Below are 114,414 nucleotides of genomic sequence, written 5' to 3'. Positions count from 1 at the left end.
TGCTCAACTCGGATCGCAAGACCCACACGTTCTGAGCATCTGAGCACTGCAACCGTCAGGCCGCGATCCCGAGCGCTTTCTGCACCTGATCCAAGGCCCGCTCGATCTGCTGATCCGTCAGGTAGTAGTGCGGCGAAAAGCGGATGCCCCCACCACGTACCGCGCACAACACCCCACCGGCCTGGAGCCGCGCATAGACGGCGTCGAGATCCGCCGCAGGTGGGCGAAAGGTCAGGATGCCTGCACGGCGGCCACGCGGCGTCAACACGTCGCATCCCATCGCCTCCAGCTCCTCGGCCAGGTGGTGCCAGTGGAAACAAATATCATGATCGATATTCTCGATCCCCACCTCCAGTAGCAAGGAAAGGCTGGCATGCAACGCATGGATACCCAGCATGTTGTGGCTACCGGGTTCGAAGCGACGTGCCGAGGGGGCGGGGGTCAACTCCGGATTCGAGAAATCACCGGCATGCGCCAGCATGTTCCACCCGTACTCCAGTAGCCGGAGCTGATCGCGAATCTCGGGATTGACGTAGAAGATCCCGATTCCCTCCGGTGCCAGCATCCACTTGTGGCCATCCGCCATCACAAAATCCGCATGACAACCCGGGGCGTCGAAGGGCAACGCCCCCAGGTGCTGGATCGCGTCGACGCAAAACAGGATGCCCCGGGCACGCAGCTCTGCCCCGAGCGCCTGGATATCCACGCGAATGCCCGAGTCATAACGCACCGCGCTGGTCGCGACCATCCGCGTCTGGCGGTCGCAGGCGGCCAGCAGGTCGCGTTCGGGCTCATCGCTCACCTCGACCTCGCGCACCTCAATACCGAACCGCTCACCCGCCGCGTGCCAGACGACGCGATTGGAGGGGAATTCTCCGGCCGGGAATACCACGTTGTCACCCGCCGACCAGGGGAGTCCGAACGCCACCATGGAAAGCGCTTCCGAGGTGTTCTTGACGAAGGCGATATCCGCGGCGTCGCGGGCCCCGATCACGGCGCGTGCCAGCTCGCGCGTCGCATCCACACGCTCGAGCCACCGTCCATAGTCCTTCGAGCCCTGGCGCACGTTCTCGCGAGCGAACTGGCAAACCGCCTCCTCGGTACGCCTCGGCCAGGCGCCAACCGCCGCGTGGTTGAGATGGATGATGTCCTGATGCGGGAATTCGGGGTGCATGCGATCCTCCTGGCCGGTAGCAAAGAGTACCTCAGAAGGGCGGGCAGGCTGAATCCCGAGGCGCTCGCGGGATGCCTTGTCCGGTCAGGGGCCCCCTGCTACTTTCCGCGCATTGCAAACTTCGCCCCTCTGGCGCCTTTCAAGCGCAAAGGGGCCACAGCGCCCGAGAGTCCACCACATGGATAACGAACAACTCAAACGCCGGGACCTGCGTGCCCTCTGGCACCCCTGTACCCAGATGAAGGATTACGGAGAGGAGGGGACCCTGCCGTTGCTCCCGATCCAGCGCGGGGAAGGCGTCTGGTTGTACGACTTCGACGGCAATCGATACCTCGATGCCATCAGCTCCTGGTGGGTCAACCTGTTCGGCCATGCCAACCCGCGAATCAACGCCGCCGTTCGCGACCAGCTGGACCAGCTCGAGCACGTGATCCTGGCGGGCTGTACGCATGAACCTGTCGTGGAGCTGTGCGAACGGCTGATCGACCTTACCCCCGAAGGGCTCGACCGGGTCTTCCTGGCGGACAATGGCAGTGCCGGGGTGGAGGTGGCGCTCAAGATGAGCTTCCACTACTGGCTCAACACCGGCCGGGGCGAGAAGACTCGATTCATCCGCCTGTCCAACAGCTACCACGGCGAGACCCTGGGGGCACTCTCGGTCAGCGATGTGCCACTCTACAGCGCCACCTACAAGCCCCTGATGCTGGATGTGATCACTGTCCCCGCACCGGACTGCTACGAGCGCGAAGCAGGGGAGAGCTGTGCCGACGTGGCACGGCGACAGTTCGCCCACATGGAGGCCGCACTCGCCGAACACGCGGATGAGGTCTGTGCCGTAATCGTGGAGCCCCTGGTCCAGTGTGCGGGCCACATGCGCATGTATGACCCTGAATACCTGCGCTTGCTTCGGGACGCCTGTGACCGCCATGGCGTGCACCTGATCGCCGACGAGATCGCGGTGGGATTCGGACGCACCGGGACCATGTTCGCCTGTGAGCAGGGACCGATCGTCCCGGATTTTATGTGCCTTTCAAAGGGCCTGACCGGCGGCTATCTGCCGATGGCCGCCGTTGTGACATCAGAAGAGATCTACAACGCCTTTTACGACGATTATGAGAAACTCAATATGTTTCTACACTCACATTCCTACACAGGTAATCCTTTGGCCTGTCGTGCGGCACTGGCCACGCTTGATATTTTTTCATCCGACCCCGTACTGGAACGGAACAAGGCGCTGTCCGAACATATGGCCAGGCGACTCGCCCCACTGGCCGACCACCCCCACGTCGCCGACGTCCGCCAGCACGGCATGATCGCCGCCATCGAGCTGATTCAGGACAAACAAACCCGAAAACCCTACCCATGGCAGGAACGCCGGGGTCTGACAATTTACCGACATGGCCTTAGCCGAGGTGCGCTTTTACGGCCACTGGGCAATGTCTCCTATCTGATGCCCCCTTATGTGATTACGCCGGAGCAGATCGATTTTCTCGTTGACGTCATGGGCGAGGGGATCGATCGAGCAACGGACGGCATCTAACTCAAATATGTGCGCCCGCGCACGCATTTCGGATTCTTCGTACCTGTCGCATTACTTTCATCCATCCGTGCTTGACTGGCCGCTAGTCAGGGCCTATATACTTTCCATTAATCATGCACACCAGATCAGTATTACGCCCATCGTAAGGGCATCTGGGGTAAGTCTGGAAAATCTAGTCCGTTGACTCAGGCGTGCCTCGTCTTTCCAATAGTAACTGCGAAAACACGGAGAGCAGGTGACGTTATGAGTGATCTAAACGATGATTTGGGAGAAGTACTGATCGTGACGCCAGCGTCACCGCAGTCGGCGTTGTTCATCGAATATGTGTCCGAAAAAACCGGGTGCGCCGTAACAGGGCTAGAGCCCGGATCTCCAAGGGTCTCGCAAACACTCAGGGACTACAGCCTCGCTCTTTTTGATGCCAGTTCACTGGACGAACGTGATATTGGTCACGTCCAGCAAGCCGTTGCCGATGGTGCCAAAACCGTCTTCGCAGGGTTCAACATTCCCAGTGAAGACGAAGCACTGCGCCTGCTCGACGTGTTGTATCTGCAGGGGATTTTCTACAAGACCGATCAGCTTGACCTCTTGTGCAAGGGCGTTGTCTGCCTCCTGAACGGAGACTTCTGGATGTCCCGCCACCTGATGACCCGACTGGTGAGGTTGTACCGCCAACAGCGCACGAACACCTACCGCCCGGCCTGTGGGCTGACTCAACGCGAACTGGAAATCCTGGCGATGCTGGGCTCGGGCGAGACCAACATGAATATCGCGAAGCAGCTGTTCATCAGTGAGCATACGGTCAAGTCTCACCTGTACAACATCTTCAGGAAGATCGAGGTCAAGAATCGCACCCAGGCGATCAATTGGGCCAAGGACCACCTGGGAGCACCCCCTCCGCAGGTTATGTGGCGACGACGCCGGGCGGAGGCTCGCGCCGTCTAGACCCTGGGCGTCGGCCGTTCCCTGCAGCTACCTTGTGGTATGCGCGCCCCGTGTTTGGCATGGGTGCGCGCTTCGGCCGTGTGTAACGCCGTAACGAAGCAGGATCAGTGCTATACCACCAAGCGCCTGCGACGGAGACACGTACAACGTATTGCCGAGTGCCGTCATACACCATCGCTACACAATCAGTCGGCTAATACTTGTCACGTGATAACGACCGACAAACCTCTCCCGAAAAACCACCCGTTATTCTGATGTCCACCCAGGGTTCCGCCGCCATACTGCACTCTGGATCCAGCCGCTACGCATCATCGCGCGTCGGACTCTCAGGACTATCGAGCCTGGCAGGCGAGGCCGGTCGGTACTCTTTCGCGGATGCACCGGTTCAAGGATCCCCGTGACTCCCTGTGGCTCCCCATAGCGAGACACGTTCATGGCGATCCTGGTCGGATTGCCCTTGGCCTGAGGTACTCATGCGATGTCGACATCATCGCCCAAGGAATCGCGTATTACTCTGCAAGCCTCCGGGCCCGAGGGCACCGCATACTCGATTACGTGCACAGTCACCAGGACGCACGAGGTCGAGGAAGTGGAGTTCGAGGGAGTCGTGCCACTGGAAGTGGAGTTCGAAGGTATCGGGGTGGACTGCCGGGTCGTACAGCTTAGCGGTCCCGGGTATCTGGACCTGGTCCTGACCAAGAACGGGCATGCCACGCGTTCACGTAGCCACGGCCTGAACAGCGCGATGAATCTCAGGATCCGATAGCGATCGGACTTCTAGGCCCACCCATACATGACGCATAATACATATTATGTTAAGTCATGGAACAAGGGGTTGCGTGCTCGGCCAGGCGCCCGGCCTCTCCCCCGTAATAATGGTCAAGAGAGCGTCTCGATCACGTGTATGAGCACGTCCTTCACCCGTGCCATGCCCTCATCCAGATTGCGCCCGATCTCGTCCATGGTGATCTCGCCTTCGGTACGTCCCGCCGCCCAATTCGCGATGACGGCACAGCAGGCGTAGTTGAGGTCCAGCTCGCGGGCAAGCGCCGTCTCGGGCATCCCCGTCATGCCGACCAGATCGCAGCCATCCCTTGCCATACGATCGATTTCGGCCGCCGTCTCCAGGCGCGGGCCCTGGGTCGCGCCATACGTTCCCCGGTCCGCGGCCTCGATGCGGAGATCGTCAATCGCATTCAGCAGTGTCTCCCGGACACCCTGGTTGTAAGGCCAGGTCATGTCGATATGGGTGACGGCATCGAGATCGCCCCCCTCGAAAAAGGTATTGGCGCGCGACCAGGTGTAGTCAATGATCTGATCGGGGATGGCAATCATGCCCGGCTTCATGCCTTCCGTGATCCCGCCTACCGCGGCCACGGCGATTACGTTGTCGACCCCGGCATTCTTCAGCGCCCAGATGTTAGCCCGGTAATTCACCTGATGCGGCGGAATCGTGTGGCGGGCCCCGTGACGTGGCAAAAAGACAATTTCCGTATCATTCAGACGGCCGAACACCAATGGCCCAGAAGGCTCTCCATAGGGAGTGTGCATCACCTGCCTGCGGGTGATTTCCAGGGATTTCAGCTGGGTCAGGCCGGTGCCGCCGATCACGGCAAGACGGGGTGTCGACATAAATCTTTGTGTCCCTAGTGGTTTGCGACGGCAAATATGCCGGGTGCGTTTCGAAGGTAGTCCTGGTAATCCATCCCGTAGCCGAACACATAGCGATTCGGCACCTCCAGGGCGGCAAAATCGACCGTGATCGCGGGATCGCGTTCGGGGTTGGCCTTGTCCACAAGGACCACCGAATACACCTTCTCGGCGCCCTGCTCTTCGCAGAACGCCTGGATCCCCTCAAGGGTGATACCGCCGTCCAGGATGTCATCCACGATTACGACGGTACGCCCACGAATCGGTGTCTGCGGCCGCGCCAGCCAGTGCAACTGCTCCCCTCCCCGGGTGCCACCGCGATAACGCGTGGCATGCAGATAGTCCACCTGCATGGGAAACGACCAGCGAGTTAGAAGCCCCCCCATCAGCACCACACCACCGTTCATCACGCCCAGGACCAGGGGGTTGCGGTCCTTCAGCACCTGCGCGGTTCGTTCGGCCAAGCGATCGATCGCGGTTTCAACCGCGTCACGGCTATAGAGGCAATCGGCATCTCGGAGCGTCGCGCGGGCCTGTTCCGGGCTCATCAAAGGTCCTGATGTGGTTTTGAGAGGAAGGATGTTGGCCGAGTGGCTGGCCGACGGCAAGGCCTGACTCCGGGGTGTATGGAGGACTCAGGCCGTGCAAACGCAACCGGCCGGCGCAAGGGCCGGCCGGTTGGCAAAGCAACGGATGTGTGAACCCTTAGTAGGTAAAGGTCACGGTGTCGTCATCCATGGCTTCGGAAATCACGTAGGCGCCGCCCACGGTTTCCTCGATTTCCGGAATCAGGTCATTGCCCCACAGATCCAGGGTCGGCGTGCAGACCTTCATCACGACGCCGGCTTCGTGGGCATCCTTGATGAAGTCGTACACGCTCTTGCTGGAGCCTTCCTGGACATACAGGTTTTCGGCAACGCCCTTCTTGGCCAGTTCGCCGGCACGGCCGGTCATGACGACCTCGACGTCATATTCCATCGCGGCGGCCACAGTGGCCTGGAAAAACGGGGCGCCCAGCTCGGAGGGGCTGCTCGGATCGGTGTTAACCATGACGATCAGGAGCTTGTCGGCCATTTTTGATCTCCAACTTCAGTGGTGAGTGTGAATATTAACAGCTGCTCAAGCGCAAACCGGTGGCGCATTATAGGCGTGCCAGCGCCTGGGCGCCAATGCACCGCCCACCATCATTCTCGTCCCGGAGGAACACGGTCCTCAGGCAGTCGCTGCCTGTTGCGCTTCGAGCCATTGATGCAGTTGAGCCCGAAGCGCCTGTATCCGCCTCGGTGGCTGTTCCACCGTCCGGGCGCGCAAGGCCTCGATACGCCGCAACGCCTGGGCATCGAGGGGTTTCTCTTGCTGGGCTTCAAGGATCGAATCGGCCTGAGCCGGCTCATTGCAGATCAACACCATGTCGCAACCCGCCGCGCGGGCGGCCTTCGCACGCTCGGCGGGACTGCCGATGGCTTCTGCGCCCGCCATAGCCAGGTCATCGCTCAGAATGGCCCCACGAAAACGGAGCTCCCGGCGCAGGATGTCCTGTAGCCAGATGCGCGAAAAACCGGCGGGCTGGTCGTCCACCTGGGGGTACAGCACGTGCGCGGGCATCACGGCATCCAGATCACCCAGGACGGGGCGAAAAGCGGCGATGTCGTCCGCTTCGATCTCGGCCAGAGGACGATCATCGACCGGCAGAGCAACATGGGAGTCCGCCTTTACGGCCCCGTGCCCCGGAAAATGCTTCCCTACGCTGGCCATTCCGCCTGCCGCAAGGCCGCGAATGAGCTCGCCGGCCAGGCGTGCGATGACGTCCGGGTCATGATGAAAAGCCCGATCCCCAATGACCTCGCTCACGCCAATGTCGCGGTCCAGGACGGGGGCAAAACTGAAATCGATCCCAGCTTCGCGCAACTCCAGTGCCAGCAGTTCCCCAGTGGCATGGGCCAGCTCGCAGGCCTTGTTGCGGTCGTAGTCATCGACCTGCCCCAGATCCCGCATGGGCGGAAGCCTGGTGAAGCCATCCCGCAGACGCTGGACACGCCCGCCCTCCTGATCCACGGCAATGAGAATGCCGGGTCGCTCGGCGCGTATCGCATCGGTGAGCGCCCTCACCTGCTCCGGCGTGCCGGCATTGCGGGCGAACAGGATGACGCCGCCCGTGGCCGGATGCCGCAGGCGTTCACGATCTTCCGGGGTCAGTTCCAGACCGGTCACATCGAGCATGACAGGCCCCAGGGGCAGGGATACGGGAGAAGCCATTGAATCGGTACTCAACTGGCGCTCGTGACCCGAGCAATCCTTTTAGGATAGCGAGGCTTCGGGACGGAATGCGAGTGTTTTGAGCTTCTCGATGCGATCGCGGATCCGTGCGGCCTCTTCGAACTCCAGGTCGCGGGCCTTCTGGAACATCTCCTGCTCGAGCTTCTCGATCTCCCTGGCGGCGTTCTCCGGGGCGTCGATGTAGTCCGGTGCGTCCTCTGCGACCTTCTTCTGGCCGCGACGGCGCCCGGAACCCGGCGTGGCGTTGCGCGCCTCGAGGATGTCCGCAACGTTCTTCCGAATCCCCTGCGGAGTGATGCCATGCGCCTCGTTGTGGGCGATCTGCCGGTCCCGGCGGCGCTCGGTCTCGTCCATGGCCCGCTGCATCGATCCGGTGACCTTGTCCGCGTACAGGATCGCCTTGCCGTTCACGTTGCGCGCCGCGCGCCCGATGGTCTGGATCAGGGAGCGGTCGGAGCGCAGGAAGCCCTCCTTGTCGGCGTCGAAGATCGCCACCAACGAGACCTCGGGCATATCCAGCCCCTCGCGCAGGAGGTTGATTCCCACGAGGACATCGAACTCGCCCAGTCGCAGGTCGCGGATGATCTCCATGCGCTCGACGGTATCGATATCCGAATGCAGATAGCGCACCCGCACACCGTGCTCCGAGAGATAGTCGGTCAGGTCCTCGGCCATGCGCTTGGTCAGAGTGGTGATCAGTACGCGCTCGTCACGCTCCACCCGCTCGCGCACCTCGGACAGGCAGTCATCGACCTGGCTGCCGGCCGGGCGTACCTCGAGAATCGGATCCAGAAGCCCGGTGGGCCGGACGACCTGATCGATAATCGCCCCGGCATGTTCGCGCTCGTACGGCCCCGGCGTGGCGGAGACGTAGATGGTCTGCGGCTGCAGGGCCTCGAATTCCTCGAAGCGCAGCGGGCGGTTGTCCAGCGCCGATGGCAGGCGAAAGCCGTATTCCACCAGCGTCTCCTTGCGCGAGCGGTCGCCCTTGTACATCCCCCCCACCTGCGGCACCGACACATGCGACTCGTCGATCACCAGCAGCGCGTCCTTGGGCAAGTAGTCGAAAAACGTGGGGGGAGGCTCGCCGGGTGCCCGGCCGGAGAGATAGCGCGAGTAGTTCTCGATACCGTTGCAGTAGCCGATCTCGAGGATCATCTCCAGGTCGAACAGCGTGCGCTGCTCCAGTCGCTGTGCCTCGACCAGCCGATCCTCCTTGCGCAGGAAGTCGAGGCGTTCCTTGAGCTCGTCGCGGATCTGGTCCACCGCACCCAGAAGCGTCTCGCGCGGGGTCACGTAGTGTGTCTTCGGGTAGATGGTCAGGCGCGGAACCGTGCGCAGCTGCTCGCCAGTCAGCGGATCAAAGTACGACAGGCGCTCGATCTCGTCGTCGAACAACTCGATGCGTACGGCCTCGATCTCGGATTCGGCGGGGTGGATGTCGATGACCTCCCCGCGTACCCGGTAGGTGGCGCGACGCAGTTCGGTATCGTTGCGGGTGTACTGCAGCTCGGCCAGACGGCGCAGCAGGTCACGCTGGTCGATACGGTCCCCGCGCTGCAGATGTAGCACCATCGACAGATACTTTCGCGGGTCGCCCAGGCCGTATATGGCGGACACCGAGGCCACGATGATCGCGTCGCGGCGCTCCAGCAGGGCACGCGTCGCGGACAGGCGCATCTGCTCGATGTGGTCATTGATCGAGGCGTCCTTTTCGATATAGGTATCCGAAGACGGGACGTAAGCCTCCGGCTGGTAGTAATCGTAGTACGAGACGAAGTACTCCACCGCGTTGTTCGGGAAGAACTCCTTGAACTCGCCATACAGCTGTGCGGCCAGGGTCTTGTTCGGCGCCAGTACGATGGTCGGGCGCTGCAGGTTCTGGATCACATTGGCGATGGTGAACGTCTTGCCGGACCCGGTTACGCCCAGCAGCACCTGGTGGGCCAGCCCTGCCGCGATGCCATCGGTCAGCTCGCGGATTGCCGTCGGCTGATCACCGGCGGGCTGATACTGCGATACCACCTTGAATTGTTCGGCCTCTTCTGGCTGCACGCCTTATCCTCCGCGCCTGATTTCAGTATTATTTCGCCACTCTGCGGCCGGTTATGCATTCGCGTCTGGCCGTCCACCCAGCCCAACCCGCATGAGGCCCGCCTTGGATATCGAGCTCTCCGATCGCGTTCAGCGCATCCAGCCCTCCCCTACCCTGGCCGTCAGCGCGCTGGCCGCACAACTGCGGGCCGAGGGTCGCGATATCGTCGGGCTGGGGGCCGGCGAGCCGGATTTCGATACCCCGGAGCATATCAAGCAGGCGGCGATCGACGCCCTTGCCCGCGGGGAGACCAAGTACACTCCGGTGGACGGTACCGCGGGGCTGAAAGACGCCATTATCCGCAAGTTTGATCGCGACAACGGGCTTTCGTTCGAGCGCGACCAGATCCTGGTCTCCTCCGGCGGCAAACAGAGTATCTTCAACCTCTGTCAGGCCCTGCTGAACCCGGGCGACGAGGTGGTGATCCCGGCGCCCTACTGGGTCTCCTACCCCGACATCGCACTTCTGGCCGGCGCGCGGCCCGTCGTGGTCAGCGCCACCCAGGAGGCGGGATTCCGGATCACGGGCGAGCAACTCGCGGCGGCGATCACGCCAAATACCCGTCTGGTGTTTATCAACAGCCCGTCCAATCCCACCGGTGCTGCTTACACGGCCGATGAACTGAAGGCACTGGCCGAGGTATTGCGCGAGCACCCCCGGGTGGTCATTGCGACCGACGACATGTACGAACACATCCTCTTCGGCTCCACGCCATTTGTGAACATCGTGAATGTTGCTCCCGACCTGCTCGAGCGCACTGTCGTGCTCAATGGCGTGTCCAAGGCCTACGCAATGACCGGCTGGCGGATCGGCTACGCGGGGGGCCCAAAGAATCTGATTGCGGCGATGAAAAAGATTCAGTCGCAGAGCACCTCCAATCCCACCTCGATTGCCCAGGCTGGCGCACAGGCCGCGCTGGACGGCGACCAGGGCTGCGTGATCGCGATGTGCTCCGCATTCGCCGAACGTGCCCGGCACGTGGTGGACGGGCTGAACGCGATCGACGGCATCGACTGCCTGATGCCCGACGGTACGTTCTACTGCTTCCCGCAGGTAACGGGGCTGATGCAGGCTGCCGATATCGATACCGACGTGGCACTGAGCAAGCAATTGCTGGACGAGGTTGGCGTCGCGCTGGTGCCCGGAAGCGCATTCGGGGCACCCGGTCATGTGCGCGTCTCGTTCGCCACCAGTGTCGAAACGCTGAACAAGGCGCTGGAGCGGCTGCGGAAGTTTGCCGCAACCCACCGCTGAGCGGCATTGAAGCTTGACGGGGTCGACGCCCCCCATTACGATCTGCGGCCTATTCCCCGGTAGCTCAGTCGGTAGAGCGGGTGACTGTTAATCACTAGGTCGGCGGTTCGAGCCCGTCCCGGGGAGCCAGACAAAGATCAAGGGCCAGGTCTGCAATGCAGCCTGGCCCTTTTTCATGCGTGTCATTCGCGCTCAGTCCGGTTCGTGTTCGATGGGCTCCAGAGACTGCAGATAGGCCGCGATTGCTCGCCGATCGTCACTGGTCAGATAGGACGTTCCGTGTTCGATTACGTCGGCCATGCTGCTACCGGCGAAGTCCCCGTCACGGGTAATCCCCATTTCCAGGTAGCGAGCAATATGGCGTGCCCCCCAGCGGCCGATACCGGTCTCACGATCCGGCGTGATATTGGGTGCCACGTCTCCATCCGGCATTCGTGCCCCGGCACCCAGGCGCTCAAGATCAAGCCCGCCCGTCCGCGTCCTCGGGGTGTGACACTCCATGCAATGGCCCAAGGCCTGAATCAGATAGGCGCCGCGGTTCCATTCCTCGGATTCGTCGGGATTGGCCTCGAACTCTCCTGGCTCGAAATGCAACCATTTCCACACGCTGAGCGACGGCCGAAAGCGTACAAACCAGTCCAGATCGTGAGGGGTGTTTTCCCTGGCCACAGGCTCGACTTCGGACTGCAGATAGGCCCATAGCGCCTCCACATCCTTGTCCTTCATCCTGGTGTATGCAGTGTACGGAAACGCAGGGTAGTAGTGAGTCCCATTCGGGCTTCGCCCTTCTCTCAGCGCCTTTTTGAAGTCGTCCTCCGACCAGCCACCGATGCCGTACTCCTCGTCCGGAGTGATATTGGGGCCGTAAAACACCCCGAACGGACTTTCGATGGGGCGCCCACCGGCGAGGAAATCGCCCTCCTCTGCGGTGTGACAGGTCACGCAGCCGCCGGCACGCAAGACATACTCACCGTAGGCGATGCGATCCTCCTCGCCCGCCTGCGGATCGGCTTCGCCGATTTCCACATCTGCCTGTACGGCAGGTCCCAATGCGACGACAGCAATGGCCAGGGCCGGCAGCCAGACCGCCGGCCCTGTACGCCTTGTAGTCACCACCACCGCTCAGTCGCGGCGGAAATCGTCGTGGCAGGCCTGACAGGACTGGCCAAGGTTGCGAAAACGAATGGGAAGCTCGTCGTCGTCACCGGCCTCCACGGCTGCGTGCAATTCCTCGGCCGCTTCCTTGGTGTCCTGGGCGAGTTCCTGGAAACGATCCCAGTCGTCCCAGATTTCCTCCCTGGCATCAGTATCCGGGAAGTCACTGCCCTCGGGGAACAACGCGGGAATATCGCCCGTGAGGTCCACCAGATGCTTGGTATGCATCTCCAGGTTTTCACCAAAGTCAGCGCCGTCGACAATCACCGCGGCGATGGAACCCACATTGCCACCGATCGCCCGCATCACGCCCTGACGGTAATCAATGGTTGCCTCGTGTTCGTCAAACGCGTGCACGGAATGTACGGCCCCCAGCCCCAGCGCCAGCGTACCGACAACTGAAGCCACGGTCAGGAATCGAAGCGGTTTTTTCATTGGGTATCCTCCCTGTTCCAGGAACATCGAAAGAGCCGCACACCCGCCGCGGCCCGCCAGGTACAGCCTTCAATATAGATGTCCAGGCGGCGTTCACGCCATCGGCGCCTTCACGCCCCGATCACGCCGACCTCTCGACATTGACCCCATAAAATTGCGGGTGTTCCCCGAGCGATCCTTCGAGCCTGTCGCGATACAATCCGGCTTTCACCCATCCGCCAGGATCCCAATGCCTGCCACCGATGAACTGGCCCTGCGCCAGGCGATTGTCGACACCGCGCTCGAGACCAACCGGCGGGGACTGAATCAGGGCACTTCGGGCAACGTCAGCGCGCGCCTGGGCGATGGCATGCTGATTACCCCGTCCGGCATGCCCTACGAATCCCTGGGCCCCGAGGACCTAGTCGCCGTCGATGCCAGCGGCCACTGGCCCGACCACCAGAAGCCTTCCAGCGAGTGGCATTTTCATCGGGCCATCCTGCAGGCGCGCCCGGAATTGAACGCCGTGGTGCATGTTCACTCGACCTATGCCAGTGTTGTCGCAATTCAGGGGCGTGATATCCCCGCCCTGCACTACATGGTAGCGGCCGCCGGGGGCAACTCGATCCGCTGTGCCCCCTATGCCACGTTCGGAACGGAGCAGTTGTCACGTTACGCAGTGGACGCGTTGCAGGATCGCCTCGCGTGCCTGCTGGCCAATCACGGCATGATCGCGACCGGCCCGGATCTTGCTCGCGCCCTTTGGCTCACCGAGGAAGTCGAGCTGCTTGCGCAGCAGTATGTGCTGAGTTTGCAGATTGGCGGCCCGCAGCTCCTCGGCGACGAGGAGATGGCGCGCGTACTGGAGAAATTCCGGGACTACGGACCGCCCCGGGCCGCGCAAAACAGCTGATCTACAATCCGCCCAGCGGGCTCGCAGACTCCGGGGCGCTCATCGGCGCAAATTCATTCAGGTGGCGCGTTTGCTGGTAGTGCCGCAGGGCCCAGGATACCGACGGAAATGCCAGCTCTTCGGGCAGGTCATTGAAGTCGAACAACGCGACCTCCTCGGACTCGGGTCCCGGCGAGACATCCTCACTGAGCAGTTCGGCGCGATAGATCATCTGCACCTGTCCAATATGCGGCAGGCTGTAGACGGCTAGAAGGCGATCGATACGCAATTTGGCGCGCGCTTCTTCCCAGGCCTCGCGCTCGGCGCCCTGCTCTGTCGACTCGCCAAGCTCCATGTATCCTGCAGGTAGCGTCCAGTGCCCCTTGCGGGGATCAATCGCCCGGCGGCAAAGCAGGACCCGCTCCGCCCATGTGGCGACGACGCCCACCACGATCCGCGGGTTTTCGTAATCCACGAAGCCACAGTGAGAACAGATTTTGCGTTCGCGATCATCATTCTCGGGCACGGCCCGGTGGAATTCGGGGTGAGGGATGCTGGCGTCACGGGACATGGTATACGGTCGCTTTGCGGGTTCATGACCACGCGCCGGAACGTGAGACCCGGGCGATGGTCTTTTCTGACAGACAGTGATTCACGTAACAACCGCCGCCAGGGGGCAGCGATGACACAGGGAACACAGTTCACCGTGGGCGAGCTCGTCCACCATAGCAAGTTCGGCTACCGCGGTGTGATCGTCGAGGTTGATCCGGTCTTTTCCGGCTCGGACGAATGGTATGAAACAGTGGCCAGAAGCCGGCCACCCAAGGATCAGCCCTGGTACCACGTGCTGGTGGACGGCTATTCCCACAGTACGTATGTCGCCGAACGGCACCTGGAGGCGGACACCTCCGGTCAGCAGATCGACCATCCGGCCCTCGGCCGGTATTTCGATCATTTCCTCAACGGGCGCTATTGCCGGGGGAGCAATTCGCGCACCCACTGAGTCCACCCTTCTCCGGCCGAACCACAGGACCAGGACAAACGATGACCCAGGACAACCGCCGCAGCCGCGTCGTCACGGAAGGCCCACGCCGCACCCCCAACCGCGCCATGCTGCGTGCGGTAGGCTTCCGCGACGAAGACTTTCGCCGCCCGATCATCGGCATCGCAAACGCCCACAGCACCATCACGCCCTGCAATATCGGGATCGGGGCCCTCGCCGAGCGTGCGGAAAACGCCGTTCGCAAGGCTGGTGGCATGCCGCAGACCTTCGGCACCATCACCATCTCCGACGGCATTTCGATGGGCACGCCCGGCATGAAGTACTCACTGGTGTCGCGCGAGGTGATTGCCGATGCCATCGAGACGGTCGTCAACGGGCAGAGCCTGGACGGGCTATTGGCCACCGGCGGCTGCGACAAGAACATGCCCGGTGCCATGATGGCCATCGCCCGGCTCAATGTGCCCGCGATCTTCGTCTACGGGGGCACGATCAAGCCAGGCCACTACAAGGGGCAGGACCTTACGATCGTCAGTGCATTCGAGGCGGTGGGCCAACATGGCGCCGGGAAGCTGTCCGATGAGGATCTGGCCGGCGTGGAACGCAATGCCTGTCCGGGCGCAGGCTCCTGTGGCGGCATGTTCACCGCCAACACCATGTCCAGCGCCTTCGAAGCGATGGGCATGAGCCTGCCCGGCTCATCGACGCAGGCCGCGGAGGATCCGGAAAAAGCCGAGTCCGCCGCCCGTTCGGCCGAAGTCCTGCTGGAGGCGATCCACGCCGACCGCAAGCCCCGGGACATCCTGACCCGCGAGGCTTTCGAAAATGCCCTGGCCGTGGTCATGGCCGTGGGCGGTTCGACCAATGCCGTGCTTCATCTGCTGGCCATTGCGCACTGTGCCAACGTGTCGTTGAGCCTGGACGATGTGGAGCGCATTCGCCGCCAAACGCCCGTCCTGTGCGACCTGAAACCGTCCGGCCGCCATGTGACAACCGAATTTCATGCCGTCGGCGGGACCCCCCAGGTCATGAAAATCCTCCTGAACGGCGGTTTGCTGCACGGCGACTGTCTGACCATTACCGGCCAGACCCTGCGCGAGGTTCTGGCGGATACACCCGATGCGCCCCCTCCGGACCAGAGCATTATCCGCACGCTGGATGCGCCCCTTTACCCGCAAGGACACTTGGCGATCCTGAAGGGCAACCTGGCCCCGGAAGGCAGCGTGGCCAAGATCACCGGGCTCAAGTCCACCTCGATCCGGGGACCGGCACGGGTATTCGAATCCGAAGAGGAATGCCTCGACGCAATCCTGTCAGGCAGGATTCAGTCGGGCGACGTGATCGTAGTGCGCCATGAAGGCCCACGCGGGGGCCCCGGAATGCGCGAGATGCTCGCGCCAACGGCGGCAATCATCGGTGCGGGCCTTGGCGACTCGGTTGCGCTGATCACCGACGGTCGCTTCTCCGGAGGAACGTACGGCCTCGTCGTCGGGCATGTAGCGCCCGAGGCGGCGCAAGGTGGGCCCATTGCCCTGGTGCGCGAGGGCGACACCATCGAGGTCGATGCCGGCTGCAATCGCCTGGCGCTCGAAATACCGGAAGACGAACTGGCCCGGCGACGCAGCGCCTGGCAGGCACCCCCACCGCGATTCGATCGAGGTGTCCTCGGGAAATACAGCCGGCAAGTCGGGTCCGCCAGTCGCGGCGCGGTCACCGACGACTTCCGCTAACCCCGGCCCCGATGACGCACCCGGACCCTCGCCACCCCGACTTCAGCATGATGCCGCCGGTGATTGGCTTTTTGCTGATCACCAACGTCGCGCTTTTCCTCGCCTTGCCCTGGCTGGGTGAATGGCTGATGACCCATTTCGCCCTGTGGCCCATCGGCACGCCGTCGATGATCCACCAGGACGGCCAGTGGCTGCGTGTCCCGGATTTCCAGCTCTGGCAGCTCTTGACCTACGGCTTTCTGCACGGTGGCCTGGTCCACCTGTCGGTGAACATGTTCGCCGTCTGGATGCTGGGGGTGCAGATCGAGAACGCCTGGGGATCTCGCACCTTCGCGTTGTACTTCCTGATCTGCGTAATCGGTGCGGGGCTCGTACAGCTCGTGGTCACCGCCTACGGCGATAATGGCATGGTCTACCCCACCGTTGGGGCCTCCGGGGGGGTGTTCGGGGTCTTGCTGGCGTTCGGAATGATGTTTCCCAACCAGCGGCTCTATCTGTTCTTCCTGCCCATCCCGATCAAGGCGAAGTACTTCGTCATTGCCTATGGCGCGCTGGAGCTCTACCTGGGGATATCCGGCACCCTCGCGGGGATCGCACACTTCGCACATCTGGGCGGGATGGCGTTCGGATTTCTCGCCATTCAGTACTGGCGCGGCAGACTCCCGATCCGTCCGCGCCAGCGAAGGTTCTGGTGGTGAGCCTTCAGGAGGCGCTGGCGCGGGATTTCAGATAGGCGGCAAAGTCATCCTTGAGCTCCGGATGCATCAGCGCGAACTCCACTGTGGCCTCCAGATAGCCCAGCTTGCTCCCACAGTCGAATCGACGACCGGCGAAATTCAAGGCTGTTACGCGTTCTTCCTGAAGCAATTTCGCGATTGCGTCGGTCAACTGGATCTCGCCACCCGCCCCGGGCTCCTGCTCGGCCAGCAGTTCGAAGATACGCGGCGTCAAGATATAGCGGCCCACGACCGCGACACTGGAAGGCGCGTCGGCCGGCTCGGGCTTCTCCACGATCCCCCGCACATCCCAGGTACGAGGACCCGTTTCCACCGGATCGATGATGCCGTATTGATGGGTACGGTCCGCGGGAACCTCTTCCACGCCCAGCACACTGCAGCCATGCTCGGCAAAGGCATCAACCATCTGTTTGGTGGCGCCACCCTGCTCTTCCTCGATCAGGTCGTCCGCCAGGATCACCGCGAAGGGCTCGTTGCGCACCACCGGGCGTGCACACGCCACCGCATGGCCCAGCCCAAGCGCTTCCGCCTGACGCACGTACACGCAGGTGACATTGGGCGGCACGATGTCGCGCACTTGCTGCAGCATCTCGGTCTTGCCGCGTTCCTCGAGCTCCGTTTCAAGCTCGTAGGCCTTGTCGAAATGGTCGGGAATGGAACGCTTGTTACGCCCGGTCACGAACACCAGCGTCTCGATACCAGCCCGCACGGCCTCCTCCGCTGCATACTGGATCAGCGGCTTGTCCACGATCGGGAGCATCTCTTTGGGGTTGGCCTTGGTGGCCGGCAGAAAGCGGGTGCCCATGCCCGCTACAGGAAAGACGGCGGTACGGATCGGCGGAATATTCGGGTTCATCCTGGCTCCAGGCGGAAAAGGCGACGGGCGTGCTGCCCGCCGCCCGCGATCGGGCTACTCGATCTCGATGCGTTCGAGATTCATCTCCACCGTGCGCTCGCCGATGCCGGACACCTCCGTCAGCGCCTGAACCGAGGCAAACGGACCATGAGCTTCACGATGTTCGACAATCGCCTCGGCCTTGACCTGGCCAATGTTGTCCAGCGTCGCGAGTTCCTCCGCCGTCGCCGAGTTCACGTCCACCGGCGCCTGCCCCCCCGAAGCGGTGACCAGCGCCAGCGGCAGCACGCACAGGGCGGCAAAGAACCAGCATTTCACACAGTAGATCGCATTCTTCATAGTAACTGCTCCATGTTGAGTAATGACCGGCGCAACCCTTGCGCCAAGGCCATCCTAACGGGATCAGTGGCTCTCGAAAACCCTCTCCAGGCGATGTGCGAATTCGGTCGCAGCCACGGCCGGATCTGCTGCGCGGGTGATGGGTCGCCCCACTACAATGGCACTGGCCCCGGCCTTGAGGGCACTTTCGGGCGTCATCACCCTGCGCTGGTCGTCCCCTGTGGCATCCGGGAGTCGAATGCCGGGGGTCACCAGCATCGGCCCCGAGCCCAGTTCCTCGCGCAACATACTCGCCTCCTGGGCCGAGCATACGAGCCCCTCGAGCCCGGCCTGGGCGATGGCCAGATTGCCCAGCAGGCGGACGTGCGCCTCCGGGCTTCGCTGTAACCCGGTCTCGCGCAGTGTCTGCGCATCGCTGGAGGTCAGGACGGTAACGGCCAGAACGGCGGTGTGATCATTGACCTCGCGGACTGCCTCGTGGGCGGCCTGCATCATTTGCAAGCCACCGCTGGCGTGCACATTCACCAGCCACACGCCGGTACGGGCCGCCGCGCGGCAAGCCGCGGCAACCGTATTGGGGATGTCGTGAAACTTGAGGTCCAGGAAAACGCGGAAGCCGAGGTCGTGAAGCCTGCCCAGCAGATCGGGGCCGGCCACGACGAACAGCTCGAATCCGACTTTCAGTGCGCACAGCGACGGATCGAGGCGCTGCGCGAGTGCGACGGCGCTGTCGGCATCGGCAAAGTCGAGTGCAACAATCAGGCGAGGCGCTGGCGAGTGATCGACTGTTGGCATGAATGTTCCTGCTTGTGTGGGTATCAGCGTGTCCCTTCCCGGACCAGCGCATCTTCGGCTTCCTCGGTGCTGGCGTCGAGTTCAAAATCCAGCCCCCGCAGGGTATCCCAGCGGCGACAGCTGGGACATTGCCAGACGTGGGCGCGACCCTGATAGCCGCAGTTCGTGCACTGATACAGGTGCTGACTGCCCAGCTGATCGGATAGCGCCTTTTCGAACGCGGCGAACTCTACGTTGTAGTCCTGCACCGCAGGGAGAATCTTCATCCACCGTACGGCCTCGAGCAAGCCCGAAGTCGGCACCGGGCGCTGGGACAGGATCATTCCGAGCTCTGAGAGCGCGGCGTCCAGTCGCCCCGTACGTCGGTACAGGCGCATCAGCGCGATGCGGGCGACCGTGATGCCACGGCTGTTCGCCAGATCCTCCAGTGTCTGCTCCAACTGACCCAGACGGTTTTCGCCCGGCAGAGCCTGGTGCAGCCGTTCGAGCCGCGGCACCACTAGTGGAGCAAGCTGTGGGGTACGTGCGACAGCCTCACGCCCGTAGGCGATCGCATCAGGAATGCGCTCTTCCCGCTCAGCGATCTCGGACTGAATCAGCAGGGCCCGCGACAGACCGCGAACGAGCTCCTCCGCCTGTGCGGCACGCTCGGCCGCAACCGTTCGATCGCCACGTTCCAGCGCAATGGTGGCCAACTCGCAATGATAGTGCGCGATCAGCAGGTGTTCGTTTGGCACATCAAGCGATTTCAGCCGCGTCCCCACCTCGATCGCACGCTCCCATTCCCGCTGGGTCTCATACACGTGTTGCAGGCCCTTCAAAGCCCTTACCGCCTGATGCGGTGAGTCCGCGAGTTCGCGGAAAACGGCTTCGGCCCGATCCAGCACACCGGCAAGCAGGAAATCCTGCCCCAGTTCACACAGCGCCTGCGCACGTTGCTCGTCCTTCAACGAGGGGCGTGCCACCAGATTCTGATGAATCCGTATGGCTCGATCCACTTCACCCCGGCGTCGAAACAATCGGCCGAGAATCACATGCGTTTCAAAGGTTTCGTGATCGACCTCCACCATTTCGATGAACGCCTGCAGCGCATCATCCGTCCGGTCGTCGAGTAGATACCGGACACCTTCCAGGTAGCGATGAAGGGAGGGTTCCTGGTCCTCCTGGTCTTCAGGGTGGATACGGCGCGCCACCCACCAGCCGCTCGCAGCGGCCACGGGCAACAGCAACCAGAACCAATCATTGATCACGGGGTACTCCCAGAGATGCCGACCAACGCAGATGCAGCCTTCCGGCTAGTGCACCAGAAGGCAATGGGGTCGACGAAGCAGGCACGCGCTGAGGGCTATACGATTCGGCCCGACCACCGCAAGGTACCGGGCTCATGTAGCAGGTCCGAAAGACACCCTCCGTGCCTTTTCCGCGCACAGGATGCTCTCCATCGCGGGCCTGCACCTTGCTCAGGGCCCCTTAGTAGAAGTCCCGCATCGGGGCCGTACGCATCTGCTCGACCTCGGTCTTCAGTGCGCGATTCTCTGCACGCAGATCCGCGATCTTCTGGTTCAGTCGACGAATGCGGAGTAGCAAGATCGACGCGGCAACCACCACGCCTACGAGCGCGGATATACCCAGCAGGACTACCAAAGGTGCCTGTACGTCCATCCACGGCAGGCTGAGGGTCACCTGCCCCTCATTGAACACTACAAGAATACCGATCGCCGACGAGATCATGATCAGCAAGGCAAACGCGACTGCGTTCCGGACCTGCTGGCGCCTTCGATCGGACATCCCGACTACTCGTCGACGAGCGCGGGAGTGTTGACCCGTTCTCGCAATTCCTTGCCGGGCTTGAAGTGCGGGACGTGCTTGCCCGGCAATGCGACCCCTTCTCCGGTCTTGGGGTTTCTTCCCAACCGCGGGGGACGGAAATGCAGGGAAAAACTGCCGAAACCACGAATCTCGACTCGCTGGCCGTGCGCCAGGGCCTGACTCATGCGCTCCAGCAACGCCTTCACGCACATCTCTACATCCCGTGCGGGCAGGTGAGGCGATTTCTGGGCGAGGCTTTCGATCAATTCCGATTTGGTCATCTCACGCTCGTCACAGACAGGTAAGGAGGAGCCCGCTACAGGCGGAAAAAAAACAGTCCACGGCATCCACAGGGATACCGTGGACTTTATTGTGACCGAATTAGTCGTTTTTGCCCATCTGTTCCTTAAGCAGATCACCCAGGGAGGTCGTCGCGCCGCCGCTGTTGGAGTAGTCGGAGACCATCTCCGCCTCTTCGGCGCGGTCCTTCGCCTTGATCGACAGGCTGATCGCACGGGTCTTCTTGTCCACACCCATGAACTTGGCCTCGACCTCTTCGCCAACGTTCAGCACGGTACGCGCATCTTCCACACGGTCCTGGGAGATGTCGGCCGCACGCAGGATGCCGTCGATTCCGTCGGCCAGCTCGATCACGGCGGCCTTGGCGTCCACTTCCTTGACCGTGCCCTTCACGATGCTGCCCTTGGTGTGCTCGGCCACGAAGTTGGAGAACGGATCGCGGTCCAGCTGCTTCAGACCCAGGGAGATACGCTCGCGCTCCGGATCCACCGACAGCACCACGGCCTCGACCTCGTCGCCCTTCTTGAAGTTGCGGATCGCTTCTTCACCGGCCTCGTGCCAGGACAGGTCGGACAGATGGATCAGGCCGTCGATGCCACCGTCCAGGCCGACAAACACACCGAAATCGGTGATCGACTTGATCTGGCCGCGAACCTTCTCGCCACGGTTGTGGTTGGCGGCGAAGTCGTCCCACGGGTTCGACTGGCACTGCTTCATGCCCAGCGAGATGCGGCGGCGCTCTTCGTCCAGGTCCAGGATCATCACCTCGACCTCGTCGCCGATGGCCACGACCTTGCCCGGATTGACGTTCTTGTTGGTCCAGTCCATCTCGGACACGTGCACCAGGCCTTCCACACCGTCTTCGATTTCGACGAAGCAGCCGTAGTCGGTGATGTTGGTGACCTTGCCAAAGATGCGGGTGCCGGTCGGATAACGGCGGGTGATGTTCTCCCACGGGTCCTCGCCCAGCTGCTTGAGGCCCAGCGACACACGCATGCGCTCGCGGTCGAACTTCAGCACCTTGACTTCGACTTCCTGGCCGATCTCGACCACGTCGGACGGATGCTTCACGCGCTTCCAGGCCATGTCGGTGATGTGCAGCAGGCCGTCGATGCCACCCAGATCCAGGAACGCACCGTAGTCGGTCAGGTTCTTCACGATACCCTTCACGACCGCGCCTTCCTGCAGATTCTTCAGCAGCTCTTCGCGCTCGGCGCTGTACTCCTGCTCGACCACGGCGCGACGCGACACAACCACGTTATTGCGACGGCGATCCAGCTTGATGAGCTTGAATTCCAGCTCCTTGCCTTCCAGGTACGCGGTATCGCGCACCGGACGTACATCCACGAGTGAACCGGGCAGGAACGCACGGATGTCTCCCAGCTCGACGGTGTACCCGCCCTTGACCTTGCCGGAGATCTTGCCGGTGACGTACTGCTCTTCTTCCATCGCACCTTCAAGACGATCCCAGGCCTTGGCCCGCTTGGCCTTCTCGCGCGACATGCGCGTCTCGCCGAAACCGTCTTCGGGGGTCTCGAGGGCCACTTCGACGACATCGCCGACCTTGACCTCGAGCTCGCCCTCGTCGTTCATGAACTGCTCGGTGGGGATGACCCCCTCGGACTTCAGGCCGGCATTGACCACGACCACATCCGGGGTGACCTCAATGACGGTGGCACTGAGGATGGCACCCGGCTGCATCTGGGTGTAGGCCATGCTCTCTTCGAGCAGTTGCGCGAAACTTTCACTCATGGATTTAAAAACCTGTGATTAAACAAACTCTTGAAGAAACTTCCTACAAGAGGGTTTGAACGTTAATGTACCCGCTTCGAGGCTATCCCTCGATTCGGGGGCTTTGTTCCGGGAGTACGTCCCGGAGGCGCTCCAGGATCATTTCCACCACGCTGACGATGTCGAGTTCCGTAGTATCCAGCACCCAGGCATCTTCGGCGGGCTTGAGGGGGGCGACGCTACGCTCGCGGTCGCGGCGGTCACGCGCCTCCATCTCATCCTGAAGGGCGGAAAGATTAGCACTAAGTCCTTGTTCCTTCAACTGCATGTAACGCCTGCGCGCCCGCTCCTCCGACGAGGCCGTGAGGAAGATCTTGAGGTCCGCATCCGGGAACACCACGGTGCCCATGTCGCGCCCGTCCGCGACCAGCCCCGGGGCCTGCGCAAAACCCCGTTGGCGGTCCAGCAGGGCTTCACGTACCGCGGGCAGCGCGGCGACCTGCGAGGCGTCGGAGCCGGCCTGTTCGGTGCGCAGCAGCACGTCCACCGGCTGGCCTTCCAGCAGGGTTGTCACCCGAGTGGCATCGCGGTCGATATCGAAGCTGACATCCAGGGACGCGGCCAGGCGTTCCAGGCCGGCAATATCGGTCAGCTCGACCCCGTGCTGACGCGCCGCGAGACCGAGTAGCCGATACAGCGCGCCGCTATCGAGCAGATGCCATCCCATTGCCGCCGCGACACGCATGCACACGGTCCCCTTGCCGGCGCCTCCGGGACCGTCAATGGCGAGTACCGGAACTGCCGCCGTCATGCGGCCTCCAGCGACAAGCCGGCGGCACGGGCGAGATCCACGAACCCGGGGAACGACGTGGCGACGTTTGCACAGTCGCGGATGCGTATTGGTGCGCGGGCCCGCAGGCCGGCCATTGCGAAGGACATTGCAATGCGATGGTCGCCATGGCTGTCCACCTCCCCGCCCGAGAAGCCGTCGCCGCCATGGATACGAATCCCGTCCGGCTGCACCGTGCATTGCACGCCCAGCGCCTGAAGACCATCGGCCATTACCTGGATCCGGTCGCTCTCCTTGACCCGCAGCTCTTCCGCGCCGGTCAGGACCGTCTCGCCCTCGGCACAGGCGGCCGCCACAAAGATGGCCGGAAACTCGTCGATCGCCAGCGGCACCAGCTCGGTCGGGATGTCGATCCCCTTGAGGCGCGTGGCGTACACCTCGATATCAGCCACCGGCTCGCCGCCGGCTTCACGCTCGTTCTCCACGCGGATATCCGCACCCATCAAGCGCAGGATGTCGATCACGCCCGTTCGGGTCGGATTGATACCCACATGTTCCAGGCGCATCTGCGAGCCCTCCGCGATGCTGGCCCCGACCAGAAAGAACGCGGCCGAGGAGATGTCCGCCGGGACATCGACCAAACCGGCTTGCAAACGCCCACCCCCGGTAACGCACGCCTTTGGGCCATCCCGGGTCACGACGCACCCGAAACCATTCAGCATGCGCTCGGTGTGGTCCCGGGTGGGAGCGGGCTCGGTCACACAGGTTTTCCCTTCTGCCCATAGCCCCGCGAGCAGGATCGCGGACTTGACCTGTGCACTGGCCACCTGCAGCACGTGATCGGTGCCCCGCAGCTGCGCCCCGCCATGAATGCGAAGAGGCGGGGTACCCGCCTCGCTGGTCTCGATCTGCGCACCCATGCGGGCCAGGGGCTCGGTGACCCGGCGCATCGGGCGACGCGTCAGGGATGCATCGCCCGTCAGTTCGCTATCAAACGACTGTCCCGCAAGCACCCCGCAGAGCAGCCGCATAGCGGTCCCGGAGTTGCCCATGTCCAGCGGGCGATCCGGCGCCTTAAGACCCTGCAGTCCCTGCCCCTGGATCACGACCTCGCCGGGACCCTTGCGCTCGATCGACACACCCATCGCGCGAAAGGCCTCCAGTGTCGCCAGGCAGTCGGCCCCTTCGAGAAAACCGCTGACGCGGGTTTCGCCCTCGGCCAGCGCGCCCAGCATGATCGAGCGGTGCGAAATCGACTTGTCGCCCGGCACACGGACAACACCGGAGAGCGAGCCCCCCGGCTGTACGGTAAAGGTCTTCATGTTTCAGGTATCCAGTTGTGCATCCGCCGGGTCGCAAAAGCGATCCCGGGTTTCCTTTGCATGCCGAAAGCGCGCCTCGATCGCGGACCCGTCGGCGGACTCGATCATCCCCCGCAGTTGTTCCAGGTCACCCTGATAGCGCTCGATGACCTCGAGGATCGCCGCGCGGTTGGCCAGACAGATATCGCGCCAGACGACCGGGTCCGACGAGGCAATCCGCGTGAAATCGCGAAACCCGCCGGCCGCATAATGGAAGATCTCGTCACGTTCGCTCATATCCGAGAGCGACGCCACCAGCGTGTAGGCCAGCACATGTGGCAGGTGGCTCGTAGCCGCGAGGACCCGGTCGTGGTGGGCGGGTGTCATGAATTCCACCCGCGCACCGGCCGCCTGCCACATCTGTGCAACGCGATCGCTGGCCATCGGATTGGTCGCATCCGCCGGAGTCAGGATCACCAGCCGCTCCCGAAAGAGACTGGGGAACGCCGCCGCCACCCCGCTCTTCTCGGTCCCGGCGATCGGGTGGCCGGGCACGAACTGGCGTGGCGTGGTGCCAAAGCCCTCGGTCACGGCGTCGATCACGGCCTGCTTGCTCGAACCGACGTCCGTCAATGGGCTGTCGTCCGGCCAGCAGTCGGCCAGGTCGCGTGCCAGCGGGCCCATTGCCCCCAGTGGCACAGCCAGTACCCCGATATCTGCCCCTTCCGCGGCCTCCGCCACCGAGGTAGTCCAGCGATCAATTACGCCCAGGCGCTTGGCCTCGCGCAGGTTGTCCGCATTGCGCGAACAGCCCACGATCTCGCGTACCGCACCCGCCTCGCGCAAGGCGAGTGCGAGCGATCCACCGATCAGGCCAACTCCGAAGATGACCAGGCGCTCGATCATGCCAGGGCCCGATCCAGTGCCTGCAGGAAGCGTTCGTTGTCGTCGGCCGTGGAGACCGTCACCCGCAAATGCCCGGGCAGCCCATAGTTCTCCACGGGACGAGTGATCACACCTTCGCGTTGCAGCGCCTCGTACACCGGCCCCGCATCACGTCCGGTGTCGAAGGTGATGAAGTTGCCCACCGACGGGATCGCGCGCAGCCCCCGCTCACGCAGGCCCTCGTCCAGCTGCGCCAGGCCCTCGCGATTCACCCGCACCGAACGCTCGATATGGGCCGAGTCCCCCAGCGCGGCGAGGCCCGCGGCCTGGGCGACGGCATTCACATTGAACGGCTGGCGCACGCGATTGAGCAGCTCCGCGACCGCGGCCGAACTGATGGAATACCCCAGGCGCAGGCCGGCAAGGCCCTGAATCTTGGAGAACGTGCGGGTCACGATGAGATTCGGGTAGCGCGCGACCCACTGGGTGGTGTCGGGATAGTCTTCCTGCTCGACATACTCCGCATACGCCTCGTCGATTACCACGAGTGTGGTGGCCGGCATCGCTGCCACAAAGGCCTCGAGCGCCGCACGCCCGACCCAGGTCCCGGTCGGGTTGTTCGGATTGGCCACGAACACCACCCGCACGGTGTCATCCACGGCTTTCTGCATCGCCGCTAGATCGTGCCCATAGGGCTGTTCGAGGTCGGTCGCAGGCAGTGCCTCAACCACCCGTGCCTCGGCCCCCACTGCCTGGGTAACCAGCGGGTAGACCGCAAAGGCATGAGCCGAAAAAACCGAGGTCCGACCGGGCGCCAGCCACGCCCGCGCAATCAGTTCCAGAATCTCGTTGGACCCATTGCCAAGGGTTATGGCGTCCGGTTCGACACCATGCCGGGCTGCCAGCGCGGCCTTCAGTTCAAAACCTGCCCCGTCGGGATAGATATGCGCCTCGCACATCGCCGCGCGTCCCGCCTCCACCGCCTGGGGCGAGGGCCCCAGCGGATTTTCGTTGGAGGCCATCTTGATCGCCTGCTGGATGCCCAGCTCCCGCTCGAGCGTCGCGATTGGCTTGCCCGGCTGGTAGGGCGTCAGGCCCCGAACGCCATCCACGGCAAGCGCGGCGGCATCAAAGCCACCCGGGTTCTGGTCGGACACGGGGTTGCGTGAAGCCATGGAATGTCTCGGTTAGGTAGCGGCCTGAGGATAGCTCCCCAGCACCTTGACGGTATCGGCGGTCTGTCGCAGCTGTTCCAGACAATCGCGGATTGCCGGATCCTTCTGATGCCCCACCAGATCCAGGAAAAACACATAGGTCCACTGAGTGCAGCGTGAGGGCCGCGACTCGATCCGGCTCAGACTGATGCCCGCTTCGGCAATCGGCTTGAGCAGTGAATACAACGAACCGGGCCGGTTCGCCGTACTGAGCATGATCGAGGTCCGGTCCGCGCCGCTCGGCTCGGTCGCCGCAGTCCCGATGATCAGAAAGCGGGTGGTGTTGTCGGCACGATCTTCGACATGCTGAACCCGCAGGGGCACGCCATAGTGCTCGGCGGCCACGCGGCTGGCGATCGCTGCACTGTCAGGATCGTTCGCCGCGACCTCGGCGGCCCGCGCGTTGGACGAAACCGCCTCGCGCTCCGCATGCGGCAGGTGGGTATCCAGCCATTGTCGGCACTGCGCCAGTGCCTGGGCATGCGCGCGGACGCGGCGAATCTGGCCAAGGTCCTCGGCCTGTGCCAGCAGATGATGATGGATCGGCGTCACGACCTCACCACAAATCTGCAGCGGGGAATCCAGGAAACAGTCGACGGTGTGCGTGACCACGCCCTCGGAGCTGTTCTCGATCGGCACCACGCCGAACTGCGCCCGCCCTGCCTCGACCGCCCCAAATACCTGATCGATCGAGGTCAGCGGGCTCGTCTCTACCGCGTGCCCGAAATGCTTGCGCGTCGCCAGGTGGGTAAATGTCCCTTCCGGACCCAGATAGGCAACCGTCAGTGGATGCTCAAGCGCCAGGCACTCCGACATGATCTCGCGAAACAGCCGCGCGACCGCCTCGCCGGACAATGGCCCGGGGTTTTCATCGCGCACGCGACGCAGGATCTCGGCCTCGCGCTCCGGGCGGTAGAACACCGGGTGCCGTTCGACCTCGCGCTTGACCTGCGCCACGGCCTCAGCGCAGCGGGCTCGTTCGCTGAGCAGTTGAAGCAGCTGGCTGTCCAGTGCATCGATACGGCCGCGCAGAGAACCGAGGTCTTCCGCCCCGGGTACGGCTTTCGGCGATGACCCCTTGTCCGTCACGATCTACAACACCCGCGCGCGAAGCACGCCATCAATCTGCAACAACGCATCCAGCGTAGAAGGATCCGGCGTCCCGTCCACATCCAGCAGGGTATACGCCAGATCCCCACGAGAATCGTTCATCAGGTGCAGGATGTTCAGATTGGATTCACCCAGTACATGGGAAATCCGGGCCACCCGATCTGGAAGATTCCGATTCACGACCGCGATCCGGGTGTCGCCCTTGCGGTCGAGTACCAGGGTCGGCAGGTTCACCGAATTCACCACGTTGCCGTTCTCGAGATAGTCCCGCAGCTCGTCGGCAATCATCATCGCGCAGTTTTCCTCCGACTCGGTCGTCGAGGCACCGAGGTGAGGCAGCGTAATCACCCGCGGGTGATTCAGCATGTTCGGCACCGGAAAGTCCGTGATGTAGGCATGCAAGCGCTCGGAATCCAGCCCCTCGCGCACGGCCTCGTCATCGACGATGCCTTCGCGCGCCAGGTTGAGGACCATTGCACCCGGGTTCATACCGGCCAGCCCCTTGGCATTGACGATATGGCGGGTGTTCTCGGTCAGCGGAACATGCACCGTCACCGCGTCCGCGCCTTCCAGTGCCGCCTCCACGGAGCGCGCGCGTTCGATATCCGAATCGAGGCGCCAGGCGTTCTCGACGGTCACCTTGGGGTCGAAGCCCACCACTTCCATCCCCAGGGCCTTGGCGGCATTGGCTACCCCCACACCGATGGCGCCCAGCCCAAGCACGGCGAGCTTGCGCCCGGGAAGCTCGAACCCGGTGAAGCGCTTCTTGCCGTGCTCGACTGCGGCCATGAAGTCGTCCTTGCTTGGATCCAGCTCCTGCACATACCCCGCCGCCGGCAACAGGTTGCGAGCGCCCAGCAGCAACCCGGCGATTACCAGCTCCTTCACGGCATTGGCATTGGCCCCGGGGGCATTGAACACGGCGACGCCACGATCGGACAGAGCCGCCACCGGGATGTTGTTCACCCCGCTGCCCGCGCGCCCGACGGCCAGTACGGAATCCGGGATTTCCACGTCGTGCAGGTTGAACGAGCGCAGCATCAACGCGTCGGGCTGGTTAATGTCCGAGGCGACCTCGTAACGGTCCCGTGGGAAGCGGTCCAGCCCGCGTACGGCGATATTGTTGTAGGTCTGTATGCGATACATCCGGGCCCTCCGTGATCGATTATCCAGCGCGAGGTTCAGGCGTGGCGGTTCTCGAAGTCCGCCATGAACTCGATCAGCGTGTCCACGGCGCTTTCCGGTACCGCGTTGTAGATGCTTGCACGCATACCGCCCACCGAACGATGCCCCTTGAGCGACGACAGGCCGGCGGCATCGGCCTCGTTCAGGAATGTCCCGTCCAGGGAGTCATCCGCGAGGATGAAGGGCACGTTCATCCACGAACGCGCATCCGGCTCGACCGGGTTGCGATAAAAAGCCGAGTTATCCACGAAATGATAGAGCTTCTCGGCCTTGCGCTGGTTGATCTCGGCCATCTTTTCCAGTCCGCCCTGCTCCAGCAGCCACTCGAACACCAGCCCCGCCAGGTACCAGCCGAACGTGGGCGGGGTGTTGTACATGGAGTCGTTCTTTGCCTGAAGGGCCCAGTCGACCACTGCCGGAAGGTTCGCATTCGATTCCTGCTCCAGCAGGTCGTTGCGAACGATCACCACAGTCAGCCCGGCGGGCCCGATGTTCTTTTGCGCGCCGGCATAAATCACGCCGAACTTCGACACATCGATCGGACGCGAGAGGATGGTGGAGGACATATCTGCCACCAGCGGTACGCCGCCGACATCCGGGACCTCGTGGAACTCGACGCCACCGATGGTTTCGTTCGGCGTGTAATGCACATAGGCCGCATTCGGGTCGAGATTCCAGCTCTCGCGCGATGGGATCGAGGCATATCCAGTGGCCTGCGAGCTGGCGACGATATTCACAGGACCAAACTTCTGGGCCTCCTTGATCGCCTTGCCCGACCAGGCTCCGGTGTCGATGTAGTCCATCGGCTTGCCGCCCGGCTGCAGGTTCATCGGGATCGCCGCGAACTGGCCGGTCGCTCCGCCCTGCAGAAACAGCACGCTGTAATTATCCGGAATGTTCATCAGCTTGCGCAGGTCCTGCTCGGCCTTCTCGGCGACCTCCATGAACGGCTTGCCGCGATGGCTCATCTCCATCACGGACATGCCCGCGCCATGGAAATCGATCAGTTCGTCGCGCGCCCGTTCCAGGACGGCCTGCGGCAGGGCTGCCGGCCCCGCACTGAAGTTATGCACTCGGCTCATTCCGGATCTCCGTTGTCCGTCGTGTTCTGAGTAGGTTCCGGGGCATTCTCCGCCCCCGCGTCATCCAGATCTTCGTCCTCGCCCTGTAGCTGCTCCACCCGGGCCAGTTCCACCAGGCGCTCGCCCTCGTCCAGACGGATCAGCCGCACGCCCTGAGTGTTGCGCCCGATCAACGGGATCTGGTCCACCGGCGTACGCACCAGGGTCCCGCCCGTGGTGATCAGCATCGCCTCGTCGTCTTCCAGTACCCGCGCGGCCCCGACCAGCGGTCCGTTGCGTCCCTCGGTCTGGATCCCGATTACGCCCTGGCCACCCCGACGGTGGACCGGGAATTCGTCGAAGCGGGTCCGTTTACCGTAGCCGTTCTCGGTCGCCAGCAGGGCCGCACCCTCGGCGACATTCAGCAGCGCAATGACGCGATGCTCCGGTTCCATGCGCACGCCGCGCACGCCACAGGCGGTACGCCCCATCGGCCGCACGTCGTTCTCCGAGAAGCGCACCGCCTTGCCCGCCGTAGTGACCAGCATCACGTCCATCTGGCCATCGGTGAGCGAGACGTCCACCAGGTAGTCGTCGTCGCGCAGATCCACCGCGATAATCCCGGTGGAGCGCCGGCGCGAGAAGTCCGTCAGCGGTGTCTTCTTGACCGTGCCGCGCGCCGTGACCATGAACACGTAATGATCCGGGTCGTACTCGCGCACCGGCAGGATCGCATTGATTCGTTCGTCGGATTCCAGCGGCAACAGATTGACGATCGGCTTGCCTCGCGAGGCCCGCGAGCCCTGCGGCAACTCGTAGACCTTCAGCCAATAGACGCGCCCGCGGCTGGAGAAGCACAGCACCGTGTCATGTGTGTTCGCCACCAGCAACCGGTCGACAAAGTCCTCTTCCTTGAAGCTGGCGGCCGCCTTGCCGCGACCGCCTCGGCGCTGCGCGCGGTAGTCGGCCACTGGCTGGTACTTCACATAGCCGGCGTGGGAAAGCGTCACCACGACGTCTTCCTCGCCGATCAGGTCTTCCAGGGTCAGGTTGGCCTGGCGCTCGCGGATCTCGCTGCGGCGTTCGTCACCGAACTGTTCGGCCACGCCCAACAGTTCGTTGCGGATCTCCTGCTGCAGCCGGTTGCCCGAGCCCAGGATGTCGAGCAGGTCGTCGATCAGGTCCAACAGCTCGCGGTATTCGTCGAGGATCTTGTCCTGCTCCAGCCCGGTCAGGCGGTGCAGGCGCAGGTCCAGGATCGCCTGGGCCTGGGCTTCGGACAGGCGGTAGCCGTCGTCGCCCACGCCGTATTCCGGCGCCAGGTCTTCCGGCCGCGAGGCGCTGGCACCGGCCCGGTCCAGCATGTCGCTGACCACTCCCAGCGGCCAGCTGCGTGCCAACAGGCCGGCCTTGGCCTCGGCCGGATTGGGGGCCGCACGGATCAGTTCGATGACCGAGTCGATGTTCGCCAGCGCGATCGCGAGGCCTTCCAGGATATGGGCGCGCTCGCGCGCCTTGCGCAAATCGAAGATGGTGCGGCGGGTGACCACCTCACGGCGATGCCGCAGGAAGGCCTCCAGCACCTGACGCAGATCCAGCACCTTGGGCTGGCCGTCGACCAGCGCGACGATGTTGATGCCGAAGACATTCTGCATCTGCGTATGCATGTACAGGTGGTTCAGTACCACCTCGGCCATCTCGCCGCGCTTGAGCTCGATGACCAGGCGCATGCCGTCCTTGTCCGACTCGTCGCGCAGCTCCGAGATGCCATCGATGCGCTTTTCCTTGACCAGCTCGGCGATCTTCTCGGTCAGCCGGGCCTTGTTCACCTGGTACGGGAGTTCGGTGACAACAATCGCCTCGCGCTGGCCGCCTTCCAGCGGCTCGACATGCGACCGCGCCCGGATCAACACTCGACCGCGGCCGGTGCGATAGGCCTCGCGCACGCCTTCCACGCCGTTGATGATCCCCGCCGTCGGGAAGTCCGGGCCTGGTACGTGCTCCATCAGGCCATCGATGGAGATGTCCGGGTCATCGATCAGCGCCACGCAGGCGTTAATCACCTCGCCCAGGTTGTGCGGCGGGATGTTGGTCGCCATCCCGACCGCGATCCCGGCCGAGCCGTTGACCAGCAGGTTGGGAAACTTGCTCGGGAGGACCGCCGGCTCCTGTTCGGAGCCGTCGTAGTTATCGATGAAGTCGACCGTTTCCTTGTCGATGTCGGCCAGCAGCTCGGCCGCGATGCGCGCCATGCGCACCTCGGTGTAACGCATGGCCGCCGGGGAATCACCGTCAATGGAGCCGAAGTTGCCCTGCCCGTCGGCCAGCATGTAGCGCATCGAGAACGGCTGTGCCATGCGCACGATGGCGTCGTAGACGGCGGAGTCACCATGCGGGTGATACTTACCGATCACGTCACCGACCACGCGCGCCGACTTCTTGTACGGCTTGTTGTAGTCGTTGCCCAGCTCGCGCATCGCGTAGAGCACGCGGCGATGGACCGGCTTGAGACCGTCACGGACATCGGGGAGGGCCCGGCCCACGATTACGCTCATGGCGTAATCGAGGTAGGACTGCTGCATCTCGTCTTCGAGATTGACCGGGAAGATTTCCTTGGCAAATTCAGCCATCGAGAGTTACGCCGTCCGTCTGAACAAGCTCGCGATCATACCACAGGGGTAACCACTGGGACCTAGCAAATGGGCCTGAAATCGCCCCTCTGTGGCTCTCAGCAGAGGTGCGCCCGTGTGAAACGGGGTGATTCTGGCTCGTCAGCCCGTCAGAACGGCGTCCTGCATCGCCACACCCTGGCGCAGGGCCTCCAGCTTGTCCCGGTCCGGGCACTCGACCACGCCATGCTCGGTCACGATCGCGTCGACCAGATGCGCCGGCGTAACGTCGAACGCCGGGTTGTAAGCACGTGCGCCAGCGGCGGCGACGCGCACCCCCGCAAGTGCCAGGACCTCATCCTCGGCACGCTGTTCGATCGGAATGCCCTCCCCGTCGGGCATGTCGAAATCGATCGTCGACAACGGAGCGGCCACCATAAAACGAACGCCATGCGCACGTGCCAGCAGGGCCAGCCCATAGGTACCGATCTTGTTGGCCACGTCGCCATTGGCGGCGATACGGTCGGAACCGACAACCACCCAGCCCACGCGCCCGGAGCGCAGCAGACTGGCCGCCGCCCCTTCGCACAACAGCTGCACAGGGACGCCGTCGCGCACGAGCTCCCAGGCCGTCAGGCGGCTGCCCTGCAGCCACGGGCGCGTCTCGTCGGCAAATACCTCGGTGATCCGTCCGTCGTCCCAGGCCGCGCGGATCACCCCCAGGGCCGTGCCATAACCCCCGGTGGCCAGCGAGCCCGTATTGCAGTGCGTGAGCACCGCCCGCCCCGGCTCGATCAAGGCGGCGCCATGACGCCCCATGCGGCGATTCCCCGCGATGTCTTCGTCCAGCATCTGTCGGGCCGCGGCGGTGGTCGCGTCGATGGCCATCTCGACATCCGTCGCGGCATCGACCTCCCGGGCCATGCGGTCCAGCGCCCAGAACAGATTCACCGCCGTGGGCCGCGAGGCACGCAGGCGCTCCATGTCGGCAGCCACGCGTTCGCGCCAGTCATCCCGCCCGCGAGCCTTCTGGCAGGCGAGCACCACCCCGAAAGCCGCCGTGATACCGATGGCGGGCGCACCGCGCACGACCATTTCGCGTATCGCGGTGGCCACTTCGCCCGCATCCGTATAGCACTGGCGCACGGTCTCGCGCGGCAGCAGACGCTGGTCCAGCAGATAGAGGTTGCCGTCTTCGAACCGAATCGGGCGGATCGTGTCCGAGTTGTAGTCTGTCATTCCTCCATTCTATCAGTGCCGCCGTGATTCACCGATGTCCTGCTCGGGCTTGGAGGATATTGGATGCCAGAATCGCGTACGTGCCTGCCCCATGGCGGGTACCTGATCGAGTTTCGTGCTTGTCGCCGACAGCGCCCCGCTCCGCCCCGTCTCGAACAACTGGATGCCCCGCTGCTCCAAGCGCCCCCGTACCTCGGCCGGCAATCCGGCCCCGCTCTCGGTGGTCGCGGCCCAGACCTGACCGGGCGGGAACTGCTCCAGCCAGTCTCCCTGTAGCGCGCGCGGGTTCGATGTCCTCGGGGCCACCAGCAGATCGACCGCAAACCCCGGGTTCTCCCGACGCATCACGGCCTCGCCCAGGCCATCCAGCCCACCCATGACCAATAAGGTGGCACCCTCGCCCTCCACCCGGAGCACGCAGGACGCGGAAGAGTCGTCATTCCACCCCGATGGTGGATGGAGCACCTCGAAGCGCACGCCGTCCCAGGTCCACTGTTCCCCCTTTACGCATGGATCATCGGCGCTGTTTTTCGCAGGACTGCGCCGCAGCGTGCGCTCCACGGGCATTTGCTCGCGCACGGCTACTACGCCCCCCGCATGCCCCGCGTTCTCGTGCGTCACCAACAGGGCGTCCAGCGAACGGATGCCATTCGCGCGCAGGGCGGGCACCACAACACGGTCGCCAGCACTGAAACCGCCCTCTCGCCCCGGTCCCGCGTCGATCAGCAACGCGCGCCCTCGGGTCTGCACGATGGTGGCCTGCCCGGCCCCCACGTCCAGCACCTGAACACGCCACTGCCCGGCTGCGAGATCCGGGCGCAAGGGTGCCACCAGCGCGACTGCTGCCACAGCGACCCACGGCATCAATCGCCGCGCTAGCGGTTGCAGGGCCAGCAGCACCGCCACAGCACCCAGCAGGGCCGCGGCCACCGGCACATGACGCTGATCGACCAGCAAGGGGATCCCGGCCAGCGCCTCGAGCGTCACTACAAGCAGCGCCAGCAGGCCGTCTCCCACACCCAGGAACAGCCCCCCGCCGGCCGGCCACCACCCGGCGAGCAAGGCCCCGATCAACAGCAAGGGGAGAATCAGCAGCGTCACCATGGGCACCGCCACCAGGTTCGCCACGGGTGCGATCCAGGATCCCAGCTGAAACCAGGCCAGACTAAGCGGCAGCATCGCCACCGCCAGAACGACCTGGATACGCAATCCTTCACGCCATCCGGTCGCCCCGATCCGCCCCTGCAACAACAGCAGAATCACGGCGACCGCGCCGAACGAGAACCAGAAGCCCGGGGCCAGCACGCTTGGCGGATGCACGATCAGAACCATGGCGGCAGCCAGTGCCAGCGCTCGCCATGCGACACCCTCGCGGCGGGAAAGCAGCGCCAGGGTGAGCGCGACCAGCATCAACAGGGCCCTCTGGGTCGGGATGCTGAACCCCGCCAGCATGGCATAGCCGGCGGCGGCCAGGAGACCGGCGACGCTCATGAACAGCCACCGCCGCACCCGTCGCAGCGGTGCCAACCCGGACCACAACCACCCGGCCACACCCCCTGCGAACCCTGCGACCAGGGCCACGTGCAGACCCGAGATGGCCATCAGGTGATTGGTTCCGGTGTGGAGAAATGCCTGCCACTCGTTCTCGGTCATGGCCTGGCGATGGCCGATAACCAGGGCCTGCACCAGTCCCGGATGCCGTAAATCGGGCGCCGCCCGCTCGAGTCGATCCCGCATTTCAGCCCGCAGGCGGTGCATGATTACGCGGCCACTCGTCTCTTCCTGCACGCCTGCCAATGGTGTCACCGAGCGGGCAACAGCGCTCCCGTGCACCCCCTCGCGATAGAACCAGCCCGCCACATCGAAACCCCCGGGGTTACGCGGCCCTTCCACACCACGCAGTCGCAGACCCAGTTGCAGTCGGTCACCCGCCTCTATCGCCGGTCGGGCCGGAAAGGTACTAACCCGAAGTTCGCGTCCATCCAGTGCCAGCCCGGAGGCTGTCTGATCGGTTTCCGACACGCGAACACGGAAGCGACTGCGCCGCTCCCCGTGCTCCGGCAAATTGACCACTTGTGCCCGAACCGACACATCTTTTCCCGACCACTCGGGACCGACAACCTTGTCCGACCAGTCCGCCGCGTATGGGGGCGCCAGCCACGCACCCGCAAGCAAGCCCAGCAGGGCAGCCGGCAACCATGTGAATGGAGAACCTCGTCGGGCAGCCCAGAGCCAGGCAAGCGTAGCCAGCACCCCGGCCAGGGGCAGAACCACCGTGAACGGGCCCACGAGAGCGGCAGGCACCAAAGGGGGTTGGTGAAAAAACCATATCCCCGCGATCAGAGCCAGTACTGCGGCCATCATGGCACGCGATACCATCCGGGGAGCACAGGAATCCTCTCCCCAGCCGTCAGTCCCAGCAGGTAGGATGCACGCTCAGGATTGGGCTGGCGAGAGTCCCACAGGCACCCAGAGACATGGCAAAGCACATCATCAGAAGGCTGTTTCCCGGCATGGAGGGCGTGCGCGGCCATCGCGCACTTTCCCCGCTCGGGCCGCGCCTGCGGTCTCCGGATCTGTGGCATCTGAACCGCCGCTCCGTGGCTGGTGCGTTTGCCGTTGGGCTGTTCGTGACCTTCCTGCCAATTCCCATGCAGATGCTGGTCGCCGCAATCGTCGCGCTGATTGTGCGCGTCAACCTGCCCATCTCGGTGATCCTGGTCTGGATCTCCAACCCGATCACCATGCCCCCCATGTTGTATATGGCCTATACGGTCGGTCGCAAGCTGCTGCGAGAACCGCCTCGCGACGTCCATCTCGACTGGAGCTGGGAATGGTTCAGTACCGAACTGCTGACCATCTGGCAGCCGCTACTGCTCGGCAGCCTGCTGTTCGCGACCCTGGCCAGTCTGTCTGGCTATCTGCTGGTGCGCGTGCTGTGGCGGGTCAACGTCGTGCAACGCCTGCGCACCCGGCGCGCACTGCGGCGGTTGCGTCAGGAGCGGGAAAGGGAAAAGTCAGAAGAAGACGATCCGAACCGATAGACAACCCTGGGTAACGACCGATCGCAAGCCAGCAAGCGGTTACTCAGCGTTCCAGGACCGGGCGGATCCGTTGTCTACCAGCTGGCCGTGGAAGTGCTCGCGCTCAAGGTGTCCCTTCACCAGCTGGACCGACCGGTCCAGCTCGCGCGCCAGCGTAATATCATGCGTGACCAGCGCCAGCGCGGTACCGGTGGACCGGTTCATTTCCCGCAACAGCGCGAACACATGCTGGGCTCGCTCCTGATCCAGGTTCCCTGTGGGTTCGTCCGCCAGGATCGCGGACGGGCGCGTCACCAGTGCCCGCGCGATCGCGACACGCTGCCGCTCGCCGCCCGACAATTCCGCCGGTTTGTGCGGGCCACGGTGACCAAGATCCACCTGTGTCAGCCAGTGCTCCGCCTCCTGCCGGGCGCGGCGGCTGGATATCCCCCGGATTAACAGAGGCAGAGCCACGTTCTCGACGGCCGTCAACTCGGGCAACAGGTGGTGGAACTGGTAGACGAACCCCAGATGCTGGTTGCGCATGCGGCCGCGCCTCGCCTCGCCCATGCGGGACCACTCCTGCCCCAGTAGCCGAACCTCGCCCGCAGTAGGACGATCGAGCCCACCGAGCAGGTGCAGCAGCGTACTCTTGCCAGAGCCAGAGGCGCCGATGATCGCGGCCTGGTCGCCCGGCTCCAGCCGGAAATCGACCCCCTGCAGCACCGCCACATCCAGCTTGCCGTCGCGAAAGCGCCGCTCCAGGCCCACCGCCTCCAGCACCGGAACGTTCGCGTCAGTCATGGCGCAGAGCCTCCGCTGGCTGGGTGCGTGCCGCGCGCCAGGCCGGAAACAGCGTCGCCACGACGGTCAGCAAGAACGCAATTCCGCCTACACGAAAGACATCGGATGCTTTCAGTTCAGATGGCAAGTCACTGATATAGTAGACATCTGCGGCCAGAAACTCGATCCCCATCGCGCGCTCTATAAAGGGCACCACGACGTCGATATTCAGCGCCAGGGCCACCCCGGCCACGGATCCCAGCAGAATGCCAATGGCACCGATCACCACCCCCTGCACCACAAACACAAGCATGACTCCCGAGGGGGACAACCCAAGTGTTCGCAGGATTGCGATGTCCCCCTGTTTGTCGGTGACCAGCATGATCAGGGTGGAAACGATATTGAACGCCGCCACCGCGACAATGAGGGACAGGATGATGAACATCACCATTTTCTCGATCTGGATCGCGCGGAACAGGTTTGCGTGCTGTCGTGTCCAGTCGGAGACCCGGAACAGCCCGTCCAGCTGGCTGGCCACCTCTCTCGAAATCACACCCGCCCGCATCATGTCCGTCAGGCGCAGTCGCAGCCCGGTCACGTTCTCGCCGGTCTGGAATACCGCCTGGGCATCCTCCAGGTGAATGAATGCCGTCCCGCGGTCGTACTCGTACATCCCGACCTCGAAGATCCCCGCCACCTCGAATCGGCGCATACGCGGCATCACACCCGCCGGAGACACCGAGGCCTGCGGGGCCATGAGGATCAGCGAATCGCCCACCCGCACGCGCAGCTCCGTTGCCAGCTCGCGGCCCAGCACGATGCGGTAGGCGCCCGGTTCAAGCTGACCGAGCCGGCCCTGTGTCATATGCTCGCCAATCCGCGCCACGCGCTCCTCGGCCTCCGGCTCGACGCCGCGAATCATCGCGCCCGAGATGTTGCCGGTCGCGCTCAGCATCGCCTCGCCCTGCACGTACGGCGCGGCCGCCAGCACCCGCTCGTCGAGGGTCTCGACCTGTTCCTTCAGTGATTCCCAGTTGCGCAAGCCACCATTCACATCCTGGATGGTCGCGTGCGACGCCATGCCCAGAATACGATCACGCAGCTCCCGCTCGAAGCCATTCATCACCGAGAGCACGGTGATCAGCGCCATCACGCCCAGCACCAGGCCGAGGATCGAGACGACCGAAATGAAGGAGATGAAGTGATTACGCCGCTTGGCGCGCGTATAGCGCAGACCGATGGCGAGCGGGAGCGGGCGGAACATCGAGAAATCATGCCAGAGTTGCGCGGACAAACCTATCCCCGCGAGACGGACTTTCGGCACGGGAGGCACTCACGAGTGGATGACGCTACCATGTCACGTATCGCCCGCGAGCCATCGGAGATTCGCCACATGCAAGGGAATCATGCAAAGCACATGCTCACTCGTCCCCGCAGCCTGATCGCCGTTTCCGCCACGGTGGGTCTGCTCACGGCCACGGGATTCGCAACCTTTGCCTCCGGCGAGGCGCATGCCGAGATCCTGCGAGGCACGGGTGGAGACTTCCAGGTCCAGACCCGCGAGGGCCTGCCATCACGCGGCCAGAACCAGTCCGGTGTACGCAACCAGCATGGCGAACCCAACCAGCGTCACCCGACGGTCGGCGATCCGCCGATCACGCGCTGGGACTATGAGGACTTTTCCGTGGTGTTCGAGGGCGAATACGTTCTGCACAGCATCGTGCACGGCGAACAGACCCCGCGCCGACCGTGACGAAGGGGCCGCTCTCCATCCAACGTCGTCTGCCCGCGGAATGGGAACCCCAGGCGGGGATTCAACTGACCTGGCCACATGACGGCACGGACTGGGCACCAATACTGGATCAGGTCCATCCTGTCTTTGCCACGCTCGCGGCCGCGATTAGCCGCTTCGAGCCAGTGGTAATCGTTGCCCGCGACCCGGAGCACATCGAAGAAATCTCCGGCTTTCTGGTGGAGGCGGCGATCCGCAACGACCGCCTGTGGTTCGCGCTGGCAGATTCCGATGACACCTGGACCCGCGATCATGGTCCCATCACCGTTGTGGAAGGCCCCCGGCCCCGGATACTCGACTTTACGTTCAACGGCTGGGGGGGCAAGTTCCCGGCTGCTCGCGACAATGCGATCACCGCCAACCTCGCCCAACAGGGCGTCTACGGGCTCAACAGCCCGGAGACCGTTCCAATGGTGCTGGAGGGCGGCAGCATCGAATCCGATGGCGCCGGCACCATCCTGACAACAACGCGTTGCCTGCTGCAGCCCACGCGCAACCCGGATCTGGACAAGGCAGCCATCGAACGTCGCATGCAAGACTATCTCGGGGCGCAAAGGATCCTGTGGCTGGAACACGGGCATCTCGATGGCGACGACACCGACAGCCACATCGATACGCTTGCCCGTTTCTGCAGCCCGGGCACCATCGCCTACGTCCAGTGCGACGACGGCGACGATCCGCATTACACCGAACTGGCCGCCATGGAAGAGGAACTGCGCTCACTGCGCCAGGCCTCCGGCGAGCCCTACCGCCTGATCCCCCTGCCCTGGCCACGCCCGCAGTTCGGTGGCGATGGCCAGCGCTTGCCCGCCACCTACGCGAACTTCCTGATCCTCAATGATGCGGTGCTGATGCCAGCCTACGATGATCCCGCCGACGCCACAGCCCTGGATCGTCTGACCGAGGCCTTTCCGGGACGCGAGATCGTGGAAATCGACTGTCGAAATATCATTTGGCAGGGTGGAAGTCTGCACTGCCTGACCATGCAGTATCCCAAAGGTGCTCTAGGCATCCCCGAAGACTGATCTGCGATGACGACCGATACCCTTCCCGTGGCACTGATCCAGCACCGCGATGCCGGGAGCGTCGAGGCCAACCTGGACGCGACCGCGCAGGCCGTGGCCGATGCTGCGAAGGGGGGCGCCCGGCTGATCGTGCTGGCCGAGCTGCATACCGGCCCCTACTTCTGCCAGACCGAAGACCCCGCCGTCTTCGACCGGGCCGAACCCATTCCCGGCCGGTCCACCAAACGCCTGAGGGAGATCGCCAGGGACAACGGCGTGGTGCTCGTGACCTCGCTATTCGAGCGCCGTGCGGCCGGCGTCTACCACAACACCGCAATCGTCTTCGAAGCGGATGGCCGCCCGGCCGGTCTCTATCGCAAGATGCACATCCCGGACGACCCCGGCTACTACGAAAAGTACTACTTCACCCCCGGCGACACCGGATTCGTCCCGATCGACACCTCGGTCGGGCGCCTGGGCGTGCTGGTCTGCTGGGATCAGTGGTACCCGGAGGCAGCGCGCATCATGGCCCTGTCCGGGGCTCAATGCCTGATCTACCCGACCGCCATTGGCTGGGATCCGCGGGACGAAGCCGACGAGCAGGCGCGCCAGCGCGAGGCCTGGATCACCGTCCAGCGTGGCCATGCGGTCGCAAACAATCTGCCGGTCCTTGCCTGCAACCGCACCGGGCACGAAGCAGACCCGTCTGAAAGCAGCCCCGGGACCCGGTTCTGGGGGAACAGCTTCGTCGCGGGCCCCCAGGGCGAGATCCTGGCCCAGGCGCGCGAGGATCAGCCCGAGATCCTCCGTGCCGACCTGGACCTGGGACGCACCGAGACGGTCCGCCGCATGTGGCCCTTCCTGCGCGACCGTCGCATCGATGCCTACGGCCCGATCCTCAAGCGCTACATCGACCGCGTGGACTGAAATTCAGCGTCACCCCAGCGGGGTTCCCGCCGCGAAAGGGGCCGAATCCGTATAATGCCGGCCCGTTTTCCCGGATCACCCAACCCGCATGTCCGAACAGCCGCGCAACCCGCTAAACCCTGGCCGCTTTCCCGGCGATGGCTTCGAGCTCTGGTCGGGGCTCAATACCACTGCCACTCCACTGGCACTCGCACGCGCCGCCGCATCGGCCGAATGGCCGCTGCTGGTCGTCGTCGAATCGAACGAGGCCGCGGATCGCTGGCAGGAGGAGTGGGATTTCTTCGCTGACGGGCTCGACCTGCCCGTGATGCGCCTCCCCGACTGGGAAACCCTGCCATTCGATGTCTTCTCGCCGCACGAAGACATCATCTCGGAACGACTGCGTACGCTGTATCACCTGCCCTCCCTGGAACGCGGGATCATCCTGATCCCGGTCTCCACGCTGATGCAACGCCTGCCACCGCGCGACTGGCTGACCACCCAGGGCGTTTCCCTGCATAACGGCCAGCGGCTGGATCGCATGCAGCTTCGGGAACGTCTGATCGAGGCGGGCTACGGCGCCGTCAACCAGGTCATCGGCCACGGCGAATTTGCCGCGCGCGGGGAGATCCTCGATCTGTTCCCGATGGGCGCCGAACAGCCGGTGCGCATCGAGTTTCTGGACGACGAGATCGATTCGTTGCGCCATTTCGACCCGGAGTCCCAGCGTTCCACCGAAAAGGTCGAGCACGTCGAGATCCTGCCCAGTCACGAGTTCCCGCTGAACGAGGACTCCATTCGCGCGTTCCGCACGCGCTATCGCGAGCAGTTCAGCGGCGACCCCAGCCGCCACCCGATCTACCGAGACATCAGCGAAGGGCTGGTGCCCCCGGGCATCGAGGCCTACCTGCCCCTGTTCTTTGAGGGCATGGACAGCGTGTTCGACTACGCCCCCCAGGCCCGGGTGGTACAGGTCGGCAATATCGCCGGCGCCGCGCAGGAGTATTCCCGCGAGATCGCCGATCGATTCGAGCAGCTGGGCCACCAGGTGGAACGCCCCCTGTTGCCACCGGAGCGCCTCTATCTCGACGAATCAGCCCTGAACGAGGCCCTGCGTGCCCGCGCCGGCATTGCCCTGGGTGGCGATCCGCCGCAGCCGCTGCCGGCAGATCGCGGGAGGACCGTGCCCTTCGCCTGCGATCCCCTGCCCGAGCTGGGCATGGAACACGGCAAGGATGCCCCTGCCGAACGCCTGAAGCACTTTGTGCAGGAACACGAGCGGATCCTGCTCACCGCCGAGTCCGCTGGCCGGCGCGAAGCACTGCTCACACTGCTGCGCGAGCAGGATGTGCCGCATCACGCGGTCGAAGACTGGGAGACCTTCTTGACCGGCGACCCCGGCCTGAGCGTGACCGTCGGCGCACTGAGCGAGGGATTCCGACTGCCCGACGGGATCGTCCTCGTCCCGGAGTCGGCGATCCTCGGCGAACGCGCACGGCAATCACGCCGGCGCAACCGCACCACCCGCGATGCCGACGCCGTCGTCCAGAACCTCAGCGATCTCACGATCGGGGCCCCAGTCGTCCACGAGGAACAAGGCGTGGGCCGCTATCTGGGCCTGCAGACGCTGGACTTCAACGGCCAGCCATCGGAGTTCCTGACGCTCGAGTACGCCGATGGCGCGAAGCTCTATGTCCCGGTCTCCTCGCTGCACCTGATCAGCCGCTATACCGGTGCCGATGCGGAGCACGCCCCGCTCCACCGTCTGGGCAGCGAGCAATGGAACCGTGCCCGCCGCAAGGCCGCCGAGAAAGCGCGCGATGTCGCCGCCGAGTTGCTGGAGGTCCATGCGCGGCGCGCCGCCAAGCAGGGTACGGCGTTCGCGACCGAGACCCCCGAGTATCACGCCTTTGCCGCGGCCTTCCCGTTCGAGGAAACCGCCGACCAGCTCCAGGCGATTGACGCCGTACTGACCGACATGGCCGACACCCGGCCCATGGACCGCGTGATCTGCGGCGATGTCGGCTTTGGCAAGACCGAGGTCGCGATGCGCGCCGCATTCGTCGCCGTGCAGAACAATCGCCAGGTGGCCGTGCTGGTCCCGACCACCCTGCTTGCCCAGCAGCATCACCAGAACTTCAGCGATCGCTTCGCCGACTGGCCGGTGTGCATCGAGTCCCTGTCGCGGTTTCGCAGCGCCAAGCAGCAGGCCGCCGTGCTGGAAGGGTTGAAGGAAGGCAAGGTCGATATCGTCATCGGTACGCACAAGCTGCTGCAGTCGAACCTGGACTTCTCCAACCTCGGGCTCGTGATCGTGGATGAGGAACAGCGCTTTGGCGTGCGCCACAAGGAGGCGTTGAAGAGACTGCGCGCCGAGGTCGACATGCTGACCATGACCGCGACCCCGATCCCGCGCACGCTGAACATGGCCCTGTCCGGGCTGCGCGACCTCTCCGTGATCACGACCCCGCCGCGCGAACGCCTGGCGATCAAGACCTTCGTCAACGAGTGGAACGACGCGATCATCCAGGAGGCCTGCCTGCGTGAGATCCGCCGCGGCGGCCAGGTATACTTCGTGCACAACGAGGTCAACACCATCGAGCGCATGGCGGAGCAGATTCGTGCGCTGCTGCCGGGTGCGCGGATCGGCATCGCCCACGGGCAGATGCGCGAGCGCGAACTCGAACAGGTGATGCTCGACTTCTACCATCGGCGCTACAACATCCTGGTCTGCTCCACCATCATCGAGACCGGCATCGACGTGCCCACGGCGAATACCATCGTGATGAATCGCGCGGACAAGCTGGGCCTCGCCCAGATGCACCAGCTTCGCGGCCGCGTCGGACGCTCCCATCACCGGGCCTACGCCTACCTGGTCACGCCGCCGGAAAAAGCCATGTCGGCCGACGCGCGCAAACGCCTGGAGGCAATCGCCTCGCTGGAGGACCTGGGCGTTGGCTTTACCCTCGCCAGCCACGACCTCGAGATCCGGGGCGCCGGCGAACTGCTGGGCGACGAACAAAGCGGCCAGATCCAGGAAGTCGGCTTCTCGATGTACAACGACCTGCTCAACCGCGCGGTCAACGCCCTGCGCTCCGGCAAGATGCCTGAACTGGAGACCCCGGAGACACCCGGAACGGAGGTCGAGCTGGGCCTGCCCGCCCTGCTCCCGGATGCCTACGTGCCGGATGTGCACACACGCCTGATCCTCTACAAGCGCATCAGCAGCGCCGAGAACAGCGATGCACTGCGCGAGCTGGAGGTGGAACTGGTGGATCGTTTCGGGCTGCTGCCCGATCCGGCCAAGGCCCTGTTCGAGGCCGCACGCCTGCGGCTCAAGCTGACGCCCCTGGGGATCCGGAAACTGGAACTGGGCCCGGCCGGCGGGCGCTTCGTTTTCGGACCGAATCCCGAAATCGATATCGCCGCGCTGATTGAACTGGTGCAATCCGATCCGAATGCCTACAAACTGGACGGCCAGAAGGCTTTCCGCTTTTATGCCGAAATGGAGACCCTGGAGGCCCGCTCGCAGGCCGTCCAGCGTCTGATCCACACCATCAGCCCGAAACAGCAGGCCGCCTGAATGCACGCCAAAACCAATCGCCCCGACCCGAACCGCCGCAGGCTCGTCAGCGGCCTCGCCCTCCTGCCGCTTCTCGGGCTGGGGACGACGGCCACGGCCCAGGTCGGCCGCCGCTACCGCATCGAGCTGGTCATCTTCGAACACACGACCGCGGAAAGCCGGCGCCTGCAGGAGGAGATCGCCTCCGCGCGCGAACCGAACCTGGCGGGATCGGAGCTGGGGGGACGCATCTACCAGGATTCCCGGCGCGGATTCGAACTGCAGCGGGCCGCGAGCCGGGTCGAGGACTCCGGTGCCGGACGGGTCATTGCGCGTCTGGCCTGGGATCAGCTGGGCCGCGACCATAGCGCGACGCCCTGGCTGAAGGTGCAACAGGGCCGCCGCCTTGGGGCACGTCAAGCCGTGTTCGGCGACACGGCCGCCGCGGCCCAGCCGATTGTCGCGGACGAGGACCGCTACGAACTCGAGGGCCGGCTACGGGTATGGGTCGGGCGGTTCCTCCATCTGGAGACCGACCTCGTCTACCACATCGACCGCGACGGCTCCGAGCCGCTCGGGGTGACCGTGCGCGGCCACCAGCGCATGAACTCCGGCAGCCAGCTGTTCTACCTCGACCACCCGGTGGTCGGGATCATCGCCCGCGTGACGCGGCTGGACAGCTAGCGCGGACGGGAACGGGCAGTACCCCGCCGGCTTTCCCGTTCAGCGCCAGTTGGGCTTGGTCTCCATCGCCAGCCAGCTTTGCAGGGCCGACATACCCAGGTCCTCGAACAGCAGCTGCAGCGCGCCTCGGCGCGGCTTGAACGTGACCATCTTCTCGATCCCGATCACATCGCGTGCGACCGACTGATCCGTCCCCAGACCATCGATCAGACCCAGATCCACCGCGCGTTGCCCGGTCCAGATCAGGCCGTCGAACAGCTCCTCGTTTTCGGCCAGACGATCCCCCCGCCCCTGGCGGACCACATCGACGAACTGCTGGTGCAGCCCGTCCATCAGGTCATGGATATGGTGCACGTGCCCCTCGTCGAGCGGCAGAAACGGGTCCAGCAGGGCCTTGTTCTCCCCGGAGGTGAACAGCCGCCGTTCGACACCGATGTTCTCCAGCAAATCCACCACGCCAAAGCTGTCCAGGCGCACCCCGATCGAGCCGACCATGCTGGCCTGGCTGGCGTAGATCTCGTCGGCCGCCACGGCGATGTAGTAGGCGGCCGAGGCCCCGATATCGGTGACGACCGCATAGACCGGGATGTCCTCGTGTTCGTCCTTCAGCCGCAGGATCTCGTCATGGATCGCGGCGGCCTGTACGGGACTCCCGCCCCCGCTGTTGATCCGTAGCATTACAGCCCGGGTCCCATCCGCCTCGAACGCCTTTTCCAGGACTTTGTTCAGTTCCTCGGCGTTCGCCCGGGCACCGGACGCGATCAGCCCGTCGATCTCGACCACCGCCACGTGCTCCTCGGGCTCGCGATCATCCTCGAACCAGGCGGACAGTCCCATATCACCGCCCCGCACCAGGACCAGCAGGGCGAACAGATAGATGAACAGCAGCAGCTTGAAGAAGATGCCCCAACGCCGGGCTCGCCGCTGTTCCACCACCTGGGCCTGGACCAGGCGCTCCAGCGTCTCGCGCTCCCAGCCCGGCTTGTTCTCGTTCGACCAACCCATCCGTTTGTCCTCAATCCTCGGGAAGCGGCTCCGATTGCCGCAAGAGTTCCAGCAGTTCTTTCAGGTCACGGGCCACGGCCAACGGGTGCTCGTCAGCCAGGCGCCGGTCATCGTGGACCCCATGCGCCACGGCCAATGACGGGACACCGGCGGCGCGGGCCATCCGCAGATCATAAACGCTATCACCGACCATCCGCGTCCGGGAGCGTTCCACTCCACAGCGATGCATTACATGCTCCAGCATCACCGGACTCGGTTTGGACGGGTGCTCGTCGCCGCAGGCTGTCGCGACAAAACGCCCCTGCAGGCCGGTAGCCTCCAGCGCCTGGTCCAGCCCCGCCCGCGACTTGCTGGTTGCCACGCCCAGCAGCACGCCCCGTTCGTCCAGCCAGTCAAGCAAGGGCGCGACGTGCGCGAACATCGGCGTCTCCGGCGCATCGGTGGCGGTCAGGTAGCACCGGCGATAGATGGCGGCGAACGCAGCCACGAACGCAGGGTCCGCACTCGGGAACAGCTTCTGCACGGCCGCCTCCACGCCCAACCCAATGATATCCCGCAAGGCGCTTTCCGGGGGTGTCTCCTGCCCCAGCGCCGCACAGGTACGCTGCAGACAATGAACAATCCGGCGTGGCGAATCCATCAACGTCCCGTCCCAGTCGAATACGACCAGGCGCAGGGCATCACCCTCCGGCGGCAGCAGCGTGTTCATTCGAGTGTTTCGGGGGTCGCGAGCGTATCGAGGACCGCCTGAAGCTCGTCCGGGAGCGGTGCGGAATACACATGCGACTCACCGGTCGAATCCTCGTACTGTAGCGCCTGGGCATGCAGAAACAGGCGCTTCAGGCCGGCACGGCGCAGTACACGATTCGCATCGGGCAGTCCGTAGTCGTGATCACCGCCCACGGGGTGCCCGAGCGCCTGCCCATGGACCCGGATCTGATGGGTCCGTCCGGTACCGATCCGGACTTCGGCCAGCTGGAACGACCCATAACGCTCCAGCGGCACAAACTCGCTAATGGCCGCACGCGCACTCTCCGGGTCGGCGCCTTCCCCCGAACGCATGCGGCGCTTGCCGTCCTGCCCCCGGCTCGAGGCAATCGGCTCCTCGCACACAATGGGCTGATCGCCAGGAAATGCCCCCACCAGCAGCGCCATATAGCGCTTCTCCACCCGACCCTCGCGCAGGGCCGCGTGGAAGTCCTGCAATCCCGCGCGGTTCTTGGCCAGCAGCAGGCAGCCGCTGGTCTCTCGGTCCAACCGGTGCCCCAGTTCCAGCTCGGAGCCGGGACGAAGTTGGCGCATCGCCTCGATGATCCCGAATGCGAGGCCACTGCCGCCATGCACCGCAAGGCCCGAGGGCTTGTCGAGGACCAGAACCTGGTCGTCTTCATACAGGATCGAACGTCGCAGACGGTCCAGGACCCCCGGGGGGATATCGCGCTCGACGGCCTCGGGCCGGTCCAGGCCCGGTACGCGCACCTCCGAGCCGACACTCAGCCGCTGGGTCACCTTGGCGCGGCGCCCGTCGACCCGGATCGCTCCTTTGCGCACCAGGCGGTAGATCAGACCCTTGGGCACGCCTTTAAGCTCACGCAGGAGGAAGTTGTCCAGGCGCTGGCCATCCCCGCGCTCGGTGACCGAGAGCGTACGAGGCCCAGAGGGAGGCTGCGGCTGACTGGGGCGTGCTTTCATCGGGCGCGATCCTACCTCAGGCGCACCTTCAGAACCATGTACCCTGGCTTTGAGACGACGAAAAAACTTGCCCAAACGGGGGCTTATGCCCTACATTGGCGCACGGTACCCGCTGGCATGAATTGCGCCCGGGCACCTCAGAATTACCCGCCGATCTGGTCCTGCACTGTGCGACTACATGCGACCAGACGGCCATCGCCGAAAAGCGAACCTGTGACACTATTTCTTCTAACCCAGTCCTGTCTCCCCGGCCCCGCATCCCGCGGACGGCTGGTCCCGTGGCTATTGGTGAACACCTGGCTGGCGCGTTGGCTTCCGCTTCGCGCCGCCATGGCGGGCATGCGTCTTGAAACGTCGACGTGCCGCCTTCGCACCACACCGCGAGGCCCCGGTCTTGTGACCGACGCACAGGACGACCGACCGAGTCCATTGCATGAAACGCATCCTGATCAATGCCACGCAGCCGGAAGAGCTGCGCGTGGCCATGGTCGACGGCCAGCGGCTGTACGACCTCGATATCGAACTGCCTTCGCGCGAGCGCAAGAAGGCCAACATCTACAAGGCCAAGATCACCCGCGTCGAGCCAAGCCTCGAAGCCGCGTTCGTCAACTTTGGTGCTGAACGCCACGGCTTTCTGCCGTTCAAGGAAATCGCCCCCTCCGCTGTCGGCGCACCGGCCGACAGTGACAAGCCCATCCGCGAGCTGCTGAAGGAAGGGACCCAGCTACTTGTCCAGGTGGAGAAAGAAGAGCGTGGCAACAAGGGTGCGGCGCTGACCACCTATATCAGCCTGGCCGGTCGCTACCTGGTCCTGATGCCGAACAATCCCAAGGCCGGTGGCGTTTCACGGCGTATCGAGGGCGACGACCGCGCGGAGCTGCGCGAGGCCCTGTCCGGCCTGAACATGCCCGAGGGCATGGGCGTGATTGCCCGCACCGCCGGCGTGGGCCGCAGCACGGAAGAACTGCAGTGGGACCTCGATTACATGACGGCCTTGTGGTCGGCCGTGACCGAGGCGGCGGAAAAGGCCAATGCCCCGGCGCTGATCCACCAGGAAAGCAACGTGATCATCCGCGCCCTGCGCGATCACATGCGCAACGACGTGGGCGAGGTCATCATCGACGACGACACCGTCTACCAGCAGGCGGAAGACTTCGTCCGGCTGGTGATGCCGAACAGCCAGCGCAAGCTGAAGAAGTACGACGACCCCGTCCCGCTGTTCAATCGCTATCAGATCGAGAGCCAGATCGAGAGCGCCTTCGACCGTGAAGTGCAGCTCCCCTCCGGCGGCGCCCTGGTCATCGACCATACCGAGGCCCTGATCTCCATCGACGTCAATTCCGCCCGCTCCACCAAGGGTGGCGACATCGAGGAAACCGCCTTCCACACCAATCTGGAGGCCGCCGAAGAAGTGGCGCGCCAGTTGCGCGTGCGGGACCTCGGCGGTCTGATCGTGATCGATTTCATCGACATGAACGCCAACAAGCACCAGCGCGAGGTTGAAAACCGCCTGCGCGAAGCGCTGGAACTCGACCGTGCGCGCGTGCAGGTTGGCCGCATCAGCCGCTTCGGACTGCTCGAGATGTCGCGGCAGCGCCTGCGTTCCTCGCTCGGCGAATCCAGCCAGATCACCTGCCCCCGCTGTCAGGGGCATGGCCAGGTCCGCAGCGTCGAATCCCTGGCGCTGTCGATCCTGCGCCTGATCGAGGAAGAGGCCATGAAGGACCGGACCGGCCTCGTGCTGGCCCAGGTCCCGGTCGACGTCGGCACCTTCCTGCTGAACGAGAAACGCGCTTCGATCAACGAGATCGAGGCGCGCCACCGGGTCGACATCAGCATCGTCCCGAACCCGCAGTACCTGACACCCAGATTCGAAGTCCAGCGCGTGCGTGGGGACGAGCGTGAAGAAGTGGTCAGTGGCCGCGGCTCGCACGAACTGGTGGAGACCGTCGAAGAAGACACCGACCCACACGGCGAACGCCGGGGCAAGGTGGAGAAACCCCTGGTTCAGGGCGTAAAGGTCAATGCCCCCGCCCCTATGGCCGACTCCCCTGCCCCGCAAGCTCCGAGCGAACCGGTTCAGCAACCCGGATTTTTTACCCGAATCTGGTCATCGTTGTTCCCCAACGCCGGGCGCCAACAGGAGGTCGAAGCCGAGCAGCAGGACGAGGGGCGAAAGCGAGGCAAAGGCGGGCAGCGTTCCAGCCGCGGGGGTAGCAACAACCGCGGCGGCGCAACCAATCGTCGTCGGGGTTCACGAAACGAAAGCAGTGACAACCGCGAAGCAACCAAGGGTACCGGCAACGGCAAAAGCGAGACCCGTCAGGATTCCAGTAGCGGTAGCGGCGGCGATGGCGGCGGCAAGGGTCGTTCGCGACGGCGTGGCAGTGGCGGCGGCGACGCGTCCGCCAAGACCCGCGAAGCCGAACCCAAAACCGAAAAACCGAAGGCGGAATCTGAAGAGAGCTCCAAGAAGGACAAGGAACAGCCAACGCCATCCGGGGATGGTATGTCCACGGGCGATGACGACAGTGCCAAGGGCCGCAGCCGCTCGCGCCGTTCGCGCCGGGGTGGCCGTCGCCGGGGTGGCCGCGGGCGTTCCGGCAGCAGCGACGACAGCACGGGTCATGACAACTCCGGGAGTCATCAGGAAGGCGCCAGCCAGAAGGAGACCGCCAAGTCTGCCTCCTCGCCCCCGGGGAGCGCGGCCCCTGAGCAGTCGGCCGTGAAGGGTTCCGACAAGGGCGATAGCAGCCAGTCAGGTGACAGCGAGACCAAGCCTGCCGCCAAGCCGAGATCCTCTGACAAGGACGCCGGCCAGGAAGCCGGCGGCAGTGACGCAAAAGCGCCTGAAGAAAAAGGCACCGGAAGCAAAAAGTCCAAGATCCAGGAAGAAAAATCCCGCGAGCCTGGAACAGGCGAAAAAGCGACGGGAGACACACCAAAGGGTTCATCCGGTACACGTCGGGCGAAGGGAAGTGCTCAGTCGTCGAAAGCGGGTGGTGCCAAGGGCAAGGGGGATTCCGAGTCGGGCACCGAGAAACGCCCCTCCGAGTCCGCCACGCCTGATGATGGTTCCGCGTCGAAGGCCCCTCGCGACAAGAAGAGCGATGCCGGGGTGGTACCCGAGAAACCGTCGCCCGCCGAAGTCAGCGGCGCTCCCCGTTCCGAGCCAGACTCGGCACCTCAGGCCGACAAGCCGCCCCGCAAACCGGAACCGGCGGCCGAGTCTACGGGCAACCCGGACGACAAGACGCGCGATTAAGAAAGAAACCGGCCGATAACGGCGATCCCGTTATCGGCCGGCAGGAAACGCCCGAGCCATCTGACCGGGTTCCTCAGGATACGCGCTCCAGCGCGTGTTCCCGGCATATATGGTCCAGCAAGCCATCGCTGGCGGCCTCGACCAGATCCATCACATGCACGAAGCCATCCGGCCCGCCATAGTACGGGTCCGGTACCTCGCGTTCCGGCTGGTCCTGGGCGAACTCCAGGAAACGGTGCAGCCGCGCACGGGCGCCATCCGGCTGGATCTGCTGGGCATTGCGATAGTTGGCCTCGTCCATGGTCAGGATGTAATCGAACGTCCCGAAGTCCTCTGCCTCCAGCTGCCGCGCACGCAACGGGTCTAGATCGTAGCCTCGACGGCGGGCCTCCTCGCGTGCACGCGGGTCCGGTCGCGCCCCAACGTGATACCCGGCGGTACCAGCCGAATCCACCTCGATGGCCGACTCCAGACCATGCGCGCGGACACGTGCCTGGAAGACACCGTGAGCCATGGGCGACCGACAGATATTGCCCAGACAAACCATCAGCACTCGAATCTTTTGCATGCCTTCTTCATGTTCGCAAAGTGAACGCACAGCATAGCAAAGCCACGCCTCTGGCCACGCGTATAGGCGCGACCGGCGCGGTATGCGATGCTGAAACCATGCCACTATGACCGCAGGTACGTTCCGAAACCGCACCCGGAGACCCGATGCCCGACTTTACCGGCCCCCGCCCGACCGGATTGCCCACGACAGGCGTCGAGCGCGCAGGCTCGCGTCAGGGCGGGATGCCGGCGCTGGAAACCGGCACCCGCCTTCAGGTCCAGATCGTCGGCCAACTCGCCGAACGCAGTGTACAACTGCGTCCGATAGCGCCTTCCGGTGAGGCCCGTGCGCCCGCATTCAACGCGCAACTGGCAACACCGCTGCCCAGCGCCTTGCTCCCGGGCAGCCAGGCCGGGCCGCACGTGGCTCTGGCCGAGGTGGTTCGAACGGAACCACGCCTTGAGGTACGCCTGATGCCCCTGCCCGCATCGGCCCTTCCGAGCGGGACCTCGGCGACGGCGCCTGCCACAAGCCAGGGGGCCGGCCAGGCGACTGCGGGTCAACCGGCAACTGGTCCACAGGACCCAACACAGTGGCTTTTGCGCGAGCTGCGCCACCAGATTCCCGGGGCACGCGGGCTCGCCACTGGCATGCAGACGCTCCAGGCCACACTGGCCGCCGTCCCGTCCTCTGGTGTGCAGCCCGCAGCGAGCGAAGGCCAGATCCTGCCGGCCATGAACCGCCTGCTCGAACTGACACCGCCTGCCGTGCGCCTTGTTACCCCGGAAGGGGTCAACCGGCACATTCAGCAGTCCGGGCTGTGGCTGGAAGCCATGCTGGCGCAGGGGGCACGCTCTAACACCTCCGGTACACCCTCCCAGGATCTCAAGGCCCAGTTACTGCGAGTGGCCGAACATCTGCGCCAGGCAGGCGAAACGCGCATCCCCTCTCCGGCGCAGACCAGCACCCCGCCCCCTCCCCCGCCAGGCACGGCAGCACTACTACCTCTCGGGCCATTAACAGGGCTGATCGAAGGAATGCTGAAGCGCATCACGACGCTGCAAATACACTCCCTGCAACCCAGCGTGCAGGGTGACGATGAAGGCCACCCTCGGTGGTTTTTCGAACTCCCCTTTCGCAGCCCGCAGGGGATACATGCGCTGGCCGGTCAATTACAGCGTGAAGAAGGACGTCCCCCGGAACGTCCGGAAGGATGGACACTCGTGCTGGACCTCGACCTGCAGGCCCTGGGGCCGACCCGCGTCGCCATTGCGCTGAGGGATGGTCGCGTTTCCGTGCATTTCACGGCCGAACGGCCGGAAACCGCCGAACGCCTGCATTCCGGGACTCCGGAACTGCGGCAGCGCCTGATCGGGCGCGAACTGCACATCGGATCCGTGTCGGTGCGCGAAGCTCGGGTGGAGCCGCGAGACCCCGCGAGCGTTACGCTCCGGGAAGGCCTTCTGGACGAACGGGCCTGAGTGAACACATGAGCAAGCGCCGAGGCCCCTACCACCACGAGGAACCAACCGTCGAGCCGCGAGATCCGCGCCCGCCGCGCGCGGTTGCGCTGGAATGGGACAGGCAACGGGCACCACGGATCACGGCCAGCGGCAGCGGGGTAACGGCCGAACAGATCCTGCGTATTGCCGAGGAGCACGGGATCCCGCTGCATCAGGACCCCGGACTGAGCGAGGCACTTGCGCAGGTACCCCTTGGTGATGAAATCCCGGAAAGCCTCTATATCGCGGTAGCCGAAGTTCTGGCATTCGTGTTCATTCTGGCCGGCATCACGCCCGAGGATCGCGACCGGGGGTACCGTCACGATGACTCCAGCCCGGATGAATAAGGGCTGGCAACCGGAAATCAGCGACGGTTGGCGGAACCCGGGGCGTGCAAGCTGTACAGGAGGTCCAGCTCGGTGGTGGTCAGGCCGCACATCCGGCGCACCTCTTCCCGCTCGCGCCCCTGCCGGATGAGTTCGATCGCCTGTTGGTAGGCACCGTCATCGGCATCCCGCGCGCGCAACTCGCTTTGCTGGTCATTGAGTCGTTCCAGTGCGCGCTGTACGGCGGACTGCGCCTGACTGTGGTTGACCACCCCTTGGGAGATAACCTTCATTGCACCTTGCAGCGCCATCACCGACGTGGCCTGACGCTGATAGTCCTGACGCAAGGCTGCAAGCTGGCGGCGCAGGGTCAGCACCAGGGAGACGGCCAGCACCGCAACGACGCTCGCCACCAAGGCGATTGCCGCGACGATCCACACCAGTATGCCTTCCCCCATCGGCGATGCACTCCAAACGAATCAGTGGCGATTGTCGCGTGAAACGGCCTCGCACACCAGCCGGGCAGCTCGGCCCCTGTTGGCGCGACGCCGATCAGGCGTAATCGTCAATCAGCCCCTTGCGGGGGCGCTTGCCGGAGTCACGCGGGGAACGCTGTTGCGCGGGCTTGACAGCCGGGCGCAGCAACGGGTCACGATCATGGTCGTCACTGAGGGTCCGGCCCGGCACGGTCGTATGAACCGGACGCACAGTGGGATTGGTCGTGGTCGAGGGTTTGATCGGCCGAACCGAGCGGTCCGGCTGCAGCTCATCCACCATGATCCCACCTCCCGCCAGTGACGCGTTTTCGGGAACCTGCTTGTTTGGTCCTCCCGAATGGGTGGGGGTTCCCGTTCGCCGATTCGTCTGTGTGTCCTACAGCTCCCGCAACTGCGCCCATTCCTCGTCGGACAGCAGCTTGTTCAGATCGACCAGAATGGTGAGCCCCTGCTCTGTGCTGGTCACCCCCTGTATGAAGCGGGAACTGTCGTCGTTGCCTACCTCCGGTGCGGGCTCGACCGAATCCAGTGAGATCCGTACGACCTCCGAGACGGAATCCACCAGAATGCCGACATTCTGATTGTCCACATCAATAATCACGATGCGCGAAGCCTCGTCCGGCTCGCGATCCTCGAGCCCCATGCGCCGGCGCGCATCAATCACCGTCACGACATTGCCACGCAGATTGATGATGCCGAGGATATAGTCCGGAACACCGGGAACCGGCGCGATCTCCGTAACCTTCAGTACCTCCTGCACCTGCAGGACATCAATCGCGTAGGTTTCCTCCGCGAGACTGAACGTCACATACGGGGCGGTATCGGCCTTGGCCATGGCTTCTACGTCTTGTGCGCTGCTCATGTCTTCCTCGTCGCTCGCGAGCCCTTGCTGCGGGCCCGGTGTTCAGTTCCTGAATACGTTATCGGCCGCGCTCGCCCTGGCTTGAGCCCATCTCCCAATTGCCCTGGTCCAGGGTACGATCCAGGGCCTCCAAATCCAGCAGTGTCGCCATCTGCTCGCGCTCCACCCCGGCCAGCCAGGGTAGCCGTTTGCGGTGACTCCGCCAGCGCAGATTTTGCGGATCAATGACGCGCGTTCCCTGAATCGAGCGGCAAGCCAGCGCAAAGCGCGAACCCGCCAGGAACACGACGTGTCGGGCCGTATCCGGCTCATATTCCCGATCTTCGGGCGTCACCACCGCCGCCAGATCGATCAGCTGTACCCGGCCCTGCTTGGTATCGGCCAGACCCAGATACCAGACCGAATGGTTGGGTGTAGGCCGAACGTCCAGCTCTGCCAGCGGGGCTACACCTCCCAGCGAGGCCAGCGGCGCCAACAGGGTCAGATTCCCGGCCTCCAGCACCAAGGCCGAGAATCGATCGGACGGGCGGGGATACTCGTCGCTCTCGATTACCGTACGCGGCGGAGCGGGCGGTGCCACCGGTTGCGCAGTCGTGGGCGCATCGACTTCCAGTGCGGGTTCGGGCTCTGTGGGAGCCGGTCGAGGCTCCAGAATATCCGCTCGCAGAAGATGGGCCGGGGCCGTCGGCGCGGGCTCGTCCAGCAAGCTGCCGAAATAGTCGTTCAGCGCCTCGGGCTCCGCCTTCAGTGCCAGATTGTCTTCCCGGGAACGGTTCATCCCTTTTGCCTCCTGGCATGCGGCTCCGACAGCCGCCCGCCAATCGCCTCCAGCAAGTCCGAATAGGCCAGCACGCCCCGGGCATCCGGGATCATGAAGCAAAGCGGCTGCCCCGCACTCGATGCATCGCGGAATTTGGTATCGACCGGAATCACGCCGGGCCACACCTCATCTCCGTAGAGGCGCCGCAACTCCGCGAGCGCCTCGTGGGCGGCACGTGTGCGCCGGTCAAACAGGGTGGGAATAATCCGGTAGTGAAGCTCGGCCTTGCGCGATTTCTGAACCATTTTCAAGGTGTTGATCATGCGTTCGAGCCCCTTGAGCGCGAGAAACTCCGTCTGCACCGGAACCAGGAGCTCATCACAGGCGGCCAGTGCATTCACCATCAACACTCCCAGCATGGGCGGGCAGTCCATCAGCACATAGTCGTACTGGTCTGCGACCTGCTCCAGCGCCTGGCGCAGCACCAGGCCCATGCCACTGCGCGTACCCAGTTGCCGATCGAGCGTGGCCAGTGCCGTGCTGGCCGTCAGCAGGTCCAGACCCGGGAAACGGGTCTCGCGGATCAATCCACGCGGATCCGGGCGCTTGCCCTCCGCACACTGGCTGAACAGTTCGTACACCCCGCGCGTGGCCGTTTCAGGGTCATGCCCAAAATAGGCCGTCAGCGACCCATGCGGGTCGACGTCGACCATCAGAACGCGCTGTTCCGGTCCAGACAGCAACCCACTCAGGGTCACCGTTGTCGTGGTCTTGCCGACCCCACCTTTCTGGTTGGCAACCGCCCAGATTTTCACTCGGAACTCCCCCCGTTTCCATCCATCGTCGGTGACTGCAGCGACAAAGGCAGGTCCTCTCGCAGCTGCTCGGGCTCCTGCGTGCCATCCTCGCGCGGCCGAGCACCAGGGAGAACCACGATGGCCACTCGCCGATTCTCCGCCCGCCCTTGTTCCGTGTCGTTGCTGGCTACCGGCCGATGTTCCCCGTAACCGAGGGCCACCAGATTCTGCGGTTCGATGCCCGCATCTTCGAACACGCTCACCACGGCCGCTGCACGCCCCGACGAGAGCTCCCAGTTGGAAGGATAGACCGCCGTCTGGATTGGAACATTGTCCGTATGGCCCTCGACGTGCACTCGCGAGACACGAGGCGCGAGAATCGCCCCGACCTCGTCCAGCAAGGCCCGGGCCTCAGGATTCAGTGTGGCCGAGCCACTCCCGAACAGCAGTCGGCTGGTAATCTCGATTTCCAGCCAGTACGCCTCGCGACTGACACGGAGATCGCCATCCTCGATCAGTGGCGCCATCGCCATCTCCAGCTCGTCCGCCACATCGGCCAGTGCCTCCAGGAATTCCTGAAGCTCGTCATCCGTGCCCGCGTCGTCGAGCAGACCGGAGAAGGCCATGTCGATGGGTGCCACACCCTCCTCCATAATGCCGGGCTGTACCTCGATCGGTACCAGCGCGCGCATCTCGTCAAGGGAATGATCGCGTGACACGGTGGGTTCACCGACCTGAATCGGATCGGTCTGGGCCGGGGCACGGAACGCATCGACCAGTGATTCCGACAGCACCCGATACTTGCCGTCATCCACCGAGGAGATGGCGTACATCACCACAAAGAACGCGAGCAGCAGCGTGACCAGGTCGCCATACGGAATCGCCCAGGCCTCATGGTTCTCTGCTTCTTCGTGGCGTTTGCGCCGAGCCATTGCGACCTCACTCGCGGATGAAGCCGCTAAGCTTGCTTTCGATATTGCGCGGGTTTTCCCCCTCGGCGATGGAGATCAGCCCTTCCATCAGCATCAGCTGATGCTGGGAGCGCTTCTGGATAATCGACTTCAGCTTGTTCGCCACCGGAAGGAACAGCAGATTCGCCGAAGCGATCCCGTAGATGGTGGCGACAAAGGCCGCGGCAATCCCCGCCCCGAGCTTGCTCGGATCCGCGAGGTTCTGCATGACCGCCATCAACCCCATCACGGCGCCCACAATACCCAGCGTCGGGGCGTAGACCCCCATGCTCTCGAATACCTTGGCGCCCTGGGTATCGAAGTGCTCGCGATTGTCCAGGTCCGCCTCGAGAATCTGGCGGATCGTCTGCGGTTCGGAGCCATCAACCAGTAGCTGGAGTCCCTTGCGGGCAAACTCGTCGTTCTCTTCGTCGGCCAGGGTTTCAAGGCCGAGAAGCCCCTCCTTGCGTGCCACGTTGGACCATTCCACGATGCGTTCCAGCATCGCCTCGTTGTCGATCCGAGGAGGCTTGAAGGCCCAGGGCAGGATCCGCATCCCGTGCAGGAAAACCGCCATCCGGGCCTGTACCAGGGTGGCCCCGAGCGTCCCGAGCACCACGATCACGAACGCGGCCGCATTCCAGAGTGCACCCAGACCACTCCCTTTCGCGATGCTCCCCCCGAGCACCGCGACGAGCCCCAGGGTGACCCCGATGAGGCTCAGGATATCCATCTAGCAAAACCCCTTCACCAGTGCCGGGCCAACCTCCGGCAACGGGTACACCTGGTCCACCAGCCCAGCCTCTGCAACTGCGGCGGGCATGCCATACACGACCGACGTCGCGGCGTCCTGTGCCCAGACCTGCGCACCGGCGGCCTTCAGTGCCCGCGCACCCTCGCGACCGTCCGCACCCATTCCGGTCAGCACCACGGCCAACACCTGACCACGCAAAGCCTCCACCGCCGAACTGAACGCGGCATCCACGCTGGGCTTGTAGATCGTACCCAACGGGCTCTCGCTCACCCGCACCGTGGTTTGGCTACCGCGCTCCAGGGTGGTTTGCATCCCCCCGGGAGCCAGCAGGGCGACCCCCGGACGCATCACATCTCCGTCCTCGGCCTGCTTGACCCGGATCTGGCACATTGCATCCAGGCGTTCGGCAAACGCGGGCGTAAAGCTCGCAGGCATATGCTGGACCAGCAAAATCGGCTGCGGAAAATTCGCGGGTAGCCCTTTAAGGACCTCCTGCAGAGCCACCGGCCCCCCCGTGGACGTCCCGATCAGCACGGCGCGAACCTGGCGCAACGGTACCGCCGGGCGGCTGACCGGCGGCGCCTGACGCTGCACCTCGGCGGCCTTGCGGTCCGCCTCTTCGCGGCGCGCCGACGGCCGAGCCTCCACCGCCGGCCGCACGCTTCCGGGTTCGCTGGCCGAGCGGGCCCGGCTGCGCGAAAGGCTGCGCACCCGTCGGCGCAACAACATGCGGGCGCTGTCTTCGTCGGACGCGATATCGCTGAAGCGCTTCGGTAGAAAATCGACCGCCCCGGCCTCCAGCGCATCCAGCGTCGCCTGAGCACCTTCGATCGTCAGGCTCGAGAACATCAACACCGGGCGGGGATTTTCCGCCATGATCCTGCGCACAGCGGTAATGCCATCCATTACCGGCATCTCGATGTCCATGGTCACGACATCGGGATCCAGTTCCTTGACCTTGCGAATCGCCTCCTCGCCGTTTTCCGCGCTGCCGACGACTTCAATACCCGCGTCGGAATCCAGAATCTCGGCGATGCGACGGCGGAAGAACCCGGAGTCGTCCACCACCAGTACCTTTACTGGCATTCTTAGCCCTCGACCGTTTGTGCGGGACGCCGGGTGCGGCCCGCCGACGGGAGCTTGTGCGTCAGCAGGCCCACCAGATCGGCGACATCCAGGATCAGCGCGATCCCACCGTCACCCGTGATCGTGGCACCCGCCAAACCCTTGACGCCCTGCAGATTCTGCCCCAGTGGCTTGATGACCACCTCTTCCTGTCCCACCAGATCATCGACCACCAGCCCCACCTTGCGGTCTGCGGTATGCACCACGACCACATGCGATTCCGGTTTCGCTTCGGGGATAAATCCGGGCTTCAACCAACGCTTGAGATAATGAATTGGAAGCGCTTGATTTCTCACTACAATGACTTCCTGATCGTCCACGTAATGGGTCTTGGTCAGATCCAGGTCCAGGATCTCCGAGACGGACGCCAGCGGGATCGCGAATCGCCGCCCGTCGAGGATGACCATCAATGCAGGGAGAATCGCCAGAGTCAGTGGCAGCTTGACCCGCAGCGTGGTCCCGACGCCAATCTCCGAATCGATCTCGATGGTGCCATTGAGCTGCGAGATCTTGGTCTTGACGACGTCCATCCCCACCCCGCGCCCGGAAACATCCGAGATCTCGGTCTTGGTGGAAAAACCGGCCATGAAGATCACGTTGAAGGCCTCGCGATCGGTCATTCGCTCTGCCATGACCGGCTCCATCAGGCCCTTCTCTACCACCTTGCGCCGAAGGGCCTGCGGGTCCATGCCGCCGCCGTCGTCCTTGATCAGCAGCGCGATGTGATCGCCTTCCTGTGCGGCACCCAGTACGACCGTACCCTTGCGCGGCTTGCCCGCCTTTTCGCGCACTTCGGGGGTTTCGATGCCGTGGTCCACCGCGTTGCGCACCAGGTGGACCAGCGGATCCGACAAAGCCTCCACCAGATTCTTGTCGAGGTCGGTGTCCTCGCCAAAGATCTCCAGTTCGATCTCCTTGCCGAGGCTGCGCGACAAGTCCCGGATCACGCGCGGAAAACGATTGAAGACCTTGTTGACCGGCTGCATGCGGGTCTTCATCACCGACGTCTGAAGATCCGAGGTCACCAACGCCAGCGAGCTGATGGCCTTGCCCAGCTCGTCGTCCACATGCTGGCTGCGCAACATGCTCAGGCGGTTGCGGACCAGCACCAGTTCGCCGACCAGATTCATGATCTCGTCCAGTCGCTCGGTATTCACGCGCACCGAGGTCTCACCCTGAGAAGCCTGTCGGGAGCCGCCCGCAGCCGCCGGCTTGGCCGGCTCCTTGGCGGGTTCCGGCACTGAAGACGGTTTGGGATCGTCGGCAGGTTCGCGCTTCGCGCTCGACTCTTCGGGGGCTTCGGCATCGCTGGCTTTTGCAGGTGAAGATGCCGGCGACGCACTGGCGGGGGGTCCATTCCCACGCGCCTGCAGTTCGTCCAGCAAGTTCTCGAACTCGTCGTCCGAGATCAGGTCTCCGCCACCATCGGTGGCCCCACCCTCACCGGATTCCGCGCCAGTCGGCTCCCCGGAGCCGCTCGCCGCTTCGACCGCCTGCGGGGTGCCATCGCCATGCAGCGTATCGAGCAGGGCTTCGAACTCGTCATCGGTGATTTCGTCATCCGCGCCCACCAGCCCCGAATCATCGCCTGCATCGTCACCTGCGGCCGTGGAGGTGGCTTCCACCTCGGCGGGGGGCGCCGGCTCAGGCTCAGGGGGTACATCTGCGGTCGGGGCTGCCTCGGATTCGGAGTCACCAGCCACGTCCTCGTTGTTGGCCATCTTCCGCAGGTCTTCGACCAGATCCGCCTCGGCCGGAGTAGGCTCCACCCCGGAACGCAGGTCGCCGAACATTACGTTCAGCGTGTCGAGCACCCGAAGCATAGTATCCATCAAGTGGCTATCGACACGCCGCTCGCCATTGCGCAGCAGGTTGAAGACGTCTTCCGCGTGATGACAGACCGTCACCAGCGCATCCAGGCTGAGAAAGCCCGCGCCGCCCTTGATCGTGTGGAAGCTGCGAAATACTGCGTTGAGCAGATCCCGGTCATCGGGATGCTGCTCCAGATCAATCAGCTGCTCGTTGAGCCCTTCGAGCAGTTCCCCGGCCTCAATCAGGAAGTCCTGAAGGATTTCGTCGTTGGGGTCGATGGCCATTCGGTCTCTCCATTCCGGTGAGGCTTGCCGTTTAAGGGATGGGTCCAGGGAAAGCGATGCCGATTATCGAATCGGCATCCCCTAGAAGCCCAGACTGGACAACAGATCGTCCACCTCGTCTTGTCCTTGAACGACATCTTGGCCGGAATCTTGAGTCTTCGGCACTGCCGGGCCATGTCCACGCCGGTCCGCTTCACGCTGCTCCGGGTCGCCCCCCATCTTCTTCTCGGCGGCCTCCACCGTCTCCATGCGCCCGCTCGACAGCCGGATCAACGAAACCAGATTCTCCTCGAGATCCGTCACCAGCTGAATCACCCGACGAATCACCTGACCGGTAATGTCCTGGTAGCTCTGTGCCATCAGCACCTCGGACAACAGGCGCCGCAGTTCCTCGGTGTCGTTGTTCGCCTGGGCGAAGAACTCATCGAGATCGCGGGCGAACTCGCGGAACTCGTCCACCGAGAGCTGGCGATTGCGAAAGCGCGTCCACTTGGCCGTCAGCACACCCGCCTGCTGGCTGAAAGACTCGGCGATCGGGAGGCTCGTCTCGATAGCGGTCAACGTCTCGTGAGCGGCCTTTTCCGTCATCGTGACCACATAATTCAGGCGTTCACGCGCATCCGGGATCTCGGCCTGGGTCAGCTCGACCAGTCGCGAATCACCGCGGAAGCTTTGCAGGGCCTCGTGGAGATCACGGGTCAGCTTGCCCAGCTCGTCAAACAGCTCGCGATCGTATGGCCGCGCCAGATCCTGAATCAGCCCCCGGGCGGCAACGTCATCGCCTGCTTCCAGAACCTGGACAAGCTCGCGTGCGCGTGCAAGCTGCTGCTCCTCCACCGATTTTTCTTGTTTGGTCATCCAAAGCCCCTTGCTCGCTCCCTACCCCGGGCGTGCTGACCGGGATCTACCCCTTGGCCACGGCGCTGCGCGGACCGCGGGTACCGCATTCAAGACCCCAATTACCCTTGGGATTCAATGCGTTCGAATATTTTGTCGATCTTTTCCCTGAGGGTTTCCGCGGTAAATGGTTTCACCACGTAGCCGTTCACACCCGCCTCGGCCGCCTCGACAATCTGATCACGCTTGGCCTCCGCCGTCACCATCAGCACCGGCATCGTCTTCAGCTTGTCGTCCGCACGCACCGCCCGCAACAGATCGATGCCCGGCATATTGGGCATGTTCCAGTCGGTAATCAGAAAATCGAAGTCACCGTTCTGGAGCATCGGCAGTGCCGTGCTGCCATCGTCGGCCTCTTGCGTATTGTTGAAGCCGAGATCACGCAACAGGTTCTTGATGATCCGCCGCATCGTGGAGAAGTCATCCACGATGAGAATTTTCATTCCCTTGTCCACAGGTCACTCCGGGATAAATTTTTGTGGGTACCAATGGCGTGGCTGTCAGAATAACTGCAAAGCCTCACCGTCTTCGAGCCAGGATCCCATGCGAGCGCGCAGCCGGATCACGGCCTGACTGCGAATCTGGCTGACGCGCGACTCCGTCACACCCAGAACCGCGCCAATCTCGCGTAAGTTGAGCTCCTCAATGTAATAAAGCGAGAGCACCAGGCGCTCGCGTTCGGGCAGATCCCCCAACGCAGCGGCCAACTCCTCGCGGAAAGCCCCCGCCTCCATCGCTCTCGCGGGCGAGGCCTCCTGCCCTTCAACCACCCGGTCGGCATCGCCATCGGTGCCGCCCAGATCATCCAGTGCAAACAAGTGTGCGCCCGCATGGTCCTGCAGCATTGCGTAGTACTCGTCGATCGGCACCTCGAGGACCTCGGCGACCTCGCTACCGCGGGCCGCGCGCCCCTCCCGGGCCTCGACCGCCTGAATGGCCTCGGCGATCTTGCGACTGTTCCGGTGAACGGAGCGTGGCGTCCAGTCGCAGCGCCGCAACTCGTCGATCATCGCGCCGCGGATGCGAATACCGGCATAGGTGGCAAAGGTTGCGCCCTGCCCGCCCTCGAACTGCCGTGCAGCCTCCAGCAACCCGATCATCCCCGCCTGGATCAGATCGTCCACCTGCACCGAAGCCGGCAGTCGCGCCATCAGATGATGTGCGATGCGATGCACCAGCTCGATGTGCTCCGCGACGCGCTGCTCGTGGCCGGTTGCGGCCACGCTCTCGTATCCGGGGAGGCGATTACGCGACGACATCATGCACTCTGCAGCATTCGCTCGACGAAAAACCCGACGCCGCCATCAACGCCCCGCGCCACGGGCCAGCGATCGACGGTGCGCGCGAGTTCGGTGAAGGCCTTGGCCGCGGGGCTACCGGGATACTGCTGCACGACTGGTGCCCGCTTCTGCACGGCCTTGCGCAGATTCTCGTCCATCGGGATGTACCCGGCCAAGTCCAGGATGACTTCCGGCAGATAGTTGCCACAAACGGTTGCAAGTTTCTGCAGCAATCGCTCGGCACCAGCGCGATCCTGCACCATGTTCGTAACCAGACGGAAGCGCCGAATGCCATGATCTCGGTGCAGCACCTTGATCAGGGCGTACGCATCGGTAATCGAGGCAGGCTCGTCACAGACCACCACCAGGGTCTCCTGGACCGCGCGGCAAAAGGTCGTGACCGATTCCTGCAATCCGGCCGCGGTGTCGACCACGAGTACATCCAGCGGTTTGGAATAGGCACTGAACGCGTGGATCAACCCGTTGTGCTCGACTTCGGAAAGGTTGGCCATCGAAGCAATCCCCGAGGCCGAAGGGATGACCTTGATCCCCTCGGGACCGTCGATCAGGATGTCCTGCAGATCCTCGACTTGTCCGGTCACCAGATCGTGCAGGGTTCGCTCGGGCCGCAGTCCGAGCAAGACGTCGGCATTTGCCAGCCCCAGATCGGCATCGAACAGCATCACCTCGCGCCCCAGCCGTGCGAGCGCGACGGACAGGTTGACCGAAACGTTGGTCTTGCCAACCCCGCCCTTGCCGGAGGCGACCGCGATGACCTTCAGCGGCGAATTAGTGCGTGGCATAACGTCCCTTTCCCACCGGATGGATCATTTCCAGGACACCCGCATCCCGGCTGGTGCGCCTTGCCGCCTCGCTGCGAGGCGCGCTGGTAAAGTCCGCAAGGGTTTCGTCGGTCCATCGTTCATCGCGTGACATTCCGCGCGCGGCCCGACGCTCTTCGCCGAGCGCCCGCCGAGTCAGATCACCCGTCTCGACCCGATGGAAGTCTTCCGCGATCCGCTGGCCATCACTGACAAAGGTGAGTCCCAGATGCTGATCGAGCAATACCGACAACGTCTCCCCCAACTGTTCGGCTTCATCCAGTTTAGTCAGTACGAGCGCCGTCGGCTCCGTCTTGCGAAAAGCATCCAGCACCCGACGCAGCGCCGCGGCCTGGGTCGTCGCGGAGACGACCAGCCAGCTCTCGCAACGCACGCGACCCGGCCAGCCGGCGAACAGCGACTCGTCTCCCACCGTCGAGGGCGCCTGACCCGCGGTGTCGACCAGGACCAGATGTCCATCATCCAAACGCGCGGTCATGTCCCGCAACTCGCGCACGCCCTGCAACACCCGCAGCGACACCCCTGCCATAGTCGCAAAGGCCTGCAATTGACGGGTCGCCCCAATACGCTGTGAATCCAGTGTGACCAGCGTAACCGAATCCGCGCCCATGCGGCGGATTTGCCGCAGGGCGATGCGCGCGAGTGTGGTGGTCTTGCCCACTCCCGTAGGACCCACCAGTGCCAGCACACCCCCCTCGTCCAGGATATCCGGGTGGCGGGTGGCAATCGCCCCCGAGAGCCTGGCGCGCAGGCGCTCCCACGCCTGTTCCACGGTGCTGTCGTCGAGGATGCTCCCGGCGAGGCTGCGCGCCAGTGATTCGCTGAAGCCCCGGTCCATCAGGCGCGCCTTGCATTCCGCCGCAAGCGGATGCCGCGCCGCCCATTGTGCGGCCTCATTGTCGCTGTGCTGACGCGTCAGAAGACTGCGCAGGTCTCGCAGCTCCTGGCGCATCGCGACCAGTTCCGGATCGGCCGGCCAGGCCGAAGCAGCCGGGGCACGCGACCCCGATGCCGGCGCCTCTCGCGGGGCATGGACTGCATTCACGGCGGCCTGCTGCTCGCGTTCGGAGACTCCTGCGTCGCCATCTTCCAGCGCCGCGACCACCTCCAGCCAGCCATCCACACGCCGGCTCGACAGGATAACCGCCTCGTCGCCCTGCTGTTCGCGCACCTGCCGCATCGCGTCGCGCATGTCGCGTGCCCGGTACCGTCTCACATTCATCGCTCTTCTCCCGTTTTGCCCTGGCGGAGCCGCTCGCTACTGTTTGCCTCAGGCGCTCGCAGGTGCTGCCTGCCGGGCCGAATCTTCCTGTCCGACCGTGGCCACCACACGGATCCGCCGGTTGTCGGGGATCTCGGTGAAGGCCAGTACTGCCAGATTGCGCACGGCGCCCCGCAGCCATCCGGCAATCCAGGAACGGATCTCCGGGGCCACCACCAGGATGGCCGGCTGGCCACTGGCTTCCTGACGCTGTGCCGCCTCGGAGACCGAACGCTGCAGGCGCTCCGCCAGGCCCGGCTCCAGTCCCACCGTCTCGCCGTTACTGCCCTGCAGAGACTTATGCAAAAGCTGTTCCAACGATGGATCCAACGCGATCAAAGGCAGCTCGTCGTCCGGTCCCACAAGGTCCTGAACGATCGAGCGTGACAGGGCCACCCTGACCGCCGCGGTCAAAGTGCCGGGATCCTGACTCTTGACTCCCTCCTCTGCCAGGGTTTCGGCGATTGTGCGCAGATCGCGGATCGATACCTGCTCGGCCAGCAGGTTCTGCAGGACCTTCAGGATTACCGACAGCGAGAGCGTCTTCGGCACCAGGTTCTCGACCAGTTTCGGCGAATGCCGCGCGAGCTGATCCAGCAGATGCTGCGCCTCTTCGTGACCAATCAGACGATGCGCGTTCTCGCGGAACACCTGAGACAGATGCGTGGCGATCACGGTGGCGCAGTCCACCACGGTGTAGCCGGCCCCCTGGGCCTGATCGCGATCCGCCGGGTCGATCCACAGGGCGTCGAGATTGAAGGTCGGATCCTTGGTCGGCGTGCCCGGCACAGTGCCGAACACCTCGCCCGGGTTGATCGCCAGTTCGCGATCCGGGAAGACCTCGGCCTCCGCCACAGTGACACCCAGCAGGGAGATCCGGTACGCATTCGGAGTGAGCTCCAGGTTGTCGCGGATATGGACCGGCTGCAGCAGGAAACCGAGCTCCTGGGAAAGCTTGCGGCGAACGCCCTTGATCCGCCCCATCAGCTGACCGTCCTGAGTACGATCCACCAGCGGGATCAGCCGATAACCCACCTCCAGGGAAACCAGATCAATCGGCGGGACGTCGTCCCAGGTCAGGTCGCGGTTTTCCGGGCTGGTTTCGGCTGGCTCGTCCGGCACGCGTTCCACCTCCAACGCCTGTTCGCGCTCACGCCGCTGCATCAGATAGGCCGAGCCGATGGCCAGCGAGGCCAGGCCCAGGAACACGGCATTGGGCATGCCCGGCACCAACCCCAGCACAGCGATCACGCCGCCGGCTACGTACAGCACGCGCGGGTTGGAGAACATCTGGCCGAACACCTGTTGCCCCATGTCCTGCGTGCTGGAGACGCGGGTCACGATGATGGCCGTGGCCGACGACAGCACCAGCGACGGGATTTGCGCGACCAGTCCATCGCCGATGGTCAGCAGCACGTAGTTGGTCGCGGCATCGCCCATCGACATGCCGTGCTGCAGCGTACCGATAGTCAGGCCGCCGATGATATTGACGAACAGGATCAGGATCCCGGCGATGGCGTCCCCGCGCACAAACTTCGAGGCACCGTCCATCGAGCCGTAGAAGTCGGCTTCGCTGGCAATGTCCTCGCGGCGTTTGCGCGCCTCTTCCTGAGTCAGAATTCCGGCATTCAGATCGGCATCGATCGCCATCTGCTTGCCCGGCATGGAATCCAGGGTGAACCGGGCGCTGACCTCGGAAACGCGCCCCGCGCCCTTGGTCACCACCACGAAGTTGATGATGATCAGGATCGCGAACACCACCAGGCCCACGGTGTAGTTGCCGCCCACGACGAAATCGCCGAAGGCCTGGATCACCTGACCGGCTGCATCGGTACCGGTGTGGCCCTCCAGCAGGATGACGCGCGTGGAGGCCACGTTCAGCGCCAGACGCAGCAACGTGGCGACCAGCAGCACCGTGGGAAACACCGCGAACTCCAGCGGCCGTGGCGTGTACACCGCGACCATGATCACGACCAGCGACAGCGCGATGTTGAAGGTGAACAGGACATCCAGGGCGATGGGCGGCAGCGGCAGCACCATCATCGAGAGCATCGCGATCAGCAGGATCGGCGCCCCCAGGCCCCATTTGCCGACAGTCCCCAAGCGGTCGAAGAAGGCCATTAGCGGTTCCTCCGACGGCCGCGCTGCCGCTGCGGATCGAGATAGTCATCCGGCACCGGCAGATCATCCGGCATGGCGACGTCCGCATCCGAGCGCTTCAACTGATAGACGTAGGCGAGGATGCGCGCGACGGCGACGAACAGCCCGTTCGGGATCTCCTGGTTCAGGTCCGTGGTGAAATAGATCGCTCGGGCCACACGGGGTGCCTCGACGCGAATGATCTTGTGTTCGTCCGCGACCGCCCGGATCGAGGCAGCAACCTCGTCTACGCCCTTGGCCACCAGCTTCGGGGCCGCCATTCGCGAGGCCTCGTACACGATCGCCACCGCGAAACGGGTCGGGTTGGTGATCACCACATCCGCCTTCGGCACCTCCTCCATCATCCGACGCTGAGCCATTTCCTGCTGCAACTGACGGATTTTCTGCTTGACCTCGGGTTTACCGTCGGTCTCCTTGTATTCGTCCTTCAGTTCCTGGCGCGTCATGCGCAGCTGTTTCTGGTGATTCCACATCTGGAACGGTGCATCGATCGCGGCGACCAGGATCAGCGCGGCCGAGACCGCCACGAAGGTGCCCAGCGCCAGTTGCGCGGCGTGGGCGATCGCCTGCTCCAGGGGCTCGTAGCCCAGCATCAGGAGTCGGTCCGAGAACGTCCACAGCACCGATATGGCCACGCCGGCCACCAGCACGAACTTGGCAAAGGTCTTGCCAAACTCCATCAGGCCCTGCCAGGAGAAGATGCGTTTGAGACCCTTGAGCGGGTTGAGCTTGGAGGCCTTTGGCTTGGCTGCCTGCCACGAGAAGTTTGCCCCGCCGATCAGGAAGGGCGCGAGTACGGCTGCCACCATCAACACACCAAACAGTGGTAGCAGCGTGCGCAAGGTGGCAAACATCTGCTCGGACAGGTAGGGCAGTAACAGCGAGCTGTCGTAGGCCAGTTCGCGCTCTATATCGAAACGCCCGGCCGTCTGCTCGGCCAGCTGGCCGCCCAGCGTCGGGCCGAAAAACGTCATGAAACCACCGGCCGCCATCAGCACCAGGAACGTCGACAGCTCCCGCGAACGCGGGACCTGACCCTTCTCCTTCGCCTCGCGCAGGCGTTTCGGAGTCGGCTGTTCGGTTTTCTCTTGTCCGTTCTCGTTCTCGGCCATTCTAGAACCCCAGCATCGCTTGCATCAGGCCAAAACCGTCGAACATCAGATCCCCGAGCCGCTCCGGCAGACCGGGCATGGTCAGCAGCAGCAGGATGAAGCCCATCAGGATCATCATCGGGAAACCCACCGCGAAGATGTTCAGCTGCGGCGAGGCACGCGTGATCACGCCCATCGAGAGGTTGACCAGCAACAGCGAGGCAACCGCCGGGATCGCGACCAGAACAGCGCCCTGGAACATCGCGCTGCCAAAGGCCAGGAGAGAGGCCAGGGCCTCCGCGTCCAGCCCCGACGGCGCCACCGGCAACGTCTCGAAGCTGGTCAGCAGCAGCTCCAGCGCGATCAGGTGCCCGTTCATCGCCAGAAAAATCAGCGTGGACATGATTACGAAGATCGTGGACACCACCGGCACCTGAACCCCCTGCGCCGGATCCACAATCGAGGCAAAACCAAGGCCCATCGACAGTGCGATCACCTCGCCGGCCTGCGTCAGCGCGGAGAACACCATCTGCAGGATGAAACCCATCACCAGCCCAATCAGGATCTGGTGCACTGTGACCACCACCCCCTCGATGCTGATCGGGTCCACCGCCGGAAGTGCCGGTCCCTGCATGGCCACGAAGATCGCCAGTACCAGGGCAAACAGGATGCGCACGGTCGCCGTCAGTTGATCACCGCCAAAAATGGGCATCACCAGGAGCATCGCCCCAATGCGGGCAAACGGCCACATGACCGCTCCCACCCACACGAGGATCTGCTCCATGGCGAGGTTCACGGCTGCCTACCCCACCATCCCCGGCGCGGCGTCATATAGCCGCTCGGTGTATTCGATGATCAGCGCAAGCATCCAGTGCCCGGCCACCAGCAAGGCCGCGAACATCGCCAGCAGCTTGGGGATGAAGGACAGCGTCATCTCCTGGATCTGCGTCGCGGCCTGCAGCATCCCGATCGCCAGGCCCACGGCCAGGGCCGTCAGCAGCGGCGGCGCGGCCAGCAGGACCACCACGGTGAGCGTCTCGCGCCCGACATCGACCACCATTTCGGGTGTCATCGTTTCTCCCTAGACAAAAAAGCTGGTGGCGAGCGTGTTCATCATCAGGGCCCAGCCATCGACGAGAACGAAAAGCATCACCTTGAAGGGCAGCGAGATGATCAGCGGCGACAGCATGACCATACCCATCGACATCAGGACCGAGGCCACCACCAGGTCGATAATCAGAAACGGAATCAGGATCAGGAACCCGATCTGGAAGGCTGTCTTCAGCTCGCTGGTCACGAAGGCCGGCACCAGCAGGCGCAACGGGATGTCGTCGGCGTCCTCGAAGCCGTCGATTCCGTTGATCTCGGCAAACATGCGGATGTCACTTTCGCGGGTGTGCGCGAGCATAAATTCGCGAAGCGGCTGCACACCCGCCTGCAGGACCTCTTCGGTCCCCATCTCCTCGTTCATGTACGGGACGACCGCCGTCTCGTAGATCTCGTCGAATACCGGGGCCATCACGAACAGCGTGAGAAAGAACGCCAGGCCAATGAGAATCTGGTTCGACGGGGTCTGCGTCGTCCCCAACCCCTGGCGCAGGATCGCCAGCACGACGAGGATGCGGGTAAAGGCCGTCATCATGATCAGCGCCGCCGGCAACAGCGTCAGCAGCGTCATCAGCAGCAGGATCTGCAGGGTGACGGAGTAGGTCTCGCCCCCGTCGCCGTCGGAAGTCACCGTCAGCGCTTCGATCCCCTCACCGCCAAACTGGCCCCAGGCCAGGCCCGGGAGCAGCAAAAGCGCCAGCGCCAGAAAGGCGCGTGGCAGGTGCCTGAGCCCGCCCGCCATCACGACCGCTCCCCTCCCGTCTCGCGCCGTCCCGAGACGGCCCGGCGAAGTGCGCTGGAAAAGTCTGCCGTGCTGGCCTCTTCGACAGCCACCGGCTCGCGCATGGTATGCAGGGTCCGCATGCCGGAGGGCGCCACACCGATCAACACCTGCTCCTCCCCAACCTGGACCAGCATCAGGCGCTCGCGCGTGCCCACCGAGCGCACGGCCACCAGTTCTATAGCCTGCGAACCCCGGCTCAAGCCCCCCTGTGTACGACGCAGGATCCAGCCCAGAACCACGATGGCAATGATCACAATGACCAGGCCGCCAATCATTTGCGTCAGGTGAGCGGCAGCCGAAATCCCGCCTCCCGATTCCTCGGCAAGCGCGAGCGCAGGCCAGAGCCCCCCTGTGCCGGCCAGTCCAAAGACTGCCAGCCAATGCGAAAAATGCTGTTTCATCAGTTACTTGAGCTTTCGGATACGTTCACTTGGGCTGATCACGTCGGTCAGCCGTATGCCGAATTTTTCATTGACCACGACCACCTCTCCATGCGCGATCAGTGTTCCATTGACCAGCACGTCCAGCGGCTCCCCCGCGAGCCGGTCCAGCTCCACCACCGACCCCTGATTCAGTTGCAGCAGATTGCGGATCGGAATCCGGCTGCGACCGATCTCCATCGAGATGGTGACCGGTACATCCAGCACCATCTGCAGGTTGATGTCCTCGGCCGACATCCCCGCCGATGCCGCCAGCTCCTCCGGTTTCAGGGGTTCTGCATCGGGGTCGGGCTTGTGCCTGCGCTCCCTCTTCTCGGCGCCCATCAATGCATCGGCCGACTCACCTGCACCGCTGCTGCCTTGAGCCTCGTTCAGCAGCTCGTCCGGATCAGCCGCCGGCTCGCCATCGGTATCCTTCTGCTCGGCCAGCGCCGCGGCCCACTCATCCGCCAGGGCGTCCTGATCGTCTTCGGCTTCACTCGACTCGGCTTGCTCGGTCGTCTCGGTCGTCACATCGCCCTCCTCCTCGGAGGCCTGATTCTCGTCGTCTTTCTTGTGGTCGTCGGTGTCTGCCATGGGTGCAGCCCTCTATCGCTTGATGATGCGGTCCGTCACCTGGATCGCATTCAGGCCATCGGATACGCCAAACTTCCCTCGAAACAATGGGATGTCTTCGACTTTTAATGTCACAACCTCAGGGAGGTCGATCGGAATGATGTCGCCCGGCTGAATGTCGAGCAGTTCCTGCACGGTTACCTCGGTCTCGGTCAGGATCGAGCTCACCTCGACTTCCGCGTCCTGAATTTCTTCTTCCAGCGCCTTCATCCAGCGCTGATCCACATCCGAACGGTCCGATTGCAGCCCGGTATCCAGCTGCTCACGGATGGGCTCGATCATCGAATACGGCAGGGTGAAGTGCAGATTGCCTCCACCACCATCGAGCTCGATGTGAAACTCGCTGATCACCACAATCTCGGTCGGGGACACGATGTTGGCGAACTGCGGGTTGACCTCCGAGTTCAGAAACTCGAAACGCAGATCCATGACCGGCTGCCAGGCCTTCACCATGTCCTCGAATGCGCCTTCGAGGATTCCGTGGACCACCCGCATCTCCATCGGCGTGAAGTCACGGCCCTCGATGCGGGTGTAATAACGACCATCCCCGCCAAAGAAATTGTCGACCAGGATGAACACCAGCTTCGGGTCAAACACGAACAGACCAGTCCCGTGCAACGGATGCGCGCGCACCAGGTTCAGGCTGGTGGGGACAAACAGGGAGTGCATGTACTCCGAGAACTTCGAGATGCGTGTCCCGACCACCGAGATCTCGGCGGAGCGGCGCAGCAGATTGAACAGTCGAACCCGTAGATGGCGCGCAAAGCGCTCGTTGATCATCTCCAGCGTGGGCATGCGCCCACGGACGATCCGATCCTGCGTGGCGAAGTTGAATTCCCGCGCCTGCCCGTCATTCGGAAACGGATCTTCGGTCTCGATATCACCGTCATCGACGCCATGCAGGAGGGCGTCGATCTCGTCCTGGCTGAGAATGTCGGTCTGCGCCATGGTTGTGCCTACTGCATGACCAGTTCGTTGAAACGCACCGCTTCGACATCATGCGGGGCGTCACGCTGCTGGAGAATGGACGCAATCACCTCGCGCAACTCGTCGGCGAGAGACTCCTTGCCCCTGCGGGTATTGAGTTCGTCGTAATGCTTTTCCGCGAGCAGACCCAGTACATCATTGCGAATCGCCGGCGCATGCCGTTCGACCGCACTGACCACCTCGGGGTCGGTCGTCACGACGCTCAGCTCTACCCGCAGGTAACGGATGCGCCCGGGCGCTTCGATGTTCACGGTCATGGGCGCGAGACCGTGGTAATGGCGCTGCGCGGGGCGGTCTTCGGCCGTTTCGTCCGCCTCCCCGCTGTCGGCCAGGAAGAACCACGCGGCAGCGCCCCCCGCTCCCACGAACACCAGCACCAGCAGTACCACCAGCAGGAGGCGTCCTTTCTTGCCCTTTCCTCCGGTGTCCTCGGTGTCCCCGGTGTCTTCTTCACTCAGTTCGACTTCCTTATCCGCCATTTTCCGCCCTCGACATTCGTACCTGCGACCATACTGAACACACTGGACCGCTCTGGCTATTGACTGAACCAGTAGCAAAGCCAGTGCCAATGTCCATTTTAGTCGTTATTTCCGCAAGTTACGGAACCCGATCAAGGCATCGGGGGATGCGAGACGGGGGGCAAGGTCGAGAATCGTCAAGATTCAGCCGCCCACCACGGAGTGGAAGACGGGATCTTGGCGGGGCAATACGGGGAGATTGCGGGCAAAGGCCAGGGCCTCGCAGCCCCGGCCGTCGAACCATCAAGCGAACAGATCGAGCCGGCGACTCAGGATCGAGAGCGTGCTGTCCGCACCCTGCTCGTCGTCTGGCTCAAGCCCATCGGCTTCGTCTTCAGGCAGTATCGTTCCGTCCGCCAGCGTCTGCTGTCCCTCACGCTCTTCGTCCGCCTGATCCGAAACCGTGGCGTCCTCAAGCGTCAGGCCACTTTGCGCAAGACTCTCGCGCAACCGAGGCATCGCGGCCTCCAGCACTTCGCGTGTCACCGGGTTGGCGCTGATAAATTGAACCGTCGCGCGATCGCCATCCACGTTCACGCGAACATCCAGCGTCCCCAGTTGCGGCGGATGCAGCTTGATTTCGGTGCGGCCACCCTGCGCGCGCGCCAGCATGCGAATCTGATCGGTCAGTTCGCGTTCACCCCCGGGCTGCAGCAGGCGTGTGAGGTCGAGGCGAACCGGGTTGCGTGTGCCTTCGCTGCCTTCCGCGGCCTGGGCATGCGCTGGCAGAATACCGGCCAGAGGCTCGGCCGCACGTGCCTGAGCTCGATGCGGGTCTGACCCCTGGGCCATCCATTGCGCGAGCAGATCCAGCACATTTTCGCGTGAAAGCCGGCTGTTCGAGCCGAGCAGGTCAGTGCCCGCGCCCGTCCCATTCTGGCTGGACTCGAGGAACAGGCGCATAACCGCAGCGGGCAGCGGCTTGATGTCGCGGGCGCTGCCGCCAGCCTCACGTCCATCTGTCCCCTTTCCGCCCATGCCGGCCCGATCATCAGCGGCCTTCATCAGGGCCGCCAGCGGCAATTCCTTGCCGCCCGGATTATCCGCGGCGGCAAGTTTCTCCTCGTCCACCATGGCCTGAAGCCGCGCCAGCATCGCTTCCAGATCCAGCCCCTCGAGCTCATCCTCGCCCACGCCAAGATCGGCAAGAAGCGCCTCAAGCTGGGGCCGGAGGATATCGAGGAAACCTTTGCCGTCGGCGGTCTTGAGGTCCTTAAGGCCTTCCAGACCCTCAAGCGCATGAAGATCCTTGAGGTCGCCAGCTCCTCCCAAAAGCTGAAGCAGAGGCATCATCCCCTGGCTGGAACTATTTGTTGCGATCATTCCTGGGTCCTCTGATTCATCGCCCGAGTCACATGCCCCGTTGGGCATTCCCGATCATTCCCATTCAAGAACCTTGCCAGTCGCCATTGGTGTCCTGAGTACGGGCATGCACCTGGCGCGTTGCCCACATGTCCTGCTCATGCTGGCGTCGGCGGTCGGCTTCCCGTTCCTGTTCGGCGATTCGCCGTTCCAGGAGCTTCTCAAGGGACATCACGGCACGATGTCGTTCGAGCCACTCCTGCCGCGCCTGCTCGGCCTGAGCTCCAGCCGCCTGAGCACGCAAGTCCTGTTGCTCCAGCGCGTGCCGCAGCTTGTCCCGCATCCCGGAAAGCCATTTGAGTTGATTCGTATCGTCGGGCAACGGTGCGCGGAGGTATTCCAGCTGATAGCCCTCCAGTTGGGTCCGCTGGGTCTCCACCGCGTCCAGTTGCTGCAACCGGGCGCCCAGCTGGCGGGTCGCCTCGCTCTCCTCAATGCGTCGCAGTCGCAAAAGGCGTTGCAGCCGACGCGAATCCACCTCACACGGCTCCGGTCAGCGCCAGCAGCTCATCACGCGCCTGATCAAACCCAATCGCCTCGTCTCGACCCTGCCCAAGGTACGCCTCCAGCCGCTCGTGCATCGCCACCGCTTCGTCCAGGTGCGGATCCGCCCCCTTGCGGTACGCACCCACGGCGATCAGGTCGCGGTTTCGCATATAGGTCGAGGCCAGATCACGGAAACGCCGGGCCGCCTGCTCGTGTTCGGACGTGATCAGCGCGCTCATCACTCGCGAAACCGACGCCGACACGTCGATCGCAGGATAGCGCCCGGTTTCCGCGATCTCGCGCGAGAGGACCACGTGCCCGTCAAGGATCGCGCGCGCCGCATCCACGATCGGGTCATTCTGGTCATCCCCCTCGGCCAGCACCGTATAGAACGCCGTGATCGAACCACCGCCCACATCTCCGTTCCCCGCTCGCTCCACGAGCTGCGGGAGGCGCGCAAACACCGAAGCGGCATAGCCTTTCGACGCCGGCGGTTCGCCAATCGCCATCGCGATCTCGCGCGCGCCCTGGGCAAAGCGCGTGAGCGAATCCATCAGCAGAAGCACATTCAGTCCACGGTCCCGAAACGATTCCGCCACAGTGGTGGCTACCCAGGCCCCATGCTGGCGAAGCAACGGCGACTGATCGGCCGGGACGGCCACTACGACAGTCCGCTGGCGGGACTCCTCGTCCAGGATCTCGTGGATGAATTCATTCACTTCGCGCCCACGCTCGCCGATCAACCCGACTACGATCACGTCCGCGTTGGTATTGCGCGTCATCATTCCGAGCAGAACGCTCTTCCCGACCCCGGAACCGGCAAACAGGCCAAGCCGCTGCCCCCGGCCAACACAAAGCAGCCCGTTGATCGACCGGATCCCGACATCCAGCGGTTCCCGCACCGGCGCGCGCTGCAGCGGGTTGATCGGGCGCCCCGAAAGCGGGCTGTGGTCACGCGCGCGCAAAGGGCCCTTGCCATCCAGCGGCTGGCCATTGGCATCGATCACCCGCCCGAGCAGCGCATCCCCGACCGGGATCTCGCGTTGGGTATCGAGGGGCTCAATGCGCGCACCGGGTGTCAGGCCCGAGGCCAGTTCCTCCGGCATCAGAAAGGTGCGATCGTTCTGGAATCCGACCACCTCCGCCGGGACCGACGCGCCGTTCTCGCCGTGGATCAGCGCCCGCCCACCCATCGGCAGACGCAGCCCCTCGGCCTCGAAGGTCAGGCCGGTCAGGCGCGATAGCCGCCCCTCGGACTGCACGGGATGAACCCGTTCCAGCCGGCCACGTGACTGTTGCAGGCGTTCCAGAAGGCCCGAGGCCAGCCGCTCCTGTCCCCGCTGATGCAGTGTGTCCAGCCGCGAGCTCACGTCCCGTCTCCCGGTGCCGAACCATCTTCCGGTTGTTGCGAGGCGGACGCAGAGGCCTCCAGCTCGCCCCAGATCGCCTCGACCGCCTGCTGCAGACGATGTTCCAGCGAGGCATCGACCAGCGCCGCGCCCGCCTCTACACGGCAGCCACCGCGCGCCAGCTTGGTATCGGATACCCAATGCACCCCGGCATCCAGCCCCTGGGCATAGTCCTCGAGCAGGGCGCGATCCGCAGGGTGAACATGCACCCGCACTTCCTGATGCCGGCCGGGTAGCTGCGCCAGCGCCCGGTGCAGGACCTGCTCGATCAGCTCGGGGCGAGTCTTTAGTTCTGCCGCCAGCACCTTGCGGGCGATCGCGACGGTCAATTCGAGGAGTTCGGGTTCCAGCTGATCGGCCGCCTCGGCCAGGGGATCGATCAGTCCACGCCCAAGGGACTCCAGCTTGGCCACCGTCTCGCGAAGCTGTTTGTCGGCCTTGGCTCGTGCGGCCTTCTCGGCTTCCTGCTTTCCGAGCGCATGGCCTTCGGCGTAGCCAGCCTCGAATCCATTCTGACGCGCCTGGTCCTCGATGGCCTCGATCTCGGCCGCCGTTGGCAGGCGCCGCGCCGGACGCACTCCGCCCTCACCGATCTCCGGTGGCTCCCATACCGACGCATCCGGGTCATGCACCCGCGTTTGGGCGCCGGAACCCGAGGTCACAACATCGCCTCGCTACCCTGCCCGCCGAGCACAATCTCGCCGTTCTCGGCCAGGCGGCGGGCGACCGCCAGGATTTCCTTCTGCGCCGCCTCGACCTCGCTCACGCGGACCGGGCCCTTGGCTTCCAGATCCTCGCGCAGCATTTCGGCCGCACGCTTGGACATGTTGCGGAAGATCTTGTCCTTGAGGTCCTCGTCGGCTCCCTTCATCGCCAGCACCAGGGAGTCCGTCGAGATCTCGCGCAGCAACGTCTGAATACCGCGATCGTCAATATCGACCAGGTTCTCGAACACGAACATCTCTTCTTCGATGCGGCCACCAAGATCCGAGTCCGACTCCTTGATGGACTCCATGATCTCTGCCTCGCGTGCGCTCTCCATCAAGTTCATGATGTTGGCGGCTGTGCGAACGCCCCCCAGCATCGAGGTCTTGCTCGCGGCATTGCCCGACAACTGGCGGTCGAGGATTTCATCCAGCTCCTGCAATGCCTGCGGCTGGATGCCATCCAGGGTTGCAATGCGCATGACGATGTCGGTCTGCACACGCGAGGGCAGGTATTGCAGCGTGTCCGACGCCTGATCGGAATCCAGGTGCGACAGCACGATCGCGACAATCTGCGGATGCTCGTTGCGCAGCATGTCGGCGATCGCCCGCGGATCCAGCCACTTGAGCGCATCGATCCCCTTGGAATTTCGCCCGAGCAGGATCCGGTCAATCACCCCCGAGGCCTTTTCGCCCAGTGCGTTCTCCAGCACGCTGCGCACGTATTCGTCCGCACCCACGCCCAGTGCCGTCTGTTCCTGCACATGCGTGGAGAACTCATGCAGCGCGGAATCGACATCGGCGCGCGAGATACGGTCCATCGAGGCCATGGCGGTCCCGATCTTCTGCACCTCTTTCGGCCCCATGTGGCGCATGACTTCGGCAGCGGCATCCTCGCCGAGACTCATCATGAACACCGCGGCGCGCTCTGCACCATCGAGCTTTCTTGCTTGCTTGTCAGCGGCCATCGTCACCCAACCACGACTTCATTACCTGTGCCACGCGCTTCGGATCCTCGCGCACCATGTCGCGTACAGCCTCCAGATCCATCTCCTGCTGGTCCGGCCCCTTGGGCCCGGTCAGGGCCGCCACCGCGGATCCTCCCCCCGCCGGTCCGCCAGCGGGGCCGACACCCGACTCGTCCGTCAGCGCCTGTTGCTGTTCGACCCGTCGCTCGCGCGGCGGCCGGGCCATCAGTTGCTTCAGCGCCGGGCGCACCACTGTCAGCAACAGGATCAGCGCCAATATCAGGCCCGCACCAATCTTGACCATCTCGAGGAACCAGGGTTGCGACCAGAACGGCACCTCCTCCTCGACCATCTCCTCCACGGGCGCCTCGAATGGCGCGGTGACCACGTTCAGCGTATCGCCCCGCGCCTCGGAGAAGCCAACGGCCTCGCGCACCAGTGCCTCGATCCGCTCGAGCTCTTCCGCATCGCGGGCCACGCTCTCGGTCGCGCCGTCGTCGCCAACCTGCTCGCGAAAGTCCACCACTACCGCGGTCGAGACCCGGCGAATGCCACCGGGTGCCTCACGGATATGGTTGATGCGCCGGTCGACTTCAAAGTTACGGGTGACATTGGTGCTCCGGCTCGTGGGTATTGGTGCCGGTGCCGCCTCGCCATCCGGGCCTTCCACTGCACCGCCCTCCGGCGGCTGATTGGTCAGCGCGCCAGGGACGCCGGCCGGCCCACCATCCAGCCCGCTGCGCTCGTCTTCGCGTGTTTGCTCGGAACGCAACGCAATGGTTTCCGGGTCGTACAACTCCTCGGTGCGCTCGACCTGAGAGAAATCAATATCGGCGTTGACCTGGACGCGCACCTTGTCTGCACCAACGATGGGTGCCAGCAGGTTATGGATCCGCTCGGCATAGCGCTGTTCCACCTCGCGCGAGAACGACAGACGGTCACTGCTGGCCATACCACCCCGCTCGGCGCCATCCTGCGTCAGCAGGCGACCGCGCTGATCCACCACGGTTACCCGTTCTGCCTCCAGGTCGGAAGTGCTCGAGGCAACCAGATGGACGATCGCAGCAACCTGCGACTCGGAAAGCGAACGGCCGCCACGCAAATGCACCACCACCGAGGCGCTGGCAGGTCGCCGATCCCGCACGAAGACCGACTGCTCGGCCTGCGCGATATGCACACGCGCCCGCTCGACCGCGTCCAGCGACGAGACCGTACGTGCCAGTTCGCCTTCCATCGCACGATGGAAACGCGCGCCCTCGACCATACGGCTGGTACCCAGCCCTGTATCTTCCTGCAGCAACTCAAAGCCGACATCGCCGGAGCGTGGCAGGCCTTCCGACGCCAACTGCAAACGAGCCTCGGCCACGTCTCCCTGCGGGACCTTCACCTGTCCCGTGGTGGCATCCACCTGATACGAGATACCCGCCTGGGAGAGCGCCTGCACGACTTCTGCCGCTTCCTCGCTTTCCATGCGGGGAAACAGGGGCACATAGGTCGGACGGAAAGCCCAGTACAGGACGGCCACGATCACCACGATCGCGCCGGCCAGCATGCCCAGAAGCGCAAGCTGGCGACCCGCCGGCATCCCATTGAAGTCCCGGATTCCGCCACTGAGCACGGCGGGCAGGGATTGTGCGTTCTCGGCCATGAGTCCTTATTCTCCGTGGGATCCGGGCATCAGACCTGCATCCGCATGATTTCCTGATAGGCATTCAACAACCGATTGCGCACCTGGTTCGTGGCCTCGAACGCGATGCTGGACTTGTTCATGGCTACCATCACCTGGGGCAGACTGACATTCTCGTCGCCAAGCTCGAAGCGCGTCTGCAGATCGCTCGCATCCTGTTGCACCTGATTCACCCCGCGCAGCGAGTCGCGCAGCACGTTCTGGAAGTCCGCCCCGCCGACCTGACTTGGCTGCTGGGTGGGATTGGTCCCCTCCACGCCAGAGTTCTGGGTCAGCTGGCGCATCTGGGCCAGCACGTTCTGAATCTGCAACTCGCTCATGATCTAGACTCCCCTCTTCCACCATCCAGGCGCCCGGCAACCGTCGGTCAGCCTCGGCCCTAGCCAGGCGTGGACCCCCAGGGCATGTGGCCGGTGTGCCCGGAATACTCCAATGCAGCCAATGCAAGGCACGTGCCAGTAACTCCGCTAGTTTCCAGCGGAAGGCACCGCGAATCCCGACTCTCGCAGGCGCGCGATCTTGTAACGCAATGTTCTGGGGCTGATTCCGAGTCGTTCCGCCGCCTCCTTGCGACGCCCACCCGACTCGCGCAGCACATTGAGAATCACTCGGCTCTCCTGCGTCTGCAGGGTCTGCTCCAACATGGGCGTCGAGTTCTCGTCGACCAGGTCACTGGAATCCTGATCCGTGGCGTCCAATGCCTGACGCTCATGCGTACCCCAGGGCATCAGCATGTCCAGGTCCAGCCAGATCGCTTCCCCCCCGATAACCGAACCCCGTTCCGTATCGTGCAGGGTCACGGCGCGCTCCATCACATTCGCGAGCTCGCGTACGTTCCCCGGCCAGTCGTGCTCCACCAGCCGTTTCTGTGCAGACGCATCGAGATCGGTCAGAACGTTGCTGCTTAGACGCCGCAACAACGCGCGCGCCAACGGCACAATGTCCTCCGGCCGCTCGCGCAGGGGCGGGATCCAGACGGGAAAAACATTCAGGCGGTAGTACAGGTCATCGCGCAGCACACCCTCCGCCAGCGCCTCGCGCAGATCGCGGTTCGAGGTCGCAATGACCCGTACGTCCACTCGGCGAGCCTGTCGCCCCCCTAGCGGTTCCACCTCGCGCTCCTGCAGTACGCGCAGCAGCTTGGCTTGCAGATTCACCGGAATTTCGGTGACCTCGTCGAGCAAAAGCGTCCCACCGTGGGCCTGTGCAAACTTGCCCGCACGGGCCTCCAGGGCGCCGGTGAACGCGCCCTTGGCGTGCCCGAACAGCAGCGCCTCCAGCATGGTTTCCGGAAGGGCCGCGCAGTTGACCGCCTCGAACGGGCCATGTGCACGGGGAGAACGCGCGTGCACCTGGCGGGCCAGTACTTCCTTGCCCACGCCCGACTCACCGGTAACAAACACAGTCGCCGGGCTCGCGGCGATCCGTGACACGAAGGCATCGAGCAACTGCATCGAGACGCTTTGCGCCACCATCCGGGGAATCACGATGCCAGGCGAAGGCTTGACGATCGTCCGTAGCCATTCGCCCATGGCATCCGCCATGCTCGGGAGTGCGAAGTGTGCGGCCAACCCCTGACGAAACGCCCGGATTTCATCTTCGTGCGCTGCGTCAGACCCAACAGCGGCCACCGGAACCTGCTCGCCGAGAGCATTCCAGTCACCCTGGGCATCACCACTGGCTACCAGTACGACCCTCGGGCGATGTGTCTCCAGCGCAGCCGCGAAGGCATCACTCTGGCAGGACTCCAGACGCACACGCGGAATCGTCGCCAACACACGCACGACCGCCTCGCGCAACGCGGGCTGTGCATCGACAAGCAGAATGGTTGCTCTGGACATAAACCGGTTCCTCGAAAGTTCAAGAGGCAACCAGCAAAAACCAAGCCAGAAAAGATAAATAAAAGGGATACAGCGAGTTAGGACTGGAAGCGAACGCTCATCGTCAAATCCTCGTCAGGCGATTCACTCCCGGAACGCTCCCCATCTGACGGCTTCCCGACGATGGAGCCCGACGAAACGCCGCGTCAGGCTTTGCCCAACCCGAACTTGCGCATGCGCTCGACCAGGGTGGTGCGGCGCATCCCGAGCCGCCGCGCCGCACGGGCGACTACCTGCCCGGTTTCGTTCAATGCCGCCACGATCATTTCTCGTTCCAGATCGTTCAGATAGCCCCGTAGATCCACCCCCTCGGGCGGGAGTCCCTCGCGGGGCAACCCCAGGGCTGGGGCCGTCGAACCCGCAACCTGGCCGTTCGCATCACCCTGGGGCAGCATGCTCAGGTCCTCGATTCCCTCCGGCCGGACGCGTGGCGGAAGCTGCCCGAGGTCCACCGGAAGGTCCGGATACATGATGGCCAGCTGCTCCAGCAGGTTCGCCAGTTCGCGGATATTCCCCTTCCATTCCAGCTGACTCAGATGGGCCATCACGGCCGGGGTCAGGTGGGCCGGTGTCATCCCCTGATCCCGCAGCCTTTCCTCCAGCGCGGACACCAGCGACGGGATGTCACTGGCACGCTCGCGCAGCGGCGGCAGCTCGATGGGGAATACACTCAACCGGAAGAACAGATCCTGCCGGAAACTGCCTTCGGTCACTGCGTCATCCAGGTCGCGATGAGTAGCGGCGATGATGCGAGCATTGGTGGAGATCGACTTGTTCGAACCGACACGCTCGAACACCCGCTCCTGCAGCACGCGGAGCAGCTTAACCTGCATAGGCAACGGCATGTCGCCGATCTCGTCGAGGAACAGCGTGCCATCACCCGCCAGTTCAAAACGACCGGTGCGCGCCGTGAAAGCCCCGGTAAAGGCCCCCTTCTCGTGCCCGAACAGTTCGCTTTCGAGCAGATCCGCCGGGATCGCTCCGCAGTTGACGGCCACGAAGGGCTTGTCCGCACGATCGGAAGCGGCGTGAATCGCACGTGCGATCACTTCCTTGCCGGATCCGGTCTCACCCAGGATCAGCGCAGTGGCATCGGTGCGCGCCACCTGCGCCACCAGACGCTTGACCGCCAGCATGGTCGGGTGCACCCCAACCAGACCCGGCATGTCGTCATGGCCGGGCTCGCGGCCATAGCGGAGCCACTGCAACACCTGGCTGACCTGGGCGATCGACAGCGGATGCTCGACCACGCAACCCGACCCCGGAGCGGTGATTTTCTCGCCATCGGTTGGCTGTACGACCACCGGCGTCTGGTTGTTCAGTCCCTCGAGCAGGCGCTGGTCTAGTTCCGCTGCCGGGCCGCACCACCATACCGCGGCGGCATCGGAACCGCCGTCAATTAACGCCTCGGCTGTCTGGTGAGGCTCGGTCTCGCAGCCAAGACAACTCAGGATGGCCTGCGTGTCGCGGGCGGCGCCTGGTTCACCGGTGAGAGCTATCCGTAGTTCCTGATTGCGTCCGTTCAGATCCGTCATACCGGCCACCGCTCGCAGACTGAGTTGACTCATATGGGACTCGCGAGGGACCCATACGAATGTGTGATGTGCGTCTCAGTATCCGGCTAGTTGTGACTGGCGTCAACTTTCTGTCGTTTGTCGGCAATCTCGCGTCGGTGGAGTCGAAAAATCCAGCGCGCGAGTGCCTCCCGGAGGCTGCCTTCCATGCCCGCCCACCGCATCAGCTGGACGTTTCCGGCGGTAGTCGGAGTCTCGACACCCAGCACGCAAGGCTGCGGCAGAAGCCGGCTGAGGTAGATCTCCAGGCGGTCGCAATTCTCCGGAACGGTCTCCGCCGGCAGCACAATCCCGTTCCGCGACAAGGTCACCTCCACCGGGTCGGGTCGCTGCGGATGCAGCGACTCGGCGACCAGGTGCAGCAGCAGGTCCAGCTTGTGCTCGAGACGCTGGATCTCGGGGGCGGATTCGTCTTCGTGCGGGATCGAACGTGGGTGGGTATCGTCGAAAAGATCCAGGCTCTCGATCAGGCGTTGTGCGAGCCCCGGGTCGGTCAATGCTCGCTCCGAGGGCCCAATCGACAGCGCGCTGGTCACTCGCAGATCGTCGCCCAGATACTCGTCCCATTCACCGGTCGTCATTGGACCTCCAGGTCATGCACAGGCAGGAATCGCGCCCTGTTCCGAAGCCTATAGACCGTCACGCGACGATCAGCCAACAAACACGCGCGCATTGCGGAACAGTCGCATCCAGGGCCCATCCTCGCCCCAGTCACGCGGGTGCCAGCTGTGCTGTACGGTCCGGAAGACCCGTTCGGGATGCGGCATCATGATCGTGGCGCGCCCATCCTGCGTGGTGAAACCCGTGGCGCCCCCTGGGGAACCATTGGGGTTTGCCGGGTAGTGCGTGGCCGGCTTGTCGTCCGCCTCCACGTAGCGCAGCGCCGCCTGGTCGTGCACCGGCACCTCGTCGGCGTAACGCACGCGGCCCTCCCCGTGCGACACCACCACCGGAAGCAGCGATCCGCCCATACCGTCCAGCAGTACCGAGGGCCCTGGTTCCACGCGGACCAGTGACAGCCGCGCCTCGAACTGCTCCGAACGGTTGCGCACAAAACGCGGCCAGTGGTCCGCCCCGGGGATCAGCGGGGCCAGATGGGACAACATCTGGCAGCCATTGCAGACCCCGAGCGTAAAGCTGTCTCCACGCTCGAAGAAGGCCTGAAACTGATCGCGCAACTCCGCGTGATTCAGGATGGTCTGCGCCCAGCCACCACCGGCCCCGAGCACATCACCGTAGGAAAAGCCGCCACAAACAGCGAGGCCCTGCATCTCGTCGAGCGCCCGGCGCCCTGACAGAAGATCGGTCATGTGAACATCCACGGGCTGAAAACCCGCACGCTCGAACGCAGCCGCCATCTCCAGCTGCCCGTTCACCCCCTGTTCACGCAGAATCGCCACGCGTGGACGAGCGCCGGTCGCGATCAACGGGGCCACGAGGTCCTCCTCCGGATCGAAGCCCAAACGGACGACCAGTCCGCCGTCCGCTTCGACACGCGCGAACTCCTCGTTGGCACAATCCGGATCATCACGCAGCCGTTGCATGGCGGCCGAGGTCGCCTGCCATGTTCCCTGCAGCTGCGCACGGGTGGAATCCAGCAAGTCTTCTGGTCCCTGGCGCACGAGGATGCGTTCATCAATGCGCAAGGTTGCAACCCGGTGTAGATGCGCGCCCAGACCGACAGCGTTCAGTCCGTCACGAAGCGCAGCCTCTGCCCCCGGGGCCAGCTGCACGACCGCACCCAATTCCTCGTTGAACAGCCACTCCTGCGCACGATGATCGTCGGGCACCGTGATCTCCAGCCCGCAACGACCGGCGAACGCCATCTCCGCAAGGGTCGTGAACAGACCACCATCGGAGCGATCGTGATACGCGGCCAGCAGGCCCTTGCGGCGCAGCCCCGTGATCACGTCAAAAAATCCGCGCAGACGTGCCACATCGACCAGATCCGGTGTCTCGCACCCGATATGCCCCCAGGCCTGGGCCAGTGCCGAACCGCCTATGCGGGTGTTCCCCTCGCCCAGGTCAATCAGCCACAAAGCCGGATCCGCACCCGGGTTCAGCTCGGGTGTCACGCTACGACGAACATCGGCGACCGGGGCAAAGCCCGAGACGATCAGCGAGATCGGCGAGTACATGTCGCGCGCCTCGCCATCGGCGGTCTCCCAGACAGTCCGCATCGACAGCGAGTCCTTGCCGACCGGGATGGAGATGCCCAGGCCCGGGCAAACGTCCTCGGCCACCGCGCGCACCGTATCGAACAGGTTTGCATCCTCGCCGGGGACGCCGGCGGCGGCCATCCAGTTGGCCGACAGCCGGATCATCTCGGTACTGTCGATATCGGCGGCGGCCATGTTCGTCACGACCTCGCCAATGGCCATGCGCCCCGAGGCCGGGCCGGAGAGCACGGCCAGGGGCGTGCGCTCGCCCATAGCCATCGCCTCGCCGGTATAGCCCTCGAAGTCGGTCAGCGTCACGGCACAATCGGCGACCGGCACCTGCCACGGGCCGACCATCTGGTCGCGCGCGACCAGCCCGCCCACGCTGCGATCGCCGATCGTGATCAGAAAGTGCTTGGCGGCTACCGCCGGCATCTGCAGCACGCGATGCACCGCTTCATCCAGGGGGCAGGCGCCCGCGTCAAAATCAGTGGTGGGTGGTGTTGCGCGACGGTCCTCGCGCGTCATGCGCGGCGTCTTGCCGAGCAGCATGCCCATCGGCATGTCCACCGGCGGCTCGTGGAACAGCCGGTCCTCGACCTTCAGGTGGCCTTCCTCGGTCGCTCGTCCCACCACTGCGAACGGGGCCCGCTCGCGCTCCGCCAGCATGCGGAAGGTCTCCAGGCGGCCGTCGTCCACGGCCAGCACATAGCGTTCCTGTGCCTCGTTGCACCACAGCTCCATCGGCGACAGACCCGGCTCGGCGGTTGGGACCTCCCGCATCTCGATCACACCGCCCCGCCCGGCATCGTCGAGGATTTCGGGGATGGCGTTGGAAAGGCCGCCCGCACCCACGTCATGGATTGACCGAATCGGGTTCTGCGTACCCAGCGCGGTGCAGCGGTCGATCACCTCTTGGCAACGCCGCTCCATCTCCGGGTTACCCCGCTGCACCGAGGCGAAATCGAGCTGCTCCGCACTGGCGCCACTCGCCATCGACGAGGCCGCCCCGCCGCCCAGGCCGATCAGCATCGCGGGCCCACCCAGCACCACGATCGGCGTGCCCGGGGGCACATCCTGCTTGTGCACGTGTTCGCCCCGGATCGATCCCAGCCCGCCGGCCAGCATGATCGGCTTGTGGTAGCCGTACAGGGCGTCGCTTCCGTCCGGGCGCGGCAGCGCCATCTCGAAGGTGCGGAAGTATCCGGCCAGCGCCGGGCGGCCGAATTCGTTGTTGAATGCGGCGGCGCCGATCGGGCCGTCCAGCATGATCTGGCGCGCACTCTCGATCCGCTGCGGGCGTCCGAAGTCACGCTCCCACGGCTGCGGCAGCTCGGGGATCTGGAGATTGGAGACGGTAAAGCCGGTCAGCCCCGCCTTGGGCTTCGAGCCCTGGCCGGTGGCCCCCTCGTCGCGGATCTCGCCCCCCGAGCCGGTGGCGGCGCCCGGGAACGGAGAAATCGCGGTCGGGTGGTTGTGGGTTTCCACCTTCATCAGGATCGGCAGATCCAGCGATTCACGCTGATATTCGCCGGTGATCGCGTCCGGCATCAGGCGGATGCCCGAATGCCCGGCGATCACCGAGGCATTGTCACTGTAGGCGGACAGCACACGCTCCGGATGCTTCTGGTGGGTACTGCGGATCATCCCGAACAGGGTGCGTTCGTCCGCCTCGCCATCCAGGATCCAGGCGGCGTTGAAGATCTTGTGGCGGCAGTGTTCAGAGTTCGCCTGGGCGAACATCATCAGTTCGGCATCGGTGGGTGCCCGCCCGAGCGCCGCGTAGCCCTCCGCCAGATACTCGATCTCGTCCGGCGAGAGCGCGAGGCCCAGATCGACATTGGCGGCTTTCAGTGCCCGGTGCGGGTCGTCGCCCAGCTCCACACGCCCCAGCGAGCGCGGCGTCTCGGACTGGAACAGCCGCGCCGCCTCCGCCGGATCCTCGATCACGGTTTCGGTCATCCGGTCGTGCAGAACATCGCCCAGTGCCTCGAGGGATGCGCCTTTGGCCCCCTGCCCGCCAATCTGCCAGTGGATGCCGCGTTCGATCCGCCCGACGGCCTCTTCCAGACCGGCGTGGTGCGCGATCTCGGTGGCCTTGGACGACCACGGGCTAATCGTGCCGAAACGGGGAATCACCACCAGCTCGCGCTGAATCTCGAAGTCCGGCTCGCGCCAGGCCTCGCCCTCGCGCAACAGGCGGTCCAGGATCGCGTCTTCTTCCGCCGTCAGGCGGCGTCGGGGTTCGATGAAGTAGACAAAACGCGCCGTCAGTGGGCCCGCCTCAGGAACACTCGCCCGCAGGCCGGCTTCCAGTGCCCGGAGCCGAAATGGCGAGACGGCGATACCCCCTTCCACAAACCGCATTGCGCTTCCTCGATACCCGGAGATGACAAAGGCTGCGCATTGTACCGGACCCGACGCCGGGCCGGGACCGCTACTCGCCTACTGGATCACTCTCCGTGGACCGTTACCGTCAGCGTGCGGGTGTGCGCGGCGTAGCGGTGCTCCCACAGGAACAGGCCCTGCCAGGTCCCCAGGACCAGCCGGCCGCGCCCGACCGGCACGGTCAGGTCGTTGTGGGTCAGCATCGCGCGGGCATGGGCGGCCATGTCGTCGTCGCCTTCCATATCGTGCCGGTAGGCCGGATCGGCGTCCGGTGCCATGCGCGCAATCAGGGTCTCCAGGTCATGGCGCACATCGGCATCGGCGTTCTCGGTCACCAGCAGCGAGGCGCTGGTGTGGTGCTGGAAGATATGACAGGTACCGGTGGTGATCCCGCTGGCAGCCACGATCTCGTCGATCTGGCGCGTGATGTTGATGGTGCCCCGCCCCTCGGTACGTACGCGAAAGGTGTCCTGATGCACGGCCATACCCGTCTCCCCAACAAAAAAGCGCCCGAAGGCGCTTGATTGGACTTGCTAACTTGGTGGAGGCGGCGGGAATCGAACCCGCGTCCGCAGGCCCTCCGCCCTCGGCTCTACATGCTTATTCTGTCTTTGAGTTTAACCAGCCGCTACCCGACAGGCAGGGAAAACAACTGGCGATCCCGGTTTAGTTTTAATGGATCCACGCCGGGCGCGCTTCACCACGAGCTTGTGAGAGTCGACGCCCGATACTGGACGCACAAGCACGGCTCCAGTCGGACGGCATCTACCGGTTTTTAAGCGGCGAGTGCGTAGTTGTCGTCGTTGGCAACTATTTTTTTGCAGTGATTTTTACGAGGCTCACCACATCCTCGGCATGCACCTCAGGTTTCGCGACCCGCGTCGAATCCAAGTCGCCCCCTTGCAGTACACAGACAGTCTAGCGCGCCCGAGGTTCCCCGGCCAGTTGAATATGCACGGTCACCTCCTCTCGGTCGTGATAGAGCTGCCGCGCCCTGCATTCGCAAGGGATTCCCGCCACTTCCAACCGCTGTACAAGATGCACCAGGCAGTCCCGCACGGTCTGCCAGCGTTTCTTCATTGGCAATTTCAGGTTGAACACCGCCTCGCGACACCAGCGCCTTTCCAGCCAGTCACCCATGCGGGCCGCGACACGCGCCGGCTTGTCGACGATGTCGCAGACCAGCCAGGTCACGGGGTTGGGCGGTTCCCAGAAAAAGGCATCCTCGCGGTGATGTTCCACCTGTGTGGTGGCCATCAGGCGCTCGTCCATCGGACCGTTATCCACGGCATGCACATACATGCCCCGACGGACCAACTGCCAGGTCCATCCACCCGGAGCGGCTCCGAGGTCCACGGCCTGCATCCCCTCGGCCAGCCGCTCGGGCCACTGATCCGCCGGAATGAACGTGTGCCAGGCCTCCTCCAGCTTCAACGCCGAACGACTGGGCGCGTCGGACGCCGCCCGCAGGCGCGGCTTCCCTTCCGGCCACTCGCTGCGCTCGCCCCGACTGGAAAACGCGATCTGCACACAATCGCCGGCGGACCAGAACAGGTGTGCCCGCACGCCTGCTGCATCGGTCACCAGCAGGTCGCGCTTGCGCAACACGGCCTGCAGCGGCCGATCCAGTGCTCGCGCCAACCGGACCAGCGACTGACCTTCGTTAGTGTCCGGGCACTCGTGCCACAGCGAGTCGAAGCGGATTCCCGTCAATTGGAGCTGATCAAGGATCGGCGTTACCCGATCCTCCCGACCCAGTCGTTCCAGCGGGTGCAGGGCCAGCACGCGCTGGCGGGCAAAAACCAATCCATCCAACGGCAGGGCCGCGGCCAGCCCCATCAGATCACCATCCGCCGGGACAAAGCGTACGTAACCGGTATCCGGCTTCGAACGTGGATAGGCACCCAGACCCGCGTCCGCCGCCCGCTCCGTCAACTCGGCAATCAGGTCCGGCTCGAAGCCCGGGCGGCAGTAAAACAGCAGTTCGGACGCCGTCGCCTCAATCGACACCATGTCCCCTCCATGAAAAAAGCCGCCACACCCGAGGGGGTGAGGCGGCTTCGAGGGTACCCGGACGATGACCTCCGGGCCACCACGGAACGGTCGAATTACAGATCCAGGCCCGGATCTCCTTCGACGTTCTTCAGCTTCGGCACGTAGGGCTTGCTGACCTCGACCGAGCCCTTTTCGCGCAGATAGTCCGCGACCAGTTCCCAGACCGGTTCGGAATCCAGCGGCTCGTGCACGTTCGCCCAGCCGGCGACCACGTACTTCTTGTCCATGTCGATCGGCTCGCCATTGATCTCCAGGTCGCTGATACGCGAACCCATCGACTCGTGCGGGTCGATGGTGTACTTGATCCCGCCGGTGCGAACCATGTCGCCGCCACGATGGTGGTACGGGTTCTGGTTGAAGATCGAGTTGGCCACGTCTTCCAGCGTGTTCTTCAACTGTTCGCCGGTCATCTCGTTACGCTGGACCTCGGAGTACGTGGTCACGGTCTGGGTCATCACCTCCTCGAAGGTGATCGGCTGACCCGGCAGGACACTCACACCCCAGCGGAAGCCCGGCGACAGCGCAATCTCGGCATCCAGTTTTTCGCGCAGGGCATCCAGGATGACTTCGTCGAACGTGCCGTTAAAGTTGCCGCGGCGATACAGCACACCCTCGGTCACGGCCAGCTCTTCGTTCAGTTTGTCCTGGTAGGGCTCGTGGACCTTCTTCACGTGCTCTTCCATCTCCGGATCGGCGTCCAGCAGGTTGGAGAACACCGGCAGCATGTGGAACTTGTAGTCGCGCACGCCGTTGTCGCCCACATCCAGGTCCAGCAGGCCCAGGAACTTGCCGTTCGAGCCCGCGTTGGTCACCAGGGTGATGTCGCCGCCGGCGTTCTCGATCTCGATCGCACCCGGAATGGCGTCGTGGGTGTGACCACCCATGATCACGTCCACGCCTTCCAGATTGCGGGCCATTTCCATGTCCGTGACCATGCCGTTGTGCGACAGGATCGCGACCACCTTCGCGCCCTTCTCGCGGCACTCGTTGATCATGCGCTGCATGTTTTCGTCGCGGATGCCGAAGCTCCAGTCCGGGAACATGTAGCTCGGGTTGGCAACCGACGTGTAGGGGAAGGCCTGGCCAATGACCGCCACCGGCACACCATTCATCTCGCGGATGGTGTACGGCTCGAACACCGGATCGCCCCAATCGCGGTCCTCGATGTTCTGCGCCAGGAAGTCGATGTCGTTCGGCTTGAAGTCGTTCTCGATGATCTCGAGCACGCGCTCGTCGCCAAAGGTGAACTCCCAGTGGCCGACCATGATGTCGATACCCAGCAGTTTCTGTGCATCGACCATGTCCTGCCCATCATCCCACAGCGACACAGCCGTGCCGTGCCAGGTGTCACCGCCGTCCAGCAGCAGCGAGTTCGGCCGGTCGGCGCGCAGCTTCTTGACCAGCGTGGACAGATGGGAGAACCCTCCCATGCGGCCGTACTTCTCCGCTGCATCCACATAGTCCAGGTGCGTAATGGCATGGGCCATCGGGGTGCCGGGCTTGATGTCGAACCACTCGAGCAGATCCTTGCCCACCAGCACCGGCGGCTTGCCCTGCATGTCGCCCACGCCAATGTTCACGTTCGGCTCGCGAAAGTAGATCGGCTTCAGTTGTGCATGGCAGTCGGTGTAGTGCATGAACGAGACGTTCCCGAACTTCGGAATGTCGTACATCTCGCTGCTCAGGGGCTTCCAGGACCCCTTCTCGCCGGCCCAGGCATTCATCGAGAAGCCGGCGGCACTCGCCGCGACCATGGCTTCGAGGAATTCTCTCCGAGTCAGATTCATTGACTGGCTCCTATTGGTGGTTTGAGTTGGATTTAATGCAATTTCTAGCTGGGCCTGTCCCGGCCCTCTTCCCGGTTATTCCGGACGTGCATCCGCCAGTTTTGTTCCATCGGCAAAGCCGTTCCCGGACGCGCGGGCTACTGGAGTTGCTGAGATTTCGCGCGGGATCGGACTCGAAACAAGCCTGTTCCCTTCCGATCAGCGGAGACAAAAGATTGCGCCAGGAGCGTGCCAGAGCCACCACGCAGTTCACAAAAAAGGCCTGTCACCCTGGGGGTAACAGGCCAAGACGCGACATACACCGCCAGAGGACTCGATGCGGGGAGCACTGCGCCGCTAGCGCTGATCGCTGTGCCCTCGCCGATCGGTCCGTACCCGGCAGCTACAGCCTACAAATACCTCGACCAGTGGAAATTGATTCAGATCAACGAACCCTCGAGTTGGTGATCACATCCACTGATCGTAGTCCGCGCCGCCTAGGCCGCGTATTTGCCTTCCGCGGCCAGTCCATTGTCACGTGCACGCTCGTAGACCGTCTTCTGTGCGCCCTCGAAATTCGCCTGCATGTCCTGACCCCACAGCTGCATCGCCGCCTGCTGCATGCCGCGCCCATACGAGAACGACAGCGGCCAGGGCGTGCCGCCAATACGGTTCATCGCATCCAGATGTGCGGTGGCGTCGGCATCGTTTTGTCCACCCGAGAGAAACACGACGCCGGGAAGTATGGCGGGCACCGCAGAGGCCAGGCAGCGCAAGGTCGCATGGGCCACGTCCTCGACACTGGCCTGCTCCGGGCAATCCTTGCCGGGGATGACCATGCTGGCCTTGAGGATCGTGCCTTCCAGCAGGACATGATGCTCGTATAGCGCACTGAACACGGCCCGCTGGGTCGCTTCGGTCACGCCATAACAGGTTTCGATGTCGTGATCGCCGTCCATCAAGACCTCGGGCTCCACAATCGGTACCAGCCCCTGCTCCTGACAAAGCGCCGCATAGCGCGCCAGCGCATGGGCATTGGCCTCGATACAGGTATCGGTCGGCATGGTCTCGCCAATGGTGATCACCGCTCGCCACTTGGCGAATTTCGCCCCCATCTTGGCGTATTCCTGCAGGCGTTCGCGCAGCCCGTCCAGACCCTCGGTGACCTTCTCGCCGGGGAACCCCGCCAGGTCCTTGGCGCCCGTATCCACCTTGATGCCGGGCAGGATGCCCGCTTCGCGCATGACATCGACAAACGGCTTGCCGTCGCGCGTCGACTGACGCAGGGTCTCGTCATAGAGAATGGCGCCGGAGATGTACTCGTTCAGCTTTGGGGTTGTAAGCAGGAGTTCGCGATAGGTCCGGCGATTCTCCTCGGTATTCTCCACGCCCACGGCATTGAGTCGCTTGCCGATCGTGCCCGTGGATTCGTCGATCGCAATGATGCCCTTGCCGGGGGCGACCATGGCTTCGGCCGTCTCGATCAGGGTGTCGATTTTCATGTCTGCTCCTTGGGGTCGGTATGCCCGAATGGATTTCCGTTGGAGAGTAGCTCCCCACCTGCGGTTCTTCCATACGGACTCCCAACGCCCGGGCGCAGTTCACAAACAGTGGTTTCTATGGCACGCAACGACGCGCCCCCGACTTAGTTCAGCCACTCCTTGCGCACGACGAACGTCTCCGCGATCAGGTCGTGCAGCGCCTGGCGGCGGCGGGTAAAGGCCACCATCAGGTAGCCGATGCCGAACAGCAGCCCCGAGAGGATCTCCGCGAGATAACGCCCCGTGGCGCGCATAAAGGTGATGCGCTCGCCGTGATAGTCGACCACGCGCAGCCCCACCGCCATCTTGCCCACCGTCGCCTGGTAGCGGGAGCTGTGCATCCCCGCCCAGTACAGCCAGGCCACCAGGATGTTGATCAGCATCCAGGCAATATCGGCCGCCATCAGCTCGGGTTCCGGCCCCTTGGGTGCCATCGTCTCCGGGCTGATCACCATCTGCGCCACGATCTGCGGCACCCCGATCACCACCATGTCGACCAGGGTGGCCAGCACACGCCGCCAGAACCCGCCAAAGGCGGCGCGATCCTCCGGCGGCCCGGCGTGCGCCGGCGACGCTACGGCCACCTCGACCAGATCCGCTCCACAGCCATTGCAGTAGCGCGCCTCGGGCGGGTTGTCCCGCCCGCATGCCTTACATTCCATGTAAACCCCTTTTCGTCCCTGATACTGCAGCCCTACGGATGCACGACCGTGTTATGCCCGAACCGGATCTGCCAGCCGTGGTGATCGTCCCGCTCGAGCAGAAAGCTCATACGCGTGTACAGCACGCCATCCCCGCGATCCGGCAGCCCGGCTGGCATGGACTCGATCTCCGATACCCGCAGCACGGCCTCGGCAAACGCCGTGTCTTCGCTCAGCATCGAAATATCCTGGACATCCACGCTCAACGAGCTGCCCGCAAACGGCCCCTGCAGGACCTCGGCATGCCGCTTGGCATTCGTCGCACGATCATCAAAGCGCGTCCCGAACAGATTCACGAGCCCCGCGTCTTCCTGATAATCACGCGCCCAGGCCTCGCCATCGCCGGCTTCCCAGGCGGCCTCCTTGGCCTCCAGGATGCGCTGGATTTCACCTTCATCGGCACCTGCGGTGGAGATCAGCGCGGCCAGCGGCAGTGCGAGAAGCGAGAGCAGTTTCCTGGACATGACAACTCCAATAGTGAACGCCAACACAGGGTCCCTGTTTACAGGAGCGGCTCCACCGGCGCCAGTCGCGTTACCCCGGACAAAAAGCGCCGCCAGATACCGGCCTTCGGATCGGTGCGGTAAAGTCTGCCCTCGTCGTCCGTCCAGATCGGCCAGCCCTCGTCATCCAGCCGAACCTGATACGCCAGCTCCGGCCGGGTGCTGTGCTCGTACAGTTCCAGCAACTCCTGGACGATCTCCGGCTCGCGCAGGAACACCCCCAGCTCGGTGTTGGTGTAGCGTGAGCGCGGGTCCAGATTGAACGACCCGACGAACCCCTCCTCGCGATCGATGATCAGCGCCTTGGTATGCAGGCTCGCGTGCGACGAGCCGATCCCCATCTCGCGATCCTCGGCCGCGCGCGGCGGCAATGCGGTCGGGCGCAGCTCGTGCAGCTCCACCCCGGCCTGCAGCAATGCAGGACGGCGACGCGAGTACCCGCTGTGCGTAAAGGCCACATCGTTGGCCGCCAGGGAGTTTGTCAGCACACTCACCCGGACCCCGCGCTCACGCATCGCGATCAGCTGCGCCGTGCCGTCCCGCCGCGGCACAAAGTACGGCGAGATCATCAACAACTCGTGCTCGACCGCATCCAGACGACGCGCCACCGCCTCGGCCACGCCTTCGCGGATGTCTTCATGTCCCTTGGCCTTGCCGACGTCATCCACGACCAGCTTCGCCCGATCGGTCCAGGTGTACACCCCGGCATCATCAATCGGCTGGGCGAGGGGCACGCCATTCAGTGGTTCCAGCGTCAGCAGCGGATGTTCCAGGTGCTCGGCACGCCAGGCATCAAGCTTCTCCCGATGGCGTGCGAGCCTCCCCGGGTCCTGTTCCACCCGGCGCATGCGTCTTAAGTCGATCGCCGCCCGGCTGTTCCAATACTCCACGAACGAATGGTCCACCTCCGTCGCCAGCGGCCCAACCATCACCAGATCCAGATCCGTAAAGTTGTAGTGCGGGCTGACCTCGAAGTACTCGTCCCCGATATTGCGTCCGCCGATGATTGCCAGATGCCCGTCGACCACCCAGGCCTTGTTGTGCATGCGGCGGTTCAGATCGCTGCCACGAAAGACAAACTCCACCCCCGCACGCACCGCACCCCGGCGCGTACGAAACGGGTTAAACACGCGAACCTCGATATTGGGATGCTGATTGACCGCCGCCAGCAGGTCATCGCTGCCACGCACATCCATGTCGTCCAGCAACAGCGACACCGCCACGCCCCGGTCCGCCGCATCCAGCAGCTCCCCGAGCAGCGTGCGACCGGCCACGTCATCGCGCCAGATGTAGTACTGGATATGGATGCGCTCCTGCGCCTTGCGCGCACTCTGCACCCGCCACTGGAAGGCCTCCGCCCCGGTATCCAGCAACCGGAACCCCGTCTGCCCTTCCTCCACCGCCGGCAACGTATCCAGCCAGGCGGCCAACTCGCCCTGCGCCGCCGGCGCCTGAGGGGCGCGGTCCATGCGGTCCGGGGCAGGCTGCATCGGCGCACACGCCGCCAGAACTGCAACCAGCAACGCCGCGACGAGCGGCTGAAGCAACGCGCGCGTGTTCATTCGCAGACGTTCGACCTCTGCTCCCACCCAAGCCCCAATGCCTACAGCATGTACCGCCCGTGCGAACCATTCCATGGTCCGTCTCCCCCAAAACAAAAAAGCGAGCCAGGACACCCGGGCTCGCTTTCTTTCAGATACTGGTAGGCGCGATTGGACTCGAACCAACGACCCCCACCATGTCAAGGTGGTGCTCTAACCAACTGAGCTACGCGCCTGTCGTCTTCGAGCCGCGTATTCTACGCGCTCCCTGCCCCCTGTCAAAGCCCATCGTAACGCATTGTCTTCCCGCCACCATCCCATCTCCAGCCATAGCGAACGATGCAACCGCCCGGCACCTTGACGGTCATTGCTTCGCCCGGAGATACCATCCCCCACGGGGATCATTCTCCCTTCACCCCAGTCTTACCTATAGGCCATTTGCCAGACGGATCGACAACCATCCACATCCCGTAACGATCGGATTCGCCCAGAGGGGGCTCATCATGCGCCCGAACCTAATCACGGTATTCGGCGGCACCGGCTTTCTCGGCCGCACAACCGTGCACGAACTGCTCAACGCCGGACACCCCGTGCGCATTGCCTCGCGCCACACGGCGCTACCCGCCTCCTTGCAAGACCACGCCCGCCTGGAACACTACCGCGCCGACATCCGGGACGAAGCCGATGTCGCCCGCGCCCTAGAAGGCGCCAGGGGCGTCATCAACGCCGTCAGCCTGTACGTGGAGCAACGCGACCTGCGCTTCACCACCATCCACGTCGAAGGCGCCGCGCGCCTCGCCCGCGCTGCCCACAAAGCGGGCCTGGAGCGAGTCATCCAGATCTCCGGCATCGGCGCCGACAGCCACTCGCCATCGCCGTACATCCGCGCCCGAGCCGAAGGCGAAGCCGCCGTCCTCCGCGAATACCCCAACGCCATCATCGTGCGCCCCAGCGTCCTCTTCGGCCCGGGCGACGCCTTTGTGCGCAACCTCGCCGGCCTCGCTCCGCTGCCGGTGATCCCCCTGTTCGGCCGCGGCACCACCCGCCTGCAACCGGTACACGTCACCGACATCGCCCGTGCCCTCGCAAGCCTGTGTGCAGACGATCCGCCCACGCACCAAACCTTCGAACTCGGCGGCCCGGACATCCTCACCTATCGCCAGATCGTGCGCCTGGTCCTCACGCACCTGGGCCGCAAACGCCCCATGCTGCCCATACCATTCACCGTCTGGCACGCCCTGGCCGCCGTGGGATCGCTACTCCCCAACCCACCCCTAACCCGCGATCAGCTCTATCTGATGCAACAGGACAACATCGCCAACCCCACCTTCGGCACCTTCGCCGACCTGGGCCTCACACCCCACTCGTTCGAACAATCCCTCCCCAACTGCCTCCCAGCCAGGTAATCCCAACCAACCCAGACAGGACAACCGCGGCCGGAATCGGTAAGGTTTCCACAGAACGAAAACGGACTTACGTCACATGGATGGACTCGCGGCCCGCCCGGCCCACGCCGAAGAATCCGGCCCCGCCCCCATTGCCCCGCCGGAGCAGGTCGAGGCCTTCCTCGACCGCTGGCAGGAGGCCGGCGGCAGCGAGCGCGCCAACTACCAGCTCTTCCTCACCGAGCTGTGCAAACTGCTGGACCTGCCCCAGCCCGACCCGGCCAGCGACGACACCGCAGACAACGCCTACGTCTTCGAACGCCGCGTGACGATCCGCAACCCGGACGGCAGCGAGAACCGCGGCTACATCGACCTCTACCGCCGCGGCTGCTTCGTGCTGGAGGCCAAGCAGACCGGCAAGGGCCTGCACACCCAGGGCTGGGACAAGGCCATGCTCGCCGCGCAGAACCAGGCCGACCAGTACGTGCGCGCCCTGCCGGAAGACGAAGGCCGCCCGCCGTTCATCGTGGTCACCGATGTCGGCCGCAGCCTCGAGCTCTACGCCGAGTTCTCCCGCTCCGGCGGCACCTACGTCCCCTACCCGGACCCGAGCCGCCACCGCATCCGCCTGGAAGACCTGCGCGACCCCGAGATTCAGCAGCGCCTGCACCACCTGTGGCTGGCGCCCGACCAGCTCGACGCCAGCAAGCACGCCGCCCGCGTCACCCGCGAGGTCAGCGCGCGCCTGGCCGAACTGGCCAAATCCCTGGAACAGCACGGCTTTGATGTCGAGCGCGTCGCCCACTTCCTCAAGCGCTGCCTGTTCACCATGTTCAGCGAGGACGTCGAACTCCTGCCCAAGGGCAGCTTCACCGCCCTGCTGGAACGCCTGCAGCAGAACCCCGAACACTTCCCCGACGCCATGCGCTCGCTGTGGGAGACGATGAACACCGGCGGCTATGAAGGCCAGCTGATGCACAAGCTGCAGCGCTTCAACGGCGGCCTGTTCCAGAACATCGACCCCATCCCGCTCAACGCCGACCAGATCGGCCTGCTCATCCAGGCCGGCAAGGCCGACTGGCGCTTCGTCGAACCCGCCATCTTCGGCACCCTGCTGGAACGCGCGCTGGACCCGCGCGAACGCCACAAGCTCGGCGCCCACTACACCCCGCGCGCCTACGTGGAACGCCTGGTCATGCCCACGCTCATCGAGCCCCTGCGCGCCGAATGGAACACCGTGCAGGTCGCTGCCGAGGCCTGGCTGCAGCAGAACAAGCCCGACAAGGCCCTGGACGAACTGCACCGTTTCCACCAGCGCCTGCGCGAAGTGCGCGTGCTCGACCCCGCCTGCGGCTCCGGCAACTTCCTCTACGTGGCGCTGGAACACCTCAAGCGCCTCGAAGGCGAAGTGCTCAACCTCATCCGCGACCTGAGCGCCGGGCAGAGCACCTTCGACACCGAAGGCCTCACCGTCGACCCGCACCAGTTTCTCGGGCTGGAGATCAACCCACGCGCCGCCGCCATCGCCGAGATCGTCCTGTGGATCGGCTACCTGCAATGGCACTACCGCCTGCACGGCCGCCTCAGCCTGCCCGAACCCATCCTGCGCGACTTCCACAACATCGAATGCCGCGACGCGCTGATCGACTTTGATGCCCGCGAACCCATGACCGACGACCACGGCCAGCCCGTGACCATCTGGGACGGCATCAGCTACAAGAAAAGCCCCGTCACCGGCGAACTCATCCCCGACGAGACCGCCCGCACCCCCGTCTACCACTACAGCAACCCGCGCCGCGCCGAATGGCCCGAAGCCGACTACATCGTCGGCAACCCGCCGTTTATCGGCGCCGCCACCATGCGCCGCGCACTGGGCGACGGCTACGTGGATGCCGTGCGCAAGGTCTTCAAAGGCATCGTCCCGGACTCCGCCGACTTCGTCATGTACTGGTGGCACATCGCCGCCGAGAAGGTCCGCAAGGGTGAGGCCCGACGCTTCGGCTTCATCACCACCAACAGCCTGCGCCAGACCTTCAACCGGCGCGTACTCGAACCGCACCTGAACGACAGCAAGAAGCCCCTGTCGCTGGCGTTCGCCATCCCCGACCACCCCTGGGTGGACAGCGCCGACGGCGCCGCCGTGCGCATCGCCATGACCGTCGGCGTAGCCGGGGAACAGCCCGGAACACTGCGACACGTCGTCAACGAACGCGATACGGACGACGATGCCCGTTCAGTCGAACTGAACCAACGAGCGGGCAAGCTGTTTGCGGATATCACGGTCGGGGCGAACGTGGCAGGAAGTGCGCCTCTGGCGGCCAACGCGAATCTCGCGTCACGTGGTGTCCAGCTCATCGGCTCTGGTTTTATCGTCACGATCGAGCAGGCTGTCGAACTCGGTTGGGACGCGGACGCCCCGACCTCGCAGGTCATTCGCCAGTATCGAAACGGGCGCGATCTAACCCAGACACCACGCAACGTTATGGTCATAGACCTGTTTGGCCTCACGATCGAAGACGTAAAAGGTCGTTTCCCTGCGATCTATCAATGGGTTCTGGAACGCGTCAAACCTGAGCGAGATCAGAACAATCGGACTGGATACCGTGAGAAATGGTGGCTCTTCGGTGAACCCCGAAAGGACTGGCGAAACATGGCCGCAGGCCTCCCGTGCTACATCGCCACCGTAGAGACCACCAAGCACCGCGCCTTCCAGTTCCTCGACGCGGACATCCTGCCCGACAACATGCTGGTGAACATCGCCATCGACAAGCCTGCCATTTTGGGTGTCCTGTCCAGCCGCATCCATGCAGCATGGGCGCTCGCCGCAGGTGGGCGTCTGGGCATGGGCAACGATGCCCGCTACAACAAGACCCGCTGCTTCGAGACCTTCCCCTTCCCGGAACTCGACGACCAGCAGGCCGCCACCATCGGCGACCTCGCCGAACGCATCGACGCCCACCGCAAGGAGCGTCAGGCCGAACACCCGGACCTCACCCTCACCGGCATGTACAACGTGCTGGAAAAACTGCGCGCCGAAGAACCGCTGACCGCCAAGGAACGCACCATCCACGAACAGGGCCTCGTCTCCCTGCTGCGCGAACTGCACGACGACCTCGACCGCGCCGCCTTCGACGCCTACGGCTGGCACGACCTCGCCGACCGCCTCGTCGCCCGACCCGGCGCCACCACCCCGCTGCCGGACAAGCCCGCCGACCAGGCCGAAGCCGAGGAAGAACTCCTCAGCCGCCTCGTCGCGCTCAACGCCGAACGCGCCGCCGAAGAAGCCCAGGGCCACATCCGCTGGCTGCGCCCCGAATACCAGGCCCCCGAAGCCACCCAGACCACCGCCACCCTGGAAGCCAAACCCGAGGCCGCCGCCGAGACCCCGACCGAACCGGCCAAAAAGCCAACCTGGCCCAAATCCATGCCCGACCAGGTCGAAGCCGTCCGCCGCCTCCTCGCCATCGGCCCCCAAACCCCGGAAGCCCTGGCCAGCCACTTCAAGCGCAAACCGACAAAATCGATCACCCAGGTCCTCGCCGCCCTCCAAATCCTCGGCCAGGCCACCACAGACAACGACCATTGGCGCCTGACATGACAATCGACCCGCAGTATCACGAGTTCAGCGAACGGCCATGGCACCAAACCGCATCTATAACCGCGCGAGATAACACCGGACTAAAACCCTCTCGGCCCAAGCACCCACCTAATTCCATGTCCTTTTCATACATTGGACAGCCGGTCCATTATCTAATTGAACAAGCGCGAAGGTCCATCCGATATCCGTGCCCGCTACCCATTCACAGCTAGATCTCTAGGGAGAGCAAATTGACGTATAAGACAACTGACGTGTTCGGCGTAAAGAGCACTCTCATCAAGTCATATATCGAGCGGGAAGCCGTTGATAAACGCTTCCAAGATGCGCTTGGCAGCGGAAACGAAGTTATTGTCTATGGCTCGTCCAAACAAGGCAAGACTTCGCTGATCCTTCGACACCTGGAGCCCGCCCAATATGTAAAGGTCGAATGTTCACCGCAAACGACTACTGTAGATATTTACAAATCTATTCTGAGGCAACTGGGCGTCACCTTCATCGAGTCGGAAAGCCTAGAAGCAACCTACGAATCCGGCGCCAAGGTGGGCGGCGGATTCATGGCGAAAGTGCCGTTCTTTGGCGACGCTGGCGTCAATACCGAAGCAGATGAGCGGAGGGGTGATTCAAGCGGAAGAACGGAAACACACATTGAATACAACCTAGCTCTAGCACAGGACGTCTCAGAGCTATTGCATGCAAAAACATTCGACAGGTTCGTTGTTCTAGAAAACTTTCACTATCTCCCTCATGAAGTGCAAGAGTCGCTAGCTTATGATCTGCGAATCTTTCAAGATCACCATTTGATTTTTGTTGTTCTAGGTATTTGGCGGGAGGCAAATCGCTTAGTCCAATTCAATGGTGACCTTCTGGACCGCGTTACCGAGGTCCCAGTTGAGCCATGGAGCGCCGAAGATTTCCTTGCCGTCATTGGGAAGGGCGAGGAATTACTTAACGTGGACTTCTCTCAAGTGCGTGACAGAATTGTCGCCGAATCCTTCGACAGTGTCGGGGTCGTGCAGGAATTATGTAAGTTTTGCTGCTTAGAGGCAGGTGTAGATGCAACTTCGCAAACGAAGGTATCAATAACCCCGGAACATTTGGAATCTGCAATGGAAGCGAAAGCGAACGAATACGGTGTGAGGCACGTTCGTAACTTCGAGTCGTTTGTAGATGTCAGAGTTCGTAAGAGCTCTCAGAGTGGGAAGCCATCGCTCGCCTACCCGTACTACTTTATCCGCCTGCTTCTTACCCATGAGTTCTCCGATATCGAGCGCGGCCTCTCGAGAGGAAAGTTGCTAGAGGAAATTCGCAATATTCATCATCGCCCAGAAGATGTTCGCTCGAGTGATCTTGGGCAGTTTCTTCACAACATCACTCAGCACCAAGTCACGAAGAAGATCCAACCGCCATTTGTCGATTACGATCGCGGAGGAAAAGTGTTGAAGATTATTGATTCATCGCTTTACTTCTTTCTCCGGCATTGTGATCGTGAGGAAATTCTTGAGGACATCCCCAATCCGGTCGACGAGATTTAACGCTTCCATGATGGGGTAGGACCACGGTAATCAGATGTATTGCAGGCGATTAACGTCCCGTGAAGGCTTCTTCAACGCACTTAAAGTGCCCATTTCGACGCTGCAATCCGCCGCTGGGGGAATTTGGCGAAAATCGTGTAAGGCGACGACGGAGAGGCTGTACGGCTCAACTCAGGAGATTCGATGATTCTTAAGGAGAAGGACGGCCTAAGCGGCCAAGATGAACGCTCGAAGGCCGGGCACCAGCAGGAACAGGACGTAGCGTTCTACCTGCGGCGCGAATTTGGCGACGATGAGACCGTGCGGATCATCAACGACCTGCGCATCGAGCATAACGGGGAGCGCGCGCAGATCGACCACCTGGTGGTGCATCCCTATGGGCTCGTCCTCATCGAGTCAAAAAGCATCTACGGCGAGGTGAAGGTGAACGGCCATGGGGAGTGGTCGCGTAGCTACCGCGGCGACTGGTACGGCATGCCCTCCCCTGTGCGGCAGGCAGAGCTGCAGGAGGCCCTGGTCAAGGATCTTCTTCGCCAGAACGTGGAGAAGTTCCTCGGTCGACTGCTGGGCATCCAGACCCAGATTGGCAACCGTGAATGGGAGACGCTCTGCGCCGTATCCAGCAGCGCGATCCTGCATCGCGATGAGATGCCCCGTGCGATCGCGAACCGCGTGGTGAAGAGCGAGTTCGTCGCGGAAAAGGTACGCGAACTGGTCGGCTCACGGGCCAAGGGGCTGGTCACGGCCCGGCCACGATTCAGTCAGAAGGAAATCGAAGGCATCGGCGACTTCCTGCTCCAGAACCACCTCGGGCCAAGCGTGAATGCTTCGGCCGTGGCCGAGCCGGCCCCGCGGGTCCAGGAACCGCCCGTTTCCGCCAACCCCGAGCCAGCACCAAACGCGCAGCGACCGTCAATGCCGAAACCGCAGCCCAGCCAAACCGCGCCCTCGCCTGCTACGAGCCCGAGTCAGGCCTCCACTCTCGCCTGCAAGAAATGCGGCGAGCAAGACCAGCTGACCGGCATGTACGGCAAATACGGCTACTACGTGCGCTGCGACTCCTGCGGCACGAACACCTCAATGAAGCTGCCCTGCCCGGCCTGCCAATCCCGCAAGGTCCGAGTGACCAAATCCGGCCCGACCTACACCAGCACCTGCCAGGACTGCGCCCACGGATGGGTGGTATTCGAGCAGCCTGGCAATTCCGCCGAGCAATAGCATCCTGACTTCGACTAATTCACGGCTCCTGAAAAGCGGGTGCGAGCGCAGGCCTAGCCTGGCCCAACGACGATCAGAATTTGAACAAGCACAGCCACCAGAACAGACACGACAAAAGCGGTCCACACCACAGCCCGGCTACTAGCTCTGGCCAGACGATCGCCAATCAAGAACCACACTAAAAAGAACGAAACGATCTGAATCCAGTTCAGGTGCGCCCATGAAAAGTAGAACACTGCGGCCAAACCTGAGGCCCCGTATAGAATGGTCAAGACCGTAATGAGCACCGGCATTGATCTTGCGGCCACCCGAACCTCGCCGGTGTTATTCAAGCGTGCACCTGCTGGTCCTGCGATCCCGATCGAGGCAACCAACGCGTAGCCAAGAACGTCAATTGGAACGAGCACAATCCCATTTCCTTATGGTGACAGTAAGAGCGCGAAGTCTAGCCGAACTCTCGCACCAATGGGACTAATTTCAGACTGAGCTTGAAGGCTGGGGAAGGACGCATGAAGTCGATTGTTGCGCCACCGCCGGTCCTGCGGCACCCTCGCGAGTCGACCGCCCCTGGCGGGCGCGTTCCCAACAGAATCCTCCGAGCGAAGGCCATGAGTGAAGCGACAATGACGGCGGTGGCCCGGCAGCGACTGCTGCTCCAGGGGCAGCTATCGACCGCCCTGGCGCGGCTGGTGGGCGCCTGCGCCGAGAGATGGGGTGAGCGCGAGGCCCTGGAGCAGCGGCTCTCGGTGGCTCTGAGCGCGCTGCCACCAGGTGACCGCCAACGTGTCCCCGGAAGGCCCCTTGCCGGACCAGGCCGGACGGGATCGCAGCACCCGGCCCTACCTGGCCGATGCCCTGGCCGGTGCCGAGTTCTCCATGTCGTCGGCCTACATCAGCCGCAATCGGCGCCGCCCGACCCTGACGGCCGTGCAACGTCTGACCCAAAGCGACGGCACCTTGCTGGGATTCCTGGGAGCGGACTTCGACCTGCGGGAGCTGCCTCTGACCCGCGACCTCTATCAGCAACCGGACCAATGGATGCAGCTGAAGGGGGATCCAGCAATCCGCAGGGGTTTGTTCAACCAGCATCGGGTGGATAGCCCGCTCGACACCCGGATCGATGAGGTACTGGATCTCCTGACCGAGCTGGTGGTCGCCCACGGCGTATTCCACGGCAAGCTGCATTTCTCCAGTTCCCGGGCCACCTTGTGGCTGCGCGACGACCCATTCCGCTACCGCTTGCTGGACTACGAGGACCTCACGGATCCCGGGATCTGTCTCGCCTATCCCCAGCGGTCCTACCCCGAGGAGGCCGTACTCTCCACGGAGCAGGTAGCAGCGGTGTTCCGTACCTTCCGGGAGCTGCGCTTCATGGACGACACGATCTACCTGCGCTCCGGCTCCCTCAATATCTTCAACGGCATGGTTGGCCTCAACTTTTCCTGTGACGGGTCCCACTACATGAGCGGGCAGGAGTTTCTCGCCAAACGCCTGGACTTCTGGCTGGGCTCCGGGGAAGAGCACGAACGCCCGCAATCCCCAGGGAAACACTGATCAATGGACACCCTCGCGCTCGAGTCGCTTTTGCGTGGGAACAAGACGCGGTGACCGCCTTGCAGCATTCTGCACAAGGAAGCCGCAACGCCCTTCCCGCGAAAAAGCGGCCGAGCCCCTTCGTTCATTAAGTTGTGGGGTTGGTATCCCAGGTTCCCCGATCCTGCGTTGCGCCGCTTGCGGGTAGAACCACTACCCGCTGCACGACGCGCCTTGCCTCGGAAAACCTGGCATACCAACGCGAGTGTGTCCATTGATCAGTGTTTCCCTAGGCGTCCGGGGAATCTACCTTCGGATTGAGCCCACAACGCCTCGAGGACAAGGAGAAAGAGGACACCCATCTTGTTCACATGCCGCCACAGCCCTCTCCTCTCGTAGGAGCCCTGGAGGAGAAAGAGGACACCCATCTTGTTCACATGCCGCCACAGCCCTCTCCTCTCGTAGGAGCCCAGCCCTCTGGGCGATGGGGCGCTGGACATGCCCGATCGGCGAGAGGGCTCGCCTCCTACAGTGGTAGGACCCAGTCTCAGCAGGGAACGGGCGTGGGGCGATTTCCGTTGCTACAGGCTACGGACATGCCCCTTGGGGCGCTGGGTCAGGCGGCGTCTAGTGGGTGGATGCGGTTTATGTCGTCCTGAATGGCCTGGGCGGCGTCCCAGAGGTCCACGGCACGTTGGGCATTCATCCAGTACTCCGGGGTAGTCCCGAACAGCCGTGCGAGCCGCAGTGCCATCTCCGGACTTAGAGCTCGACGTTCGCGCAGCAGTTCGTTGATGGACTGGCGCGATACGCCTGCCGCCTTGGCCAACTCCGCGGTGCTCAGGCCAAAATCCGGGAGAAAGTCCTCGCGCAGCATTTCACCCGGATGGGTCGGCCGCCGCTTCAGACCGGTAGTGTTGGGGATGCTCACCACTATTGCCTCCTAGTGATAATCCGTGATTTCGACATCGAAGGCGTCGCCGTCCTCGAACCGGAAGCAGAGCCGCCACTGGTCATTGACGGAGATTGCATACTGACCCTTGCGATCTCCTTCCAGCGCGTGCAGCCGATTGCCGGGTGGAACCCGCAAGTCATCAAGCTGCTCGGCTACCGAGAGATAGTCCAACTTGCGGACCGCCCTTCTGGCAACATCCGGCGGGATCCGCTTCGACTTCCCTGTCGCGTACAACTCTTGCGTACGCCGATCCGCGAACGTCTTGATCATAAAACCAATGTCTCGTATCACGTGACACGTGTCAATATGCTAACTAGCGCGGCGAGAAGGCGGAGTCCCACCTTGTTCACATGCCGCCACAGGCCCTTTCTCCGGTAGGAGCCCAGCCCTCTGGGCGATGGGGCGCTGGACACGCCCGATCGGCGAGAGGGCTCGCCTCCTGCAGTGGGTTGGCCGCAGCCTCGGCGACCAACCGACGTGGGACAATCTCCGTTGCTACAAATGGCCGCAGGGGTCAGACCTTGCCTGTTGCCCCCGGCATCAAGGGAGAAGCAAAAGGCAAGGTCTGCACCCCCAATAGCTGACGAGAAGGTGGGCACCCATCTTCTTCCAGGTGCCACGCCATCATCCCGGCCGCAGTAAAGTGGAGAGCCGGGATCTCTGACGCCAACGCCTGCCCCACCCCCGAGATGCCGGATAACCGCTGGGCGGTTTCCGGGACGGCGGCCGATTAAGAACAACGAAAGCCCTGTATGAGCTTGCTTGCACGCGAAGCCCCAGCCAAAGCCGGACGCGAGCAGGAGCTTCGCTTGCAAGCACGCTCCTACGCGAGGGCTCCGGAGTCAGACCTTGCCTTCAGCGTATAGTCGAATAGCGGGGTCGAACCACGGTAAGCCCCTGGGTCAACGGGGATCCTTCAGCGAAAGGACGGCTTCTGAGCCTTAGGCAAGGCATTTCGCCCCCGAAATGGCAACGCATGTTCTTCGTTTCAGGATGCCATGGCGTGTTGGCAGGAGTCGTCTATTGATTCGGCCCTGGTCAACGTCTACGCTCGACCTTGCTGGCCCGCGCGAGACTCGGAAGTCCCGGACGGGCGACTCACAGCGACAACATCTCGACAGGTTAATCCAAGGATAAGGAAACCGGCATGGACGACAGTTTTGACCCGCGCAAGCAGGAAGCTTTCCAGAAGCGTTACCAGGACTTCATAGGCCAATCCATTATCGACGGACTGTTGCGTCCGGAGATCCTCCCCGGGATTGGCGACCTCCTGCAGAACCATGGCCAGGGTGGCAACTACCGGCAAAGCGGCGGTGGCAGCTATAGCCAGAGCGGTGGCGGGGATTACTCGCAGTCCGGCGGGGGTGACTACACCCAGTCGTCGGAACTGCCCCGCTAGCCTCTCAGCCCCGCCAGTCTCCGCTGGCGGGGCTGTTCACATTCCCAACCATCCACGCACGGACACTGCCGTGCCTGCAGGTGACACATGCAGGCGTTGCCGTGGGTCGGCCGTTGCGGCGTGTATGGCGTTTGCCACAGGAGGAAGCCCCACATGCAGGAAGCCTGGGTGCAATCCGAGACGACGGAAAGACGCTTCGCGGGAACCACGCTCCAGGTGGTTTTCAAACTCGTGGAGCGCTGCAACATCAACTGCTCCTACTGTTACTACTTCAACATGGGGGACAAGACCCCCTTCGACCGACCGGTGAAGGCCACACCCGAGACTGTGGAGGCCATGGCGGACTGGATCACCCAGGGTTGCCAGGAACTTGGCTTCCGCCGTGTGCTTATCGCCTTCCATGGTGGCGAACCGATGCTGGTCAAGCCGCGAGAGTTCGAACAAATCTGCGAAACGTTCCGTCAACGGATTGAACCGCAGGTACCGATGGGACTCACGATCCAGACCAATGGGACCGTGCTCACCGAAGAATGGTTGGCTTTGTTCCACGAATACGGGGTTCACGTGGGCCTGAGCATCGACGGCGACCACACCGCCAACGATCGTTTCCGGCTCGATCATCAAGGCCGCTCCACCTTCCGACAGGTGGAGAACAACCTCCGGCGGTTTCTCGCATGGGCCGATGCGGGCAACGGACGCGGGGTATCGACCATCTCGGTGATGGATCACCGCAACGACTACGCCGAGGTCTACCGCTACCTGCGCTCCCTTGGCGTGCGGCAGATGAGCTTCCTCTTGCCTGACCGGAACCGGGATGACGGCTTCAGCGAGCCAGGCGAAAGCAGCGAACGCTACGGTGAGCGCCTGGCGGAGCTGTTCCAGGCCTGGCTGGAAGAGGACGACAAGAGCATCTTCGTGCGCCAGATCAGCGAGATCCTTCAACACCTGCAGGTCCGCGAGGACAACGACGTGGAGGGAGACCCCAGCGCGGGGGGCCGACGGGAAGGCTTCCAGGTCGTGGTGATGCACAGCGACGGCAGCGTTTCGGTGAACGATTCCTTTCTCCCGGCGCTGGACTGGTATTCGCGTACTCCCCGCTACTCCATCCACCAGCACAGCCTGCGGGAGTTCCTGGATGACCCCATTTTCGAGGACGTCCAGCGCATCCAGGCTAGCGCAGCTGACGAATGTCTATCCTGCGAGTGGCGCGGCATCTGCAGGGGTGGCGACATCGAGAACCGGTACTCTGCGGAAAATGGCTTCGACAATCCCTCGATCTACTGCAAGGGCTACCACCGTTACTATGGCCACATCCGCGACACGCTGGTCCATAACGGCTATCCGGCCGAGTTGATGAAAGCGAAAATCGCACGCTCCCAGAAGCAATTCCCAAGCTGACACAGTCCACCCAACGCAAGGAGTCGCGGGGCCGGACCGGGTCGGTCATGACGGGGTCGGACCACGCTAACTCTCTGTAGGAGCACGACTTTCGTGCCTTAAAAGTCCATCACAAGACCTTCAATGAGGCATTTCAGCACCAAAGTACGGCTCTTATCGGCACCCTCGGTGTTCCAGGGGAGCAACGATGGCGAGGCCGGAAATGGCCCGTTCGAGGACGCTGGGGGCTAGATTCTGGGTGGGCCCAGAGTTCCGGGCACGTAATTCTTTCAGGGAGGAACACATGCAGAACGGATACACCGCCACGGCCCGCTTGGGCCGCGTACTTGACCCGGACTCTGGCCCGGGCCGACGCCGCTTGTCGCGCCGGCCGTTCACCGCGGCGTTCGGGACCTTGCTCCTTGTCCTTTGCCTCGCCGCTCCGGCGGGCGCGGACGAGCCGCCGGGAATCCTGAACATCCTGAGTCAGTTCATCGCCTCCAGCACGGCCGCATCGCGCTGTGCCGAGATCGACCAGGACCAGATGGTGGCCTTTCTAGCCAATCAACAGACGGTCTACCTCCGCTCGACCATGGCGCTGCAGGACCACCGACCGGACTGGACGGACGAGCAGATCGCGAACGTTCTCAAGCGCGCGCAGGAAGATATCCAGTCCCAGGTGTCGGCCTACATTGACGAACACGGCTGCGACGACCGGCACGCCCGGACGCTGACAGAGCTGTACGCGGCCCAGGCGAAGTGGCGCCCGGGCCAGGCACCGCCAACCGACACCGAGTAGCGCCGGCAAGGGCGCGATGGGCCGGCGTACCCCGCAGGTCGCAAAGGAAGAGCAAGGAAGAGGACACCCATCTTCTTCCGAGCGCCACGGCGTCATCCCTACGGAACCGAGGCGGAGAGCCGTGATCACTGACGGCCAGCCCTGCCCCGGCGCCCGAGATCCCGTATAACCGCTGCGCGGTTTCCGGGAATGATCCGAACTGTTACCGCAGTTTCTGCGGTGTCTGGCGGTGACGGAATACCCGTACGGTTTACGGGACGTACGCGAAGGCGTACTCTTGGTCGAAGCCCACACACTTGCGAGGTGCGCCATGACGGGAATTACGGCTACAGAGGCGCGCAGTAACCTCTACCGGCTGATCGACGAAGCGGCGGAATCCCACGAGCCGATTGTGATCACCGGCAAGCGGAACAACGCAGTCCTGCTATCCGAATCGGACTGGTCGGCCATTCAGGAGACCCTGTACCTGCTATCGGTGCCGGGTATGCGGGAATCGATCCGCGAGGGCATGGATACTCCAACGGATGAATGCCACGAGGAGCTGGATTGGTGACATGGAAGTTGGTCTACACCCGGCAGGCTCAGAAGGATGCGAAGAAGCTGGCGACCAGCGGCCTGAAGCCGAAGGCACAGGAACTGCTGACGCTGATCGCGGAAGATCCGTATCGAAAGCCCCCACCTTTCGAGAAGCTGGTGGGTGATCTCTCCGGCGCATACTCGCGGCGCATCAATATTCAACACCGGCTTGTGTACCAGGTGCTTGAAGACGAGGGAGTCGTCAAGGTGATTCGTTTATGGAGCCACTACGAGTAACCCGGCTACACGATCCCGGACAGCCCCTGCACGGTTTACGCGAGAAAGCGCGAGAAAGAGGAGAAAGAGGACACCCATCTTGTTCACATGCCGCCACAGCCCTCTCCTCTCGTAGGAGCCCAGCCCTCTGGGCGATGGGGAGCTGGACAGGCCCGATCGGCGAGAGGGCTCGCCTCCTACAGTGGGTTGGCCCCCAGCCTCGGGGGCGTGAGAATGGAGAAGCCCACCCTCCTCCGGCTTCATGCCGCCATTCCGGCCGCATTGGAGCTTCAGGATATCGATCCTCAGGATCGACAGCCCCGTTCGTGTAAGGCTCCAAACTCAAGCGCTTTGGGGCGGTATCGCCGTTTCGCTGGGGGCTGGACCCCAGCACAGATCGCTAAGGTATCGAGGCAGTACCAAAAAACTCAGCCATCCTTGGAAGGGTTGTCTATAGTTCACAAAGCACTTTCCAAAAAGGACTTTGAACTTCATGGCCGATGCTTCTGGCAGCACCCCGCAGGCGAAGTCCTCTCCCGACACACCAGACCACACCACCAGCCGGGAGTTTGTCAGGGGCCTGCCACGGATGGTCGCCGACCTGGCCGACCGCTGGTACATGATCCGGCAGCGCGGCTGCCGCCATGTGGACCTGGGGGACATCCGCGCGCTGACCCGGGTGATCGCCGGAGGCCTGGCCGGGACATCGCTGAAGGAGGCGCTGAACACGGCCCGGCGCATTGACGAGCGCGTGGCCCAGCACCTGCAAAGCCCGCTGCCCCCCACCTCAAACGAACAGGAGACCATCGGCTCCCTGATTCTGCGGCTGCAGGGGACGCTTCCAGGCGATCTCGATGCCTCGGAGGGGCTCCCGGCGGCTCCGGAAACCGAGAATGTGCGTACTCCGGTTCCCGACCGGCTGCGGGTCCAGTTGCTCGGGCCGGCCGGCGCGGCGCGCGACGAACTGGCACTGCAACTGGTGGCCTGCGGCTTCCGGGTGGACCCCTTCGCCAACCTGCAGGAGGCGGTACATGCGGAATCGACAGCAACGCCTCATGCACGCGTCGTCCTGTCAGCGCCACCGGGTCCGCCGACCCCTGATGACGAACACCGCCTGCCCAACATCCTAGTCCTACAGGAAGCCCAAAGTGGAGAACAGCCGACCACGTCGGGCGACTGGGACGCGATCCTGACCATGCCCACGATTCCCTCCGAAATGGCCACGACACTGGAGGGCCTGGTGGACTCCAGCCCGTGGGACCCGCTGCGGATCATGCTCGTCACCACGGGGCAGTCGGTCTCCCCTACCCGCGCCCTGCAAGAATCCTCCGCGCTCGACATCCAGCGTCTTTCGCCGGAAGACGACGTGCCCGGCCACGCCGTGGAGAGCCTGCCCGAGGCCATCGTGATCGACGTGGACATCGCGGCCGACCGGGCTGCGGCCCTGTCCCGCTTCCTGGCCCAGGATCCATCGCTGTTCGACATCCCATGTGTTCTGCTGACGTCACCAGAAGGATCTGTAGCCGCGCCGGGTCCGGGGCTTTCCCACATATCACCGGAAGCGGCGCCCGAACGCGTCTGCGCCGAGGCGCGCCTCTGCCGACGACGTCGCCGGGCTGGGCGTGGCACCACCACCCTGCGCTCCGGTGATCTGACGCCCCTGCTGGACCACTGGCGCACGGGGCTGGCGACGCAGCCCGGGATCGTCGCACTCGCCTGTATTGAATGGGACGAGGCCTCGAATCTGCTCCGGGAACAGGGGGTGACCGGTTTCTCGCTGCTTCAGCGGCGTCTGCTGGGGCGAATCTCGGCGGGCCTTGCTGCGGGCGAGCGCATCACCCGATTCAGCGAGAACGCGATCCTGGTGCTGCTGAACCGGGCCGATGCGGAAGCCCTGTCGGACTGGGGCGATGCCCTTTATGCGAAGGTCCCGGCGCCGCATGGTGCTCCGAGTCACGCACCATCCCCAGGCCTGAGCATCGGCATCACAGCACTGGCCGACATTCCTGCGGCGGATGCCGTGGACCAGTCTCTGGCGCTTTGCGCACAGGCCCGCCGGGAAGGCGGCAACCGCATCCAGCTGGATCCCGCGCTGGTCACGCCGGAGTGTGGCGTCGCCCAGCAACAGCACTGGCGCCAGGTCATCACCCGCGCAATCCACGAGCAGCGCCTCTTTCTGGTGTATCAACCCATCGCCAACATCGCCGGCTCCGACAAGACCGAACGCTACGAAGTCCTGCTCCGCATTCGGGATCCGGAAGGCCACACCCAGCTACCCGGCCCGTTCGTGAACATGGCCGGACACCTGGACCTCGACCGGGCGCTGGACCGCTGGGTACTGGCCAATGCCGTGGACATCCTGGGCGCGCGTCTGCGCACCCATCCGGACTCGGTGTTCTTCGTCAAACTGTCGCCCGGGTCGCTGCGCGACCAGGATCTGGCCGGCTGGCTCGGACGCATACTTGCACGCGCAGCCCTGCCATCCCGGGCACTGGTGCTGCAACTGGCGGAGGAGGATATCGTGGCGGATCCGGAACAGGCCGAGCGCATCACCGGGGCACTGCGTGACATCCAGGTCGGGGTGGCCGTGGAGCACTTCGGGCTTTCCAGTAGGCAACCGGCCCAGCTCCTGCGCAGCCTGCAGCCCGACTACGTGAAAGTCGCCCGTCCACTGACCCACGGGCTGCACGATGCCGCGGACAAACTTGTCCGACTGGAACCGCTGCTGAACATCGCTCGTGCCAGCGGTGCTCGCACCATGGCGGCCTATGTGGAGGACGTGGACGGGCTGGCCCTGCTGTGGCAGTCGCAGGTCGACCTGGTGCAGGGCAACTTCCTGCGCCAACCGGACGAAGAGCTGCGCTACGACATCGAGTTCTAGCGCACGGTGCGGTAGTGCCTTCAGTCGCAGGGGCGCCCGGGGTCTTCCTTCGGAATTAGCAGGCCGACGCGTTATCGGAAGAAGTCGCCCGTCTTGTTCACATACCGCCACAACGCCTTTCTCTTGTAGGAGCCCAGCCCTCTGGGCGATGGGGCGCTGGACACGCCCGATCGGCGAGAGGGCTCGCCTCCTACAGCGGGTGGGCCCAGCCTCGGGG

The 114,414-nt window shown here is 63.8% G+C and carries 104 protein-coding genes, 2 tRNA genes, 1 other RNA gene and 1 pseudogene (1 of these 108 running past the window's edge); 30 read left to right on the top strand and 78 right to left on the bottom strand.

Going from position 1 to position 114,414, the window contains the following annotated elements:
• A protein-coding gene (locus C935_RS0104860; protein WP_018861392.1) for a PilZ domain-containing protein crosses the window boundary here: on the top strand, positions 1–35 show its 3' portion. It extends 304 nt beyond the left edge of the window; only the last 35 of its 339 coding nucleotides appear in the window; the start codon falls outside the window, past its left edge; it ends in the stop codon at positions 33–35.
• A 20-nt stretch (positions 36–55) separates the two neighbouring features.
• Here C935_RS0104860 and C935_RS0104855 read toward each other — a convergent pair whose 3' ends face one another.
• A complete protein-coding gene (locus C935_RS0104855; RefSeq protein WP_018861391.1) occupies positions 56–1,174 on the bottom strand; it encodes an aminotransferase class V-fold PLP-dependent enzyme in 1,119 nt (372 codons plus the stop codon).
• 178 nt (positions 1,175–1,352) lie between these two features.
• Here C935_RS0104855 and C935_RS0104850 point away from each other — a divergent pair, with 178 nt between their 5' ends.
• The 3 genes from C935_RS0104850 (at position 1,353) to C935_RS0104840 (ending at position 4,425) form a co-directional block, all read left to right on the top strand.
• Positions 1,353–2,714, top strand: coding sequence for an adenosylmethionine--8-amino-7-oxononanoate transaminase (locus tag C935_RS0104850; protein WP_018861390.1), 1,362 nt, complete (start codon positions 1,353–1,355; stop codon positions 2,712–2,714).
• A gap of 243 nt (positions 2,715–2,957) precedes the next feature.
• Complete coding sequence (locus C935_RS13380; RefSeq protein ID WP_018861389.1) at positions 2,958–3,659, top strand: LuxR C-terminal-related transcriptional regulator; 702 nt, start codon at positions 2,958–2,960, stop codon at positions 3,657–3,659.
• Positions 3,660–4,137: 478 nt separating this feature from the next.
• Positions 4,138–4,425 carry a hypothetical protein gene (locus C935_RS0104840; protein WP_026278646.1) on the top strand — a complete coding sequence of 96 codons (288 nt, stop codon included), beginning with the start codon at positions 4,138–4,140 and terminating at the stop codon, positions 4,423–4,425.
• A gap of 113 nt (positions 4,426–4,538) precedes the next feature.
• On the opposite strand, the gene C935_RS0104835 is transcribed toward C935_RS0104840, so the two are convergent.
• From C935_RS0104835 to uvrB, 5 genes are all read right to left on the bottom strand, one after another.
• Complete coding sequence (locus tag C935_RS0104835) at positions 4,539–5,291, bottom strand: S-methyl-5'-thioinosine phosphorylase (protein ID WP_018861387.1); 753 nt, start codon at positions 5,289–5,291, stop codon at positions 4,539–4,541.
• Positions 5,292–5,305: 14 nt separating this feature from the next.
• Positions 5,306–5,857: a hypoxanthine-guanine phosphoribosyltransferase gene (locus C935_RS0104830; protein WP_018861386.1), complete on the bottom strand. Its 552-nt coding sequence runs from the start codon at positions 5,855–5,857 to the stop codon at positions 5,306–5,308.
• A gap of 157 nt (positions 5,858–6,014) precedes the next feature.
• A complete protein-coding gene (locus C935_RS0104825) occupies positions 6,015–6,383 on the bottom strand; it encodes a DsrE family protein (RefSeq protein ID WP_018861385.1) in 369 nt (122 codons plus the stop codon).
• Between the two features lie 138 nt (positions 6,384–6,521).
• Positions 6,522–7,529 carry a beta-N-acetylhexosaminidase gene (gene nagZ, locus C935_RS0104820; RefSeq protein WP_018861384.1) on the bottom strand — a complete coding sequence of 336 codons (1,008 nt, stop codon included), beginning with the start codon at positions 7,527–7,529 and terminating at the stop codon, positions 6,522–6,524.
• A 78-nt stretch (positions 7,530–7,607) separates the two neighbouring features.
• Entirely contained in the window at positions 7,608–9,641 is a 2,034-nt protein-coding gene (gene uvrB, locus C935_RS0104815; RefSeq protein WP_018861383.1) for an excinuclease ABC subunit UvrB, read from the bottom strand.
• Positions 9,642–9,744: 103 nt separating this feature from the next.
• Here uvrB and C935_RS0104810 point away from each other — a divergent pair, with 103 nt between their 5' ends.
• Entirely contained in the window at positions 9,745–10,935 is a 1,191-nt protein-coding gene (locus tag C935_RS0104810) for a pyridoxal phosphate-dependent aminotransferase (RefSeq protein ID WP_018861382.1), read from the top strand.
• Between the two features lie 53 nt (positions 10,936–10,988).
• A tRNA-Asn gene (locus C935_RS0104805) sits at positions 10,989–11,064 on the top strand.
• 63 nt (positions 11,065–11,127) lie between these two features.
• On the opposite strand, the gene C935_RS0104800 is transcribed toward C935_RS0104805, so the two are convergent.
• Positions 11,128–12,054: a c-type cytochrome gene (locus tag C935_RS0104800; RefSeq protein ID WP_026278645.1), complete on the bottom strand. Its 927-nt coding sequence runs from the start codon at positions 12,052–12,054 to the stop codon at positions 11,128–11,130.
• Between the two features lie 3 nt (positions 12,055–12,057).
• On the bottom strand, positions 12,058–12,525 hold the full coding sequence (locus C935_RS0104795) for a cytochrome c (RefSeq protein WP_018861380.1): 468 nt from the start codon (positions 12,523–12,525) through the stop codon (positions 12,058–12,060).
• Positions 12,526–12,754: 229 nt separating this feature from the next.
• Here C935_RS0104795 and C935_RS0104790 point away from each other — a divergent pair, with 229 nt between their 5' ends.
• Complete coding sequence (locus C935_RS0104790; protein ID WP_018861379.1) at positions 12,755–13,417, top strand: L-fuculose-phosphate aldolase; 663 nt, start codon at positions 12,755–12,757, stop codon at positions 13,415–13,417.
• A gap of 1 nt (position 13,418) precedes the next feature.
• Here the strand turns inward: C935_RS0104790 and C935_RS0104785 are convergent, their stop codons facing one another.
• A complete protein-coding gene (locus C935_RS0104785) occupies positions 13,419–13,967 on the bottom strand; it encodes an NUDIX domain-containing protein (RefSeq protein ID WP_018861378.1) in 549 nt (182 codons plus the stop codon).
• Between the two features lie 111 nt (positions 13,968–14,078).
• Between C935_RS0104785 and hspQ the strand changes: the two genes are divergently transcribed.
• From hspQ to C935_RS0104770, 3 genes are read left to right on the top strand one after another with little or no spacing between them, the layout of a single operon-like run.
• Positions 14,079–14,399 (top strand): heat shock protein HspQ, encoded by a 321-nt coding sequence (gene hspQ / locus C935_RS0104780; RefSeq protein WP_018861377.1) that lies wholly within the window; start codon positions 14,079–14,081, stop codon positions 14,397–14,399.
• Between the two features lie 41 nt (positions 14,400–14,440).
• Positions 14,441–16,126, top strand: coding sequence for a dihydroxy-acid dehydratase (ilvD, locus tag C935_RS0104775; RefSeq protein ID WP_018861376.1), 1,686 nt, complete (start codon positions 14,441–14,443; stop codon positions 16,124–16,126).
• 11 nt (positions 16,127–16,137) lie between these two features.
• Positions 16,138–16,824, top strand: a complete 687-nt coding sequence (locus C935_RS0104770) for a rhomboid family intramembrane serine protease (RefSeq protein WP_018868220.1) — start codon at positions 16,138–16,140, stop codon at positions 16,822–16,824.
• A gap of 4 nt (positions 16,825–16,828) precedes the next feature.
• Here C935_RS0104770 and galU read toward each other — a convergent pair whose 3' ends face one another.
• From galU to C935_RS0104685, 17 genes are all read right to left on the bottom strand, one after another.
• Entirely contained in the window at positions 16,829–17,719 is an 891-nt protein-coding gene (gene galU / locus C935_RS0104765; protein WP_018861374.1) for a UTP--glucose-1-phosphate uridylyltransferase GalU, read from the bottom strand.
• Between the two features lie 54 nt (positions 17,720–17,773).
• Positions 17,774–18,058, bottom strand: coding sequence for a ComEA family DNA-binding protein (locus C935_RS0104760; RefSeq protein WP_018861373.1), 285 nt, complete (start codon positions 18,056–18,058; stop codon positions 17,774–17,776).
• A 63-nt stretch (positions 18,059–18,121) separates the two neighbouring features.
• The gene (pyrF, locus tag C935_RS0104755; RefSeq protein ID WP_018861372.1) at positions 18,122–18,853 is read right to left on the bottom strand and encodes an orotidine-5'-phosphate decarboxylase; all 732 of its coding nucleotides are present in this window, start codon (positions 18,851–18,853) and stop codon (positions 18,122–18,124) included.
• A gap of 23 nt (positions 18,854–18,876) precedes the next feature.
• Positions 18,877–20,103, bottom strand: coding sequence for a tetratricopeptide repeat protein (locus C935_RS0104750; protein ID WP_018861371.1), 1,227 nt, complete (start codon positions 20,101–20,103; stop codon positions 18,877–18,879).
• 220 nt (positions 20,104–20,323) lie between these two features.
• Positions 20,324–20,641 (bottom strand): lipopolysaccharide assembly protein LapA domain-containing protein, encoded by a 318-nt coding sequence (locus C935_RS0104745; protein WP_018861370.1) that lies wholly within the window; start codon positions 20,639–20,641, stop codon positions 20,324–20,326.
• A gap of 5 nt (positions 20,642–20,646) precedes the next feature.
• Positions 20,647–20,943 (bottom strand): integration host factor subunit beta, encoded by a 297-nt coding sequence (locus C935_RS0104740; protein ID WP_018861369.1) that lies wholly within the window; start codon positions 20,941–20,943, stop codon positions 20,647–20,649.
• A gap of 100 nt (positions 20,944–21,043) precedes the next feature.
• Positions 21,044–22,714 carry a 30S ribosomal protein S1 gene (rpsA, locus tag C935_RS0104735; protein WP_018868222.1) on the bottom strand — a complete coding sequence of 557 codons (1,671 nt, stop codon included), beginning with the start codon at positions 22,712–22,714 and terminating at the stop codon, positions 21,044–21,046.
• Between the two features lie 82 nt (positions 22,715–22,796).
• Complete coding sequence (gene cmk / locus C935_RS0104730) at positions 22,797–23,504, bottom strand: (d)CMP kinase (protein WP_018861367.1); 708 nt, start codon at positions 23,502–23,504, stop codon at positions 22,797–22,799.
• Positions 23,501–24,805: a 3-phosphoshikimate 1-carboxyvinyltransferase gene (gene aroA / locus C935_RS0104725; protein WP_018861366.1), complete on the bottom strand. Its 1,305-nt coding sequence runs from the start codon at positions 24,803–24,805 to the stop codon at positions 23,501–23,503. Before aroA ends, cmk begins: the two co-directional genes overlap by 4 nt.
• 3 nt (positions 24,806–24,808) lie before the next feature.
• Positions 24,809–25,690 carry a prephenate dehydrogenase/arogenate dehydrogenase family protein gene (locus C935_RS0104720; protein ID WP_018861365.1) on the bottom strand — a complete coding sequence of 294 codons (882 nt, stop codon included), beginning with the start codon at positions 25,688–25,690 and terminating at the stop codon, positions 24,809–24,811.
• Positions 25,687–26,844 carry a histidinol-phosphate transaminase gene (hisC, locus tag C935_RS0104715; protein ID WP_018861364.1) on the bottom strand — a complete coding sequence of 386 codons (1,158 nt, stop codon included), beginning with the start codon at positions 26,842–26,844 and terminating at the stop codon, positions 25,687–25,689. Before hisC ends, C935_RS0104720 begins: the two co-directional genes overlap by 4 nt.
• 12 nt (positions 26,845–26,856) lie before the next feature.
• A complete protein-coding gene (gene pheA / locus C935_RS0104710; RefSeq protein ID WP_026278644.1) occupies positions 26,857–27,915 on the bottom strand; it encodes a prephenate dehydratase in 1,059 nt (352 codons plus the stop codon).
• A 60-nt stretch (positions 27,916–27,975) separates the two neighbouring features.
• On the bottom strand, positions 27,976–29,139 hold the full coding sequence (locus tag C935_RS0104705) for a 3-phosphoglycerate dehydrogenase family protein (protein ID WP_018861361.1): 1,164 nt from the start codon (positions 29,137–29,139) through the stop codon (positions 27,976–27,978).
• A 35-nt stretch (positions 29,140–29,174) separates the two neighbouring features.
• On the bottom strand, positions 29,175–30,260 hold the full coding sequence (gene serC / locus C935_RS0104700; protein ID WP_018861360.1) for a 3-phosphoserine/phosphohydroxythreonine transaminase: 1,086 nt from the start codon (positions 30,258–30,260) through the stop codon (positions 29,175–29,177).
• Positions 30,257–32,869, bottom strand: a complete 2,613-nt coding sequence (gene gyrA, locus C935_RS0104695; protein WP_018861359.1) for a DNA gyrase subunit A — start codon at positions 32,867–32,869, stop codon at positions 30,257–30,259. The genes serC and gyrA overlap by 4 nt, the downstream gene beginning before the upstream one ends.
• 141 nt (positions 32,870–33,010) lie before the next feature.
• Positions 33,011–34,087 (bottom strand): S-methyl-5-thioribose-1-phosphate isomerase, encoded by a 1,077-nt coding sequence (gene mtnA / locus C935_RS0104690; protein ID WP_018861358.1) that lies wholly within the window; start codon positions 34,085–34,087, stop codon positions 33,011–33,013.
• Between the two features lie 12 nt (positions 34,088–34,099).
• Entirely contained in the window at positions 34,100–36,451 is a 2,352-nt protein-coding gene (locus C935_RS0104685; protein WP_081616581.1) for a DNA internalization-related competence protein ComEC/Rec2, read from the bottom strand.
• Between the two features lie 113 nt (positions 36,452–36,564).
• Here C935_RS0104685 and C935_RS0104680 point away from each other — a divergent pair, with 113 nt between their 5' ends.
• A complete protein-coding gene (locus tag C935_RS0104680) occupies positions 36,565–37,131 on the top strand; it encodes a DUF2062 domain-containing protein (RefSeq protein ID WP_018861356.1) in 567 nt (188 codons plus the stop codon).
• Positions 37,132–37,170: 39 nt separating this feature from the next.
• Here C935_RS0104680 and C935_RS0104675 read toward each other — a convergent pair whose 3' ends face one another.
• Entirely contained in the window at positions 37,171–37,914 is a 744-nt protein-coding gene (locus C935_RS0104675; protein WP_018861355.1) for an ABC transporter ATP-binding protein, read from the bottom strand.
• Positions 37,907–39,157 (bottom strand): lipoprotein-releasing ABC transporter permease subunit, encoded by a 1,251-nt coding sequence (locus C935_RS0104670; RefSeq protein ID WP_018861354.1) that lies wholly within the window; start codon positions 39,155–39,157, stop codon positions 37,907–37,909. The genes C935_RS0104675 and C935_RS0104670 overlap by 8 nt, the downstream gene beginning before the upstream one ends.
• A 129-nt stretch (positions 39,158–39,286) precedes the next feature.
• On the opposite strand from C935_RS0104670, the gene C935_RS0104665 reads away from it, so the two are divergent.
• The 5 genes from C935_RS0104665 (at position 39,287) to C935_RS0104645 (ending at position 45,841) form a co-directional block, all read left to right on the top strand.
• Positions 39,287–39,646 (top strand): hypothetical protein, encoded by a 360-nt coding sequence (locus tag C935_RS0104665; protein WP_369771390.1) that lies wholly within the window; start codon positions 39,287–39,289, stop codon positions 39,644–39,646.
• Positions 39,643–40,710 (top strand): agmatine/peptidylarginine deiminase, encoded by a 1,068-nt coding sequence (locus C935_RS0104660; protein WP_018861352.1) that lies wholly within the window; start codon positions 39,643–39,645, stop codon positions 40,708–40,710. The genes C935_RS0104665 and C935_RS0104660 overlap by 4 nt, the downstream gene beginning before the upstream one ends.
• Before the next feature lie 6 nt (positions 40,711–40,716).
• Positions 40,717–41,616 (top strand): carbon-nitrogen hydrolase, encoded by a 900-nt coding sequence (locus tag C935_RS0104655; protein ID WP_018861351.1) that lies wholly within the window; start codon positions 40,717–40,719, stop codon positions 41,614–41,616.
• Between the two features lie 88 nt (positions 41,617–41,704).
• Entirely contained in the window at positions 41,705–45,178 is a 3,474-nt protein-coding gene (mfd, locus tag C935_RS0104650; RefSeq protein WP_018861350.1) for a transcription-repair coupling factor, read from the top strand.
• Entirely contained in the window at positions 45,179–45,841 is a 663-nt protein-coding gene (locus tag C935_RS0104645) for a CsiV family protein (RefSeq protein ID WP_018861349.1), read from the top strand.
• Between the two features lie 39 nt (positions 45,842–45,880).
• Here the strand turns inward: C935_RS0104645 and C935_RS0104640 are convergent, their stop codons facing one another.
• From C935_RS0104640 to C935_RS0104630, 3 genes are read right to left on the bottom strand one after another with little or no spacing between them, the layout of a single operon-like run.
• Complete coding sequence (locus C935_RS0104640; RefSeq protein WP_018861348.1) at positions 45,881–46,846, bottom strand: S49 family peptidase; 966 nt, start codon at positions 46,844–46,846, stop codon at positions 45,881–45,883.
• 10 nt (positions 46,847–46,856) lie between these two features.
• A complete protein-coding gene (locus C935_RS0104635) occupies positions 46,857–47,555 on the bottom strand; it encodes an HAD family hydrolase (RefSeq protein ID WP_018861347.1) in 699 nt (232 codons plus the stop codon).
• Complete coding sequence (locus C935_RS0104630; protein ID WP_018861346.1) at positions 47,552–48,538, bottom strand: RluA family pseudouridine synthase; 987 nt, start codon at positions 48,536–48,538, stop codon at positions 47,552–47,554. The genes C935_RS0104635 and C935_RS0104630 overlap by 4 nt, the downstream gene beginning before the upstream one ends.
• 433 nt (positions 48,539–48,971) lie before the next feature.
• Here C935_RS0104630 and C935_RS0104625 point away from each other — a divergent pair, with 433 nt between their 5' ends.
• The gene (locus C935_RS0104625; protein ID WP_018861345.1) at positions 48,972–51,803 is read left to right on the top strand and encodes an Rne/Rng family ribonuclease; all 2,832 of its coding nucleotides are present in this window, start codon (positions 48,972–48,974) and stop codon (positions 51,801–51,803) included.
• A gap of 73 nt (positions 51,804–51,876) precedes the next feature.
• On the opposite strand, the gene C935_RS0104620 is transcribed toward C935_RS0104625, so the two are convergent.
• Positions 51,877–52,371 (bottom strand): low molecular weight protein-tyrosine-phosphatase, encoded by a 495-nt coding sequence (locus C935_RS0104620; RefSeq protein WP_018861344.1) that lies wholly within the window; start codon positions 52,369–52,371, stop codon positions 51,877–51,879.
• Positions 52,372–52,595: 224 nt separating this feature from the next.
• Between C935_RS0104620 and C935_RS0104615 the strand changes: the two genes are divergently transcribed.
• The gene (locus tag C935_RS0104615; RefSeq protein WP_026278643.1) at positions 52,596–53,834 is read left to right on the top strand and encodes a flagellar hook-length control protein FliK; all 1,239 of its coding nucleotides are present in this window, start codon (positions 52,596–52,598) and stop codon (positions 53,832–53,834) included.
• Between the two features lie 8 nt (positions 53,835–53,842).
• Positions 53,843–54,202, top strand: coding sequence for an EscU/YscU/HrcU family type III secretion system export apparatus switch protein (locus tag C935_RS0104610; RefSeq protein WP_018861342.1), 360 nt, complete (start codon positions 53,843–53,845; stop codon positions 54,200–54,202).
• 17 nt (positions 54,203–54,219) lie between these two features.
• Here the strand turns inward: C935_RS0104610 and C935_RS0104605 are convergent, their stop codons facing one another.
• The 43 genes from C935_RS0104605 to C935_RS0104400 form a co-directional block, all read right to left on the bottom strand.
• Complete coding sequence (locus tag C935_RS0104605) at positions 54,220–54,639, bottom strand: DUF2802 domain-containing protein (RefSeq protein WP_018861341.1); 420 nt, start codon at positions 54,637–54,639, stop codon at positions 54,220–54,222.
• A gap of 94 nt (positions 54,640–54,733) precedes the next feature.
• Positions 54,734–54,958 carry a hypothetical protein gene (locus C935_RS0104600; RefSeq protein WP_018861340.1) on the bottom strand — a complete coding sequence of 75 codons (225 nt, stop codon included), beginning with the start codon at positions 54,956–54,958 and terminating at the stop codon, positions 54,734–54,736.
• Positions 54,959–55,054: 96 nt separating this feature from the next.
• Positions 55,055–55,513 carry a chemotaxis protein CheW gene (locus C935_RS0104595; protein WP_018139245.1) on the bottom strand — a complete coding sequence of 153 codons (459 nt, stop codon included), beginning with the start codon at positions 55,511–55,513 and terminating at the stop codon, positions 55,055–55,057.
• Positions 55,514–55,598: 85 nt separating this feature from the next.
• Positions 55,599–56,318, bottom strand: coding sequence for a chemotaxis protein CheW (locus tag C935_RS0104590; RefSeq protein WP_018861339.1), 720 nt, complete (start codon positions 56,316–56,318; stop codon positions 55,599–55,601).
• On the bottom strand, positions 56,315–57,115 hold the full coding sequence (locus C935_RS0104585; RefSeq protein WP_018861338.1) for a ParA family protein: 801 nt from the start codon (positions 57,113–57,115) through the stop codon (positions 56,315–56,317). Before C935_RS0104585 ends, C935_RS0104590 begins: the two co-directional genes overlap by 4 nt.
• Positions 57,112–58,029, bottom strand: coding sequence for a flagellar motor protein MotD (gene motD / locus C935_RS0104580; protein ID WP_018861337.1), 918 nt, complete (start codon positions 58,027–58,029; stop codon positions 57,112–57,114). Before motD ends, C935_RS0104585 begins: the two co-directional genes overlap by 4 nt.
• Before the next feature lie 7 nt (positions 58,030–58,036).
• Positions 58,037–58,780, bottom strand: a complete 744-nt coding sequence (locus C935_RS0104575) for a flagellar motor protein (protein WP_018861336.1) — start codon at positions 58,778–58,780, stop codon at positions 58,037–58,039.
• Positions 58,781–59,887 (bottom strand): chemotaxis response regulator protein-glutamate methylesterase, encoded by a 1,107-nt coding sequence (locus C935_RS0104570; RefSeq protein WP_018861335.1) that lies wholly within the window; start codon positions 59,885–59,887, stop codon positions 58,781–58,783.
• Between the two features lie 2 nt (positions 59,888–59,889).
• On the bottom strand, positions 59,890–62,022 hold the full coding sequence (locus tag C935_RS0104565) for a chemotaxis protein CheA (RefSeq protein WP_018861334.1): 2,133 nt from the start codon (positions 62,020–62,022) through the stop codon (positions 59,890–59,892).
• A gap of 81 nt (positions 62,023–62,103) precedes the next feature.
• Positions 62,104–62,880, bottom strand: a complete 777-nt coding sequence (locus tag C935_RS0104560) for a protein phosphatase CheZ (protein ID WP_018861333.1) — start codon at positions 62,878–62,880, stop codon at positions 62,104–62,106.
• A gap of 101 nt (positions 62,881–62,981) precedes the next feature.
• Positions 62,982–63,362 (bottom strand): chemotaxis response regulator CheY, encoded by a 381-nt coding sequence (gene cheY / locus C935_RS0104555; RefSeq protein ID WP_026278642.1) that lies wholly within the window; start codon positions 63,360–63,362, stop codon positions 62,982–62,984.
• 57 nt (positions 63,363–63,419) lie between these two features.
• Positions 63,420–64,181: an RNA polymerase sigma factor FliA gene (locus tag C935_RS0104550; RefSeq protein ID WP_026278641.1), complete on the bottom strand. Its 762-nt coding sequence runs from the start codon at positions 64,179–64,181 to the stop codon at positions 63,420–63,422.
• Complete coding sequence (locus tag C935_RS0104545; protein WP_018861330.1) at positions 64,178–65,002, bottom strand: MinD/ParA family protein; 825 nt, start codon at positions 65,000–65,002, stop codon at positions 64,178–64,180. The genes C935_RS0104550 and C935_RS0104545 overlap by 4 nt, the downstream gene beginning before the upstream one ends.
• Entirely contained in the window at positions 64,989–66,233 is a 1,245-nt protein-coding gene (gene flhF, locus C935_RS0104540) for a flagellar biosynthesis protein FlhF (RefSeq protein ID WP_026278639.1), read from the bottom strand. Before flhF ends, C935_RS0104545 begins: the two co-directional genes overlap by 14 nt.
• A 78-nt stretch (positions 66,234–66,311) precedes the next feature.
• Positions 66,312–68,423 (bottom strand): flagellar biosynthesis protein FlhA, encoded by a 2,112-nt coding sequence (gene flhA, locus C935_RS0104535; protein WP_018861328.1) that lies wholly within the window; start codon positions 68,421–68,423, stop codon positions 66,312–66,314.
• Positions 68,423–69,574: a flagellar biosynthesis protein FlhB gene (gene flhB, locus C935_RS0104530; RefSeq protein ID WP_018861327.1), complete on the bottom strand. Its 1,152-nt coding sequence runs from the start codon at positions 69,572–69,574 to the stop codon at positions 68,423–68,425. The genes flhA and flhB overlap by 1 nt, the downstream gene beginning before the upstream one ends.
• 1 nt (position 69,575) lies before the next feature.
• Positions 69,576–70,337, bottom strand: coding sequence for a flagellar biosynthetic protein FliR (gene fliR, locus C935_RS0104525; RefSeq protein ID WP_018861326.1), 762 nt, complete (start codon positions 70,335–70,337; stop codon positions 69,576–69,578).
• An 18-nt stretch (positions 70,338–70,355) separates the two neighbouring features.
• Positions 70,356–70,625 carry a flagellar biosynthesis protein FliQ gene (gene fliQ / locus C935_RS0104520; RefSeq protein WP_018861325.1) on the bottom strand — a complete coding sequence of 90 codons (270 nt, stop codon included), beginning with the start codon at positions 70,623–70,625 and terminating at the stop codon, positions 70,356–70,358.
• A gap of 9 nt (positions 70,626–70,634) precedes the next feature.
• Positions 70,635–71,402: a flagellar type III secretion system pore protein FliP gene (gene fliP, locus C935_RS0104515; RefSeq protein ID WP_018861324.1), complete on the bottom strand. Its 768-nt coding sequence runs from the start codon at positions 71,400–71,402 to the stop codon at positions 70,635–70,637.
• The gene (fliO, locus tag C935_RS0104510) at positions 71,402–71,845 is read right to left on the bottom strand and encodes a flagellar biosynthetic protein FliO (protein WP_026278637.1); all 444 of its coding nucleotides are present in this window, start codon (positions 71,843–71,845) and stop codon (positions 71,402–71,404) included. The genes fliP and fliO overlap by 1 nt, the downstream gene beginning before the upstream one ends.
• Before the next feature lie 3 nt (positions 71,846–71,848).
• Positions 71,849–72,460, bottom strand: coding sequence for a flagellar motor switch protein FliN (fliN, locus tag C935_RS0104505; protein WP_018861322.1), 612 nt, complete (start codon positions 72,458–72,460; stop codon positions 71,849–71,851).
• 12 nt (positions 72,461–72,472) lie between these two features.
• Complete coding sequence (gene fliM, locus C935_RS0104500) at positions 72,473–73,447, bottom strand: flagellar motor switch protein FliM (RefSeq protein ID WP_018861321.1); 975 nt, start codon at positions 73,445–73,447, stop codon at positions 72,473–72,475.
• A gap of 8 nt (positions 73,448–73,455) precedes the next feature.
• The gene (fliL, locus tag C935_RS0104495; RefSeq protein WP_018861320.1) at positions 73,456–73,965 is read right to left on the bottom strand and encodes a flagellar basal body-associated protein FliL; all 510 of its coding nucleotides are present in this window, start codon (positions 73,963–73,965) and stop codon (positions 73,456–73,458) included.
• A gap of 282 nt (positions 73,966–74,247) precedes the next feature.
• Positions 74,248–75,327, bottom strand: coding sequence for a flagellar hook-length control protein FliK (locus C935_RS0104490; RefSeq protein ID WP_026278636.1), 1,080 nt, complete (start codon positions 75,325–75,327; stop codon positions 74,248–74,250).
• 64 nt (positions 75,328–75,391) lie between these two features.
• Positions 75,392–75,844 (bottom strand): flagellar export protein FliJ, encoded by a 453-nt coding sequence (gene fliJ / locus C935_RS0104485; RefSeq protein WP_018861318.1) that lies wholly within the window; start codon positions 75,842–75,844, stop codon positions 75,392–75,394.
• Between the two features lies 1 nt (position 75,845).
• Positions 75,846–77,222, bottom strand: coding sequence for a FliI/YscN family ATPase (locus tag C935_RS0104480; protein ID WP_018861317.1), 1,377 nt, complete (start codon positions 77,220–77,222; stop codon positions 75,846–75,848).
• Positions 77,219–77,923, bottom strand: a complete 705-nt coding sequence (locus C935_RS0104475) for a FliH/SctL family protein (RefSeq protein ID WP_018861316.1) — start codon at positions 77,921–77,923, stop codon at positions 77,219–77,221. Before C935_RS0104475 ends, C935_RS0104480 begins: the two co-directional genes overlap by 4 nt.
• Positions 77,920–78,933, bottom strand: coding sequence for a flagellar motor switch protein FliG (gene fliG / locus C935_RS0104470; protein ID WP_018861315.1), 1,014 nt, complete (start codon positions 78,931–78,933; stop codon positions 77,920–77,922). The genes C935_RS0104475 and fliG overlap by 4 nt, the downstream gene beginning before the upstream one ends.
• Positions 78,923–80,581, bottom strand: a complete 1,659-nt coding sequence (gene fliF, locus C935_RS0104465; RefSeq protein ID WP_018861314.1) for a flagellar basal-body MS-ring/collar protein FliF — start codon at positions 80,579–80,581, stop codon at positions 78,923–78,925. The genes fliG and fliF overlap by 11 nt, the downstream gene beginning before the upstream one ends.
• A gap of 29 nt (positions 80,582–80,610) precedes the next feature.
• A complete protein-coding gene (fliE, locus tag C935_RS0104460; RefSeq protein ID WP_018861313.1) occupies positions 80,611–80,940 on the bottom strand; it encodes a flagellar hook-basal body complex protein FliE in 330 nt (109 codons plus the stop codon).
• Positions 80,941–81,087: 147 nt separating this feature from the next.
• Positions 81,088–82,461: a sigma-54-dependent Fis family transcriptional regulator gene (locus C935_RS0104455; protein ID WP_018861312.1), complete on the bottom strand. Its 1,374-nt coding sequence runs from the start codon at positions 82,459–82,461 to the stop codon at positions 81,088–81,090.
• A 185-nt stretch (positions 82,462–82,646) separates the two neighbouring features.
• Positions 82,647–84,035 (bottom strand): sigma-54-dependent Fis family transcriptional regulator, encoded by a 1,389-nt coding sequence (locus C935_RS0104450; protein ID WP_026278635.1) that lies wholly within the window; start codon positions 84,033–84,035, stop codon positions 82,647–82,649.
• A gap of 86 nt (positions 84,036–84,121) precedes the next feature.
• Positions 84,122–84,655, bottom strand: coding sequence for a PilZ domain-containing protein (locus C935_RS0104445; RefSeq protein ID WP_018861310.1), 534 nt, complete (start codon positions 84,653–84,655; stop codon positions 84,122–84,124).
• Between the two features lie 69 nt (positions 84,656–84,724).
• The gene (gene purL, locus C935_RS0104440) at positions 84,725–88,600 is read right to left on the bottom strand and encodes a phosphoribosylformylglycinamidine synthase (protein WP_018861309.1); all 3,876 of its coding nucleotides are present in this window, start codon (positions 88,598–88,600) and stop codon (positions 84,725–84,727) included.
• An 86-nt stretch (positions 88,601–88,686) separates the two neighbouring features.
• On the bottom strand, positions 88,687–89,106 hold the full coding sequence (locus C935_RS0104435; protein ID WP_018861308.1) for a secondary thiamine-phosphate synthase enzyme YjbQ: 420 nt from the start codon (positions 89,104–89,106) through the stop codon (positions 88,687–88,689).
• A 54-nt stretch (positions 89,107–89,160) separates the two neighbouring features.
• Positions 89,161–89,521: a transfer-messenger RNA gene (gene ssrA / locus C935_RS12970) on the bottom strand.
• A gap of 18 nt (positions 89,522–89,539) precedes the next feature.
• Positions 89,540–90,634: a 23S rRNA (cytidine(2498)-2'-O)-methyltransferase RlmM gene (gene rlmM, locus C935_RS0104430; protein ID WP_018861307.1), complete on the bottom strand. Its 1,095-nt coding sequence runs from the start codon at positions 90,632–90,634 to the stop codon at positions 89,540–89,542.
• Between the two features lie 95 nt (positions 90,635–90,729).
• Complete coding sequence (soxB, locus tag C935_RS0104425; RefSeq protein ID WP_018861306.1) at positions 90,730–92,463, bottom strand: thiosulfohydrolase SoxB; 1,734 nt, start codon at positions 92,461–92,463, stop codon at positions 90,730–90,732.
• A gap of 476 nt (positions 92,464–92,939) precedes the next feature.
• On the bottom strand, positions 92,940–93,944 hold the full coding sequence (locus C935_RS0104420) for a class I fructose-bisphosphate aldolase (RefSeq protein WP_018861305.1): 1,005 nt from the start codon (positions 93,942–93,944) through the stop codon (positions 92,940–92,942).
• Positions 93,945–94,087: 143 nt separating this feature from the next.
• Entirely contained in the window at positions 94,088–94,645 is a 558-nt protein-coding gene (locus C935_RS0104415; protein ID WP_018861304.1) for an RDD family protein, read from the bottom strand.
• Between the two features lie 32 nt (positions 94,646–94,677).
• Complete coding sequence (locus C935_RS0104410) at positions 94,678–95,148, bottom strand: SgcJ/EcaC family oxidoreductase (RefSeq protein ID WP_018861303.1); 471 nt, start codon at positions 95,146–95,148, stop codon at positions 94,678–94,680.
• Between the two features lie 38 nt (positions 95,149–95,186).
• Positions 95,187–96,749: a phospholipase D family protein gene (locus tag C935_RS0104405; RefSeq protein ID WP_018861302.1), complete on the bottom strand. Its 1,563-nt coding sequence runs from the start codon at positions 96,747–96,749 to the stop codon at positions 95,187–95,189.
• Between the two features lie 138 nt (positions 96,750–96,887).
• A tRNA-Val gene (locus C935_RS0104400) sits at positions 96,888–96,964 on the bottom strand.
• A 267-nt stretch (positions 96,965–97,231) separates the two neighbouring features.
• On the opposite strand from C935_RS0104400, the gene C935_RS0104395 reads away from it, so the two are divergent.
• The 4 genes from C935_RS0104395 to C935_RS0104380 all read left to right on the top strand — a co-directional run bounded on the left by C935_RS0104395 (position 97,232) and on the right by C935_RS0104380 (position 104,461).
• Entirely contained in the window at positions 97,232–98,134 is a 903-nt protein-coding gene (locus C935_RS0104395; protein WP_018861301.1) for a complex I NDUFA9 subunit family protein, read from the top strand.
• 76 nt (positions 98,135–98,210) lie between these two features.
• Positions 98,211–101,711 carry a DNA methyltransferase gene (locus C935_RS0104390; RefSeq protein WP_018861300.1) on the top strand — a complete coding sequence of 1,167 codons (3,501 nt, stop codon included), beginning with the start codon at positions 98,211–98,213 and terminating at the stop codon, positions 101,709–101,711.
• Positions 101,712–101,941: 230 nt separating this feature from the next.
• Entirely contained in the window at positions 101,942–103,243 is a 1,302-nt protein-coding gene (locus tag C935_RS0104385; protein WP_018861299.1) for a hypothetical protein, read from the top strand.
• 183 nt (positions 103,244–103,426) lie between these two features.
• Positions 103,427–104,461 carry a nuclease-related domain-containing protein gene (locus C935_RS0104380; RefSeq protein ID WP_018861298.1) on the top strand — a complete coding sequence of 345 codons (1,035 nt, stop codon included), beginning with the start codon at positions 103,427–103,429 and terminating at the stop codon, positions 104,459–104,461.
• Between the two features lie 53 nt (positions 104,462–104,514).
• Here the strand turns inward: C935_RS0104380 and C935_RS0104375 are convergent, their stop codons facing one another.
• Positions 104,515–104,793 (bottom strand): hypothetical protein, encoded by a 279-nt coding sequence (locus C935_RS0104375; protein ID WP_231372833.1) that lies wholly within the window; start codon positions 104,791–104,793, stop codon positions 104,515–104,517.
• A gap of 291 nt (positions 104,794–105,084) precedes the next feature.
• On the opposite strand from C935_RS0104375, the pseudogene C935_RS12705 reads away from it, so the two are divergent.
• Positions 105,085–106,015, top strand: a pseudogene (locus tag C935_RS12705) (PDC sensor domain-containing protein).
• Positions 106,016–106,610: 595 nt separating this feature from the next.
• Here the strand turns inward: C935_RS12705 and C935_RS0104360 are convergent.
• Positions 106,611–106,925 (bottom strand): HigA family addiction module antitoxin, encoded by a 315-nt coding sequence (locus tag C935_RS0104360; RefSeq protein WP_026278634.1) that lies wholly within the window; start codon positions 106,923–106,925, stop codon positions 106,611–106,613.
• Between the two features lie 12 nt (positions 106,926–106,937).
• Complete coding sequence (locus C935_RS0104355; protein WP_018861293.1) at positions 106,938–107,219, bottom strand: type II toxin-antitoxin system RelE/ParE family toxin; 282 nt, start codon at positions 107,217–107,219, stop codon at positions 106,938–106,940.
• A gap of 877 nt (positions 107,220–108,096) precedes the next feature.
• On the opposite strand from C935_RS0104355, the gene C935_RS0104350 reads away from it, so the two are divergent.
• The 6 genes from C935_RS0104350 (at position 108,097) to C935_RS0104325 (ending at position 114,197) form a co-directional block, all read left to right on the top strand.
• On the top strand, positions 108,097–108,348 hold the full coding sequence (locus C935_RS0104350) for a hypothetical protein (protein WP_018861292.1): 252 nt from the start codon (positions 108,097–108,099) through the stop codon (positions 108,346–108,348).
• Positions 108,349–108,501: 153 nt separating this feature from the next.
• Complete coding sequence (locus C935_RS0104345) at positions 108,502–109,746, top strand: radical SAM protein (RefSeq protein ID WP_018861291.1); 1,245 nt, start codon at positions 108,502–108,504, stop codon at positions 109,744–109,746.
• A 283-nt stretch (positions 109,747–110,029) separates the two neighbouring features.
• Positions 110,030–110,524 carry a hypothetical protein gene (locus C935_RS0104340; protein WP_018861290.1) on the top strand — a complete coding sequence of 165 codons (495 nt, stop codon included), beginning with the start codon at positions 110,030–110,032 and terminating at the stop codon, positions 110,522–110,524.
• Positions 110,525–110,834: 310 nt separating this feature from the next.
• Positions 110,835–111,077, top strand: a complete 243-nt coding sequence (locus tag C935_RS0104335) for a type II toxin-antitoxin system Phd/YefM family antitoxin (protein WP_018861289.1) — start codon at positions 110,835–110,837, stop codon at positions 111,075–111,077.
• The gene (locus C935_RS0104330; RefSeq protein ID WP_018861288.1) at positions 111,074–111,337 is read left to right on the top strand and encodes a Txe/YoeB family addiction module toxin; all 264 of its coding nucleotides are present in this window, start codon (positions 111,074–111,076) and stop codon (positions 111,335–111,337) included. The genes C935_RS0104335 and C935_RS0104330 overlap by 4 nt, the downstream gene beginning before the upstream one ends.
• A 568-nt stretch (positions 111,338–111,905) precedes the next feature.
• A complete protein-coding gene (locus C935_RS0104325) occupies positions 111,906–114,197 on the top strand; it encodes an EAL domain-containing protein (protein ID WP_018861287.1) in 2,292 nt (763 codons plus the stop codon).
• The last annotated feature ends 217 nt before the right edge of the window (positions 114,198–114,414 follow it).

The organism is Thioalkalivibrio sp. ALJ3 (genome assembly GCF_000377205.1).
Lineage (GTDB): Bacteria > Pseudomonadota > Gammaproteobacteria > Ectothiorhodospirales > Ectothiorhodospiraceae > Thioalkalivibrio.
Note: the sequence above shows the minus strand (reverse complement) of the source record. Positions and strands in the feature narration are given on the sequence as shown.

What these genes read in the sequence shown, in the direction of transcription:
- C935_RS0104855 (WP_018861391.1), bottom strand. Translation starts at nt 1,174, where the DNA reads ATGCACCCCGAATTCCCGCATCAGGACATCATCCATCTCAACCACGCG.
- C935_RS0104850 (WP_018861390.1), top strand. Translation starts at nt 1,353, where the DNA reads ATGGATAACGAACAACTCAAACGCCGGGACCTGCGTGCCCTCTGGCAC.
- C935_RS13380 (WP_018861389.1), top strand. Translation starts at nt 2,958, where the DNA reads ATGAGTGATCTAAACGATGATTTGGGAGAAGTACTGATCGTGACGCCA.
- C935_RS0104840 (WP_026278646.1), top strand. Translation starts at nt 4,138, where the DNA reads ATGTCGACATCATCGCCCAAGGAATCGCGTATTACTCTGCAAGCCTCC.
- C935_RS0104835 (WP_018861387.1), bottom strand. Translation starts at nt 5,291, where the DNA reads ATGTCGACACCCCGTCTTGCCGTGATCGGCGGCACCGGCCTGACCCAG.
- C935_RS0104830 (WP_018861386.1), bottom strand. Translation starts at nt 5,857, where the DNA reads ATGAGCCCGGAACAGGCCCGCGCGACGCTCCGAGATGCCGATTGCCTC.
- C935_RS0104825 (WP_018861385.1), bottom strand. Translation starts at nt 6,383, where the DNA reads ATGGCCGACAAGCTCCTGATCGTCATGGTTAACACCGATCCGAGCAGC.
- nagZ (WP_018861384.1), bottom strand. Translation starts at nt 7,529, where the DNA reads ATGCTCGATGTGACCGGTCTGGAACTGACCCCGGAAGATCGTGAACGC.
- C935_RS0104795 (WP_018861380.1), bottom strand. Translation starts at nt 12,525, where the DNA reads ATGAAAAAACCGCTTCGATTCCTGACCGTGGCTTCAGTTGTCGGTACG.
- C935_RS0104790 (WP_018861379.1), top strand. Translation starts at nt 12,755, where the DNA reads ATGCCTGCCACCGATGAACTGGCCCTGCGCCAGGCGATTGTCGACACC.
- C935_RS0104785 (WP_018861378.1), bottom strand. Translation starts at nt 13,967, where the DNA reads ATGTCCCGTGACGCCAGCATCCCTCACCCCGAATTCCACCGGGCCGTG.
- hspQ (WP_018861377.1), top strand. Translation starts at nt 14,079, where the DNA reads ATGACACAGGGAACACAGTTCACCGTGGGCGAGCTCGTCCACCATAGC.
- ilvD (WP_018861376.1), top strand. Translation starts at nt 14,441, where the DNA reads ATGACCCAGGACAACCGCCGCAGCCGCGTCGTCACGGAAGGCCCACGC.
- C935_RS0104770 (WP_018868220.1), top strand. Translation starts at nt 16,138, where the DNA reads ATGACGCACCCGGACCCTCGCCACCCCGACTTCAGCATGATGCCGCCG.
- galU (WP_018861374.1), bottom strand. Translation starts at nt 17,719, where the DNA reads ATGAACCCGAATATTCCGCCGATCCGTACCGCCGTCTTTCCTGTAGCG.
- C935_RS0104760 (WP_018861373.1), bottom strand. Translation starts at nt 18,058, where the DNA reads ATGAAGAATGCGATCTACTGTGTGAAATGCTGGTTCTTTGCCGCCCTG.
- pyrF (WP_018861372.1), bottom strand. Translation starts at nt 18,853, where the DNA reads ATGCCAACAGTCGATCACTCGCCAGCGCCTCGCCTGATTGTTGCACTC.
- C935_RS0104745 (WP_018861370.1), bottom strand. Translation starts at nt 20,641, where the DNA reads ATGTCCGATCGAAGGCGCCAGCAGGTCCGGAACGCAGTCGCGTTTGCC.
- C935_RS0104740 (WP_018861369.1), bottom strand. Translation starts at nt 20,943, where the DNA reads ATGACCAAATCGGAATTGATCGAAAGCCTCGCCCAGAAATCGCCTCAC.
- rpsA (WP_018868222.1), bottom strand. Translation starts at nt 22,714, where the DNA reads ATGAGTGAAAGTTTCGCGCAACTGCTCGAAGAGAGCATGGCCTACACC.
- cmk (WP_018861367.1), bottom strand. Translation starts at nt 23,504, where the DNA reads ATGACGGCGGCAGTTCCGGTACTCGCCATTGACGGTCCCGGAGGCGCC.
- aroA (WP_018861366.1), bottom strand. Translation starts at nt 24,805, where the DNA reads ATGAAGACCTTTACCGTACAGCCGGGGGGCTCGCTCTCCGGTGTTGTC.
- C935_RS0104720 (WP_018861365.1), bottom strand. Translation starts at nt 25,690, where the DNA reads ATGATCGAGCGCCTGGTCATCTTCGGAGTTGGCCTGATCGGTGGATCG.
- hisC (WP_018861364.1), bottom strand. Translation starts at nt 26,844, where the DNA reads ATGGCTTCACGCAACCCCGTGTCCGACCAGAACCCGGGTGGCTTTGAT.
- C935_RS0104705 (WP_018861361.1), bottom strand. Translation starts at nt 29,139, where the DNA reads ATGTATCGCATACAGACCTACAACAATATCGCCGTACGCGGGCTGGAC.
- serC (WP_018861360.1), bottom strand. Translation starts at nt 30,260, where the DNA reads ATGAGCCGAGTGCATAACTTCAGTGCGGGGCCGGCAGCCCTGCCGCAG.
- gyrA (WP_018861359.1), bottom strand. Translation starts at nt 32,869, where the DNA reads ATGGCTGAATTTGCCAAGGAAATCTTCCCGGTCAATCTCGAAGACGAG.
- mtnA (WP_018861358.1), bottom strand. Translation starts at nt 34,087, where the DNA reads ATGACAGACTACAACTCGGACACGATCCGCCCGATTCGGTTCGAAGAC.
- C935_RS0104685 (WP_081616581.1), bottom strand. Translation starts at nt 36,451, where the DNA reads ATGATGGCCGCAGTACTGGCTCTGATCGCGGGGATATGGTTTTTTCAC.
- C935_RS0104680 (WP_018861356.1), top strand. Translation starts at nt 36,565, where the DNA reads ATGGCAAAGCACATCATCAGAAGGCTGTTTCCCGGCATGGAGGGCGTG.
- C935_RS0104675 (WP_018861355.1), bottom strand. Translation starts at nt 37,914, where the DNA reads ATGACTGACGCGAACGTTCCGGTGCTGGAGGCGGTGGGCCTGGAGCGG.
- C935_RS0104670 (WP_018861354.1), bottom strand. Translation starts at nt 39,157, where the DNA reads ATGTTCCGCCCGCTCCCGCTCGCCATCGGTCTGCGCTATACGCGCGCC.
- C935_RS0104665 (WP_369771390.1), top strand. Translation starts at nt 39,287, where the DNA reads ATGCAAGGGAATCATGCAAAGCACATGCTCACTCGTCCCCGCAGCCTG.
- C935_RS0104655 (WP_018861351.1), top strand. Translation starts at nt 40,717, where the DNA reads ATGACGACCGATACCCTTCCCGTGGCACTGATCCAGCACCGCGATGCC.
- mfd (WP_018861350.1), top strand. Translation starts at nt 41,705, where the DNA reads ATGTCCGAACAGCCGCGCAACCCGCTAAACCCTGGCCGCTTTCCCGGC.
- C935_RS0104645 (WP_018861349.1), top strand. Translation starts at nt 45,179, where the DNA reads ATGCACGCCAAAACCAATCGCCCCGACCCGAACCGCCGCAGGCTCGTC.
- C935_RS0104640 (WP_018861348.1), bottom strand. Translation starts at nt 46,846, where the DNA reads ATGGGTTGGTCGAACGAGAACAAGCCGGGCTGGGAGCGCGAGACGCTG.
- C935_RS0104635 (WP_018861347.1), bottom strand. Translation starts at nt 47,555, where the DNA reads ATGAACACGCTGCTGCCGCCGGAGGGTGATGCCCTGCGCCTGGTCGTA.
- C935_RS0104630 (WP_018861346.1), bottom strand. Translation starts at nt 48,538, where the DNA reads ATGAAAGCACGCCCCAGTCAGCCGCAGCCTCCCTCTGGGCCTCGTACG.
- C935_RS0104625 (WP_018861345.1), top strand. Translation starts at nt 48,972, where the DNA reads ATGAAACGCATCCTGATCAATGCCACGCAGCCGGAAGAGCTGCGCGTG.
- C935_RS0104620 (WP_018861344.1), bottom strand. Translation starts at nt 52,371, where the DNA reads ATGCAAAAGATTCGAGTGCTGATGGTTTGTCTGGGCAATATCTGTCGG.
- C935_RS0104615 (WP_026278643.1), top strand. Translation starts at nt 52,596, where the DNA reads ATGCCGGCGCTGGAAACCGGCACCCGCCTTCAGGTCCAGATCGTCGGC.
- C935_RS0104610 (WP_018861342.1), top strand. Translation starts at nt 53,843, where the DNA reads ATGAGCAAGCGCCGAGGCCCCTACCACCACGAGGAACCAACCGTCGAG.
- C935_RS0104605 (WP_018861341.1), bottom strand. Translation starts at nt 54,639, where the DNA reads ATGGGGGAAGGCATACTGGTGTGGATCGTCGCGGCAATCGCCTTGGTG.
- C935_RS0104600 (WP_018861340.1), bottom strand. Translation starts at nt 54,958, where the DNA reads ATGGTGGATGAGCTGCAGCCGGACCGCTCGGTTCGGCCGATCAAACCC.
- C935_RS0104595 (WP_018139245.1), bottom strand. Translation starts at nt 55,513, where the DNA reads ATGGCCAAGGCCGATACCGCCCCGTATGTGACGTTCAGTCTCGCGGAG.
- C935_RS0104590 (WP_018861339.1), bottom strand. Translation starts at nt 56,318, where the DNA reads ATGAACCGTTCCCGGGAAGACAATCTGGCACTGAAGGCGGAGCCCGAG.
- motD (WP_018861337.1), bottom strand. Translation starts at nt 58,029, where the DNA reads ATGGCTCGGCGCAAACGCCACGAAGAAGCAGAGAACCATGAGGCCTGG.
- C935_RS0104575 (WP_018861336.1), bottom strand. Translation starts at nt 58,780, where the DNA reads ATGGATATCCTGAGCCTCATCGGGGTCACCCTGGGGCTCGTCGCGGTG.
- C935_RS0104570 (WP_018861335.1), bottom strand. Translation starts at nt 59,887, where the DNA reads ATGCCAGTAAAGGTACTGGTGGTGGACGACTCCGGGTTCTTCCGCCGT.
- C935_RS0104565 (WP_018861334.1), bottom strand. Translation starts at nt 62,022, where the DNA reads ATGGCCATCGACCCCAACGACGAAATCCTTCAGGACTTCCTGATTGAG.
- C935_RS0104560 (WP_018861333.1), bottom strand. Translation starts at nt 62,880, where the DNA reads ATGACCAAACAAGAAAAATCGGTGGAGGAGCAGCAGCTTGCACGCGCA.
- cheY (WP_026278642.1), bottom strand. Translation starts at nt 63,362, where the DNA reads ATGAAAATTCTCATCGTGGATGACTTCTCCACGATGCGGCGGATCATC.
- C935_RS0104550 (WP_026278641.1), bottom strand. Translation starts at nt 64,181, where the DNA reads ATGATGTCGTCGCGTAATCGCCTCCCCGGATACGAGAGCGTGGCCGCA.
- C935_RS0104545 (WP_018861330.1), bottom strand. Translation starts at nt 65,002, where the DNA reads ATGCCACGCACTAATTCGCCGCTGAAGGTCATCGCGGTCGCCTCCGGC.
- flhF (WP_026278639.1), bottom strand. Translation starts at nt 66,233, where the DNA reads ATGCGCGACGCGATGCGGCAGGTGCGCGAACAGCAGGGCGACGAGGCG.
- flhA (WP_018861328.1), bottom strand. Translation starts at nt 68,423, where the DNA reads ATGGCCTTCTTCGACCGCTTGGGGACTGTCGGCAAATGGGGCCTGGGG.
- flhB (WP_018861327.1), bottom strand. Translation starts at nt 69,574, where the DNA reads ATGGCCGAGAACGAGAACGGACAAGAGAAAACCGAACAGCCGACTCCG.
- fliR (WP_018861326.1), bottom strand. Translation starts at nt 70,337, where the DNA reads ATGGAGCAGATCCTCGTGTGGGTGGGAGCGGTCATGTGGCCGTTTGCC.
- fliQ (WP_018861325.1), bottom strand. Translation starts at nt 70,625, where the DNA reads ATGACACCCGAAATGGTGGTCGATGTCGGGCGCGAGACGCTCACCGTG.
- fliP (WP_018861324.1), bottom strand. Translation starts at nt 71,402, where the DNA reads ATGGCGGGCGGGCTCAGGCACCTGCCACGCGCCTTTCTGGCGCTGGCG.
- fliO (WP_026278637.1), bottom strand. Translation starts at nt 71,845, where the DNA reads ATGAAACAGCATTTTTCGCATTGGCTGGCAGTCTTTGGACTGGCCGGC.
- fliN (WP_018861322.1), bottom strand. Translation starts at nt 72,460, where the DNA reads ATGGCAGACACCGACGACCACAAGAAAGACGACGAGAATCAGGCCTCC.
- fliM (WP_018861321.1), bottom strand. Translation starts at nt 73,447, where the DNA reads ATGGCGCAGACCGACATTCTCAGCCAGGACGAGATCGACGCCCTCCTG.
- fliL (WP_018861320.1), bottom strand. Translation starts at nt 73,965, where the DNA reads ATGGCGGATAAGGAAGTCGAACTGAGTGAAGAAGACACCGGGGACACC.
- C935_RS0104490 (WP_026278636.1), bottom strand. Translation starts at nt 75,327, where the DNA reads ATGATCGCAACAAATAGTTCCAGCCAGGGGATGATGCCTCTGCTTCAG.
- fliG (WP_018861315.1), bottom strand. Translation starts at nt 78,933, where the DNA reads ATGGCCGCTGACAAGCAAGCAAGAAAGCTCGATGGTGCAGAGCGCGCC.
- fliF (WP_018861314.1), bottom strand. Translation starts at nt 80,581, where the DNA reads ATGGCCGAGAACGCACAATCCCTGCCCGCCGTGCTCAGTGGCGGAATC.
- fliE (WP_018861313.1), bottom strand. Translation starts at nt 80,940, where the DNA reads ATGAGCGAGTTGCAGATTCAGAACGTGCTGGCCCAGATGCGCCAGCTG.
- C935_RS0104455 (WP_018861312.1), bottom strand. Translation starts at nt 82,461, where the DNA reads ATGTCCAGAGCAACCATTCTGCTTGTCGATGCACAGCCCGCGTTGCGC.
- C935_RS0104450 (WP_026278635.1), bottom strand. Translation starts at nt 84,035, where the DNA reads ATGACGGATCTGAACGGACGCAATCAGGAACTACGGATAGCTCTCACC.
- C935_RS0104445 (WP_018861310.1), bottom strand. Translation starts at nt 84,655, where the DNA reads ATGACGACCGGTGAATGGGACGAGTATCTGGGCGACGATCTGCGAGTG.
- purL (WP_018861309.1), bottom strand. Translation starts at nt 88,600, where the DNA reads ATGCGGTTTGTGGAAGGGGGTATCGCCGTCTCGCCATTTCGGCTCCGG.
- C935_RS0104435 (WP_018861308.1), bottom strand. Translation starts at nt 89,106, where the DNA reads ATGGCCGTGCATCAGGACACCTTTCGCGTACGTACCGAGGGGCGGGGC.
- rlmM (WP_018861307.1), bottom strand. Translation starts at nt 90,634, where the DNA reads ATGGTGTCGATTGAGGCGACGGCGTCCGAACTGCTGTTTTACTGCCGC.
- soxB (WP_018861306.1), bottom strand. Translation starts at nt 92,463, where the DNA reads ATGAATCTGACTCGGAGAGAATTCCTCGAAGCCATGGTCGCGGCGAGT.
- C935_RS0104420 (WP_018861305.1), bottom strand. Translation starts at nt 93,944, where the DNA reads ATGAAAATCGACACCCTGATCGAGACGGCCGAAGCCATGGTCGCCCCC.
- C935_RS0104415 (WP_018861304.1), bottom strand. Translation starts at nt 94,645, where the DNA reads ATGGAATGTAAGGCATGCGGGCGGGACAACCCGCCCGAGGCGCGCTAC.
- C935_RS0104410 (WP_018861303.1), bottom strand. Translation starts at nt 95,148, where the DNA reads ATGTCCAGGAAACTGCTCTCGCTTCTCGCACTGCCGCTGGCCGCGCTG.
- C935_RS0104405 (WP_018861302.1), bottom strand. Translation starts at nt 96,749, where the DNA reads ATGAACACGCGCGCGTTGCTTCAGCCGCTCGTCGCGGCGTTGCTGGTT.
- C935_RS0104395 (WP_018861301.1), top strand. Translation starts at nt 97,232, where the DNA reads ATGCGCCCGAACCTAATCACGGTATTCGGCGGCACCGGCTTTCTCGGC.
- C935_RS0104390 (WP_018861300.1), top strand. Translation starts at nt 98,211, where the DNA reads ATGGATGGACTCGCGGCCCGCCCGGCCCACGCCGAAGAATCCGGCCCC.
- C935_RS0104380 (WP_018861298.1), top strand. Translation starts at nt 103,427, where the DNA reads ATGATTCTTAAGGAGAAGGACGGCCTAAGCGGCCAAGATGAACGCTCG.
- C935_RS0104355 (WP_018861293.1), bottom strand. Translation starts at nt 107,219, where the DNA reads ATGATCAAGACGTTCGCGGATCGGCGTACGCAAGAGTTGTACGCGACA.
- C935_RS0104350 (WP_018861292.1), top strand. Translation starts at nt 108,097, where the DNA reads ATGGACGACAGTTTTGACCCGCGCAAGCAGGAAGCTTTCCAGAAGCGT.
- C935_RS0104345 (WP_018861291.1), top strand. Translation starts at nt 108,502, where the DNA reads ATGCAGGAAGCCTGGGTGCAATCCGAGACGACGGAAAGACGCTTCGCG.
- C935_RS0104340 (WP_018861290.1), top strand. Translation starts at nt 110,030, where the DNA reads ATGCAGAACGGATACACCGCCACGGCCCGCTTGGGCCGCGTACTTGAC.
- C935_RS0104335 (WP_018861289.1), top strand. Translation starts at nt 110,835, where the DNA reads ATGACGGGAATTACGGCTACAGAGGCGCGCAGTAACCTCTACCGGCTG.
- C935_RS0104325 (WP_018861287.1), top strand. Translation starts at nt 111,906, where the DNA reads ATGGTCGCCGACCTGGCCGACCGCTGGTACATGATCCGGCAGCGCGGC.